This is a genomic window from Cellulomonas cellasea, assembly GCF_030372105.1.
Taxonomy (GTDB): Bacteria; Actinomycetota; Actinomycetes; order Actinomycetales; family Cellulomonadaceae; genus Cellulomonas_A; species Cellulomonas_A cellasea_A.
Map to the genome: position 1 here is coordinate 1 of NZ_JAUDBQ010000009.1, position 115343 is coordinate 115343.

Here is a 115343-nt window from a genome sequence, read left to right on the forward strand (position 1 = left end):
GTGGTTCACGGTCCTACGGTGCCGTGTCAGGCGCGCGCCGCAGAAGGCCGTCCTGGCTGGGGGGACCTAGCCTGAGGCTATGGCCCCGGATCTCATCGGCAGCGCGCGGACACCACTCGGACCGCTCGAGCTGCTCGTCGCGGTGGATGAGCATGGGTCGATCTCCGCGGCGGCCCGCGCCCTCGCGCTCGCGCAGCCGTCGGTCAGCGCGGGCCTGCGCCGGCTCGAACGGCAGACCGGGCTCGCCCTGGTGGTGCGGTCCCACGGCGGCACCACCCTCACCGACGCGGGCCGGGCACTCGTCGGGCGGGCCCGTGACGTGCTCGCCGCCTCCGACGCCTTCGACCACGAGGTCGCCGCCATGCGCGCTGAGCGCGGAGGCCGGCTGTCCGTCGCCGCGAGCCTCACCATCGCCGAGTACCTGGTCCCCCGCTGGCTCGCCGCCCGGCCCGCCGGCGCCGCGGTGCTCGACCTGCACGTCGCGAACTCGCGCGACGTCATGCAGGCAGTGCTGCACGGGCGCGCCGACCTCGGCTTCGTCGAGGGGCCCGACGTCGACAGCGGCCTGCACGCGCGCACCATCGGGCATGACGAGCTGCTGGCCGTCGTGGCGCCGGAGCACCCGTGGGCGGCGCTGAGCCGTCCCGTCACCGCGGCCGAGCTCGCCGCGGGCCCGCTCGCGCTCCGCGAGGCCGGATCGGGCACCCGCGCCACGCTGGAGCAGGCGCTCGAGGCCGCCGGGCACCCGCTGGCCAGCGCCCCCGCGCAACTCGGATCGACAGCAGCCGTCAAGAACGTGGTGCGGGGAGGGCGGACAGCCGCTGTGCTGTCCGCCCTGACCGTCCAAGACGAGCTCGAGCAAGGAACGCTGCGCCGCGTCCGCATCGACGGTGTCGACCTGCACCGGGAGCTGCGCATGGTGTGGTCACGAGGGCGCGAGCCCGCCGCCGTGGCCCGTGAGTTCGCCGCGACTGTGGTCACGGCGACCAAAGAGCAACGTCAGCGCAAGCCCGCGGCCTCAGCCCAGGCGACGGCCTCGGCCCGCGTCGAGACGCCGATCTTGCGGTAGACCGAGCGCACCTGCGACTTCACGGTGTTGCGCGTGACGAAAAGCCGCGTCGCGATCTCCTCCAGGGTGACGTCCTCCGTCAGCTCGCCGAGCACAACCCGCTCACGGCGCGTCAGCGGCTCCGCGAGCTGAGCTGCGGGACGGGCGATCTCGATCGTGCTCATCATGTCCTCCTGGAGTACTGCGGCGCCCCGGCCCGGCCGGTGCGGTGGTGCGGGCTGTCACTGATGAGATCGGCAACTTGCGCCCTGATGACGCAGAAATCACCCATCAATCACCCACGCCGCCGCCCGCAGCCCGCCACCTACCCTCCAAGTTGGACAAACGTGCAGGTCAGGCCGTTACGCGCGCTTACGACCGGTTTTTCGGTTCATCCGAAAGAGGTCATCCGGACGGCCTAACCCGCGGCACACCTCAGGGCGCGGTGAGCGACTGGTATTCGGCCGCGGTGAGCAGCGGGCCGGCCCCCGTGACCTCGACCTTGAGCAGCCAGCCCTCGCCATACGGGTCGGAGTTCACCACGGACGGGTCAGCCACAGCGGCGTCGTTCACCGCGATGACCGTCCCGGAGACCGGGGAGTACAACTCGGACACGGACTTGGTGGACTCGATCTCCCCCACCACGGTCCCCGCGCTCAGCACGTCGCCGACGGCCGGAAGCTCCAGGTAGACGACATCGCCGAGCGCGTCGGCGGCCGTCGCGGTGATGCCCACCGTGGACGGGTCGCCCTCCAGCACCCACTCGTGCTCGGCGGTGTACTTCAGGTTCTCGGGAATGCTCGACATGGGTGTCTCCTGGGTCGCTCGGGCCGGACGGCTCGGGTGGGCGGTCGGTGCTGCTCTGTGTGCTGGCGGTGAGGCTGGTCTACCGCGCGCGCCGGTAGAAGGGAAGCGCGACGACGCGCACGGGCTCACGGCGCCCGCGCACGTCCACGGCCAGCTCCGTGCCCTCGGCACTGAGCTCCGGGGTCACGTACGCCATCGCGATCGGGTGGCCGAGCGTCGGCGACGGGGCTCCCGACGTCACCTGGCCCACCACGGGGCTGTCCGGCGCAGTGCTCGCGAGAACGTCGTAGCCGTGGCGCGCGGCGCGCCGACCCTCGGAGGCGAGGCCCACCAGCACCCGCGCCGGCGGTGACGCCTTGCGGGCCGCGAGCGCCGCGCGGCCGACGAACGGCAGCGGCTCGCCATCGGGCAGCGTCTTGTCGAGCCGCACCACCCGGCCCAGCCCGGCCTCGTACGGGGTGGTGGTGCGGTCCAGCTCGTTGCCGTACAGCGGCATCCCGGCCTCGAGGCGCAGGCTGTCCCGCGCCGAGAGCCCGGCGGGGACCAGGCCGTGCGGTGCGCCGGCCTCGAGCAGCGCGCGCCACAGCGCCGGCGCGTCCTCCGACGGCACGAACAGCTCGAAGCCGTCCTCCCCCGTGTAGCCGGTGCGGGCCACCAGCGCGGGCAGCCCGGCGACGGTGGCCTCGACCGAGGCGTAGTACTTGAGCCCGGTCACCGCGTCCACGTCCTGCGGGGCGGTGAGCGAGCTGACGATCTTCTCCGCCGAGGGCCCCTGCACCGCGACCAGGGCTGTCGAGAGCGAGCGGTCGTCGAGGCCCGCGTCGAACGCACTGATCCGCTCGGTGAGGGCGTCCCGCACCACCTCGACGTTCGAGGCGTTCGCGACCACGAGGAACCGCTGGTCCGCGAGCCGGTAGACGACCAGGTCGTCGAGCACGCTGCCGTCCTCAGCCGTGAGCATCGTGTAGCGGGCGCGGCCCACCGCCAGCGCGGTCAGGTCGCCGACCAGCGCGTGGTCGAGGGCCGTCGCAGCCTGCGGGCCGGTGACCTCGAGCTCCCCCATGTGGGACAGGTCGAACAGCCCGGCGGCCGCACGCACCGCCTGGTGCTCGGCGAGGTCCGACGTGTACCGCAGCGGCATCTGCCAGCCGGCGAAGGAGGTGAGGGCGGCGCCGAGCGCGACGTGCTCGGCGTGCAGCGGGGACAGGAGGTCGTCGGCCATCAGAGGGCGCCTTCCGTGGAGGTGAACGACTCGTCGAAGGCCTCCGGCGGGGGGCAGGAGCAGACGAGGTGGCGGTCGCCATGAGCGTTGTCGATGCGCCGTACCGGCGGCCAGTACTTGTCGGACCGCAGGCTCGGCAGCGGGTACGCGGCCTGCTCGCGGCCGTAGGGCGCGTTCCAGGTGTCGGCGGTGACCGATGCCGCGGTGTGCGGGGCGTTGCGCAGCGGCGATTCGGCCAGTGGCCACGTGCCCGCGGCGACCTCGTCGATCTCGTGGCGGATGGCCACCATCGCGTCGACGAACCGGTTGAGCTCGCCGAGGTCCTCGCTCTCGGTGGGCTCCACCATGAGGGTGCCCGCCACCGGGAAGGACAGCGTCGGGGCGTGGAACCCGTAGTCCTGGAGCCGCTTCGCGACGTCCTCCGCTGTGACGCCCGTCTGCTTGGTGAGCTCGCGCAGGTCGAGGATGCACTCGTGCGCGACCAGGCCCGCCGGGCCCGTGTACAGCACCGGGAAGTGCTCGTTCAGGCGCGCGGCCAGGTAGTTCGCGCTCAGCACCGCCGTCTCGGTGGCCCGGCGCAGGCCCTCGCCGCCCATCAGCGCCACATACGCCCAGGAGATCGGCAGGATGCCCGCCGAGCCGAACGGCGCCGCCGACACCGGCGCGGTCACGTGCTCCCCAGCCGTCGGCCCGCTGGGGCCGCTGAGCCGCGGGTCGGTGGGGTCGCCCGGCAGGAACGGCAGCAGGTGCTCGCCCACGCCGATCGGGCCCACGCCGGGGCCGCCACCGCCGTGCGGGATGCAGAACGTCTTGTGCAGGTTGAGGTGCGAGACGTCGCCGCCGAACTCGCCGGGCCGCGCCAGGCCGACCAGCGCGTTGAGGTTCGCGCCGTCGATGTACACCTGCCCACCGGCCTCATGCACCAGGTCGCACACCGTGCGCACCTGCTCCTCGTAGACGCCATGCGTCGAGGGGTACGTGATCATGATCGCCGCGACCTGCGGGCCGTGGGTCTCGAGCTTGGCGCGCAGGTCGTCGAGATTCACCGACCCGTCCCCAGCCGTCGCCACAACCACCACGCGCATGCCCGCGAGCGCCGCTGACGCCGCGTTGGTGCCGTGCGCCGAGGCCGGGATCAGGCAGACGTCACGCACCGGGTCGCCCTCGGCGCGGCGGCTCGCGTGGAAGTCGCGAATGGCCAGCAGCCCCGCGAGCTCGCCCTGCGACCCGGCGTTCGGCTGCACCGAGACGCCCGCGTAGCCGGTCACCTCGGCGAGCCAGGCCTGCAATGTGTCGATCAGCTCGGTGTACCCGGCGGCCTGCTCGCGCGGCACGAACGGGTGCAGCCCGGCGAACTCAGGCCAGGAAATCGGCTCCATCTCCACTGTCGCGTTGAGCTTCATGGTGCAGGAGCCCAACGGGATCATCGTGCGGTCCAACGCGAGGTCCTTGTCGGAGAGGCGGCGCAGGTAGCGCAGCATCGCCGTCTCCGAACGATTCACGTGAAACACCGGGTGCGTCAGGTAGTCGCTGGTGCGGAGCAGGGCGGCGGGCAGGGTCGACGCGAGGGCCGACGCGCTGGCGTCCGGAGCCCGGCCGTCGCGGGTCGCGGCCGGGGAGCCCGATGCCGCGGCGAACGCCGACAGCACTCGCTCGAGGTCGTCCGGCGTCGTGGTCTCGTCACAGGCGGCCTGCACGTGGTCCGCGTCAGGCGCCCACAGGTTCACGCCCCGCTCGGCGGCTTCCGCGACCACCGCGTGAGCCGCGCCCGGCACGACCGCGCGCACAGTGTCGAAGAACGCGTCGTGCTCCACGCCGACGCCCATCGCGCGCAGCCCCTCGGCGAGCCGTACCGCGCGCGAGTGCACCCGCTCGGCGATCTCCCGCAGCCCATCGGGCCCGTGGTAGACGGCGTACATCGACGCGACGATCGCCAGCAGCGCCTGCGCCGTGCAGATGTTGCTCGTCGCCTTCTCGCGGCGGATGTGCTGCTCACGAGTCTGCAGCGCGAGCCGGTACGCCGGGGCGCCATCGGCGTCGACCGACACCCCCACCAGGCGGCCAGGCAGCATCCGCTCCAAGCCGGGGCGCACCGCCATGTACGCGGCATGCGGGCCGCCGTAGAACAGCGGAACCCCGAACCGCTGCGACGAGCCGACGGCCACATCCGCGCCGAGCTCCCCGGGCGGCGTCAGCAGCGTCAACGACAGCAGGTCCGCGGCGACCGTCACCAGGGCGCCCGCGTCCTTCGCCGCGGCGATCAGCGGCGCCAGGTCACGCACCACACCTGAGGCGCCCGGCGCCTGCAGCACCACGCCCACCAGGTCGGCGTCGCCCAGGTCGGGCAACCCCTCGCTCAGGTCCGCCACCACGATCGGCAGGCCCATCGCCTCCGCGCGACCCCGGGTCACCGCGATCGACTGCGGGAAGCACTCGGCGTCGAGCACCACCGCCCCGTGGTCCTTGCCGCGCACCGCCCGGCGCATCAACGCCACCGCCTCCGCCACCGCCGTCGCCTCGTCCAGCAGCGACGCGTTGGCGGTCGGCAGCCCGGTGAGGTCGGCGACCACCGTCTGGAAGTTCAACAGCGCCTCGAGCCGGCCCTGCGAGATCTCCGGCTGATACGGCGTGTAGGCGGTGTACCAGGCCGGCGATTCGAGCACGTTACGGCGGATCACCGCCGGGGTGACCGTGTCCGAGTAGCCCTGCCCGATCATCTGCGTCAGCACCGTGTTCTTCGCCGCGATGGCGCGCAGGTCCGCCAGGACCTCCTCCTCGCTGCGGGCGGCCGGGAGGGCCAGCGGGCAATCGGTGCGGATGGACTGCGGCACCGCCGCGTCGATCAGCGCGTCGAGCGAGTCGTAGCCGAGCGTGGCGAGCATCGTCGCAAGCGCCGACGCGCGGGGCCCGACGTGCCGGTCCGCGAAGTCGCGGGCGGCGTCCGTGCGGTGTGCGAGGTCGTCGCGGCTCAACGATGTCTGCGCGGCCTGCGCGGTCACGGCGTCATGGAGATCGGTCACGGTGGCTCCTCCGGGGGCGCCCGGCGATGCCGGGACGGACGGGTGGCCTCCCCGCTCTGTCATCCGACGCGCACCACCCGCGGGTGGGGTCGCCGACCTGAGAGTTTTGCCGGTCCGCCAGTGGATCGCGCCACCCGCAGATGGTCGGACCTCCGGGGCGCGCTGGCTTGCACCGTCGGTGAGCCGCCCTCGCGGGCGGCTGCTTTCCAGAGTTGCCTCGCCGCGGCGGTACAGGGGCCTGAGAGTTTCCCGGGGAGGGTTTGCTCCTTCGGCGCCTCGACGCTGACACGGGAGGACTCTCCCGCCACGGTTCGAGCAGCGTGTTCAGTTGTCGTGCTTCCCGTCAGCCTACGGGCATGTGGCCGCCGTCACGCACGCATCTCACCGCGCCGTGAGCCCCCCTGCGGGCGCCGCGCACTCCGAAGCCACGGACGTGATCAGCCGCCGCCCAGCGCGTGACGCGGCCGGTCAGTTGAGGTCGCGGGCCGCCCGCAAAGTCGTGACCAGCCGCGTGACGGCCGCGGCGGAGGCCGGCAGGATCCCGCCGTCCGGGCGGGCGGTCGGCACTAGGACGAGGTGCGCGTCGGAAGTCGTCGACAGGCTGACCGCGGGCCGCACTGCCCCGCCCGATTGGCCCGTCGTCGGGGTGATCGCAGCGACCTCCTCCCAGGACAGGGGCGCCAGCACCTCGGCGCCCCGCCACAACTCGATCCCGTCGTCCGACCAGGCAAGCGTCAGACGCGTCCCCCCGCTGGGGCGCAGGCGTTCGACGTGCCATCCCTGCCTGCGGAGTTGGGCGCCCAGTGCCGCGTCCGACCACACGGCGTGCGTCGACCATCCCGGTCGGGCTGACGCGGCGGCTGCCCGGCGAGCGCGGTCGCGCCGCATCGACAGGACGATCCCGCCGACGACTGCGGCGAGGATGAGAGCTGTCGCGAGGCCCACGAGAACGGGGTCGTTGTCAGAGGTCGCGAAGCGTCGCCAGTTGGCGATCGACAGGATGACGACGCCGACGGCTGACAGTGCAAAGGCGATGCGTTGACGGCTCATGCGGGCACCTCGTGGATTCTGTCGGCGCCGTGTGGCGTGACGTTGTCGGCAAGCGCCTGGATGCCTGCCGTCGGCCAGGACAGGTCGTCGGCGACGGGCGCCTGGACCCTGCGAATGCGACCCGACTCCACGACGACGCCGCGCCCCGGCGGGAACTCCGCCCTGGCCATACGGGGGAAGGGCGTGCGGAACAGGGGGTCGCCGTCGAGGTGGTCGGGTTGGAGCACGAGCCCTCGACGGCCGTTGCGGACCTCGGCGACGAGCGGCCAGGCCGAGCCCCACGTGGACGTCTCCGACTCCGCGACGATGAGGTGGTCGTTCCGTCGTCCCGTCTTCACCGCTTCCGCGAGCGCCTGCTCCGCCGGGCCGCCGAGGAAGTCGGTGATGGACTCGATGACCAGCACGATGCCCAGGTCGCCGGCCACCGGCTCAGCGAGCTCGGGCAGCAGTCGGCGCGCGAGCGCGGCGGCGTCCTCGGCCGAGACGGCGGTCTCCGTCCACACAGGCGCCGCGTGGACGGGTGAGCGCCGGTTGCCCACGTAGTAGAGGCGCCCGTCGGGGGCGAAGCGGCGCAGCGAGGTCGCGATCGACGTGAGCACCGTCGTGCGGCCACTGCCAGGCAACCCGGCCAGCAGGAACGTGCCGTGCGGCTCGAAGCCGACCGGCGCCAGGGTGTCGTCGGCGACGCCGAGCACGGGCAGGCCGTCGGCGGACGTGGGCAGGCTCGAGAGGGTGACGAACGACGACAGCCGGCGCACGGACGGCGCGTCCCCGACGCCGGCGGATCGGAGCCGCGCGGCGAGCCCCTCGATCCAGGCGCCCTGTTCGGCCGGGTCGGCGGCTCCCCCGCCGACAGCGAGCTGCAGCTCGTGCGTGGCGCCCGCGGGCACTGCCCTGCCGGGTGGCGAGGCTGCCGTCAGCACGTCGGCGGGGACGTCCAGCATCCCGTACGCGTTGTCGTCGGCCTGGCGCATGACGATGCGGCGCGGGACGCTCCCCGCGAGCGCCGTCGGGAGAGCGCCGGGACGCTCGGCGGTCATGACGACATGGATGCCGAGCGGTCGCCCCTCGCTGACGATGCGACGGAAGGCGGCGAACGTCGCGGCGCGCCCCGGATCGGACTCCCACCCGTCACGGAACGCACTGAGGCCGTCGAGCAGCAACAGGATCCTCGGCTCGTCCGGACGGCCGGTGAGGGCTCGGTACTGCGTGATGCTCCCGGCACGCACCTGCGAGTACCGCATGGACCGCTCGTCGACGGTGGCGAGCAGCGTGCGGATCAGCCGGGTCACCCGCTCGGCATCGGAGCCGTCCACGATGCCGCCCACGTGGGGCAGCGGCTCCAGCATCGCCAGGCCCCCGGCCCCCAGGTCGATGCCGTAGACCTGCACCGGGAATCCGGCCGCGCAGGCTCGTCCCGCGCCGATGGCGACGGTCCGCAGCGCCGTCGACGTGCCAGCACCTCCCGTGCCGAAGAGGGCGAGCGCGCCGTCGTCAGGCCGGTACGCGAAGGGCGCCTGGCGTTGCTCCTCGGGCAGGTCGACGACACCGAGCGGCAGGCCGGTGTCGTCGACGACAGCGAGGTCGGCGAGGTCGTACACGGCGGCGAGGTCGGGCAGCCACGGGCGTCTCGGGGGCCGCACCCCGGCTTCCTGGGCCGCACGGGCGACTGTCCTCACGACCCGGGAGATGTCGGTGGGGCCGTCCTGTGCCGACTCGTCCGTCGGCGGTGAGGGGACGACCCAACGCTCGCCAGGGCCGAACGCGAGCGTCTCGATCTCGACGTTCCCGTCGGAGGACTCGGCGCTCGAGCGGCCGCCTGCGTAGGCCGTCTGGAACATCGCGATCCGCCCCGGTCCTGTGCGCACGGCGCCACGGCCGGGGACGCCAGGGTCGAAGTGCGCTGACATCGGCGAACCCAGGATGTCGGTGGAGTCATGCTCGTCGGCGGTGCGCAACGCGATGCGCAGGTTCGTGTTGGCGCGCAGATTGTCCTTGATGACACCGGCGGGGCGTTGTGTCGCGAGGACCAGGTGCAGGCCGAGTGACCGGCCACGCTGGGCGACGTCCACGACACCGTCGACGAACTCGGGCACCTCGGAGACGAGCGCGGCGAACTCGTCCACCACGATGACGAGCGCCGGCGGCGTCTCGGGGTCCCCGCTGCGCTCGAGGGTGAGCAGGTCCTTCGCCTTCTTGCGGTGCAGCAGCCGCTCACGGTGCCGCAGCTCGGCGCGCAACGACGTGAGCGCACGGCGCACCAGGTGGGGGGACAGGTCGGTGACGAGCCCCACGCAGTGCGGCAGGTCCACACAGTCGGCGAACGCGGCGCCGCCCTTGTAGTCGACGAACAGGAACGTCACCCGGTCGGGGCTGTGGGCGGCGGCCATGCCCAGCACCCATGCCTGCAGGAACTCGCTCTTGCCCGAGCCCGTCGTGCCGCCCACCAGGGCGTGCGGACCCTCGCTGCGCAGGTCGAGCACGAACTCACCGCCAACACGCTGTCCGATGACGGCGCGCAGTGTCGCGTCGGTGCGCCGTGGGATCGGCGGCCCCTGACGGTCGATGAGCGAGCCCGTCTCACGCCACCGTTCGATGACGGCATCGGGGTCGTCAGCGAGCTCATGCCCGGCGAGCGACAGGTACCCGACGGCGCGCGGCAGGTCGGTCTCGTCTTCGACCGGCGCCCCGGCGTCCACGACACCGGCCAGGTGCAGGCCGAGTTGCCCAGTCGTCTCCTCGTCGACTGGCTCTCCCGTCACGTCGCTCCACGTGCGGTCGAGCACCGATCCCCCGCGCACTCCCCCGTCATGGCACACCAGGAATGCACGGCACGCGGCGGGGAGCCTGGGCAGACGGGTTGCGCACCAGATCACGTGCACCCCTCTGGCCGGGCCCTCCTCGGCGAGCCGCACCAACCGGCCGCGCTCGATGGGCGCGTCGTCCTCGACCACCAGCACCACTACGGGCAACGGCGTCGCGGAGCCCCGGTGGTCTGTGCGCGCCGCGACGAGCTCCTCGAGCTCCCCGACAACGGCCGTGCACGTGGCCGGGTTGTCGCCGAGGTGGTGGCCGAGTGGGCTGTGCGCGCTGGCGGTGTGCGGCAGCCAGGTGAGCCAACGCCACGCCAGGGCGGAGCGCGGTGACGCGACAGCGGCGACCACGACCTCCGCCGGGGAGTGCAGGCACACGATCTGCGCCATGAGGCTCCGGGCCACAGCCGCGGCGTGCAGCGGCGGCCCCGCGACCCCGATGCCCCCGACCTCCCGCAGGCTCGCCACGAGGGGGACGCCCTCGACGTCCCTCAGGCTGGCCACCGTCTCCTCGAGGTCGGACCACACCTGCCCGTCGGACTGCCCACGCGATGGCATGCGGATGGTGGTGCGGGACGTGTCCGTCCCAGTGCCGAGGCGCACCGAGAGGAAGTCGTCCTGATCGGGCCGGCGGCACCACAGCAGCGGGTTGAGCGTGAGCGCGGCGGCGATGGCCTCTGCCGGGGAGGGGTGCTCGACGAGGCGCGTCGTCACCTCCTCGACGTGATCGGCGCGGACCTGCTCGGCGAGGAGGGCGAGGTCGGTGCGGAACTGTTCGGACTGCCGCCGCACCCGGCCACGCTCCCCGGTGCGGCGGTCCAACCAGGACCCGAGCATCAGCAGCGGGCTCAACCCGACGAACGCCAACGTGAAGACGTTGCGCGTCATTGCGTACATGGCGACGCCGAGCATCGCCGGCGCGAGCATCGCCAGCCACGGGAACCGCTGGGGTTTCGCTGGCTCCGGGGGCGTCGGCGCCTCGACGGTCTTCTCGGCGTACCGCGGGACGACCAGCGGGGGCCGGTTGAAGGCGACGACCGCTCCGGCGTGCTCGTCGTCCGTCGCCGCGTTGCGCAGCCGCTCAACCTGGAACGAGGTGTCGCCGAGGCGGACGACGTCGGCGGGGCCGAGCGTCGAGCGACGGATGAGTCCCCCGTCCACCAGCACACCGTTGGAAGAGCCGTTGTCGACGATCTCGACGCCGTCGGCGACGATCAGGCGCGCGTGCCGCTGCGACACGGTGCGGTCGTTCAGTTGAACGGTTGCGGCGCTTCCACGCCCGATGGTGTGCACGCCCAGCGGGAGGAGCACCTCCAGGCCCCGATCAGGTCCGTTCAGGATGACGAGCCGCGCAGCCGCATCGGCGAGGTCGCCGCCCGGTTCGACGAAGTGCCTGGCCGCCCGCGCGACAGCAACAGTGGACCCGGCCCGCAAGTGGGCGTCAAGGAGCGGCACCGTGCGGGGAAGCGTCCGGAACTCCGTGCCGCCCACAGGGCACACCCGCAGCTCGACGTCCCCTGGTGAGCCGCCCAGTGTCGGGTCGGCGCGCACCAGGGTGTCGGCGACGTCCCCGACGCGTGTCGCAGCGTCGGCTTCGATGACGACGGCGTCGGTGAGGCCGTCCGGGCGGCGCAGCAGGAGTCGGGTGCGCATCTCAGTCGCCCGTTGTCCCTGTGACGACGTGGACCGACCCGGCGATCGCGTCGAAGAGGCCCAACAGCGCGTCGCGCGCGCCAACAAGCGGGCTCGCGAAGGCCAGATAGACCAACTCAGCGCTGCCCGTCGGCTCCACCCAGTAGTCGACGACGAACGACTCGATGACCTGGTCACTCGCCTGCCCCACCAGCGACCCGACCTCGGTGCGCACAACACCACTTCGCACCCGTCGCAGGATGACGCCGAACTCGCCCTCGGTGAGCCCCACGGACTGCCCCGCCTCGGCGTCCTGACGCGTCGCCTCGGCTATCAGCGTCTTGCCGAGTTCCTCGAAATCCTCACCGGGCAGGGTGTGCACCGTGACCGACGCGGGAACCGGCATTCCTCCGGCCTCCATCAGCGACACGGCCATGAACTGGCCCCGACTCTGGGCGGCCCGCGCAGTCTGCTCGAGCAACTGCTGGGTAAGTGCCCGTCGCAGCGAGGCCCACGAGTCGACCCTCCCCAATTGCCGCTCCACGAGCGCGCCCACCGAACGCCGACGCTCGTCATCATCCGCGAGCTCGACGACTACCCACATGTCAGGGAGCAGCATGACCACACCACCGACACCGGCGACGCGCGCGTCCACACCCCCCATCACGCCGTCGCGGATCACCTCTCTACCGGCTTCAGCCGAGTGGAAGTCTCCGGACTGTCGCCGCCGCAGAACACGACATAGAGATCGTCTTCAATGTCGATCCAACACGTGGCGCGGGTTCCGTCCGGCAGGGTCACAGCCTCTTGTTCAGGCCATCCGGCCTTCCCCAGAGGAATGGATGGAAAAGAAGCCTCGAACTCGATTCCATACGAGCGCTCGATACCCGCGACAGCGTCCTCTTGGGCCGCGTACTCCATGAGTCGGTGATCAAAAAGGGCCTCCCGCTGCGCCTCGCGCTGGATCCCGTCGATGAGGCCGGCAAGTAGTGCCGAGATGATCATCACGGAGCCCGTGATGAGTATCGCCGCAAGCGGACGCCGAGATCGAGATCGGTGATAGATCACGCGAATCACATGGATGCCAAATATGATGGACGACACGCCGCAGATAACTGCGATAAGGATCACAAGAGGCGAGGAGATATCCGAATCCACGGGCGGAGCGGGTAGTTCGGGCACAGGAACCAGAAGGACCCGGCTCACGATGCCCCCGATGTGACGAAGGGCGTAAAGGAGCACCATGCTGCACGCCTCATGCGGTATCCACTGACCCGCCGAGGCGTACCGCCAATGAGTCGGTAATGACATTGGTCTCCCACCCGAGTGCGTCGGTGAGATATGGGTGCTCGGAGTCGAACTGGCAGAGAACGATCTGGTCCGTACCGGGCGGGAGCACAAACCAGTTCATCTGCAGCATCACTTGCCGCGACGGGCGAGTCACAGTCTCCAAGATCTGCAGCACCGCTGGTCCAGCAGAGAGATTCCCGGGCACGGCCGCACAGTCCATCACCCTCACACCTCGAGTGCGCGTCGGTCTTCCGGCCCAGCGAATCAGTTCCTCCTGCGTGAGGCGATGAGGCCGATCCGGGTCGACCACACGAATGGCGAGGGTCGCGGCCACCTCACAGGCCTGCCGGTCAGGCAGCCAGACTCCGGCAGACCAGGTACCAGGTTGGTTCGCGTGATGGCCTTCAAGCGCACCGATCCCGGCAGCGACTGCCGTCGTGAACTCGTCCGGGATATCGCTGTTGGCGCCTAGACTGCCAGCTAGCTCAGCGCCCCCACCAATGTTCCACACGAGCCAGGTGTCACTCGCGCCCCATTCGAGGTCGATGATCGGTCGAGATCTCACAGTTTCAGCCTCTCAGCGCCCGTAGCCGCCGGTTCCACGATGTCGATCGTCGACCTGCCGAGGTTCGCTGTGGTGTCCACTCGATCAACCCCGTAAACCACGGCGCCCCCCACCATGAGCAACCGACCACTTTCGATCGTCACATTCAACCTATCGACCGCCTGCGGGCGCACCAATGACCGTCTCATTATGTCAAGGGCGGCGATATCCGCAGCCAGGTCACCGTGGCCGGCCATGGCAAGCCAGCGATGCGCTCCACTTGCCGATGCAACCTGCGCACGCGCTGCCCGAAATGCGCTTTGGTAGAGTTGCGGCGCGGCTCTACCCGCAGACATCAAATCGCGAAAGGTGAGTTTCACGGAACTGCGGGCCAGCACCGCTGGCCGCGCGGATACGGCCGTCGCGGCGATCGCCGGATTACCTGAGCGTTGGCTGATCTTGATGGCAGACCGAGCTGCCGCGCGAGCCGACCCAGAGAACGCCTTAGCGGTGGCGGCTAGTGCTCGTCCAGCCCCGAAGGTGGCGATACCAATCGCGCCAATCGCGACATTCTCCCACCCTTGCTCCCCTGTTGCCGCCAAAACTACGTCGGAGAACAATGCGGCCACACCGGCGATGATTGCTACAGCGGCGAGCGCCTGGCCGAGAAGCGGCACCCACCCCAAGAAGAGTGAAAGGAGACCCGCGACGGCGGCCACCGTGCCAGCGATGGACGAGATCGACTTGAGCGCCTCTACCCCCCAGTCCTCCCACCACCCGTCACTCAATGCGTCATGGGCCACGGCCCGTCCGATGCCCTCTGCCGCTCGCTGAGCTGCTACGTCGCGGTCACGGACGACGACGTCAAGGTCGTCGCGCAAGCGCTGGAGCGCGCTCTCGCCGTCATTTACCGCGGTCCGGGCCTGCGTCAGCCGCCTCCCGGCCAGGCGACGCTCCTCGGCGGTGGTGTCTTCGTCAAGGCTCCCCCAAACTCGAGCCGCTATGGTGCGCTCCGTCGTGGCTGAATCGATCGCGTTCTGTGCCGTGCGGGCCCGCTCCAAGAGACTGTCGGCTTCCGCCTGCGCACGCTTCAGGGCAGCGGCGTAGGTCGAGAGCGCAGTGGCCACGGCCTCGTAGCGACTTTGCGCCTTTCCTACTTCGTCAGCCACATCTCGCGCCCTGGTGCGGACGGCTGCGACAGCGTCCGAGAGCATGTCCGGCGAGTCGGCAATGTCGTCGAGCTTCTTTGCCGCTTCCGTGATGTTCGTCGCGACCGCCCGGTATTGCGCCGCATCGCGCTCGACTGCGTCCGGATCGCCCGGAACTGGGTCAGCCGTCGCCAAGGGAAACCAGGAGTAAGGGCGCGCGCTCATGCCTCACCGCGCAGTGCCCGGCCCAGTTCGACGTCGAGATCCTCGAAGCCGTCGGAGATGCCAATACAGGCGTCGGAGAGGGCAGCAATGTTCTCGACGATCTTGGCTCGCCGGTCGTCCCAGCCGTGTGCGAAGTCCACGATGCAGGCCGCGAGGGCGGCATGGCCGACATGCTCCGCTGCCTGCGAACTGTTGGCATTAGCGTTTTCGAACTCCGTCGCGACGGCGCGCAGGTTGGTGCCCGCGTCTCGCAGGATCACGGTGTCGATGCTGAGCTTGCCGCTCACTCGGCCCCCTCGGGTGTGCACGGTCGTGGTGGCGCGGACGTGACAGGGCCGCCGTCGCCGGCCGGCGACGGCGGCCGCTGTCGTCAGCGCAGTCCAGCGGCGAGCTGGGCGTCGGCGTCCTCGAGGGTTGAGGCGGCCACCGTGAGGTACTGGCCGAGGCTCGTCAGGGCCGCGACTGTGTCGGTGGCGCCCTGGGTGAACTGGCGGTAGGACTCGCCGAATGCCACGGACGCCTGGTCGGTGACGAACCCCGAGGAGATGAGGGACTCGATGAACGCCTTGAGCTCATTGAGCTTGGTCGTGATCTCGTCCTGGCCAGCGGTCAGGCGGGTAGCCGCGTCCCGCATCTCCTGGTAGCTGACGTTGAGGTTGGCCATCAGATCGCCCTTCGATGATCGTGGAGTGCGAGGTGTCTGCGCCCCCTGGTGAGCCGCCGCACGGGCCGTCACGCTAGCGCGGACATATGCCACGCCCGGGGCTTATCCACAGATCTCACCTGAACGGAGGCGCGCACACGCACTGCGACACCGGCGCTCACATCAGGCGCTCAGCACCACGGTCGCCGTGGCCAGCGCGCCCTGCTCCCGAGCCCGCAGCACGACGACGCCGATGTCGGCGAGCGATCCCTCGACGAGCACGGGCTGCCCGGCAGCCGAGTCGCCGGACCAACGCACCGCGACTGTCGGCGGCGGCGCGAACGGCACGCCCGGCGGCATCTGCACCACCCCGGCGGCGCGCACGCGGGGGTCGGAGGCGGGCCGGACGACCACCGACTGCACGGCGGACAGCCGCTCGACGGTCCGCACCAGGTGCTGTTGGCGGCGCAATGAGGCATGGAACGTGACGGCGATGCTGCCCGATCCGCCGTCCACGGCGCCGGTCGCCAGGGAGTCGAAGCTGACGCCTCGGGTGGAGAACACGCTGGTCAGCGCCGTGAGGGTGCCGGGTCGATCGGCGCCGCGCACCAGGGCGACCCAGCGCTGGTCGACGGTCATGGGGCGCCCCCGGCAAGTGCGGTGCCGGTGACCGCAGCATCGCGCCCATCGGCAGCCGCGCTGCGGGCGGGGTCCACGCCCGACGCCGCCCCGTCCGCCGATGCCACGCCGCCGACGCTGCCGTACCCGACGTGGGCGAGCGTCGCGTCGATGCGGTCACGGCAGGCCAGCAGCCGCCGTTCCTCATCGGGCGCGAGGTCGTCCAGCAGGACGCGGGTCCACCCCTCGGGGCCGAGCACCACGGGGACCCCGAGCACACCGTCGAGGGGCGCGCCGGAGACTGTCACCTCGCCGGACAGCGCGACCTGCCCGGCGACGACCGTGTCGCGGCCGTCGAGCAGGGTGTCGACGAGGCCGACCGTGGCGTTCGCGGTGCCATTCGCCGTCTTGGCGCCGCTGGTGTGCGTCATCCACGGCCTGGTGACCACACGCAGGTCCGGGGGCCAGGAGCCGATGAGGTCGAACGCCGCGCCCGTGTCGTCGGCCGCCACCTGGGTGAGCAGCTCCTGCGCGCGGACGATCTCGTCGGAGAAGGTGTCGAGCGTCCTGCCGCGCCGCAGCCCCGCGAGCGCGTTGCGGCGCTCATCGGCGTCGAGCCCGCTGATCCGCACGGTCGACCACAGCGGCGCCAGGTCCTCGCCGTGCTGCCCGGCCACGAATCCGCCGATGCGATGACGCCGCAGTCCCAGCGACACCGCGAGCTCCCGGCGGAACCGCAGCGTGTCGAGCCAGGCGCCCATGCCGATCACCCGATGCCGGCCGAGCGCCCGCGCCATGACCGCCACCCCCAGCTCCACCGGGTTGGACACCACGATCACGACCTCATGCCCTGACCCGTGCTCCGCGATCGCCCGGGCGTACGACTCGAAGACCGGCAAGTTGTCCGCCGCGAGCTGGATGCGCGGCGTCGCGACCCCCGGCCGGGCGGGGGTGGTACGACCAGCGGCGACGACGATGACATCCGCGACGACATCGTCGGGGCTCAGTGCGACGTCGAGCAGCGGTGCGTGCTCGTCGTAGGCGTCGATCAGATCCGCGCGCAGGCCGTGAGTCGCCCGCGCGGACGCCCCGTGAGCGCGCCCGACGAGCTGGAGGCGGGACGACGTGGGGAGCACGCGCCGCTCGATGAGCTGCGTGCACACGTGTCGCCCGACATCCCCGGCTGCCCCCAGCACCGCCACGTCCATCTTCGGAGACTAGGGGCCGCACGTGAACCTGGCGTTTCGGACGACGTCGATGCCCGATACGGTCCCCTCGTGACCACGCGCCTCGACACCCCTGCGTCCGTCCTCGCTGTGAGCCGCAGCCCTCTGCATGCGTTCAGCAAGGTGCCGCAGCCCGAGGTCCGGCTCGCCGCGGGGGTCGGCATCGAGGGCGACGCGCATGCGGGCAAGGACGTTCAGCACCTCTCACGACGGGCGGCTGTGCCGCCGCCGAACCTCCGCCAGGTCCACCTCATTCACGCCGAGCTGGCGACTGCGGGATTCTCCGTTCACCCTGGCGAGCTGGGCGAGAACATCACGACCCGCGGCGTGGACCTGTTGTCGCTGCCGCGCGGAACCCGCCTGCACCTCGGAGAGCAGGCTGTCGTCGAGCTGACGGGCCTGCGCAACCCGTGCAAGCAGATCGACGGCTTTCAGCGGGGCCTGATGCGCCTGCTCGTCGGGCGGGCCGCCGACGGCACGATCGTCCGCAAGGCCGGCGTGATGAGCATCGTGCTGGTCAGCGGCATCGTCCGCCCCGACGACACGATCGACGTGGAACTCCCCGACGGCGCCCACGAGGCCCTCGCCCCGGTGTGACCACGTCGCGCCGGATCTCCGCTGTCCACAGCGAGAGATCGGACAGTGACCGAGATGTGCTGTTCTCGCTAGGTTCATCCGCATGCTCCCGCCGATGCGCCCGCGCCACACCACCCGCGACCCGCATTGGCTCCTGCGACGGGGGCCATGGGCAATGGCGACAGCGTTGGTGCTGGCGGCACCACTCGGCCTGACTGCCTGCACTGGAAGCAGCGGGCGCGACCCGTCGCCCAGCCCCACAGCGACAGGCGTCGCCGCCACGCCAGACCCGACACCCACCGCCCCCAGCACTTCCCGGTCATCCAAGCCTGAGCGTCCTGCCGCGATGGATTCCTTCGATATCGAGGGTGCGATTGCTGCAGCGACCTACATCACTGCGCTCTACCCCTACGTCTATAACACGGGCGATCTCACCGAATGGAAGACGCTCAGCCATCCCGAGTGCATCTTCTGCACCAGCGTCGTCGAAGGCGTTGAGGAACTACACGGCCAGGGGTTTCACAACGAAGGAGGGCAGATTCTGGTGGAGGGAGCCACCGCAGTCGAACTCAACCCGGGTCGGAGTTTTAGTGCGGATCTAAGCCTGCGCCAAGGGCCAGCGACTGTCGTCGACTCTTCTGGGAATCAGGTCGGGGAGCCCAGCCAGGAGGTCAGCTCAGGGATGACTTTCATTCTCTTCATCGATCAGGGAAATTGGCAGATCCGCGAGGCGGAGACGAAGCCTCATGAGGAGTAGAAATACGTCCAGATCAATAGCGGCAATGACACTTGCATTCTCAATGCTGCATTCCGCTGCCCTTGCGCCGTGCGGTGATCCAGCGCCTTCGAAGCCCGTCCCAAGCATCTTCGGTGAGGCAACGGGATCCAGTGTCGACCTCGTTGGGCGCGAGGCTCACGCTGCGGAAGTGGCCCATGCAGCGGCGAAGGCGGCTGGTGATCCGGCGGCGGTGCTCACCGAGTACAAGCGCATGGAGCAGTGCGAGGGAGCGGGGTTGCCCTACCCAGCAGAGAACGGTCCCTGCCCGCCGGCGGACGGCGCGGTCCCCCTGCCCGACTGCGGCGAATACCCACCACTGCTGCACCTATGGCGCCACACCCGCACCACCCCCAACGACCCCTGGGGCCCCTGGACCAAGGTCGCCGACGCGTCCTGCCCCCAAGACGTTCTGCCCGCGTTCACCGCCGAGGACTTCCGCCGCCTGCCCCTGGCCCCCACCACCACCCAACTCCACCCCAACGACCCGAACCTCCTCACCGGCCTCGGCATCGTGGTCACCGCCACCCCCACCACCCAAGAGCTCCCCACCACACTCCTGGGCTTCCCCATCACCGTGCGCGCCACCCCCACCGAGTACACCTGGGACTACGGCGACGGCGCCACCATCACCACCGCCCACCCCGGCGAACCGTTCCCCACCACCGGACGCGTCCGCGCCGGAACCTTCCCCCCAGGCGTCATCGGCCACCCCTACCCCCGCCTAGGCGCCTACACCATCACCCTCACCACCACCTGGTCAGGCGAGTACCTCATCGCTGGGACCACCACCTGGCGCCCCATCAACGGAACCGCCACCACCACCACAACCCACCCACCCGTGACCATCCACGAATCCCGCTCCCACCTCGTCGCCGACACCTGCCACGACGACCCCACAGCACCCGGCTGCTAACCGAACGGCCCTTGTGGGAACGGAGGCCAGATGGCCGTACGTGGTGGCCGGGTTGTCGGAGGGGATCGGCTCGGAGGACGGCGTCCCGAGAGCGCGCAGTGCTAGAGCCGCGCCTGCCAGTCGATGATCCGGTTGACCGCCTCGTCGACGACCTCGAGGGAGGACGCGAAGGACAGTCGCACCCAGTCGTGGCCGTCGACTGCGTCGAAGTCGACGCCCGGGGTGAGGGCGACGTCGGCCTCGTCGAGGAGGCGGGCGCACCAGGTGGTGGAGTCGAGTCCGGAGTCGGAGATGTCGGCGTACAGGTAGAAGGCGCCGTCGGCGGGCGCGACGCGGGTCCAGCCGAGCTCGGGAAGGCGGGAGAGCAGCAGGGATCGGGCAGCGGCGTAGCGGTCGACGTTCGACTTGGCGGCGGCGTACCCCTCGGGGCTGAAGGCGGCGATGCCGGCGTGCTGGGCGAGCGCCGGTGGGCAGAGCGAGACGTTGGAGGCGAGCGCGTCGGCGGGGGCGAGCAGGTCGTCGGGCAGCACCAGCCATCCGAGGCGCCATCCGGTCATCGCCCAGTACTTGGAGAAGGAGTTCACCACTACGGCGCCCTGGTGCCGGTACTGGGCCGCGGTGGCGACCTGCGCGTCGGTGTAGGTGATGCCGTGGTAGATCTCGTCGCTGATCAGGCGCACCTCGTGGTCGGCGCACCAGCCGGCGAGGTCCGCGAGCGCGTCGGCCTCGATCATCGTGCCGGTGGGGTTGGCGGGGCTGGCGACGACGAGGCCGGCGATGGGCTCGTCGAGGGCCTCGAGTTGGGCGACTGTCGGCTGGTAGCGGGTCTCGGGCCCGCAGGGCAGCTCGACGACTTCGCAGCCCAGCGACGTGAGGATGTTCTTGTATGCGGGGTACCCGGGCCTGGCCAGGGCCACCCGGTCGCCGACGTCGAAGGCGGCGAGGAACGCGACCATGAAACCGCCGGACGACCCGGTGGTGACGGCCACCTGGTCGGCGTGGATGTCGAGCCCGTACCAGCGGCCGTAGTGCGCGGCGATCTCCGCGCGGAGGGCGGGTGCCCCGAGTGACTCGGTGTAGCCGAGGTCCCCGGCCTCGAGCATCTGGGCGGCGCGCTCTCGCACGACGTCCGATGCGCCGGTGGACGGCTCACCGGCGCACAGGTTCAGCACGGGCCGGCCCGCGGCTCGCCGCGCGTTGGCGGCGGCGATGATCTCCATCACGGCGAATGCGGGGACCTGGGAGCGGCGCGAGACCTTCATGACGCCATCCTGCCGCTGTGCGGGGCTCCACCCCAGCCCCATTCCGAGCCGGGAGAGGCCAGTCGGGAGGCGATGCGCCGCCCTGGCGTGGTCAGTCGGGGCGGCCGCTGACGGCGCGCTCGGCCACCTGGTCGCGCACGTGGGCGACGATGGTGTCGGCGGCGGCCTCGATCATCGCGAGGCACTCCTCGAATCCGCACATGTCCCCGTACCAGGGGTCGGCCACGTCGAGCTCACGGTCTGGCGCCTGCGGTGACACCGTCGGGTCGAACTCGCGGTAGCGGCGGATGCGGCGGGCGACGTCGCTGGCCCCGGCGAGGCGCCGCAGGGACCGTTCGTGCACCGACGTCATCGCGAGCACAAGGTCGCGTTCGCGCAGGTCGGCGGCGGTCACCTGGTGGGCGCGCCGGTTGGGGACCTCGTACCCGTGGGCGGCGAGCACTGTCGCGGCACGGCGGTCGATGGGGTTGCCGTGCTCCTCGTCGCTGATGCCTGTGGAGTCGATGACCACCATGTCCCCGAGCCCTGCGTCGTCGAACCGCTGACGCAGCACGACCTCCGCCATCGGGGACCGGCAGATGTTGCCGGTGCAGACCGTCATGATCCGGTACGGGGTGCTCACCGCTCCATCATCGCCGACGGATGGCAGCCGTGCCCGGGGTCGCCGCGTCATCGAGCCCCGCGGGCGGGGGGCCGGCTCGCCTCACCCCACCCCCGCGCGTACGTTCGGCAGATGGCGACTCTTCTCGGCATCACCGGCGCGACTGGGCTGCTCGGCGGCCGGGTCGCGGAACGTCTCGCAGCGGCAGGGGCGGAGCAGCGGCTCCTGGTGCGGAACGCCGCGCACGCGCCGGACCTGCCGGGCGCCCAGGTGGCGGCCATCGGGGGGTATGACGACGACGCGGGCATGCGCGCGGCGCTGACCGGCGTCGACACCCTGTTCTTGGTGTCCGGCCGGGAGGCGCCGAACCGCGTCGCCCAGCACATTGCGGCCGTCGACAGCGCCGTCGCGGCTGGGGTGAGCCGCATCGTGTACGTGTCGTTCGTTGGCGCCGCGCCCGATGCCACGTTCACGTTCGCGCGGGACCACTGGGCCACCGAGGAGCACATCCGCGCGACGGGACTGCGCTGCACCTTCCTGCGGGACAACTTCTACGACGTGATGCTGCCCCGTCTGGTGGGGGACGACGGCGTCATCCGCGGCCCGGGCGGCGAGGGGCGGGTCGGCTGCGTGGCGCATGACGACGTCGCCGACGCCGCGGCCGCTGTGCTGCTCGACGCGATCCCGGACATCGACGCCGATCAGGTTTACGACCTCACCGGTCCTGAGGCGATCTCGCTGGCCGAGGCCGCCGCCCAGATGTCCCGCGCCGCCGGACGGTCGATCGTCTACGTCCCCGAGACCGTCGAGGAGGCGTACGCCTCACGCGAGTCGTTCGGGGCGCCGCAGTTCGAGCTGGACGGCTGGGTGACGTCGTACACCGCAATTGCGAACGGGGACCTCGAGGTGGTGTCCTCCGCCGTCCGACGGCTCACCGGCCATCCCGCGCAGACGTTCGCCGAGTGGCTGGCCGCGAACCCGGGCGCCTGGGAGAGGCTCCGCGGCCTGCCGTGACCCCGGTGGCGGGCCTGGGGCGCCCAGGCAAGGATGGACGAACGGGGACGAAGCGGTTCCCGACGGCTCGGGGGGCACGAGTGATCCACGTACGCACTGTTTATGACGCACCGGACTGGCTGAACATGGTCGACGGCCTGCAACAGGGCATCGCCTACAGCAGCTTCGTCGCGGCGAAGGCCGCGGGGCGCGCCATCGCCATCGACCTGGGCGCCTCGCACGAGGTGCAGGACACCGACGGGTCGGTGCTGGAGCACCACGTCTACGCGCCCAGCACAGGGAGCCTCGGGCGGGCGCCGGGGTTCTACCTGCCCTGAGCCGAGTCCTGCCGGGCCGTCAGCACGACGGGCCCGTCCTTGGTGATGGCGATGGTGTGCTCGGCGTGGGCCGCGAGCGACCCGTCGGCGGTGCGGATCGTCCAGCCGTCGGAGTCGATGACGTACTCGTCGCCGCCGGCCATGAACCACGGCTCGATGGCGATGACCAGGCCCGGCTTGAGCCGCATGCCGGTGCCCGCGCGGCCCAGGTTCGCCACATGCGGGTCCTCGTGCATCGTGCGGCCCACGCCATGCCCGCCGAAGTCGGCGTTGATGCCGTATCCGGCGGCCCGGCCCACGGCGCCGATGGCCGCGGAGATGTCACCCATCCGGTTGCCGGGCCGCGCGGCGGCGATCCCGGCCGCCAGTGCGCGCTCGGTGGTCTCGATGAGCTGGGTCGCGGCCGGGCTGGGCGTGCCGACCTGGAACGTGATCGCGGAGTCCGCGACCCACCCCTCGACCTGCGCGGCGAAGTCGATGCTCAGCACGTCACCGTCGACGAGCACGTAGTCCGACGGCAGCCCGTGCAGCGCGGCGTCGTTGACCGACGTGCACAGCACACCCGGGTACGGGATGGCGCCGAACGACGGGTGGTAGCCGAGGTACACGGAGTGGGCGCCCGCCTCGTCGATGAGCCGGTGCGCGTGGGCGTCCAGGTCGCGCAGGCTCACCCCCACCTTCGCGACGTCGCGCAGCGAGGTGAGCACGCGGGCCACGAACTTGCCGGCGGGGCGCATCGCGGTGATCTCGGCGGGGGTCTTGAGCTGAGGCATGCGTCCATCTTCCCGCTCCGCGGCGTGTGCGGGGGACCTTCCCGCCTGTGAACCGCGCTAAGCGGGCCCGGGCAGGGAACAGCCCGTGGGCTGGGCCCCTGACAGGGGCCCTGCCGCGAAGGACGAGGTCGCGGCTCCCACGGGCTGCGGTGACTGCCGGAGATTCGCTCGCCGCCCAGCCGGGTGGACCGGCGGGCCAGCGGGCGGATCAGCAATCCGTCCGACTGATCGGGCGACTAGCGGACAGTCACCTCACGCGTCCGAAGAAAATTCACTTCAGGACCACCTCCTTTCCCGTGTGAGTCGACGCTACGACTGCCACCTGGGTGCGGTCCAGGGGTTTTCTCACACCGTTCCCGCGGCGCCCGTCACCGCCCTGGCCGCCGCCGCGCGAGGTGCTGCGCGTACGTGATCTGCCCGTCAGCGTGCTCCGGCGCCAGGTGTCCGCCCGCCCGGAACGCAGCGGCGGTCTGGCCCGGGAACGGCACCGCCCACACTGTGCCGCGCCGGCCCAGCGCGCCGTTCCGCTGCCGGGCGATGTCGGTGATGTCGAGCACCTCGGGGCCGCCCATGTCGGTGACTCGCCCCGACGGCCCGGCGCCCACGAGTCCCACGAGGCGTGCGGCGACTTCACGCACGTCCACGGGCTGGTCGCTGGTGCCAGACGGGACCACCGTGACGGGGCCGAAGGTCAGCGTCCCCAGCATCGTGTCGACCAGGTCGTGGAACTGCGTGGCCCGCAGGATGGTCCAGGGCACGCCGCCGTGCTCGATCAGGTCTTCGACCTGCAGCTTCGTCCTGTAGTACGGGAACGGCACCTGGTTGACGCCGACGATGGAGATGTACACCAGGTGCGGGACCTCGGCGGCGCGGGCCGCCATCAGCAGCCGGGCGGCGGCCTCGACGTCGCGGCCCTGACGCGGGTCGGTCGCGCAGTGCACCACCGCCGAGACGCCTGCGAACGCGTCGTCCAGGCCCTCGCCGGTGAGCAGGTCGCCGATGGCCCACTCGACCTCCACCGGGACGTGCGGCGACGCCGGGTGGCGGCTGAGCACCCGCACCGGCAGCCCGACGTCGAGCAGCGTGTGGACGACGGCGCGTCCGAGCGTTCCGGTGCCACCGGTGACCAGGACGGGGTGTGAGTCGGCCATGAGCCCATCCTGGACGGGCGGCGCCCACCCGACAATCGGGACGGCGCCGCCCGCCGTGGGCAGGGTCAGGGTCGCGCGACGAGGAACTGCGTGTACGCCGGGACGGTGAGGAACGTCGGGTACTCGTCCGCGAGCGCGACCTGCTCGAACAGGTCCGCCGCGTCGTCGTACCTGTCGCCCTCGAAGCGTGGCAGCGACCCGAGCACGTCGCGCAGCACCTCGGCGACGTGTCGGCGGGTGATGGCGGTGCCCTCGGCGGTGACGGTCCCCTGGTGCGCCCACTGCCAGATCTGCGAGCGAGAGATCTCCGCTGTGGCGGCGTCCTCCATGAGGTTGTCGATGGCGACGGCCCCCGATCCGCGCAGCCACGCCTCGAGGTACCGCAGCCCGACGGAGACGTTCCCGCGGAGCCCGGCGTCGGTCACGGCGCCCGGCTCGCCGCCCCCGGCCGACGCGACGTCGAGCAACTCGGCGGCGGTGACGCGCACGTCCTCGCGGAGCCGGTGCCGCTGGTCCGGGCGCGAGCCGAGTGCCTCGTCGAAGACCGCGCGGGCGACGGGCACCAGGTCGGGGTGGGCCACCCACGTGCCGTCGTACCCCTGGCCGGCCTCGCGCTCCTTGTCGGCGCGGACCTGCGCGAGCGCACGCGCGGTGACCTCCGGGTCGCGGCGGTTGGGGATGAACGCCGACATGCCGCCGATGGCGTGCGCCCCACGCCGGTGGCACGTCGCGACGAGCAGCTCGGTGTAGGCGCGCATGAACGGGACGGTCATCGTGACCTTCGCGCGATCGGGCAGCACGAACCGGGCGCCCCGGGCACGGAAGTTCTTGATGATGCTGAAGATGTAGTCCCAGCGGCCCGCGTTGAGGCCCGCGCAGTGCTCGCGCAGCTCGTAGAGGATCTCCTCCATCTCGAAGGCCGCCGTGATGGTCTCGATGAGCACCGTGGCGCGGATCGTGCCGCGGGGGATGCCGAGCCGGTCCTCGGTGAACAGGAAGACCTCGTTCCACAGCCGCGCCTCGAGGTGCCCCTCGAGCTTCGGCAGGTACAGGTACGGCCCGCGCCCGGAGTCGATGAGCGCCTGCGCGTTGTGGAACAGGTACAGGCCGGCATCGACCAGGCTCGCGGACGCCGATGAGCGCTGGCCCGCGCCGTCCGTGAGTTGGATGTGCCGCTCGGCCAGGTGCCAGCCGCGCGGGCGCATCACGATGGTCGGCGTGGTCTCCCCCACTGTGTACTCGCGGCCGTCCTCGGCGGTGAAGTCCGCGCGGCCGCGGATGGCATTCGCCAGGCTGTGCTGGCCGCCCACGATGTTCTCCCAGGTGGGCGACGTGGCGTCCTCCAGGTCGGCGAGCCACACCTTCGCGCCGGAGTTCAGCGCGTTGACTGTCATCTTGCGGTCGGTGGGGCCGGTGATCTCGACCCGGCGGTCCTCCAGGCCCGGGCCGGGGCCTGCGACACGCCACGTCGGGTCGTCGCGGATGTGCGCCGTCTCGGGCCGGAAGTCGGGGTCCAGTCCGTTGGCGAACCGCTCGCGCCGGCGCTGACGGGCCAGCAGCAGATCGTGGCGGGGCCCGGCGAACCGGGTGTGCAGCGCGGCGACGAAGTCGAGGGCCTCGGGCGTGAGGACCTGCTCGCCGCCCACCACTGCGGGTCCGGTGATCTCGAGCGTCGGGTTCGCGGCCGGGGCCAGGATGGTCATGACGTGCTCCTCTCGGGGGTCGTGCTCGGGCGTTGTCTCGTGGGATGTGTGCGTCAGTGCGTCGCGTGGAACTGCGCGGCCTCGGTGGACCCGGCCAGCGCGAGCGTCGCGCTGTTCGGGTTGAGCGCCGTGGCGACCTTGTCGAAGTAGCCGGTGCCGACCTCGCGCTGGTGGCGGGTCGCGGTGTACCCGGCGGCCTCGGAGGCGAACTCGGCCTCCTGCAGCTCGACGTAGGCGGTCATGCCGTGCTCGGCGTAGCCGCGGGCCAGCGTGAACATCGAGTGGTTGAGGGCGTGGAAGCCGGCCAGGGTGATGAACTGGAACGCGTAGCCCAGGCCCGCGAGCTCCTTCTGGAACCGCGCGATCTGCGCGTCGTCCAAGGCCGCGCGCCAGTTGAAGGACGGCGAGCAGTTGTAGGCCAGCAGCTTGCCGGGGTGCGTGGCGTGGATGCGCTCGGCGAACTCGGCGGCGAGGCCGAGGTCCGGGGTGGACGTCTCCACCCAGATGAGGTCCGCGTAGTCGGCATACGCCTCGGCGCGCGCGACGACGGCGTCCAGGCCGGGCCGCACCCGGTGGTAGCCCTCGACGGTGCGCTCGCCGGTGAGGAACTCGGCGTCGCGCGGGTCGGCGTCGGAGGTGAGCAGGTCCGCCGCGAGCGCGTCGGTGCGGGCGATGATGATCGTCGGGATGCCCGCGACGTCGGCGGCGAGGCGCGCGGCGGACAGGGTGCGCACGTGCTGGCTGGTCGGCACCAGCACCTTGCCGCCCAGGTGGCCGCACTTCTTCTCGGCGGCGAGCTGGTCCTCCCAATGCACCCCCGCGGCGCCCGAGGCGATCATCGAGGCCATCAGCTCGTAGGCGTTGAGCGGGCCGCCGAACCCGGCCTCGGCGTCCGCGACGATCGGCGCGAGCCACTCCCGGGTGCGCTGGCCGCCGTTCTCGGAGGACTCGACCTGGTCGGCGCGCAGCAGCGCGTTGTTGATGCGGCGCACCACGGCGGGCACGGAGTTCGCCGGGTAGAGGCTCTGGTCCGGGTACGTCTGGCCGGAGAGGTTGGCGTCGGCGGCCACCTGCCAGCCGGACAGGTAGATCGCCTCGAGGCCGGCCTTGACCTGCTGGACGGCCTGGTTGCCGGTGAGGGCGCCCAGCGCGGGGACCCACTCGCGGCTGTGCAGCAGCCCCCAGAGCCGCTCGGCCCCCCTGCGGGCGAGCGTGTGCTCCTCGCGGACGGAGCCGCGCAGCGTGATGACGTCCCGCGCCGTGTGGTCGCGGCGGATGCCGGCCCAGCGCGGGTCGGTGGCCCACTCCTGCTCCAGCTCGGCGGCCGTCTGGGTCTGGTCGCCCGGCGCGTGCGCGGCCGTGGCAGTGGTCCGTGTCGTCGTCGTCTCGGTGCTCACGATGCTCCTCCGGTGGATCTGTCGGGTGCCGATGACTCCACTTTCCGGGAAGGACAACCCCTCTTCACCGCCGGACGAAGCAGAAGAATCGGGATACTTCTGCTCGACAGAAGCAATGGCGTGCTGGGACCGTGGGGCGATGACGACGACGCCTCCGCAGGCCGCCGATGACGGGCTCGACACGCTCGTCCTGGGCCGTCGCATCCGCCATCTGCGCACCGCCCGAGGGCTCACCCTCGACGAGCTCGGCGCCGCCATCGGCCGTGCCGCGTCCCAGGTGTCCATGCTGGAGAACGGCCACCGCGAGCCGAAGCTGTCGCTACTCCAGCAGGTCGCCACCGCGCTGGGCGTCCCGCTCGCCGAGCTGCTGCGCGACGAGCCGCCCACCCGCCGCGCCGCCCTGGAGGTCGAGCTCGAGCGCGCCCAGCGCGGCCCGCTGTTCGCGTCGCTGCACGTGCCGACGGTCAAGGTCGGCCGGTCGCTGCCGAGCGACGCCCTGGAGGCCCTCGTCCGCCTGCAGGCCGAGGTGCAGCGGCTCCTCACCGAGAAGGCCGCCACCCCCGAGGAGGCCCGCCGCGCCAACGCCGAGCTGCGCGACACCATGCGCGCCCAGGACAACTACTTCCCCGACCTGGAGGACCACGCCAGGCGGCTGCTGGGCGCCATCGACCATCAGGGCGGCCCCCTGTCGCAGCGCGCCACCGCGGACATCGCCGCGCACCTCGGCTTCACGCTGCACTACGTCCACGACCTGCCGCACTCCACCCGGTCCGTGACCGACCTGGCGCACGGCCGCATCTACCTGCCGCACGGCCTCACCGCCACCAGCGACCCCCGGTCCACGCTGCTGCAGGCGCTGGCCAGCCACGTGCTCGGGCATTCCGAGCCGCGCGACTACGGCGACTTCCTGCGCCAGCGCGTCGAGGCGAACTACCTGGCCGCCGCGTTGATGCTCCCCGAGGACGGCGCCGTGGCACTGCTGCGCGAGGCCAAGGCCGAGCGGCGGGTCTCCATCGAGGACCTCCGTGACGCGTTCGCGGTGACCTACGAGACGGCCGCGCACCGGTTCACCAACCTCGCGACCCGCCACCTCGACGTGCCGGTGCACTTCATGAAGGTCCACGAGGGCGGCACGCTGCACAAGGCGTACGAGAACGACGGGGTGCGGTTCCCCTCCGACCCGCTCGGCGCCATCGAGGGGCAGCCCGTCTGCAAGCAATGGACCGCCTGGACGGTGTTCACGATCCCCGACCGGTTCAGCCCGTATTACCAGTACACGGACACGTCGTCGGGCACGTACTGGTGCACCTCACGCGTGCACGGCTCACCCGAGGGCGAGTACTCGGTGTCCGTCGGGGTGCCGTTCCAGCATGTGCGCTGGTTCCGGGGACGGGAGACCACCGAGCGCGCGGTGTCGCGCTGCCCCGATCCGGCCTGCTGCCGCCGTCCGCCCGAGGCCCTCACCCTGCGCTGGGCCGACAAGTCCTGGCCGAGCGCCCGCCCACACGCGAGCATGCTCGCCGCGCTGCCGTCCGGGGCGTTCCCCGGAGTCGACTCGACCGAGGTCTACCAGTTCCTCGACCGGCACGCGCCAGCCACACCCACCGCCGACGGCATCGCCTAGAAGCCCGCCCCGACGTAGGTGCCCAGGTTCCACGCGTTGCCCTCCGGGTCCAGGAACGTGAACCCCACGGCGCCGTACCCGGTGTCCGCCAGCGGCTGGCTGATCGTCCAACCGGCGCCCGCCACCCGCCCGGCGATGTCGGCGACCGTGGCCACCGGCGCCGCGAGATAGGCCGTGGAGGTGCCGGGCCCGCCCACGGCGCCCGACCACCGGCCATCCGCCTGGTCAGTGCCGAGCATGATGCCGCCGCCATACGGCCACAACAGCTCGGCGTGCTGCACCGGCCGGTCCTTGTCACCACGCTCCACCACGCTGACCACGAACCCCACCACGTCCACGAGGTAGGAGATCGCGGCCTCGGCGTCGCGATAGCTCAGGGTGGGCCACACGCCAGGGGCGGGGCGGAAGCCGTCGTCGTCGACAGGGCCCCCCGCCTCCTTCGCTTCTTCGCTCATGACACAGAGTGTGCCCGGTTTTGCGGCATTCGTCCTGTACGGGGTGGCCCTTGGTCCCACGTTCTCGCGGCAGGCCGAGGTGATGCTGGAATGCGCCCACCGTCGGGCGCAGGTCAAGCCTCGGAGGAGAGCATGCCCCCCATGTCGACATCACTGCCGATCGTCCCGCTGGGCCGGCCTGGTGACGCGCCAGCCCGCTCGGGCTGCGGAGGCGGGGGCGGAGGCGGCAGGGGCCGTGGCGGCAAGGGTTGCGGCTGCGGCCACCAGGGCCAGCCCGAGACCGCCACCCCTGAGCACGGCCAGCCCGATGCGGCCTCCGGCGAGATGGTGCTCGACGTGCGCAACGTCCCGCTCGGCATCCGCTCCTCCACGGCACTCGCGGTGTTCGGCTCCGTGCCCGCCGACGGCAGCCTCGTCATCGTGACGTCCGGCGAGCCCATCAACCTGCTGCACCAGCTCGACACCGAGGCCCGCGGCGCCCTCGACGTGGAGTACCTCGACACCACCCCCGGCGCCTGGCGGGTGCGCGTCACCCGGCGGTAGGCCACCCCGTGACACAGGGGGCGCCGGGCCTGGCCACGGTCGTCGTCGAGCGCGGCGCCGCCGACCTGACGGTGAGCGGCCGAGCCGACACCGTGACCGGGTCGGCCCGGGCGTCCCGCAGGCGGAGTCACCCGTCGGGGCGGCCATGCGTGGTCTCGCGGCGCCCTGACCAGCGCCGTGCGAGCCGGTCGAGCGGGCCGGAGAGGAAGAGCAGGAACAGCCAGAACAAGCCCACGGCGGGCACGACGACGACGAGCACGAGCGCGATGAGCAGCAGGACGAGCGCCAGGGCCGCTCCGCGGACGTCGAGCGCGCCGCGGACCTCGGCGCGCTGGAGCTGGGGGTCGCGCACGGCCAGCCACTCGATGAGCAGCAGGCTGCCGGTGGTGACGATCATGGTGGAGATGTACAGGGCGTTGACCGCGGGGTCGTTCGTGCCCTGGTCGGCCAGGAGCTGCGTGGTGAACGGGATGAGCACGATGCTCGCGAGCCACAGGAAGTTGGCCCACAGCATCGCCCGCGAGTAGTCGCTCAGGTGCTCGAAGACCCGATGGTGCCCCTCCCAGAAGTTCGCGATGACGACGTAGCTGATGGCGAACGCGAAGAATGTCTGGCCGTCGTCATTCAGGAGCGAGGAGACCGAGTACTCCGAGCCATCCGTGAGCAGGTCGACGAGCGGCAGCACGAGCAGCGTGATCGCGATCGCGACGGCTGCGTCGGAGAAGTTGACGAGCCGGTCCAGCCCACGGTCCGTGCGGATCACCGCCATCGACGCCCCCCTGCATCGGACCCAGCCTAGGAACGGCTCCGCCGTCCGGCGAGAGGTCCACCGAGCCCGGCCAGGGATGCTAGATAGACAGGCTGACTAGATAGCCCTACTGTCTAGCGCGTGTCCACGTCTCCCTGGCCCAGCGAATGGCTGCGCGGAGCCCTGGAGGTGTGCGTGCTCGCCGTGCTCGCGGAGGGGCCCACCTACGGCTACGCGATCACCGCGCGGCTCGAGGCGCTCGGGCTCGGCACAGTCAAGGGCGGGACGCTCTACCCGCTGCTCGCGCGCCTCGAACAGGCCGGGCACGTCAGTGTCGAATGGCGCGCCGGCGAAGGCGGCCCGGGCCGGAAGTACTTCCAGCTCACCGAGGCGGGGACGCTCGCCCGATCACGCCAGGCCGAGCAGTGGAGCGCGTTCACCGCCCTGACCACGCAGATCGCCACTGGCGGCGCGGTGCACAGGACCCCGGACCGAGAGGACACACCGTGACCCCGCAGCAGCTCGTTCCGCGTCGCTGGCGCGACGACTTCATCCTGACCCTGCGGCACCGGGACGCCACCGGGGCACAGATCGGCGACGCGCTCGCGCAGGTGGAGTCCTACTGCGCCGAGTCGAATGAGACCGCCTCCGAGGCGTTCGGCGACGCCCGCGAGTACGCGCAGTCCCTCCCGTTCCCGCCCTCCACCGAGCCCGCGACGAACACGTCCCGGGCACAACTGCTGCGACTCGGCGTCTCGCTGGCCGGGATGCTGGTGACGATCACCGCGGCATCCGACTGGGCGTCGGGCAAGAACCCCAGCCTCACGCTCGGGCTCGCGGTCAGCATCCCCCTCGTGCTGGGGCTCGCGGTGGCGATCTCCCGCATGGTCGACGCGACGCACCGCTCCACCTGGCGCTTGGCAGCCATGCTCATGGCGGCGTTCGCGGCGGTGGGCGCAGCCCAGATCACCCTCGACCAGACGCTGGTGACCGTGCCCGCGGTGACGCTGCTCCCCGCCGGCCTAGCGCTGCTCCTGGCGCCTCCCTGCTGGGAGGCCATCCGAGGCGTGCCCATCGAGCCCGACGTGATCGCCGGCCCCTTCGACGACCCTGAGGACGTGCGCCGCAAGAATGCCCGCGCCGCCGCGCTGGTCCCGTGGATCCTGCCGGTGATGACGATTCCCGCGGTCGCGATGGCCCTGGTCGTCGCCTCCCTCGGCCACTGAGCCTTGCAATGCATTGCATCCATCGGCAAGATATTGCCGATGGATGCGCGGTGGCGAACGGATGACTGATGGACTGGAACCATCCTGAGCGAGTGTTCGGGAGCGGACTCGAAGGCGCCCTGCTCCGCTCCCTCTGGCGGGCCGGAACGCCCCTGACGGGCGCCCAGGCGCACCGCGTCGCCCGCACGGGCACACCCACAGGCGTCCGCTACGCGCTCCTACGCCTCGTGGACCAGGGGATCGTGACGGCGACCCGCGTGGGCGGCTCGGTGCTCTACGACCTGAATCGCGCCCACCTCACCTTCCCGGCAATCGACGCGGCGTTCCAGCACCTCGACCCGTGGCACGAGCTCCGATCGCGCACAGCAGGCGTGATCGACCTTCACTATCCGGACCCGGACCTGGCAGCGACCGTGTCGGTTGCCGTCTTCGGATCCGTCGCGCGCGGTGACGCCGACCTCGAGTCCGACATGGACCTGCTCGTCGTGACCCCGCTTCTGGACGAGAACGCGCAGGCCTTCGCGGACGATCTCGCCCTCCAGGCGCGGAGATGGACCGGACAGGACGTGCAGATCTATCTGACGACAAGCGCACACCTGGCCGATGCGCGCGTCGCTGGCGATCCGATCATCGACACGCTCCGCGCGGATGCCCGACCACTCGCCGGCCAGGACGTCACCCCACTCCTCGCGGCCTCATGAATCCCCGCGGATCCCCCAGGACGCGCACGATGACGTCAGCGGACGTGCTGGTGCGCGCCACGACAGCGCGCAAGTACCTGGAAGTCGGCGACATCGTGATGGGCTCCGACCCAGCCGACCGTCAGGTTGCCGCCGGGCTCGCCGCACTCGCGTCGATCGCCGCGTCTGACGCCATCTGCGGCGCCCGACTCGGTTTCTGCGCCCACGGCCAAGACCATGGGCAAGCGGCCGACCTCATCGCCACCGTCCCCGGTGGGCCAGCCCTGGCGCAGTCGCTGCGACGCGTCCTGCGGGACAAGGGAAATGCCCACTACGGCACCTCATACCTGAGCATCGAGACAGTCACGGCGATGCTGCGCCACGCACGCGCCCTCGTCGACGCGCTCGACGTCCACCTCCGCTGAGAGCACCATCCCAGAGCATCACTTCACACGTCTTCGGGTCACGCGAAGGCGGCCACTCCGAGGATCGCCAGGGCGATGGACACCCAGGCGGCGGCAGGGATTCGCGCACTCGTCGTCCAGGAACGCACCAGTGCGACGGAGGAGACGACGAGCGCGACACAACCCACGACGAGCGCGGTCGGCGCAACGCCTGGGCGGTAGGAGGCCCAGGCGGCCAGCACGAGGAGCAGGCCGCCGAGGTCGCAGAGGAACGCGGCGGTGCGCCACCGCTTGCCTCGGGTTGAGGACCCCTTCACCGAGGCGATGTAGTGCAGGGTCTGCGGCGTCGGAAGAGGAATAGGACCGATCGGACCTGCCATGCTCACAGCCCCCCGAGTCGCATGTGTCCATCGCTGACACGATTGAGCCTAATAGCGCTCGGGGACTGCGCTCAGTGCGCTGGCAGGTACTCGAAGCGCTCCACGTGGGCGGTGGTCGACGTCGGGCGGCCGTTGCTGGTGGCGTAGACCCCGAGCCACAGCCCGAGGAACCCGCCGGTGGCGACGCTGTCGAGGGTGCGGCCGTCGGCCACCGCGACGGTGACGGGCTCCTCGCCGGGGGCGCCGACGAGGAGGCGGTAGTCCTGGCCGCGGGCGCTGACGGTCAGGGTGACGGGGCCCTGGTCGTCGAGCAGCCGTGCCTCGCCGAGCACCGTCTCGACGCCGCCCTGCCGGTGGACGGCGACGACTCGCCGAGCGGGGGCGTCGGCGGGGGCGTCGCGGGTGACGAACACCCGGACGTGGTCCTGCTCGGACTGCCGCACCGCCAGGCCAACGTCTTCCCCGACGGCCAGGTCAGCGTGGAACGTGACGCGCACGTCAACGTCCATGTGCTGCTGCCGCACGCCGAGGAACGCGGGGGCGCCCGTGTCGGCGAGGGTGTCGGGCCGCAGCGGGAGGTCCCACCCGTCGCCGCGCGGGGTCGCGAGCTCAGTGGGGAGGTGGCGCAGCGCCGTCCAGCGCGGGTCATGGGGGCAGATGACGCCGCTCTCGTGGCCCTGGGCGATGCCGGGCTGCGCGTCCCCACGGGTCGGCGCCTCGACCTGCGACGGGACGCGGCCCTGCCCGGGGGCGAACACCGGCCACCCGTCTTCCCAGGTCACGGGCACGAGGAACGTCTCGCGGCCGAGGTTGTAGTGGTAGCCGCCGTAGGGGCGCATGGCGAGCAGCACGGCCCACCAGGCGCCGTCGGCGTCCTGCACCAGGTCGGCGTGGCCGACGCCGACGACGTCGACCCCACGGCCCAGGTGCCGGTGCGTGAGGATCGGGTTGCCCTTGTTGCCGACGTAGGGGCCGGTGACGGACTCGGCGCGCGCCACGGAGATGGCGTGGTGGATCTCGGTGCCGCCCTCGGCGGCGAGCAGGTAGTAGGCGCCGTCGACCTTGTACAGGTGCGGTCCCTCCGCCCACACGGCGCCGCGCACGGCCCCCGTCCACAGGATGTGCTCGGGCCCGGTCAGGGCCTTGGTCTGCGGGTCGAGCTCGCGCAGCCACACCTCGGTCTGGTGGAACCACTCGGGGTCGCGGGCCAGGCGCGTGCCATGCACCCACACCCGGCCGTCGTCGTCGAAGAAGATCGACGGGTCGATGCCGTCCACGTCGAGCCACACCGGGTCGGACCACGGCCCGGCCGGGTCCGTCGCCGTCATCAGGAAGTTCCCGCCGCGCGACTCGTCCTGCTGGTCCACCAGCGTGCAGACCAGCCAGAACACCCCGTCGTGGTGCCGCAGCGTCGGGGCGTACAGCCCGCCCGACGACGCGATGCCGCTGTAGTCGAGCTGTCCGGCGCGGTCGACGACGTGGCCGATCTGCTCCCAGTGCGCCAGGTCCTTGCTGCGGAACACGGGCAGCCCGGGGAGGTACTCGAACGTCGAGGTCACCAGGTAGAAGTCGTCGCCGACCCGGCAGATCGACGGGTCCGGGTAGCAGCCGGGCAGCACCGGGTTCCGCACCACAGTCATGCCGTCACGACCTCCACATCGACGATGCGCGCGTCGGCGATCGTCACCGGGTGCGCCTCGCCGACGATGCGGACGGTCGCGCGCGGGGTCGCGGCGCCGGGGATCTCCGTCTTCTCGATCGGCTTCTCGCTGACGATGGCGCCGCCCGTGGACTCCTCGACGGCGACCTCCGCCGCGGAGGCCGACGCGTGCGAGCCGACCCACACCTCGACGTCGCCGGGCTCGACGATCTTGACCATGCGGCGATCGGTGAACGCGAATCGGGTGGTGGGCACGCTGAACGTCACGCGCGCGGACTCGCCGGCCGCGAGCTCGACACGCGTGTAGCCGAGGAGCTGGACGACCGGACGGGCGATCGAGCCCAGCACGTCATGCCCGTACAGCTGCACGACGTCCGATCCGGCCACCGAGCCCGTGTTGGACACCGTCACCGACGCCGCGAACGTGCCGTCGGACGCGACCTCGCCGTCGACGGCCAGGTCGGAGTACTGGAACGACGTGTACGACAGGCCGAAGCCGAAGGGCCGCAACGGCGTCGGGTCGGTGGCCGTCACGTCGGACGGGCCGCCCAGGATCGGGTGCAGGTAGGAGTACGGCTGCGCGCCCGTGGAGCGCGGCATCGACACGGGCAGGCGCCCGGACGGGTTGACGGCGCCGGTGACGACGTCGGCGATGGCCAGGCCACCGCCCTCGCCGGGGAAGAACGCCTGCAGCACGGCGGCCGGGCGGGGCTGGTCGCCGTCGAGCGCCCAGCCGATGGCGTACGGGCGGCCGGTGAGCAGCACCATCACCACGGGCTTGCCGGTGGCGACCAGCGCCTCGACGAGCTCGCGCTGCACACCCGGCAGCTCGAGGGACTCCGAGTCGTTGCCCTCGCCCACGGTGCCGCGCCCGAACAGCCCGGCCTGATCGCCCACGACGACGACCGTCACGTCGGACGCGTTCGCGGCGTCGACGGCCGCCTGGAAGCCGGAGGTGTCGGCGCCCTCGACGGTGCAGCCCTCGGCGAAGACGACCTCCGGCTGCGCGATCCCGGCTCCCGCGAAGGCACCGCCCTGGAACGCCTCGAGCACCGTCGGGATGGAGAACCCGATCTCGTGGTCAGGGTACTGCCCCAGCACGTGGTTCGCGAACGAGTAGCAGCCCTGCATGGCCTCGTGGCGGTGCGCGTTGGGGCCGACGACCGCGACACGCTGCGGCGCCGACTCCTGCCGGTTCAGCGGCAGCACGCCGTCGTTAGCGACCAGCACCACGGACTCCTCGGCGAGGCGGCGCGCGATGGCCTGGTGGCGCGGGGAGTCGAGGTCGATCTGCGTGGGGGGCTCGTCCTCGAACGCGTCGGCGTCGAGCAGGCCAAGCTCCTCCTTCTGCCGCAGCGCGCGCAGCACGGCCCGGTCCACGTAGGCCTCGTCGAACTCGCCGGCGCGGATGCGCTCCGCGAGCGGCTCGAGGTACGCGTCGCCGGTGGGCAGCTCGATGTCGATGCCGGCCTCGAGCGCCTGCGCGGCGGCCTCGCCACGATCGGCGGCGATGGCGTGCATGACCTGCAGGAACGCGACGGCGAAGTAGTCGGCGACCACGACCCCGTCGAAGCCGAGCCGGCCGCGCAGGATGTCGGTGAGGTACTCGGCGCTGGACGCGATGGGCACGCCGTCCACGTCGGTGTACGAGTTCATGACGGACTTCGCGCCGCCGTCGACGATCGCCATCTCGAAGGGAGGCATGAGGATGTCTGCGATCTCACGGGGACCGGCGGACACGGGCGCGTGGTTGCGGCCGGCCTTCGAGTCGGAGTAGCCGATGAAGTGCTTGAGGGTGGCGTGCACGCCGGACTCCTGGAGGCCGCGCACGTAGGCGGTGCCCACCGTGCCGACCAGGTACGGGTCCTCGCCGATGCACTCCTCCACCCGGCCCCAGCGGGGGTCGCGGACCACGTCGAGCACCGGGGCCAGGCCCTGGTGGACGCCGAGCTCGCGCATGGACTCGCCGATCACCGCGCCCATCTCGTAGACGAGCTCGGGGTCGAACGCCGCGCCCCACGCGAGGGGCGTCGGGAAGGTCGCCGCCTTCCACGCGGCGAGGCCCGTCAGGCACTCCTCGTGGACCAGCGCGGGGATGCCCAGGCGGGTCTCGCGCTTGAGCCGGCGCTGCTCGTTCCACAGCCAGGCCGCGCGCTCGACGGGCTCCACCGGGCGGGTGCCGTAGACCCGCGTGTAGTGGCCGAGCCCATGCTCGGTGATCTCGGCGACCGCGTCGGAGCCCTTCTGGCTGGCCCCCATCTCGCCCTGCATCGGGGCCACCACGTTGCCACCCTGGTCGAGCCAGTAGCCCACGATCTGGGCGAGCTTCTCCTCGAGGGTCATCTGGGCGTGCAGGGCGCGCACGCGCTCCGACACCTCGGGCATCGACGGGATGGATGCGGGGTTCGCGGTCACGGGGTCACTCCTAGTTACGCGGGTGTCATCGGGCAGCCCTGCCGCGAGGCTGCGGCAGGGCTGCCGAGGTGGTGCAGGGGGCGGGCTGCTGTCAGCCCTTGACGGCGCCTGTCAGGCCGCCGACGATCCGCCGCTCGAAGAGCGAGAAGAAGATCAGCGCGGGGATCATCGACAACGCCGTGAACGCGAGGACCCGGGCTGTGTCGACCGAGTATTGCGACGCGAACGACTGGACCCCGAGGGGCAGCGTGTACGACGACTCGTTGTTGAGCACGAACAGCGGCAGCATGTAGCTGTTCCAGGCGGAGATGAACGCCAGGATGCCCGTGGTCACGACGCCCGGCATCGACAGCGGGACGACCATCCGGAAGAAGAACCCGAGGCGGCTCGTGCCGTCGATGGACGCCGCCTCCTCGAGCTCCTTGGGGATCGCCTGCAGGAACGGCACCAGGATGATGATCGTGGTCGGCAGGGCGAAGGCGATCTGCGGCAGGATGATGCCCGCCAAGTTGTTCGTCAGGCCCAGGTTCTTGATGAGGATGTACAGCGGCGTGATGGCCACCGTCATCGGGAACATCAGACCCGCCGCGAACAGCGAGTACATCGCGCCACGGCCCACGAAGTTGTAGCGAGCGAGCACGTAGCTGGCCATCACGCCCAGCGTCACGACGCCCAGAGTCGTGCAGATCGCGGAGATCGCCGAGTTGCCGATCTGCTGCCAGAACACCGAGCTCCGCAGCACGTCGACGTAGTTGCCGATCTGCCACGGGCTGGGGAAGCCGGACGGGTCGGCGGTGATCTGCGCGTTCGTCCGGAAGCCGCCGATGATGATGTAGAGGACCGGGGCGATGCACAGGCCCACGAACGCGTACGCGATGACGTAGGTCATCGGGCCGGCGCGGCCGATCCTCGACTTCTTGACGTTGCCCGACTTCTTGCCCGACCGGCGGGCGGTCGCGGTGGCCGGAGCGGTGATCGTCGTCATCACTTCTTCCCTTCGGTGAGCGCGCCCTCGGTGTCCCGCCGGAGCACGTACCGCTGGTACACCAGCGCGATGATGAGCGAGATCAGGAACAGCACGACGGCGACCGCGTTGCCGTAGCCGTAGTTGCCGGCGTTACGGCCGTTGGCGACCATGTACGTCGCCATCGTCGAGGTGCCGGCCGTGGAGGCCACGTACTGGCCCCAGATGATGTAGACGAGGTCGAAGAGCTGCAATGAGCCGATGATCGACAGGAACGCCCAGATCCGCATGGTCGGGCCGAGCAGCGGCAGCGTGATGCTGCGCTGCATCTGCCAGTAGGAGGCGCCGTCGATCGACGCGGCCTCGTACAGCTCCTCGGGGATGGACTGCAGCCCCGCGAGGAAGAGGATCACGGCGAAGCCGACGTACTTCCAGCTGATGATGATCAGCAGCGACCAGATGGCCACATCCGGGTCGGAGAGCCAGTCGACCGCCCAGTCCGGCAGGCCGATCTTGGCCAGCAGGTCGTTCACCGCGCCGGTGGTCTGGAGCATGAGGCCCCAGCCGGTGCCGACGATGACCTCGGAGACCACGTACGGCACGAAGATCATCACGCGGATGAACGAGCGCCCGCGCATCTTCTGGTTGAGCAGCAGCGCCAGCACGATCGCCGCGGGGCCCTGGATCACCAGGGACATCACCACGATGAAGCCGTTGTGCATCAGCGCTTCGTGGAACGCGGTGTCCCGGAAGATGACCAGGTAGTTCTCGAATCCGACGAAGTCGGTCGGGACGCCGTAGCCCTTCCACTTGAAGAAGCCGTAGTACGCGGCCATCACCACGGGGAAGATCACGAACATCAGGAACATGACGATCGCGGGCCCGGAGAGGAGCGCGATCTCCATGCGCTTGCGCCAGTCTGCGCCTCCGCGTCGTCCGGTCCGGCGGGCCGGGGACGGCGCCGTGATGGCGCCGCCCCCTGCCGCCGAGCGACCCCGGGGCGGAGTCTGGGTGGCTAGCGAGGTCTCGCCCTGGGAGTCACTCATGGTTCCGCTACTCCTTGGCCGCGGCGTCGGTCAGTGACTTGACGATGCCGGCGGCGTCACCCTTGCCCGCGAGCATGTCGACGACACCGGAGTTGAGGGCGTTGCCGATGTTCTGGCCGAACGTGGTGTCCATCCAGATCTCGACGTACGGCGCCTCGTTGTAGGCCTCGAGGATCGACTGGAGGGCCGGGTCGGTCACGACGCCCTGGGCCTCCTTGCTAGCCGGCAGGGTGTGGAACGCCGTCGCGTAGCCCTCCTGGTACTCCTTCTGCATGAAGAAGTTGAGGAAGTCGGCGCACTCCTTGGGAGCGTCGGCCGAGCAGGAGAAGCCGTCGACGCCGCCCATCATCGCGCCGGGCTCACCCTTGCCGCCCTCGAGCTCGGGGAACGGGAACCAGCCGAGGTCGGCCAGCGGCTGCTCGTCCGGGGTGAGGGAGGCGATGACGCCGGTGTTCCAGGCGCCCATGAGCTCCATGCCCGCCTTGTGGTTGGCGATGAGGCCCGCGGACGAGCCGGCGCCCTGCTGAGCGGACGTCGTGAGGAAGCCGTTGTTGAACGGGTTCGTCCCGGCGAACTCCTCGAGGTCCTCGCCCGCCTTGCTCCAGCACTCGTCGTCGAAGTTCATCGTCGAGCCGGCCTCGGTGATGGTGTCCTGCGAGCACTCGCGCAGCGCGAAGAAGTAGTACCAGTGCGCTGCGGGCCACGCGTCCTTGGCGCCGAGGGCGATCGGGTCGACGCCCGAGGCCTTGAGCGCGGTCACCGCGTCGTTGAGCTCGTCCATGGTCGTGGGGGTCGACGTGATGCCGGCCGCCGCGAACAGGTCCTTGCTGTAGTAGATGCCGCCGGGGAGGACCGCCGTCGGCATGCCGTAGATCTTGCCGTCGACGGTGAACGCGCTGAACGCGCCCTCGCCGCCGAGGGCCGACATCGTGGCGTCGTCGATGGCGTCGGTGAGGTCCATGACCTGGCCGGCCTCGACCACGTCGGCGAGCTTGCCGCCGCCGCGGGCCATGAAGATGTCCGGGGCGTCGCCAGAGTTGAGGGCGGTCTGGAGCTTGCCGTCCATGTCCTCGTTCTGGATGGCCTGGATCTCGATGGTGACGCCGGGGTTGGCCGCCTCGAAGTCGGCGACGGTGTCCTCCCAGAAGGCCTTGCCCTCGCCGGTGGTGGAGTTGTGCCAGAAGGTCATGGCCGTGGAGCCGTCACTGGACCCGCTAGCGTCGCCGCCGGCACAGCCGGCGGCCAGGAGCGCGATCGTGGCGCTCAGCGCGACAGTGCCCGCCGCGCCGCGAAACTTCCTCGTCATCGTGGATTCCTTGTCATCTTTGACTACTCGGCAGTTCGCCTGCCGCGCTCAGTTGTACGCGTGCACCCTGGGAGTGTCAAACGATATCGATACCGTTATCGAAATCGTGACCTGCGGGCACGTGTCAGCACCGTCGGTCGTTTTTGCCCATGACAAAGGGGTTGTTGCGGTACGAACCGGGCTCGCCAGACGGCGCCCAAGTAGGAGGAATCCCACAAACAGGAGGTAACGGGTCAACCACATCTCCCTGGGAGTGGGCGACCCGGCGCCTGGAGGCCGCGGCGGCCGGAATGAGAGCGGGGCGCGGGCCCGGCCACCGGCCAGTCCCGCGCCCCGCTCACTTGCTCCCACCTGATGTCAGGGTCTCCACCGCTGCACCTGCCACCAGGGTCCTGCGCTCTGTCGCGGCTAGGCCGCCATCGCCCTGACGGGCCGCCCGGCGAGCCAGCCCGCCAACCGGTCCGGGCGGTCGGTGATGATCGCGTCAACCCCCGCGGCCGTCGCCGCAGCCCATTGCTCGGGCTCGTTGAGCGTCCACACCATGACCACCACGCCCGCCTCGCGGAGCTCGTCCACCAGGCCCGGATGGTCGCGCAGCAACTGCCCGTGCGGGTTGCACGCCACCACGTCGAGCCCGCGGCACAGGCCGATCAGGTCGTCATGGAGCTCCGCGATCAGCAGCCCCCGCCGCAGCGACGGGGCCGCCTCCCGCAGGGCCGCGACCGTGCCCGGCCAGAAGCTCTGCGCGATGGTGCGCGAGCCCAGGCCGGCGGCGGCCACCGCCTGCGTCACCGGGCGGACCTGCTCGGCGGTCCACTCCCCCTTGACCTCCAGCAGCAGGTCGAGGCCCGGGCGCTCGAGCATCAGGCCCAGCACCTCGTCGAACGTCGGCACCCGGTGCCCCGCGAACACCGGCGAGAACCATGACCCGGCGTCCAGCCCGCGCACCTCGTCAGCGGTCATCGAGCGCACCTCGCCCGCGCCGTCGGTGGTCGCGTCGACGGTGTCGTCGTGGATCACCACGACCTGGCCGTCGGCGGTGAGCTGCACGTCGATCTCGATCGCGTGGGCGCCCGCACGCCACGCCGCCTCGAAGGCCGCGAGCGTGTTCTGCGGCGCCACCGAGGAGTTGCCCCGATGCCCGATCACGACGGTCACAGGTACGGCTCCACGTTCTCGCGGTACGCCGTCTCGAGCTGCGGGGTGATGCCCTCGAACGCCGTCTGCGGGTCCACGCCCTTGAGCACGATCTGCTCGATCGCCTCGGTGAGGATCTGGTCCGCGCCCGGCACGAACACCCGGATCCAGTCCTGCGAGCGGGCGCGGTCGGCGAGCTGGTCCACCGCCGTGCGGAACTGCGGGGTCGCCGCGTAGACCGCCTTCATGTCCGCGGACTCCACCGCCGACGTCCGCACCGGCATGTACCCGGTGTTCTGCGAGAAGTACGCCGTGGAGTCCGTGGACGTCAGGAACTTCAGGAACGTCGCCGCCGCGAGCTGGTTCTCCACCGGGCGCGACGACGGGATCGCCAGGCCGGTGCCGCCGGTGGGCGTGCCACCGCCGTCCGGGCCCTCGGGCAGGTACGCCGTGCCGACCTCGAAGGACGCCGCGTCGAGGATGCCCTTGAGGCTGCCCGTCGAGCCGATCGTCGCGGCCACCACCCCCGCCGAGAAGTCCGCGTTCGCATCCGTCGAGACGGTCGCGACCTTGCTCCCGTGGAACAGGTCCCGCAGGAACTCGCCGGCCTCGAGCGCCTCTGGGGAGGTCAGCGTCGTGTCCCATCCGTCGGAGTACTCGCCGCCGTGGCCCCAGATCATGTTCTCGAACCACCACGCCGCCCAGGACGTGCCGGTCGCCAGGCCCAGCGGCGCGCTGTCCGCGGGCACCTGCGCGTCGAGCTGGGCGCCCCACTGCGCGAACTCGGCCCACGTCTCCGGGCCGCGGTCCGGCAGCCCGGCGGCCGCCCACATGTCCTTGTTGTAGTAGAAGAGCGGCGTCGAGCGGGCATACGGGGCCGCCCAGTGGGCGCCGTCGTACTCGTAGTCGCCGTACAGCGCCGGGTTGAAGTCCGCCGCGTCGGCGTCGATCGCCTCGAAGACCTCGTCGAGGGCCAGGATCTGGTCGTTCAGGTGGTACCGGAACCACCACACGTCCGACGCGATGACGAGGTCCGGCAGCTCGGACGTCTGCGAGGCCGCCTGGAAGCGCTGCGCCACCTCGTCGTAGTTGGCGCCCGCCGTCACGAGCTTGACGGTGATGTCGGGGTTCTCCGCCTCGAACCGGCGGATGAGCTCCTCCTCGACCTTCTGGGAGGAGCCGGGGTGGTTGCTCCACCACGTGATCTCGCTGGCGGGGGTCACGTCGGACCAGTCGACCGAGTCGGCCGACGTCGTCCCGGCCGCCTCAGCCTGGATGCCCACGGTCGGCGTGGAGCAGGCCGCAGTCAGCGTCAGGGCGCCGGCAGCCGCCAGCGCGCCGAGGATGAGGGCAGGCCGACGACGCCGGCGCGCGAGGGGTTCGAACACGGGATTCTCCTAGGGGTGGGAGGTCGCACGGTGCTGCGGTCGCAGCCCGGACGTGTGAGGGGGCGCGTCACATCAGCCGGTGACGGCGCCGGCGGTGAGGCCGGCCACGAGGCGGCGCTGCAACACCAGGAACAGCAGCAGGACGGGCAGCGTCACCACGACGGTGGCCGCCAGCAGCACGCCCCAGTTGCTCATCCCGTCGATGTTCTGCAGCAGGGTCAGGCCCACGGGCAGCGTCATCTTCTGCGCGTCGTCGACCACCAGGAACGGCCACAGGTAGTCGTTCCACTCGGTGACCACGGACACCAGCCCGACAGCCGCCAGCGTGGGCGTGGACATCGGCAGCACCACCTGCCAGAGCCGCCGCAGATGCCCCGCGCCATCGAGCTCGGCCGCCTCCAGCACCGACGCGGGCAGCGACAGGAAGTGCTGGCGGAACAGGAACGTCCCGAACGCGCTGGCCAGGCCCGGCACGAGGATGCCCTGGTACGTGTTCAGCCAGCCCAGGCTCGCGACGAACGTGTAGTTGGGGATGATCGTGATCTGCGGCGGGATCATCAGCGTCGCCAGCACCAGCAGGAACACCGCCCGCTTGAACGGCACGTCGAGGAAGACGAGCGCGTACGCGCAGCACAGCCCGAGCAGCACCTTGAGCCCGGCGCCGGCGATCGTCAGGCCCACGCTGTTGAGCAGCAGCCGGCCCAGCGGGATCGTCTCGGCGGCCTGGGCGTAGTTCGACAGGTCGAACGATCCGGGCAGCCACTGCAACGGCAGCCGGTACAGCTCGTCGGGCATCTTCAGGCTGGCCAGGCCCATCCACAGCAGCGGGGCGCCGATCACGACGGTCGCGGCGATCATCGCCAGGTAGCCGCCCGCGTCGAGCAGGCGCGGGCCGGAGGAGCGGCGGCCAGGCGGGGTGGGCTTGATGGCCGATGGCGTGCGGCGGGGTGGAACCCGGGTGGCGTCCGGGTCGATCACCGGGGCGGCATCGGGGCGCGTGTCGCGCACCACGACGTCGGCGACCGGGCGAGGGGCGATCGTGGTCATGCGTAGTGCACCTTCCGCTCGACGTAACGCATCTGGACCGCTGTGACGGCGAGCAGGACGAGGAAGAGGATCGTGGCCCCCGCCGACGCGTAGCCGGCCCGGCCGTTGACGAAGCCCTCCTGGTAGATCTGGTACATCAGCGTCGTGGTGCTGCCCAGCGGGCCGCCCTGCGTCATCGCCTTGATCACGTCGAAGGACTGCAACGAGCTGAGCATCATCGTCACGACCAGGAAGAACGTGGTCGGGGTGAGCAGCGGCAACACCACCGAGCGCAGCGTCCGCGTCCGCGAGGCGCCGTCGAGCGACGCCGCGTCGCGCAGGTCCTGCGGGATGGCCTGCAGGCCGGCCAAGTAGATGAGCGCGACGTACCCGACGTGCTTCCACAGGTAGACCACGGTGATCATCACCAGCGGCCACGGCTCCGCCGTGTACCACTGCGGCGAGGACAGCCCCACCATGCGCAGCAGCGCGCCGATCAGCCCGTAGCGCGGATCGAACATGAACAGCCACAGCACGCCGACGGCGAACCCCGAGAGCACGTACGGCGCGAAGGCCACGGTGCGCGCGAAGCCCCGGCCGGCCATCTTCCGGTTCAGCAGCAGCGCCAAGCCCAGGCCGAGCACCAGCGAGCCGCCCACCGTCGCGACCGTGAACACCGCGGTGGTGGTGAGCACCTGCGCTGTGCCCGGGTCGGTGAACCACTCGCGGTAGTTGCCCAGCCCCACGAACCGGGCCACCGGCGACCCGAGATTCCACTGCATCGTCGACAGGTAGAAGCTCTCCACCAGCGGCCGGTACACGAACAGCAGCAACAGGGCGATGTTGGGCCCGGCCAGCAGCGCGAATGCCACCAGGTCACGGCGCCGTCGGCGGCTCGAGCGACGCTTCGGCCCGGGGGTGATCCCCGTGGGCGGCGGGTGCAGGACTGTCGTCGACATGGCACTTCTCTTCGTGGGACTGGGGCTCCGGAGAGCTCGGCCACGACGAAGTTAAGGAGCCCGCTGGGGCGCCTGGCGCCAAAGCACGGAGAGTTGCCGGGCCGTTGGCGGAAGGTTCATATGCCGTCTCCCCAGTTCGCCGTCAGGCCCGGTTCTCGACACCCGCCGACAGTCGCGTTCGGTGGCCCTCCAGCACTGGTCGGTACGATCGGGGCCGGTCAGTGCCGGGGGACGAGCCCCCAGCCATCGGACGACGGAGCGCGCAGCACGATGCAGCGGGGAAGTGTGGCGGCCGTTCTGGCCTGCTCAGCGGCGGCCCAGCCGCCCGCCCAGCACGCCTGACACCCCCTCATCGGGGGCGGTCGGCGCTGCTCGGCGAAGCGTGCCCTCCCGCCGCGGACAACCGCCGGCGGGACCCGCCACCCGCACTGTCACCCGAGAGCTGAGAACCATGAACCCCCTGACCGAGCAGCAGATCCGCGCGTCCTTCGTGAACTGCTCCCGTGGCGAGGCCACCCGCCTCAACCTCCCGCCCGACCTGGCCGACCTCGACTGGGACCGGCTCGACTACCTCGGCTGGATCGACCGCAAGGCCCCGCAGCGCGCGTGCGTCGTCATCCCCGTCGACGACACGGTGGTGGGGCTGCTGCTCCGCTCCCCCGAGGGCGGCGCCAAGCGCCGCCGCGCCCTGTGCGCCTGGTGCGAGGACGTCTACTCCAAGGACGAGGTGTCCCTGTACGTCGCCCGCCGCTCCGGCGCCGCGGGCCGCAACCTCAACTCGATCGGCACGCTGATCTGCACACGGTTCGGATGCTCGCGCAACGTGCGGCGGCGGCCCACGATCATCGAGGCTGGCCAGGACCCCGAGGGCCTGGTGCAGCGCCGCATCGAGGGGCTGCGCGAGCGGTCCCAGCGCTTCGCCCGCGAGGTGCTGCAGGACCGTTGAGCACCGGCTGCCCGATCAGCGCGGCCCCGAGGCGTCTCACGTCACCTCCCGGAGTCGGGGGTCACCGACCCATCGAACGTCCTGGATCCGCCGACTCCGGCTCGCCCGGCGACGACGCGCATCGTCACCCGACGGTGGTGGGCGGCGCCGTCACGCGTCCGATAGGCGCCCCGGACTCGTAACCGACGCTCCGCGCCCACCGTTGCCCGACGCGGCGCGTGGGGACCTCGACCAACCTATGCACGACCCACGCGCATGCCACCGCGATACCAGTGGCGGTGAGCACTGCGAGAGGCGCCCAGACGCCGTGCGCGGCCATGACCGACAGAAGCGCATAGCCGAGGACGGGGTGCACCACATAGAGCGGGTAGCTGATGTTGGCGAAGAAGTCCGCCGCCGAGTTTCGCTTCCAGCCTTCTCCGAATGACCAGATGACGACGAACAGGACGATCGTGCCAACAAACGTGAGCCGGTACTCGAGCGTGGTGGGCGCCACCGGGCTAGTCGATGAGAGGAAGAAGTAGAGCGCCATGAGGAAGGGGATCAGCGCCGCCATCGCGGCGCGCTCAAGATTGCCGCGACGGTACGCCGAGAGCACGACTCCGACGAGCATCACCGGGATGTACGGGCAAGCGAGCAGCACGATGTAGCGGATCCCTCCGAACGGCGTGCCGAGCGGAAGAGGGTCGAGCAGCCACTGGGTGGCTGCGCACACCACGGCCGTGCCCGCGATCGCCCACCAGCGAGTCGTGAGCTTCCGGTAGGCGACGACGCACACCGCGTAGAAGACGAGCTCGATGATGAGGGTCCAGACGATTCCATCGCCCGGCGCCAGGCTGCCGAGAACGAGCGACAGGCCGGGCACTGCGCCGGTGAGGATGGACCCGAGACTGAGCTCCTGGTTCGGGTCCGAGACGAATGCGATCGTGGCGCAGGTGACGAGGTAGCCAGCCGCATACGTCGGCAGGACGCGCATGGCCCGGCCAAGAAGGAATCCGCGGCGGCTGTAACGATCGAGCGAGATGGCGATCACATATCCGCTCAGGAGGAAGAACAACCCGACCCCCAGCGCGGCGAAGTTCACCGGCAGCCACTCGAGGAACCGCGCCCACCGCGGGGCATTCTCAGCGCCCGCGTAGAGCGGAGGGCGGCGTGCGAGGCCTGCGGAGACGTCTTGGTGAATCCAGAACGCGACGGCGTAGTGATACCCGAGCACCGTGACCGCCGCCACGCCGCGCAGCGCATTGGCCCATTCGACTCTCTTAACGTCGAGAGGATAGCGGCGGCGAAACCACGCGTCGTCCAACGCTTCTTTCGCGGGCGCACGACGATCACATCGACACCCAAGTGGTCGGACGCGGGCCCGCTCTCGACGCGGCAGCTGTCATCTCCGTCGGGCTCCTCCGAGCCCGAGTCGGCGTGCGCGTTCCCTTCGCTCGCTCGTCCACGCGGATCCGACGAGCACCGGCAGGCCGATCAGCGTGCCGAGCATGAATTGATGCACGCCCGGCCTGCCGGCGAGGAGCACGGCCAGCAGGAGGCCCGGCAAAGCTGCCGCGACGAGCGTGGTGCCGGCGGCTTTGCGGCCTCTGGCGAGGAACACCCCGCCCGTGATCGCGACAGCGGCGCAGCCGAGTGCTAGGGAGATCACCACGCTGCCGATGATGGCAGCGGCGACTTCCTCTGGGGCGCTCCTCGGAGTATTCCTTGACAAGAATATTCTCGCCGAGGAATCATCGTCGAATGGATACTCGCTTCGCCGCGCTGGCCGACCCCGCCCGCTGGCGACTCGTCACGCTCCTCGCCGAGCGGCCCCGGCCGGTCGGTGTGCTGGCCCGGCTCGCCGGCGCACGGCAGCCCCAGACCACCAAGCACCTGCAGACCCTCGAGCGAGCCGGGGTGGTCGTGTCCCAGCGTTCCGGCCAGCGCCGGATCTACGCGCTGAGCCCGGAGGCGCTGCGGGAGGCATCGGCAGCACTGAGCGCCTTGGCGGACGAAGCCGACCGGGCTGGCTCGCGCGAGGCCTTCGAGCGCTACGGGATGGACCTCTCGCGGGAGCGGCTCGCCGCCCACGAGCCAGGCTGGGCTGACGGCCGCTCCTTCGAGTTCACTCGATCGCTCGCCGGGCGACCCGAGGTGGTCTGGCGGCACCTCACCGAGGCCCTCCTGCTCGCACAGTGGTGGACGCCGGAGGACCTACGCGTGTCCGAGCTCGTCTTCGAAGCGCGCCCCGGCGGCCGGATCCTCCACGAGTACCGCGACGTCGAGGACGTGGACGGCTCGGACCCCGTCGCCGGGCGCGCACGGGGAGAGGTGGTCGAGGTGCGCCCTGGCGAGCGCCTGGCCTATCGGCTCTCCCCCGTCCTTCCCGACGACCAGGTCGCCTTCACCGCGCACGTCCGTCTCGACCTGCGCGCCACCGAGACCGGCGCCGACCTCGACGTCCATTTCCGGGTCGCCGACAGCACTGTCGAGTCGGCCGATTTCATCGCGGGCATCGAGCTCGGCTTCGGGCAGAGCCTCGACAAGCTCGTGACGATCCTCTCCGCATCCCCCGACAGCGCCGACGCCCACCCGAGGAGCACCACATGACCGACCGCATCGTGACCGCGAACCTCGCCCTCACCCTCGACGGGCGCTACCACGGGCCCGGCGGCCGCGGAGACTTCGGCGCCTTCGCGCCCTACGTCGCCACGGACACCGCGCGCGACCACATGACCCGCATCTGGGAGAACGCGACAACGGCGGTCCTCGGCCGCGTCAACGCCGAGGGCTTCATGGGCTACTGGCCGTCCGTCGCCGACGACGAGGGCGCCGATCCTCGGGACCGCGGATACGCCAGGTGGCTGGTCACCACCGAGAAGGTCGTCTTCTCGACCACGTTGGCCGAAGCGCCGTGGGAACGCACACGCGTGGTGAACGCCCCCGCCGCTGACACCGTCGCGGCGCTCAAGCGCGCCGGTGACGGCGAGATCCTCGTCAACAGCAGCGCGAGCGTCATCACATCGCTCCTGTCCGTCGACCTGGTCGACCGCCTCTACCTCATGATCGTGCCGGAGATCGCAGGCGGCGGACCGCGCCTGCTCGACGACGGCCTGCCCGGCACCCGATGGACGTTGACCCGGCAGGAGGCCGGGGAGTCCGGCGAGCTCGCGATGATCTACGACCGAGCCCGCTGAGGCAGCCGCGCCTGGTTGAGTGCCGCGCCCATCTCCGCGCCCTGCTAGCGAGAGTCGGCCATCATCTTCTGGGTGCCGATGGTCCCGAGGAGCGCGAGCTTGCTCTCGGACTCGCTGCCCGGCTCAGCGGTGCACATCATGATCCGCAGGTCGTGGCGTTGCGTGATGAGGATGTCGCAGTCCAGGTCGAGGGTCCCGACCTCGGAGTGGACCACCCTTTTGATGGTCGGTCCGTGCTCGTCGATCTCGTGACGCGCCCACAGTTCGCGGAACTGCGCGCTGGCCTGGTTCAGCCGTGCGACGAGCTGTCGCAGCTGGGGGTCGTCGGGGTAGCGCCCGGCGCTGCGTCGCAGGTCGGCGACGAGGGACGCGTCGAGGGACTCGGCACTTCCAGGGCCGTGCAGATGGCAGTCCGAAGCACCGGTGAAATGCAGCCACACCAGGTTGCGATCGGATTCCCGCGATGACGCGGGGTCACCCATTAATGCCGCCCACATGGGGTTCCAGAGTAGAATGTTCCACATGGCGTCAAAAACCGCCTGAGGCCTTTCCCCGGTGCGTTCCACCAATCGGCGAATATTCGTCGGCACCATGCGGCTAATGCGCCCACCGCCGGTCGCGTGCCCGGCAAGCCGGAACAGATGCTCCTGCTCGGTGTCGCTGAGCTGCAACGCCTGGGCGAGCGCGACGCACACCTGCACCGACGGCGCTGCCGAGCGCCCCTGCTCCAGCCGCACGATGTAGTCGACAGACACGGAGGCCAGCACCGCGAGCTCTTCACGCCGCAGGCCTGCGGTGCGCCTGGCGGCGCTCGAAGGCAGCCCGGCCATGTGCGGAGCCAGGCGCTCGCGCCACACCCTCAGGATCGTTGCCAGCTCACCTGGCTCACTCGTGGCATTCACGACGCTCATCGTCGCAGTGAATCCTGGGAGACGGCCGGAATCCCCGAAGAATAGCCTGGTACTCCTCTTCCTAGGATGCGTTTCCCCTGCCCCGGGCCGCTAGGAACGAGCCTCTCTGGATCGATCCGGCGATGCGCCATACGTTCATTCCATGGCCATCAGCCATGACCCGTGATCAGAAGGAACAGATTCATGATTGTTGTCACCGGAGCCACCGGTCAGCTCGGCCGCCAGGTCGTCCACCACCTGCTCGCCCAGGGCGTCCCCGCCACCCAGATCATCGCCGTCGACCGCGATTCCGCCGACGCCACCGAGCTGTCCACCCTCGGTGTCGAGGTCCGCTTCGCCGACTACGACCTCCCCGAGACCCTGGCGCCCGCCTTCGCCGGCGCCGACAAGGTGCTGCTGGTGTCCTCCCCCGCAGGCGCCGACGCCATGCGCGTCAAGCAGCACCAAGCCGTCATCGACGCCGCCCTCGAGGTCGGTGTGCAGATCCTCGCCTACACCTCGGTCACGCACGCACCGACCAACACGATGGGACTGGCGCCGGTGCACCGCGCCACCGAGCAGGCCATCGCCGCCTCCGGCCTGCCCGCTGTCATCCTGCGCAACGGCTGGTACGCGGAGAACCACACGGCAGCACTGCGCGGCGCCGTCACGCACGGCGCCCTCACCGGCAGCGCGGGCAACGGCCGGATGGCCGCGGTCAGCCGCGCAGACCTCGCCGAGGCCGCCGCCGTCGTGCTGACCCGCGAGGACCAGGCCGGAAAGACCTACGACCTGACCGGCGACACCACATGGACCTTGTCCGATCTCGCAGCCGAGGCCGCCGCGCAGTCGGGCACGACGCTCACCTACACGGACGTTCCCGCCGAGCAGTACCGACAGGCGCTGCAGCAGGCAGGGCTGCCCGAGCAAATCGTCGAGCTCATCGTCGATGCTGATGTCGCGATCGCCGGTGGCACGCTGGACCACGTCACGAGCGACCTGAGCACGCTCCTGGGTCGACCCACCACGCCGATGTCCGCCATCGTCACTCAGGCTCTGCGCGCCTGAGGCCGCACCACGCGCCCCTACCTCCCGGGCGCGGCCACCTGCGCCGCTGCCTCTGAGAGCAGCCGGTGGGCGCCGGAGCCCTCGGGCACGACCAGCTCGATGCGGGTGGCGCCGGCGCTCAGCGTGACCACCATGACGCCCAGGTAGTCGGGGTGCGGCGCGACGTCGATCGTGTCCGGGGCGTTGAGCGGGATGACCAGGCGCGATGCGGAGTGCATGGGCTTCTTGCCGCGCACCAGCCACTCGTGGCGCCCGAACACCTCCAGGGCGAAAGAGTCACCGGCGACGACGGCGCCGTGGAGTGTCACGGGCGAGAACGCGTGCCCGATGGCCTTGACCGGGTCGGCGCCGCGCAGCGCGACCTGGCGCCGGCCGTGCCCCGACCACAGGGTCAGGCCCGGCAGGCGTCGCGACACGTCCTGGAAGTCCCCGAGCAGGGAGGCGTCCACTCGGCCGAGGTCCGGTGTGGCGCAGGCGTGCTGGGCGCCCGAGTCGATCAGGGCGAACGCCAGGGGACGCGGGTAGCCCTCCGACGCACGGGCCCGGAGCTCGTCGACGAGCGCCCTCATCGCGCTCCGGCCTGAGCCGTTGTACCGGACGGTGAGGTCGGAGCCGGTGCGGGTGTGCAGCGTCAACGTGCCGTCGAGCAGGTTCATGACGTCACGGACCGCCACCACGTCCTCGAACGGCACGTCGCGCACGTCGAAGGCGCCCGGCCCCGGCGCGCGCCGTGGCTGGTGGTCGTGCTCGGTGCGCCGCGACAGGACGGTGAGCCCGTCGTCGTCGAGCACGAGGAGGTGGTCGTACAGGTCCATGTCCGCCGTGGCGTCGCGGCGGGCGATGTTCCGGGGGACCTTGAGCACCAGGCGCCCGGCGTCGAGGTCGACCGGGTGGCCGCGGAACAGGCGGGGGATGTCCTCCGGGAGGCGCACCTCGTCGATCCACGGACCGAAGCGGTCGTACTCGCTGGTTCCGGCCGCTGTGGTGTCCATGTGTCCCGTCTGCCTCTCCGCGGGGTTGTCGCACTTCTGCGTGCTCAGACGGTGACAGCGCCCGTGGGGGGAATCTACTGGACACCCGTGCGTGGCCTCGACCTCGACACCGTTCGCCAAGATGGACGCGCGAATGCGGTCAACGAGACCCGATGCGGCTCTCAGGGCGAAGGCCCACTGCGACGGGGGCGTTGAAGATCCGGCGGGGGACCGACTCGAACACGTCGGAGATCTGCTCCTCGGAGTACCCGGCGGCTCTCATCCGTTCGACGGCGTCCGCCACCGTCGAGACGCACGCCGCGACACGGCCGTCTCGCCGATACCACAGTCCGTTGTCGGAGTGCCTGAACACGGACTGGCCCGCCATCACAGGCGCCTGGATGTCGTCGGTCATCGCCGCCAGATGGCCGGGCCCGAGGAAGTCCAGCGTGCGCTTCGCGACCGCCTGATCGACGTGCTCCCCGTCGAAGTTCATCATGAGGATGAGCTTGCCGCTCACAGCGAGCTCCACGAGACACGCTGGGACCTCCCCGAGAATCCGGGGAAGCGACTCGTGCGTCCACTCCTCCGCGAGCAGGCCTGCGATCTCGACGTCGCGTCGCGACCGCTCGTCATTCGTCCTCCAGGCGTGGACGAAGTTCCTCGGCATGTCGTTGTACAGATGGTCGGTGACGACCCAGGACGCGTCACACCCGTCAAAGCTCCACACGTACTCGACCAGCTCCCGGACCAGGCGGGCGGAACGGCTCGGGTCGTCGTGCCGAAAATGACCCAGAGCGATCCGCACCCCGTTCTGGTAGAAGAGGTCCACGAGATCTTGGAAAGTCCCGCCCGGTGCGATCTCCTCGTCCAACGCGGCATGATCGGGCCCAATGACGATGTACTCCAGGCCGAGCTTCCCGAGGCTCGCGATCCTCTCCCATTCGGCCCACGTGGGGATCCAGCACCCCTCGTCCGGGACGCCGCCATGGGTTCCGAGCAAGGGCCCCTCGACTCCGAAGCCGATGATGCGGTCCTTCACGGCCTGGTCCGCGGCGGAATAGGCCCGCAGGGCGCTCTCGAGCTCGTCGAAGTAGTTCCGCCTCAGGAAGATCGTCGGACACACGTACAGCCGTTGTGCAGCGGCATGCTCGGCGATCAGCCCGAGGTCGCCCGCCCGCATGCTGCTGAAGTCGATGTCCGCGATCCCATGAGTGTGAACCGCGAAACGATCCTCGGTGTTCGTCATCTGTCCGCGCTCGCCTTTCCTAGAGTTTCTGCCTCGTGGACCGTGTTTCTGACTGCTCGACCGGAACTGAGCCCTCGGATGACCGGGGTTCGCGACGGGATGTCGGGGACGACGAAAGTTGTGCCGAGCACGAGTCGGTCCCACCTCGGGATCGCTTTCACCGGCAGCTCGCCGAGTAGGTCGCAGATCGTGCGCCATGTCTCGGGCTCCGCCGGGTCGTCGAAACTCCTGATGAGTTCCGTCAGCCGCTGGGCACGGGGGTCCTGCCGCGCACCCGCCCCGCCGAGGGCCTCATCCAGCTCTCGAGCGATCCGCGAGACGTCGAGGTCGATCCATCCGTGCTGCGCGTCCAACGCCTCGATGGCGCTGAGCAACTCGTCCCCGACGTCGGGCCGCGACTCGATGGCGTTGTAGAGCCGCGTCCGTTCGTCGTGATCGAAGAGGACTCCGATCTCGCGGATGACATCCGCCGGTTCGTCAGCGGTGTGCACGAAGTTGAGGAGGCCGTTCGGCGCCGACACGTCGTGACGCAGTTGCCCCGCGGTCCTCCGGCGGGGGTCTGCGGGCCCTTTCGCCCGGCTCAGCGCCGAACTCGCCGGCCGTGCGTCGTCGCACCACAGCAGCACGAAGAGAGACGGGCCAGCTGTGAGCAGGTCGTCGACGATGGCCTTCCGGTCTTCGCTGGCAACGTTCCACTGGTACTGCCAGAGGCCGCGGATCGTGTGCCGGTCGAACTCGAAAGGCCGGTAGGCGATCGCCCGGTACCCCCGCGCGAGCAGCCACTCCAAGCATCTGCGGCCCGCGCGGCCAGCGAACGCGTCGGGCTTGAGCACCAGGGTGGCCAGGAGCTCCGCGGCCGCGGCGGGGTCCTCGACGTGGGTGCGGAAGTCCGCCCACGACTCGGCGAAGTAGGTGTCGACCGAGTACAGCTCCCGCTTGTCGTGGGACTCCGACATCCATTCAGGGACCGTCTCGCCAGGGTGGTGCCGCGTCATCTAGACCACGCTCCCGCGCACGTCGGCGATCGCCATCTCGAGGATGGATCCGATGCGGGCGACGTCCTCCTGCTCGATGATCAGCGGCGGGTGGATGTTCAGGACATCCGGCGCGATTCCGGTGCTGGCCAGGACGAGCCCTTCGTCGGGGTCGATCGTCAGCGCGCTCGCCCGGACCTGTCCTGCCCAGTCCCCGTTCAGGCGGACGCCGGCTGCGGCGCCGAACACCTCAAAGCCAGCCACAACGTCCCCGTTCCGCCGGAGAAGCTCCTTGAGGACGTCGGTGAGGCCCAACTCGATCGTTGCCACAACGCTCTCCGGGTCGCGCCACGCCTCCCACCTGTCCAGGACGGCGTCGATGACGCCCAGGGTCGAGGGGATCCCCACGTACGTGGACGAGTGGCTTCCCGGCTTGTAGGCCTCAGGCCCGGCCAGATCGTCCCTGCTCCAGACCACTGAGGCGGCAGCGCTGCCGTTCGTGAGCCCTTTGCTCGTCACGACGATGTCGGGGGCGACCCCGGACCGCATGAATCCCCATCGAGGCCCGGTCCGGTGCATGCCGGTGAAGATCTCGTCGGCGATCACGAGCGCGCCCTCGCGCCGAGCCGCGTCGACGTACGCGCGCAGTTCGCGGTGCGACGGCTCGATCATGCCGGCCACGTTCAGGACGGGCTCGAAGATCATGGCCACCGCACGCCGTCCCGACGCACGTCCCCCCACGCCCGTGATCTCCCCGAAGATGTCGGCGGAGCCCTCACGGTAGGAGCCGCTGCCCGGGATCGGCAGTCTCACGACTTCGAGGCCCCAGGCTGCCAGGAGCTCGCGATAGCGAGGGCTCGAGCTCAGCATGCTGGTGACGCCGGACCGCCCATGGAACGCGCCCTGGAAGACGAGGATCGTTCCCGGCCCCTTGTTGGCAGCGACGATCCTCAGCGCCGTCTCCATCGCCTGCGCCCCGCCCAGGTCCAGGTCGACCCGACCCGCAACGCCTGTGACCTCAGAGAAGAGCCTCTCCAGCCGTTCAAGGACGTCGAGCCGCTGGGTCGACTCGCAGAACGAGGGAAGAGCGGGCATCCCAGCGATCCGCCGCGCGGCGTCGGCCATCAGCTCGGAGTCGTACCCGAAGGCCAGCGTGCCATTGGCCGCCTCTGCGTCAAGGTACGGGCGGCCCCTGGTGTCGTAGATCCGCAGCCCCTGGCTCCGCTCGAATACCGGTACGACGTCAGACCGGTAGATGAGATTGCCTGTCGACACGTGTCTCGGGATCACGGGCGGTCCTCTCTTCTGTCCTCGTGGGCCGCCAGAGACTGGCCGCCAAACTGCAGCTCCTGCCCGTCGAGCATCACGGCGTGCGACCCGTCCCGGTGTGTCCTCGTCGAGACCGAGATCCGCCCCTCCGCCAGCCGTTCCACCGCCCACCGCAAAGCGGGGCGGTCGCTCATGGCCTTCTGTCGCAGCTCCTGGCTCTTCGCGGTCTCATCCGCGCACACGGGGGTCTGCGGCCCCATGCAGATGATCGGACCGGTGTCGATGCCCTCCGTCACGAAGAAGCAGGACGTCCTGGTCGCTCGCCTGCCGTCAGCCAGCGCCTGGGCAACGGGATTCGTTCCGACGTACATGCGGCGGTTGTCGGGGGTCAGGACTGTCAGGTCCGCCGGATGCACGTTCACCATTCGGTGGCGGTATCGAGCCAGGAGGTTTCCCTGGATGAGGCGGTGGTAGGCAAGGACGACGAGGTCGATCCGCCCGTTGACGCGTTCCCACGCCTCGATGCGCTCGTCGAGCCGGTCGTGCCACTCACGGGCGCGTGCCTCGTAGTCGGCGATCCTCCCGGCCGCCGCGGCCTCGCTGCGTCTGCCGCACTTCTCGTCGTAGTCGCCGACCCAGGTCTCGACTCCGGCAGATCTCGCCACCTCGACCGCCGGAGCGTGCGGCCCGTGCGCGACCACGAGGGGCACGTCGACCATGTCGGGGGCCCGTCGCGCCATGTCCAGCAGCGTCCTGAGGTTGCTGCCGGTGGCGGAGACGAGCACCGCGACCCGCAAGGGGGCGCCACGGAGGGCGGCGCCAGGCGCCCTTCGTGGCGCGTGGTCCACGCCGCTCACTCGACCGTGACCGACTTGGCGAGGTTGCGCGGCTGGTCCACGTCCAGGCCCTTGGCCGCGGCGAGCGCCATCGCGAACATCTGCAACGGCACGACAGCCAGCAGGGGCTGGAGCAGTTTGGGCGCCTGCGGGATCCAGAAGACCTCGTCCGCGTACGCGTGGACCTCGTCGTCGCCGTCCTCGGCGATCACGAGTGTGCGGGCCCCGCGGGCGCGGATCTCTTGGATGGTCGAGATCATCTTGGAGTGGAGCGAGTCACGCCCGCGCGGCGACGGGACCACCACGAACACCGGCTGTCCCTCGTCGATGAGGGCGATGGGACCGTGCTTGAGCTCCCCGGCGGCGAAGCCCTCGGCGTGGATGTAGGCGAGCTCCTTGAGTTTGAGCGCGCCCTCGAGGGCGACGGGGAAGCCGACGTGTCGGCCGAGGAACAGCACCGACGACGCGTCGCGCATCGACTCGGCAGTGGCGCGCACGTGCTCCCCGCGCTCGATGACCGTGTGGATTTTCTGAGGCATGTCACGCAGCTCGGCTAGGACTGCGGCTATCTCGTCCGGGCGCATGCATCCCCGCAGCTGTGCCAGGTAGAGGCCGAGCAGGTAGGCGGCGGTGACCTGGGCGAGGAACGCCTTGGTCGACGCGACGGCGATCTCGGGGCCCGCGTGCGTGTAGAGGACCGCGTCGGACTCGCGCGGGATCGTCGAACCATGGGTGTTCACGATGGAGATGACGAGGGCGCCCTGCTCGCGCGCGTGCCGCATGGCCATGAGCGTGTCCATGGTCTCGCCAGACTGCGTCACCGCCACGACCAGCGTCTTCTCGTCCACGATCGGGTCGCGGTAGCGGAACTCGTGCGCGAGCTCGACCTCGACCTCGATGCGGCACCAGCGCTCGATGGCGTATTTCGCCACGTGGCCGGAGTAGGCGGCGGTGCCGCAGGCCACGACGATGATCTTGTTCACCGCTCGCAGGAGCGTCTCGTCGACCCGCACGTCGTCGAGCACGAGGGCGCCCGACGCGTTCGTGCGACCCAGGAGCGTGTCCGCGACTGCCTGCGGCTGATCGTGGATCTCCTTGTCCATGAAAGACCGGAAGCCACCCTTCTCGGCGGCGGCGACGTCCCAGGTCACGGTGAAGCGCCTGGCCTCGCCCGGGTTGCCGTCGAAGTCCGTCACTGCCACTGATGTCGGCGTGATCGTGACGATCTGGTCCTGGCCCAGCTCGAGGGCCTCACGCGTGCGCGAGACGAACGCGGCGACGTCGGAGGCGAGGAAGTTCTCGCCCTCGCCCAGCCCGACCACGAGCGGCGAGTCGTGCCGGGCGCCGACGACGGTGTCGGGCAGGTCGGCGTGCACGGCGAGGAGCGTGAACGTGCCGTGAAGCCGGCCCGCGACGGCCCCCATGGCAGCCGTGAGGTCGCCGGTCTCCCGATAGGCCTTGGCGATGAGCTGCGCCGCGACCTCCGTGTCAGTCTCGGAACGGAAGACCACGCCGTCGGCGAGGAGTTCGTCCCTCAGCACCGCGAAATTCTCGACGATGCCGTTGTGGATGACGGCGAGCCGGTCCCCGTCGGCCAGGTGCGGGTGGGCGTTGGCGTCCGTCGGGCCGCCGTGCGTCGCCCAGCGGGTGTGGCCGATGGCTGCGGTCGCGTCGGGGAGCGGATGAAGCCCGATCTCCTCGACCAGGTTCGCCAGCTTGCCCGCCTTCTTGGCGGACGCCACCCGATCGAGGGATGGGCCGACGAGGGCGACGCCAGCCGAGTCGTACCCTCGGTACTCGAGCCGACTGAGCCCTTCCATCGTGACATCCAGGGGCGTGGATGACGCCGTGACGCCGGCCGTGGCGCCCGGTCCCAGGCCTGTGTACCCGACGATCCCACACATACGAGCGGTCCTTCCTGCCTTCTGCTGATTAGCTGCGCTTCCCGGGACGAGCGGCCGAGGCATCCCTCACAGCCGAGGTCGCGCTGACGACATTCACCCTCCGAGCGCCGAGCAACTCCGCACGCGAGCCGAGGCCCATCGCCACCACCCGCGCCACCTCGACTCTCAGCCGGTGAAGACGGGCCCCTCTCCAACGAGAAGCACGCGCATGCCCTCTCTCTGCTCGTGCGGCGCCGAGCGCTGCTCATTCGCTCCCGGGACCGGCAGGTCGGACCCACGCTCGTCGGCGTCGGAGCCAGTGCCCGACGACTCTGTGCCGCGGGGCCGGAAATTGATACCACCTTGGGACCAAACGCGCCAAATGCGGCAAACCTGCCCTGACGTCACTGAGGCCAACGGCGCCATCCCCTCCCCCGGCGATCAGACAAGGGACGTTTGACCCGATAAATCCTCGCATGTACCGTCTCGCAGGCTTGGCGGGGGGCCTTGGCTTCGGTGCGACCCGCCCCTCGGATTCCGCCCGCTGACGAACCGACTGATGGAGACGCCGTTGTCCTCGCTCGATGCCATTCGTGACGCGCTCGTGTGGGCGGCCGGCGGGCCGGGTAACCCCGATCTCGGCGCGCTCGACCACGCGACTCTCATCGAGGCCCTTGCTCAGCACCGTCTCGAAGGGCGGGCCCTGTCGCGCGCCAGGAACGAGGGCCGCCCTCTTCCCCAGCTGCTCGAGGAGCATCTCGTGGGCTCGCACGCGCGCATCGTGCAGCGCGTCCACGACCAGATCGAGTTGTTCCGCAAGGTGCGGGACTCCATCAGTCACGTGAAGCGCGGCCCCGGCCTGGTCGCGGTCAAGGGTTTCAGCCTGTATGCGCTGACAAAGCACCCCGCGCACGCGTCGCACAGCGCGGACGTGGACGTGCTCGGCGAGGACCCGCACGAGGTCGCACGCGCGGTCGAGGCGACCGGCGGGGCCGGGTTCCACTTCCACGGTGAGGAACACCCCTACGTGTTCGCTCACATGGACGATGTCGAGGTCCACACGCGCTATGTCGTCACGGGGATGCCGCCCGGCCTCTCGGTCGACGTGCAGCGGGTGTCGGGCCCGGTCGAGCTCCGGACGTCGTTCTCGATCACGTCGGTCCTGTACCCCGACCTGGTCGACCTCCTCGTGCCCGGAACAGGCGTTGCGGAGGGGATCGAGGTGCTGTCCCCCGAGATGGCCGTCCTCATTCGTTGCGCCCACGTGTACGTCGGCTTCGCGATGAACACCCAGCCGCTGCCGTGGGCGACGGTACGCCTGGAGGAGCTCGCGCAGATGCGTGACTACCTCTCACTGGACAGCTTCGACGCGGCGCGCTTCCGTGCCTTGCACCAGCGGTACGACGCGGGTCTCGTCACCGACTTCGCGCGCCGGCTCCACCTCGACCTCTTCGGGGAGGACCCTTTCCACGACGTGCTCGAAGACGGGCCCGCTGTCCGGAGCAGTTTCCCGCGCAACCTGTGGTGGGACGGCATCGACGCCGGGTTCCCCGTCGAGATCCCATGGGACGCGCGCAGTCTCGTCGGGTGCGCCGACGACCATGGCGACCTCGCCGAGCTGCTCGGGCCGTCGGAGGTGACGCTTCCCGTCGATGGCGCCGTCTCCGTCTCGTTCCTGGAGAGCGGCGCCCCCGACACCGCCGAGCGCTACGTGCTCCACCGCTACCACGGCGGCCTCGCGTTCGTCCGCGTCGCCCTCGTTGACGCGGCGGACGGGCTGCGGATCACTGTCGCGTTCCCCCCGCTCGCCGACAGCCAGATGGCGGCGATCGGCTGGGCGACGGGCTCGTTCCGGTACGAGCTCTTCTACCGTCCGTCCGCGGGGACGCACGAGTTCGCCGATTACTCGAGTTTCCCCGTGGAGACGCCGCCGAGCGTGGAGGGCTGCACAACGGGAGCCGACGGCGTGACGCTCACGATGAGCCTCCCGTGGCGGGCGTTGGGGCTCGACGGGCCGCTCGCTCCGACCGACACGCTGCCGCTGACGTTCCGTGCGAGGGTGCAAGAGCGTCCGTGGGGCGCCGTCATCGGTGGTGTCGTCGCACCCTTGCGAGTCCGTCGGTGAGCCGCATCCAGGACGCGGCGTGCTGGCCGATGGCCAGCCGCGCCGAGGCGATCGTCAGCAGCATCGTCCTGACGGCGGACCACCTCCTGCAAGAGGCCGCGATCGACTACTGGGACATGTCCTCAGCGGGACACGTGGCCGTGGCCGAGCAGGTCCGCGCGTGCGGCTCGGACGAGGTCGTCGCGGCGCTCGACGCTGTGCTCCGGGCGCCGAGTGACGCTGCGGGCGTGAGCCGCCTCGATGAACGCGTCGCGGAGGCCGTCCGAGAGGACCTCCCCGGGTGGGGGGAGATCGGGGAGCGCGCGTTGCTGGCCGACGGCCTTGGGCGGCTCGCGGCGCACGTCGGACGCCGTCACGACGACCTCGTGCCCGCCGTGACGGCCGAGGAACTGCTCCCGTGGGTGAAGCCGGCTCCCGCGCCCGGCGCCGAGCACGCCCCCGTGTGCGTGGTCATCCCGTTCCGTGACCGGAGCGCGAGCAGATCCCGGCTCCGCAATCTCCTGGCCTGTATCGGCGCACTGGCCGACCAAAGCCTCCACCGCACGTCCTACCGCGTCATCGTCGTCGAGGCCGACGACCAGCCGCGGTGGGAGCAGACGATCCGGCCGTTGGTCGACGACTACGTGCACCTGCCCTCCGGGGGGCACTTCAACAAGTCCTGGGCGGTCAACGTCGGGATCGTCCAGCTCGCCGGGGAGGCCGAGCTGATCTGCGTGCTGGATGCCGACGTGTTCGTCGACGGTGAGTTCGTCGAACGCAACGTGCGGCGGTTCCGTACGAGAGGCGCGCAGGCGCACCTCCCGTTCCGCGACGCGCTGTGCCTCGACGAGGCGTCGTCCCACAGCGCCGCGCGGGACCGGCTCCTGGCGGGAAAGGAGTCGACCGACCTCGACGTGCTTCGCGGTGCGGTCCTCCGGCGGCCTCCCGGCCACTGCGTGTGGGTCCGGCGTGGGCTGTTCCTCCGGGTCGGCGGATTCGACGAGCGCTTCGAGGGCTGGGGCGGTGAGGACCTCGACTTCGTCTTTCGCCTGGACGTCGTCGGAGCGGTGGACCGGTACGACGACACTCTGATCCACCTCTTCCACGAGCGCCCGCAGACCCAGGAGGACGGCCAGCGCTTCTACGCCGGTCGTCGGCTCCTGTCATGGCGCCCGTCCACGCCGATCGGCCAGCTCGCCCGTCCCGCGACATCGTCTGACGACGATCTGGCCGGCCTGATCGAGCGAGTCGAGCACCTCCCGGCGACGACGGCATGAGGGCGTTGTCCTGCCTCGACGCAGGCACGTCATTCGAGCGCATCGACGAGGTCGCGCGGGCGGCCGGCATGGACGCGGTGGTCATCGGCGACGCTGTCGCCACGAACCCCGAGCTCTGCGCACAACTCGAAGAGAGTCGTCTCCGCGTCGTGCTCAACCTGCCGCTGCTCTTCGACCCCGAGCTGCTCGCGCGACGTCCCGAGACCCTTGCGGTGACGAGCACCGGAGGGCGAGCGTCGGTGGGCTGGCTCCAGATGGCCTGTCCGCGCTCGGAGGACTTCTGGACCGACCGGAGCGACGTCCTGCGCACGGCGCTCGCCGCGGTTCGTCCCGACATGGTGTCACTCGACTTCGCCAGGACCTTCGTCTTCTGGGAGCGTGTCGGGCCGGACACCCGACCGGAGCAGATCGAGCACGGCTGCTGGTGCCCGAGGTGCCTCGACGGGCTGGAGCCCCCCGCCGACCGCGAGGAACTGGGCCGGCGGGCGGCACAGGCCGTCACGGCGCGGATCGGGCAGGCTGTCGACCTCGTCCGCGAGTCCCACCCCGATGTGCCGATCGGGGTCAAGGTGGTCCCGTGGCGCATGGCCGACTACGACGGCGCCCGGGAGTGGGCGTGCGGGCAGGACCTGAGCGCCATCGCCCCCTTGGTCGACTTCCTCATGCCGATGTCGTACTCGGCGCTGATCGGCAGGCCGCCTGCGTACCTGCGGGAGATGCACCGTGAGCTCCGGGAGACGGCCGGACGCCCTCTCATGCCGTGGCTCCAGGCGGCCGCACTCGACGGTTCCGACCCCCTCCCCGTAGACGAGATCGCCGCGATGCTCGACGCGATCGAGCACGACGCGGAGCTCGGCTACTGCGTTTTCCACCTCGACGGCATCGCCGATCGACCGGACGTCCTCAAGCTCCTCGCCACGAGGGCGCCGACATCCAACGACGTGAAGGAGATCGTGTGACCGACATGGAGCTCGACGTGTTCGGACCTGAGCCATGGCTGCGCATCGGCGACCGGGAGTTCCACTCCCGGCTCCTCCTCGGGGTCGAGCAGTACACCGAGCCGCCGCTCGTGCGCGACGTCCTCAACGGCAGCGGCGCCGACGTCTTCATCACGACCTACGACCTGGAGCGGACCCGGAGCAGCCTCCTGCTGTCCGACCTCGACCGCGAGGTCGACCTCACCAGGTTCACGTGGATCGGCACCACGTCCTTCTCGCACTCGGCAGCGGACGCGGTGGAGACGGCGCGGCAGCTGCGCTCGGCTCTCGGCCTGGACATCATCAAGCTCGACGTGCGCGACGGCGACAACCGGCCCGACGCCGAGGCCACGATCGCTGCTGCGAAGGAGTTGCTGAACGACGGCTTCAGCCTGCTGCCGTTCATCCTTCCCTCGGTCGAGACGGCACGCGTCCTCGAGGGCATTGGCTGCTCGGCTCTGCGCCTGATGGCGGCTCCGGTCGCCAGCTACCTCGGCATCGTCGATCCCGAGAGCCTCCGGGCGTGCATGGACGCAGTCAGCATCCCGACAGTCGTCGAAGGCGGCCTCGGGAGCCCTGCCGACGTCACCCGTGCGTTCGAGCTGGGCGCCGACGCCGTGCTCGTCAACACGTTGGTCGCGCGCGCAGCCGACCCGGTGAAGATGGCGCGCGCCGTGCGCCACGCCGCTCTGGCCGGAGGGCTCGTGCGAACGCGATGACGACGAGGGCGGCGGCGTACGCGGCAGTGCTGCTCGACGTGGACGGCGTGCTGGTCGACAGCGAGCACGCTGTCGTCGCGCTCTGGGACGAGGTGTGCGCACGCCTCGGTCGCGCGAGCCCGACTGAGCGGGACCGCCGCCACATCGTGGGCTGCAGCGTCGAGCACACGGCTCACCACCTGTTCCCGGACGCCGGTCCCGAGGCGCTCCGGCAGGTCCGCGCGCACGTCACGGAGCTCGAGCCGGACCTGCCCGTCACGGAGGTCCCGGGCGCCGCTGCTCTCCTGCGTGGGCTGCACGCACAGGGAGCGCGCGTCGCCCTGGTCACGGGGGCATCGAGCGAGCGGCTCGACCGGGTCCTGCAGGCGCTCGGCGCCGAGCCGTACGTCACGGCCACGGTGACGTGGGGACAGTCCGAGGGGAAGCCGCACCCCGGCCCCTACCTCCTCGCTGCGAGCCTGCTCGGGGTCCGGGCGGACGACTGCGTCGTCGTGGAGGACGCAGTCGCCGGTGTCCGGAGCGCCGTCACGGCAGGGGCCACGTGCATTGGGCTCGCTGCGCCGAACTCACCCGCGGGCCGGGCTCTCCTCGACGCGGGCGCGTCCAGGGTGCTCGAGACCCTGCGCGACGTGGCGGTCGCGCTGGTTCCAGAGCGGCTCCGCGCATGACATCGGCCGGGACCTGCCGCGACGCCGGCCGCCCGAGCCACAACACTCACACACCGAAGGGAACGTCATGACAGTGACCATGCTCCTGCCCGCTGTGCTGGCAGGACGCGCAGGGGGCCTGCGCTCAGTCCGTACGGCCGGCAGCACGCTGGGCGAGGTGCTCGACAACGTCGCGGTCGAGCACTCCGACCTTGTGCAGGTCATCCGCGGGCGCGATGGGCTCTCACGCTTCGTCAACCTGTATGTGAACGAGGTCGACGCGCGCGGGACCGGAGGCCTGGAGACACCGGTGGCCCCGGGGGCCGAGATCTCCGTCATCCCCGCCGTGGCGGGAGGGTGACCGGCGTGTCCGCGCCGGACGCCCGGCCCCTCGATCCGCTGGTGGCGCCCTCGGAGGAGCTGACTACCGAGGAGCTGGCGCGCTACAGCAGACACCTGCTCCTTCCCGAGGTCGGCGTCGAGGGCCAGCGACGGATGAAGTCCGCGCGGGTGCTGGTCGTGGGGGCCGGCGGGCTGGGGGCGCCGGTGCTCACGTACCTCGCCGCCGCGGGCGTGGGCACGATCGCGGTCGTCGACGACGACGTCGTCGACGTGTCGAACCTGCAGCGCCAGGTGCTCTTCGGTCGCGCGGACGTCGGTCGGCGGAAGGTGGACGTGACCGCCGCCCGGCTCAACGAGATCAACCCACACGTGCGCGTCATCACTCACGCGACGCGCATCGACGCCTCGAACGCCCTGGACCTGTTCCGCGGGTACGACCTCATCCTCGACGGCACCGACAACTTCGCGACCCGGTACCTCGTCAACGACGCCTGCGTCATCTTGGGGCTGCCGTACGTGTGGGGCTCGGTCTTCCGGTTCGAGGGTCAGGTGAGCGTTTTCTGGGAAGAGCACGGACCGCAGTACCGCGACCTGTACAGCGAGCCGCCGCCGGCCGGGCTCGTGCCCTCGTGCGCGGAGGGAGGCGTCCTCGGCTCCCTGTGCTCGATGGTCGGCGCGACCATGGCGACCGAGGCGCTCAAGCTCATCGTGGGAACTGGAGAGCCGCTGGTCGGTCGCCTGCTCGTGCTCGATGCGCTGTCGATGAGGTGGAGGAGCTTCCCCGTCCTGCGCCAACCGAACACTCTGCGGGTCCGCGACCTCGACGAGTGGCCCTACGAGGAGCGGTGCGCACTGCCGGCTCCTGCGGCGGTCGAGCACTCCCCCGGCTCGCACATCACGGTCGGGGACTTGCGTGCTCTGCTCGCTCAGCCGGATGAGGCTGCTGGCGTCACGCTCGTCGATGTGCGGGAGCCCTGGGAGCATCAGATGGGAGCGATCCCGGGCAGCGTCCTGATGCCCAGCGGGAAGCTGTCGGACGCGACTGCGCGAGCCGAGCTGCTGCGCCACGACTCCGTCATCCTGTACTGCAAGTCGGGGATGCGGTCCCAGACCTGCCTCACCGCCCTCCAGGCGGACGGTCACCCGGGCGCCCGGACGCTGGTCGGTGGCTACGACGCCTTTGCGGAGGACGCCTCCCGCTGACACGCCTCCAGCACTTCATGGCGCCCACGCGTCTTGACCTTGACACCGTGACAAGGTCTTGGGTGGGCTGTGGAGGTGGTGACGATGGTGGAGATGGACCCACGGCTGATCGAGGCCCTGGCGGCCCGCGACTCGTCCACCCGGCTGCGCGCGGCACTCGCGGCAGGGACGCGACCTGACCCGCGACTCGTTGGCGTGCTCGTGGAGCGCTGCGCCATCGAGCCGGACTTCTTCGTGCGGGACATGCTCACGTGGGCGCTCACCCGGGCGCCCGGCGAGCACGCCGTGCCACTGCTGCGCGCCGAGCTCCGGTCCGACCGGCCGCAGGCGAGGAGCCAGGCCCTGCACACGCTCTCCAAGATCGGCGACACCACCGCGTGGCCATTCGTGACCCGGGGCCTGCTGAGCGACCCCGATCATGAGGTCGCGCGCGCCGCCTGGCGGGCGGCCGTCGTCCTCGTGCCCGCAGGCCAGGAGGAGGCGCTCGCCGCCGACCTCGTGGCCCAACTCGGCCGAGGCGACCGGGAGGTGCAGCTCAGCCTCAGCCGCGCGCTCGTCGCCCTCGGTGACGTCACCCGACCCGCCGTCGAAGCCGCCCGCACACACGCCGACCCAAGGGTGCGCGCCCACGGGCGGGCCACCGAGCTGCTCCTCGACGACCCCGACGCGGGCTTCGACCTGGCGGTCAACGAGGCGAATCGGGCCTACGCGCTCGGCCCCGACCGGACGCGCTGACGCATGCTCATCGGTGAGGCGGCCCGCCGCTCCGGGGTGAGCGCCCGCATGCTCCGGCACTACGACACCCTCGGGCTGGTCCGGCCGACGGGGCGGACCGTCGGCGGCTACCGCGAGTACTCACCGCAGGACATCCGCCGGATCTTCCACGTCGAGAGCCTGCGGTCGCTCGGCCTGTCATTGCGGGACATCGGGCGGGCCCTCGACGACCCCGGCTTCACCCCCGCCGCGCTCGTCGCCGACCTGATCCGACGCTCGGAGGAGCGCCTGCGGCGCGAGCAGGAGCTCCTCGAGCGGCTCCGCACGGTCGACTCCTCCGGGCCCGACGCATGGGAGGACGTCCGCCGGATCGTCGAACTGCTGCACGGCCTCGCCTCGCCCAACCCCGCCCGCCGACAGCAGACGGCACTGGCCGCCGCCGAGGACACCCCCGCGACAGCCCGGATGCTCGCCGAGGCGCTCCTCGCCGAGCCCAATACGAACGTCGCCGGGGCGCTGCGCTGGGCCCTCGCGCGCACCGGCGGCGACGGGGTGGCGGCGGTGGCCGCCGGGCTGGACTCCGACGACGCCGAAGTGCGCCGCCGTGCGGTCTTCACCCTCGCCGGAACGACAGGGGACGACGCGGCGGCATGCCTCCTGCGGGCGCTCGACGACCCTGACGGTGCAGTCCGCGAGCACGCCGCCCTCGCGTTGGGCGGCCGCGGCGAGCCGGCAGCCGTGCCGGTGCTCATCGCGATGGTGGTGACGGGGACGAAGGACGTCGAGGCAGGCGAGGCGCTGGGCGCCGTGGCCCGGAAGACGGACGACACGGCGATCGTCGGCGCACTCGTTGACACCCTCGCCGCCCACACCGCCGACCCCGCGGTGCGGCTGCGCGTGGCGCAGGCCCTCGCCGAGGTGCCCGGCGCCGGCGCCGCTGGGGTGCTCGCCGACCTCATGCGCGACCCCGATCGGGCGGTGGCCCTCACAGCCTCCGCGATCTCGCGAATGCGCGACCGCACCGCGCGCACCTCGACCAAGAATGCGGATGACCGGCCGGCGCCCGGCAACTAGAGTCCCGCTCATGCGCTCCTGACCTGCGAAAACCCAGTGTGCCGCACCACCGCTGCGGCGCCTCCGCACGTCCTCTCGCACCAGGAGCACCCCATGCCCTCAGCCCTGCCCCGACCCGAGCCGTTCAGCACCTTCACCACCCCCGAGTTCTGGGACGACGCGCACATCTCCGCCCAGATGCTGGCCCTGCATCTCGACCCCGAGGCGGCGCCGGCCTCCCGCCCCCACGCCTTCATCGACCGCTCAGTGGAGTGGCTGGTCGAGGCATTGGGACTCCAGCCTGGAGGCCGTGTGCTCGACCTCGGGTGCGGACCCGGCCTGTACGCCTGCCGCCTCGCCCGCCAGGGCATCGAGGTCACCGGGCTCGACGTGTCGCGTCGGTCGATCGCCCACGCCCGCTCGATTGCAGACGCCGAAGGGCTGCCCGCCGAGTTCCACCGGGCCGACTACCTGCGGGACGACCTGGGCCACGGGTTCGACGCCGCGATCCTCATCTACGAGGACTTCTGCACCCTCAGCCCGGATCAGCGCGCGGGCCTGCTGCGCCGAACCCGGGAGGCGCTACGTCCTGGGGGCGCCCTCGTGATGGACGTGACCGCTGCCCCGCGCTTCGACCTCGAGAGCGCGGGAGTCGTGCGCGAACCCGACCTTATGGGAGGTTTCTGGGCTCCGTCGGCTTACATGGGAACTCATGAGACCTGGACGTACCCCGAGTTCCGGCTGGTGCTCGACCGCTACACGATCGACACCGGGTCCGAGGTCCGGCAGTTCTGGAACTGGCTGCACTGCCTGACGCCAGCCCAGGTCACCGTCGAGCTCGACGCCGCGGGCCTGACGGCGCCAGAGCTGTTCGGCGACGTGACCGGCGCCCCGTTCGACCCGACCGCGCCGACGTTCGCCGTCCTCACTCGGGCTGCGCCACCCCAGCCCTGACCGCCGTCGGGCCGTCAGCCGAGCGCTCGCTCGACCTGCTGCACCAGGTACAACGACCGCAGCAGCGACTCCGCCGGGGTGATGCTCGGGTCGGGCTCGGCGAACACGGACAGGCCGACCGCTCGGGCGGCGGCGTGGCCCTGCGCGAGCCGACTGTGGACCTCCCCCGGCACGGTCCCGCCGCACCCGCGTTGCGCGGCCTGCTCGACGATGGATCGCAAGGCCGCCACCGGGGCGGGGACCAGCCCGGCATCGTCGACCCTCGCGTCCGGTGGGGTCGGTCGGTCCGCGGCGCCGGCGGCCAGCAGTCCGGCCACGAGCGCAGACTCCGCGGTGGACCCGGGGTCGGGGTCGAAGTGCAGCGCGTCGATCTCGTCGGCGCGCTCGGGCAGCACGAGGCTGAGCGGCTCACCCACCAGCTGACCCCGCACTCGTTGGACACGTGCCACCACACCCGCGCCCTGCGGGAGTGCCCCACCGAGCGCCTCGATGCGGCTGATCGCATGCGCGTGCAGCCGGGACCACGGCACCTCGAGCGTCAGGACGTCGCCCTCCCCGTCCAGCAGCGGCCAGCGCAGCGTCTGGGCCACGCCATCCCACTGCACCGGCAGCGAGCCAGCCGCTCGCAGGGCGGTCCACATCGAAGACTGGTCGGCCGGGTCGCGCAGACCGGTGGCCCGGCGGACGGCCAGCTCACCCCAGGACTCCCGCACCGGCAGCGCATCCAGCAGGGCCGCTCCGCGCAGCTCGGTGACTGCGGCTGTCGTGGCCTCCACCCCGGACAACCGCCCGTCCGGGCTGACCTGCGCATGCGTCAGGACGATCCGCCGGCCGGTCGCCGCCGCGGGTGTGGAGAGGCCGGTCCACGGGCCAGGCTGCGTCCACCGCGCACGCGGGGCGAACCCGGGCAGCGTGTCGGGGCGCGCGTCGGTCCAGGTGAGCATCCGGGACCCCGCCGCATCCCAGAAGAGGCACGTCAGCCCCTGGTAGCCCGAGCCTGTGCGCCACGGGCGGCCGCCAAGCCCCACCAGGTCGAGTCGGCGCACCTGGTCGTATGACGCGCGGGCCCTGCCGAGCAGGGTGGGCGGCTCCTCACCGGCGGCGTTGTCGAGGGCGGCCACGAGAGCGTGTGCGACGGCCACCTCGTCGAGCAGGGCCAGGTCGTCCGCCCGCGCCGATCGGGCCAGCAGGAGTTCGACCTCGTCGGCGATCCGGCGCATCAGCAGGGCGAGCCGGTGGTACTCGACGCCCTGCGCCCACACGGCAGATGTCACCAACCGCTCATGGATCGCGGGCGACAAGTGGGAGATGCCGACGCGGACTGTGTCGTGGAGAACAGCCGTGACCGTGCCTCGCAGGCGCTGCCGGGACTCCACGCGCGACCGCGACTCCTCACTCGGCCGCGACTTCAGCGGTGGGGGTGGCGCCAGGACCAGGCCGTGCGCCCGCTGCCACGCGAGGACCACGGCCACCCGGAAGCGCTCGACGTGGGGCACCGCCTCGTCGAGCAGCAGGGCGTCGAGGCCCCCGCCCAGGTAGCGGGCCGTCAGGCCGCGGCGCGGGAACGTGACGCTCAGGTAGCCGTCACGCGTCAGGACGGGAGGCTCGTCCGCGTCGTCCAGCGCCTGGCACGCCCACCGGTATCCGGGCAGCCCGGCGTACGCCGTCAGGGTCTCGACGTCGAACCCCATGAGCTCCGCGTGCAGGGCGTCCGCGGCGCCGCTGGCTGACTCGCCCGCGTCTGGCGCGGCCGGCGCCACGGCTCCGGCGGCGAGCCACAGGCCGGCGGTGAGGATGTGCTGGCAGATCACAGCGCTCGGGCAGGAGCACGTGGCCTGGCTAGGACCGGCCACCCCGATGCGCACCGTCACCTCCCCGACGCCGACCTCGACGTCGGCGCCGTGGTCCGCGACGACCCGCACAGACGACGACTCGAGGTCCTTGCGGGCGCGCCGCAGCAGTCCACGGTTCGCCAGGGCCACCCACGCGTCCTCGTCGTACCGGGCCAGCACCGCTGCGACGTCGGCACTCCCGCTCATCGTGCGGTCACCTCCGCGAGCCACTCGGCGAGCCGTCCCGGGGTCAGCGCGGAGACCGGCATCCCGACATCGGCGAGGTCCTGGGCCATCCGCTTGTCATAGACCGGGTGCGCGGTCCCGTCGAGGGAGGCCAGGCCGATCGTCGTCACCCGCGCCTCGACGAGACGCCGGACGGCCGCGACAAGGTGGGACGGCGGCCCGCCCTCGCAGAAGTCGCTGACCAGCACCACGACAGCCCGAGCCGGGTTCTCGATGATCTGCTCGGCGTACGTGACCGCCTGGGCGATGTCGGTGCCACCCCCGAGCTGAACCGTCATGAGGAGCTCGACGGGATCGCCCGCGAGGTCGGTCAGGTCGACGACGCTGGTGTCGAAGACGACCAGGCGCAATCGGTAGGCCGGCAGGCCGGCGAGGATGCCCGCCATCACGGCGCTGTGGATGACGGACCCGACCATCGACCCGCTCTGGTCGACGAGCAGGACGACCTCCCAGGGGATGCGTCGGGTGTCCCGCTGGAAGAACAGCGGCCGCTCGACGATGAGCCGCTGGCTGTCCGCGTCCCAGTGCCGCAGGTTGGCCCGGATGGTGCCGCGGGGGTCGAAGTTCGCGGTGACGGCGAGCGGCGAGTGGCGGTGCTGGCTGAGCCGGCCCGTCAACGCCTGGCGGACCTCGTTCTCGAGCCGGCGTCGCAGATCGTCCACGACGGCGCGGACGATCCTGCGCACCTCGCCCAGCACGGTGGGATCGAGGTGTCCTTTGAGGGACAGGAGGGTCTTGAGCAGCGCCTCGCTGGGCTCGATCCGGGCGAGCACCTCGGGGTCGCTCACGAGCTCTGTCAAGCCGTAGCGGTCCAGGGCGTGGCGCTCGATCGTCTCGACGGTCTCGCGCGGGAACAGCTCGCGCACCTCGCCAAGCCAGTCCACGATCGACGGTGCGGACGGGTCCAGGGAGCCGGGCGACAGGTCCCGATCGGAGCCGTCCGTCCCGTCATCGGCGCGTCCCCCGCGGCCGGCGTACTCCCGCCCGTAGAGGTAGTCCAGGGCGGCCTCGTAGCGCAGCCCGTCGGGGTGCTGCGCGGCGGGGAGGCGCCCGTCGGCGTACCGGCCCAGGACGAGGCGCCACCGGTCCGTCGGCCTCAAGGGTGCGACCGCCTCAGGGGCGGCGACCCGGTTGCCACCCAGGCGCCGAGGCCGTCGCGCTCGAGCACCTCGACGAGGCTCTGGGACAACTCCGCGAGCGCCTGGACCGTGTGCTCGTCGACATCGCGCCGCACCGGCACATCCGGCCGCTCACCCCCGCGCAGTGCCGCGACGGCCCCGGCGACGCGGTCCGTCTCGCGAGGCGTGAGTCCAGCGAAGGCGAGCCGGAGGTCGGGCAGCGTGGACAGGAACGTGGGCTGGTCCCAGTCGACGAGTCGCGAGTCCAACGCGGAGACCACGCCGGAGTCCTGCCACACCGTCTCCCGTGCCGTCGCGAACAGGCCGCGCACGTACCCGACTGACTCGTGCGCGTCGATCGAGCCGGCCAGGTGCCCCGCGACGTCCCGCGCCAGGTCGTCGGCGCCGAGCCGTCCGGCGGTGGACGCCAGCCCCGCCGACGCCCCCCGCACCAGCGCCCTCGTGTGCTCATGTCGCAGCCGTTCGACGAGCTCCCAGAACGGCGCGGCGTCCAGGTCCTGCCCCCCGGGCGAGGCGAGCAGCTCGCGCAGGCGCGCCAGCGCTGTCGCGACGTCTTCCGGGGGCTCCTCGTCGCCGCGCAGTTGCGCCCCCAGGTACAGGCAGCGCGCGTAGGAGTGCGCGACCAGCTCGGTGAGGCCTGCGAGGCGCCCGGACTCGACTGCCTCGCGGCCGTCCGCCAGGAGCGCCAGCGCCCCCACCGCGTGCACCGCGTCCACGAAGGACGTCTCGGCCCCCAGCGCGTGCCGCACCAGCTCGACCACCGGCGCGGTCCTGTCATGCAGCCCCACGACTGCCCCCTGGGCGAGCAGGGAGACCGCGTCGACGCTCCTCGGCGTCCGGCCGTCCTCCGTGGCAGCGGCGACGAGGGACCCGAACCGCCCCTCCACGGCCTCGTCCAGCGTGGAGCCCAGCATCGACACCTCCGCGAGGAAGCCCTCGGTGGACGGTCCCCAGAGATAGGTCCACCGTTCCTGCAAACGGGTCAGGCCCCTCCCGCGCACGAAGTCCGGCCCCGCGACATGGGTGGCGAACGGCACGCCGAGCAGCGCCAAACCGTGCAGGGCGCGGCTCGTGCGGCGGTGCGGTGCGCTGCGGTACAGGTCCAGGGCCAGGGTGCGCGGCTCGATGGCGTCGGTGTCGAGGCGCAGTTCCCGCAGCCGGGCCAGGGTGTCCCGGACCAGCGGCGGTGTCCCGGCCCCGGGTGGCACGCGCCCCACCCGGTCGCCGGTGAGCATGCGACGGGTCGCGGTCGCCACGACGAGGCCCTCGACGTCGGCGTCGCCCTGCACCAGGCAACTGGTGATGGCGTCGACCAGGTCGCTGCGCAACGGCGCCGGACGGCCTCGCAACTCGGCGAGCGTGAGCGCCTGCTGGTACGCCGCCGCCAGCGTCGGGGTCGCCACAGGCGACCCGTGGCGGCCCCTGAGCTCGGCCGCGAGGTCCAGCAGCGCCGTCAACGTCGCGTTCACCCGAGCCGTGTCGGCGGCCGCGCCGCGGAGGTGCTCGTCCCAGACGCGTTGGTGCCATCCCGGCGATGTCATGCCGCTGTCGTAGCCGTTGAGCCGGTCGAGCCGGTCGAAGCCGTAGCGGACCAGCGCATGGCCGTCCTCGACGGCCCCGACGTCCACGTTGGGCCTGGCGGATGCGGATGCGAGCAGGTCGGGCATGGCGACGGCGTGGAAGCCGCCGACGACGACCATCACCGGGCCGTCGCCGGGTTGCCGTGCGCGGAGCGCCTCCCGCACATGCCACACCATCTCCGCCTCGCGCGGACCCGTCCCGTCACGGTCCAGCTCGGCGTCGGTGCTGTCCCGCCGTGCGAGCAGGCAGTACGCCGTCATCCGGTCCAGGTGGGCGTCCAGGCCGTCGTCGGCGCCAGCCTCGAACAGCAACTCCCACAGGTCTTCCTGGTCGCGGCAGCCGAGGCGCTCGGCGAGCGCGGCCAGCGACCGGCTGTGCGCGTACACGTCCTCGCGCAGCAGCGACCCGGCGCCAGGCAGCACAGCGCTCGACGCGGCCGCCGCCTGCTCCCCGACCTCGAGGTCGCAGAAGGCGACAGGCACGCCGGCCGCATGGGCCAGCCGCGTGGCGACCAGCTCAGGTGAGTAGTCGCAGAACGGGTAGTACCCACCGTGCCCCTCCCCGGGCGCGGTGGACCGGCCAGCCGGTCGGGACCACGCGTACACGGCAAGCGGGAACCGCGCCTCGGGATGGCAGAGCAGGTCGACCAGGCCCGTGAACGACCGCGGCCCCTCGATCAGCACACGTGACGGGGCATGCCGCTCGAACGCCGCGGTGACGGCGCGCGCGCACGCGGGGCTGTGGTGCCGCACGGGGATCACGACCACGTCGTCGCTGACGAGCCGGGCGGACAGCGCCCGCACGTCGTCGCCGGTCGGCAGCGGGAAGGTCAACGGTCGAGCTCTCCGCGGGTCTCCAGGACGGACTTCCAGCGTCGGTCCCGCTTCGCGCGGGGCCGCACGACGACGTCGAAGTAGTGCTGCAGCTTCTTCCCGTCCTCCGGGTTGTCCTTGAGCACGGTGCCGATGAGCTGCCGGGCGAGGTGTCCGCCGCCCACCTCGCCGTCGCCGAAGTAGTGGGCGTCCAGCGCCGCCGCGTATCCCACAGCGACAGCCTCGGCTGAGCTCATCACCGCGGTCGGCCTCTCGACGGCGATCCCGTCCGCCGTCACCCCGTCACGCAGATCGTGGAACGCCGTGACCAGCAGGTCCACGACATCCGGGGCGAGGCGGGTGTCGATGCCGCCCTGTGCGAGCAGCTCGGACGTCTGCTCCAGGATCAGGCGGCGCTCCAGGTCGCGGTCCCGGATCGGGCGCACCGTCTCGAAGTTGAACCGGCGCTTGAGGGCGCTGGACATCTCGTGGACGCCGCGGTCGCGCAAGTTCGCTGTGGCGAGGACGTTGAAGCCCCGGGCCGCGAACACGACGCTCTCCGGCCCGGCGAGCTCGGGGACATGGAGGACCTTGTCGGACATCACGCCGATCAGGACGTCCTGGATCTCCGGCTGGACGCGGGTGACCTCTTCGAACCGGCACACGGCGCCGTCGGTCATCGCCCGGTGCAGGGGCCCCCGCACGAGCGCGCGGGGGGTCGGGCCCTGCGCCAGCAGCAGCGCGTAGTTCCACGAGTACGTGATCTGGTCGTCGGTGGTGCCGGAGCTGCCCTGCACCGTGCAGGTCGAGTCGCCGGAGACCGCCGCGGCGAGCAGCTCGGACAGCATCGACTTCGCCGTGCCGGGCTCACCGACCAGCAGCAGGCCGCGGCTGCTCATGAGCGTCACGACGCACCGGTCCACCAGGGCGTCGTCGCCGTAGAACTTCCGGGTCACGCCGAGCCGTGGGTCGCCGACGATGAAGGCCCGCACCGCGCGGGGCGTCAGGCGCCAACCGGCCGGCCGGCTCCCGGCGTCGGCAGCGGCCAGGGCGGCCAGCTCGGCGGCGAACTCGACCTCGGCCGGGGCGCGCAGCACCCTGGTGGTCACCGGGTCAGCAGTCACTGTCAGTACTCCGCCTTCTTCTGCCAGTCCGGGTCGAAGCCGCCGCCCTGTGCCGCCATCTGGCGCAGGTCATGCCAGCACTCGGACACGAGGACCGCTGGGACGTCGCCGAGGGTGAGCTGCTCGCGCTCGGGCGTGCCGGGCCGCACGCGGTGGAAAGACAGCGTGCGCAGGGCCACCAGGCGGTCCTCTTCGGGGAGCGTGTTCCCGGTGAACTCGACCTCCGCGACGATGCCGAGCGTCGGGAACCGCTTCGCGTAGGAGGTGAACCAGCCGCCGTCGCCGGGCGTACCGCGGGTGTAGCCCAGCCGGGTGGCGCGGCTCCGCAGCGCGAACGCCTGGAGCGTGTGCCCCTCGAAATCGTCCAGCGCGTGCCGCGAGCGGTCCTGCGCGGTGACGGCGTGCACGCCACGCCCGAGCTGCTGGAACAACGGGGAGATCTCGTAGTCGGCCAGGTGGGCGGTCCACGCCTCGACCTGGCCGGCGGTCAGGACGCTGTCATGCGCGAGCCGCACCCGTGCTGTCGCCCCCAGGGTCACCGGCTCGTCGTCGACGTCGGTGAGGCTCCCGTCGTCGAGCGGCCGGAACACGACCGGCTCGGCACCCGCGCCGTCGGTCGCGACCCACACCAGGCGCCGGACGGCCGGTCCCACGACGGGGTGCGCGGCGAGGTAGCGCTGCCAGTCCTCGGCCGACCACGACCGCTCGGTGCACAGCGCCTCGTACAGCCGCCGCGACTGCAGGTCTGCGACTGTCTTGACGTCCTTCTTCGCCATGGTGAGCGCCTTCTTGGCGGCCTTGGCCTGCTCGGGGTCGTCGGACTGCCGCGGCGCCGGAAGGGCCTTGATCGGCTTGCCGTCGGGGTCGCGCAGGACCACGGACAGGTCGGGGAGCAACCGGGCGGTGAAGACCCGTGGCCCATAGGACAGCTCGAGCAGCCCGTCGTCGTCGAACCCGCCCGTCGGGATGGTGCGGTCGGCCAGCTCGTCGACCGTCCACCCCTTGCGCTCGGCCAATGCCTGCGCCTGCGCCATGGCCTCCTCCTGGAAGCTCTTGGTGCGGAACCGGGAGCCGATGGCGAGCACGAGCTGCGTCGCGGACGGGTGGTCCACCCAGGCCAGCATGGCGATGAGGGCCTTGCCCTGGGCTGCGCGCTGGCCGAACCACTCGCGCAGGTACCGCTCCGTGGGGGCGACAACGTCACGACCACCGCATGCCGCGATGACGGCGAGCACCCCCTTGCTGGAGATCGCCGATCCCGCCGGCTGTCGCAGATACACGGGCAGCAGTGCTGCAGTCAGCTGCTCGACACTCATCCCGTGGAAGGGGCTGTCCGCGTCGCTCGCCACCCACTGATGGCTGCTCACGGCGTCATTCCGGGCGCGTTCCTCCGCGACGTCCGCGGGGATCGGGCGCAGGTCAGCCTGCAGCCACGCGGTCAGCAGGTGGTGCGCGAGCCGCTGCCTGTCAGCGGGCGCGAACAGTGCCGCGTACTGCCGCAGCACAGCGTCCGGCTCGGGCGAGCGGGCCTTGACGGCAGTCGCGCACAGCCACTGCACGACCTCGCGTGGCACCTTCTCCCCCGTGGCGGCCCAGGCGATGTCCGGGAGCGCGTCCCAGTCGCACCAGTCCAGCGCCGAGGGCAGCCCCTTGCTGACTGCCTTCGCCGCGTTCTGGCTCGTCGCCTGCGGGTCGAGGTAGGTCTCGGCGCTTTCACCCAGCGCGAGCAGGGCGTCGAGCAGGGCGCCGCGCACGACGTCGTTGCGTTCCTTGGCCCAGGCGGCCTGCAGCGCGGGAAGCGTCGCGGGATCCGCGAGCCGGGTCAGCCACTGCGTCGCGACGAGGCGACTGTCGCTCTTCCCGTCCTGAAGCCCGGCCGCCGCGCGGGACGCGATCTGGGGGACGCCGGCAAGCGCCTCCTGAGCGGGCCCACGCAGCGCCTTGCGGGACTCGAGCGCTAGCGGGACCAGGGCGTCGACAAGCCGCGCGGGCCGCGCCGGCAGCGTGGCGGTCGCTGCGAACAGCGCGAGCTCGTCGACCTCCCACCCGGTGCGGGACGGCTCGGCGAGAATCCATTCCAGGTGCTCGGCGACGAACGGCCAGACGTCCGCGTCATCCCAGCCGCGTCCCAGCCGCGATCCGTAGGAGCGGGAGTAGGAGGCCCAGACCCGCGCGCGGCCGTCCAGTCCCATCTCGTCAAACATGACCTGGAGAGTGCGCAGGTCAGGCTTTCCGGTGCGGCGGTACAGGTCGTCCAGGACGGCCGCGCCCCCGCTGTGCGTGTCGCGCGTCTCGAGGATGCCGAGCGCGGCGATGAGCTTCACAGCGCTGACCGTGTCGAGGAGCCCGTCGCCGGCCAGCCGGAAGAGCAGCCGCGCTGGCGACCACGGCGGCGCCTCGAGCCACGGCTGTGTCGAGGGCGTCGCGTCGGAGACGAGCACCGCCACCACGTCCCGGAACGTGCGCTCCGTCGGCAGGGGCAATGCGCGCCCGGCCCCCTGCCCCGGCGAACGCGCCGTGACTCTCTGGTTGTAGCCCTCGATGGCGTTCGACAATTCCGCGACGAGGCGTTGCGCGCACGCCTCCGCCGCCTGCCGGGGGACGGCCCAGCGGATCGGTGGCACAGGCTCGGGCCGGTCGTCATCCTCCGGCGAGTCGACGAGCGCCGCCGCGTCCCACTTCGTGGCCAGGGCCTTGACGCTCGCGGCGCGATCGGCCAGCGCGGTCTTCCGGGCCCACTCGAACTCCTCGGGCCGGGCCGCGAGCAACTCGAGGGCGCGCCCGCGTACTTGAGGGCTGCCCTGGACCGCGGTGACTCGCAGCGCCGCCGATGCTGGACCAGCCACGCGCCCCAGGAGGGCCTCGGCGTGCTCGCGCACCTGCCGGCTCGTCCCGGTGGCCGCCTCGACGAGCGGATCGACGACCGCCTCGAGCTCGTCGTCGGTGAGCGCGGCGCCGACGACGCCCAGCGCCGCGACCCGGGCGTCGACCGACTCCGCCGTCAGCATGGCCGCGACCCGGTCGGGGTGCGCGAGCAGCGCGTCGCCGAACCCGGGCAGCCGGCCCAGCTGCGCGCAGGTGTATCGCGGGCAGTAGTGCGACCGTGTCTCGATCGTCAGCATCGCGGTGACGAGCTCAGCAGGGTCCACCTCGTCCAGCGCGGCGATCCGCGCGATGTCGACGAAGCCGCCGGGCAGCGGCCCAGGCGCGGGGGTGGCAGCGACCATCTGGGCGATCATCAGGTCATGCCAGGACTTGCCGTCGAAGGGCGCCGCCGTCCTCCCCCAGACGCGCCGGCCCTGGACGGCGTCGAGGACGTGCCCCCACCTGCGCAGGACGGAGGCATCGACAGTTCCGAGCCCGGCATACAGGGACCGCAAGGCCGGCAAGTCGGCCTTGCCTGTGTCGCCATTCCCCCTCGGGAGCCATGAGATGTGGCTCGGGCTCATGAGGTTCGACAACACCCCCAAGACCGCGGGGTCGCGTCCGGTCAGCACATAGTCGGCGACCCGGCGGGCTTCCGGAAGTGAGGAGACGACCTTTTCCAGGTCCCGGACCCACGCCCGTGAGGGACGCCCCACGGTGTCCACACCACGTCGTCTGAGCCCGAAAAGCGCCATCGCCATCTCCCTTGGGTCGATCCCGCCGCGAGCGTAGCGGCGCCCACCGACGCGAAGGATCGACCAGCCTCGGGCAAATGGGTGGCACATCGCGCGACCGATCCTGTGCCGCCCTGGGAGATCCGTGCCCAGGTCAGAGCGCCAAGAGGCTCGTGATCAGCCGCCACGACTCCCGAGGTGACCGCGATGGCGCCGCGTCAGACCCCCGTGCGGCGCGGTGCGCGGGCGCCCTGCGGGGCCTGCAGGAACGCGAGCACGGCGAGCACGCGCCGGTTGTCATCGTCGGAGAGCTCCAACCCGAGTTTCGTGAAGATGCCGCTGCTGAACTTGCTGACCGACTTCTCGGCGACGAACAGCTTCTCGGCGATCGCCGCGTTGCTCCGCCCCTGCGCCATGAGCTCGAGCACCTCGAGCTCACGCGGCGAGAGCCGGGAGACGACGCCACCCGGGGCCTGGACGGCGAGCATCTGCTCCACCACCTGCGGATCCATGACCGTCCCTCCCCCGGCGACGGTGCGCGCGGCGCCGACGAACGTCTCGATGTCGGCGACCCGGTCCTTGAGCAGGTAGCCGACCCCGCCCCGCCCGTCGGCGAGGAGCTCGCGCGCGTACAGCGCCTCCACGTATTGGGAGAGCACCAGGACCGGCATCCCCGGCCGGCGGCCCCGAGCCTCGATCGCGGCGCGCAGGCCCTCGTCGGTGAACGACGGAGGCAGCCGCACGTCGACAACCGCGAGATCGGGCTCCTGCTCGGCGAGCGCGCGCCGCAGCGACGGCCCGTCGCCCACGGCCACGACATCGCAGCCGGACGCCGTCAGGAGCCGCGTCAGACCGTCGCGCAGCAGCGCCAGGTCCTCCGCTAGGACGACTCGCACGGCGCCTCCATGAGGATCTCGGTGGGGCCACCCACAGGGCTGTGGATGCTCAGTGCGCCATCGAAGGCCTGCAGGCGGTGCCGCAGGCCCACCAACCCCGTCCCGGCGCGGGGGTCGACTCCTCCGATGCCGTCGTCGACGACCCGGATGCGCAGCACCTGTGCGTCGATCCGGAGGCTGACCTGCACGAGCGTCGCGTCGGCGTGCTTCACGGCGTTCGTCAGCGTCTCGGAGACCGCGAAGTACGCCGCTGACTCGAGCGCCGCGGAGAGCCTCCGCGGCGGGAGGTCCACCTCAACGTCGACGGGGACGGGCATGGACAGCGCGAGCGCGCGCACGGCGTCGCCGAGGCCACGCTCCGAGAGCACGGGCGGGTAGATGCCGCGCACGAGATCGCGGAGCCCGGTGAGGATGTCCCCGCTCATGTCGCGCGCCTCGAACACCAGGCGCCGCGCCTCGTCCGGGGCGGTGTCGAACATCGCATCCGCCATCCCGAGGTGCAGGGACAGGGCGATCAGTCGTGCCTGGGCGCCGTCGTGGAGGTCACGCTCGATGCGGCGCAACTCCGCCGCCTGGCTGTCGACCGTGAGTGCGCGCCAGCGGGTCAACTCGCTCACACGCTCCTCGAGCCCCGCTCCTGGCGGACGCAGCAGGCGCACCGAGCACCGGCTGTGCAGGGTCAGCGCATACGGGCCCGGCAGCCACCACAGCACGAGGTGCGTCACGCACTCGAGCACAGACAGCGCGGTGACCAGCACCCCGACAGTCGCCTGGTACGTCAGCCAGAGCAGCTCGCGTCGTGCCCCCGGATCGGCGACCCGCGCGGCGAGACGAGTGTGGACAGAGCCGGCCGATGGCGTCGACGACGGCGGGGGCAGGTGGACGCGCAGGTGCTCCCGAGCCCGCGCCCGCTCAGAGTCGGCCCGCACGCGCACCACGTCGGCGACGGCGAGCAAGAGCGGGACGCCGACCCACACGGGGGTCAGCGCAGCGGCGCCCAGCACCGCCGCGAGCAACACGAGAGCCTCGAGCGCGCGCATGAAGAGGCGTGAGCTGTCGCGCACGAGGGTCAGCAGCAGGTCGACCCTGTGCCCTCGCGCGTCCATCCCGCCCCCGTCGCATCGCCGGCGCGGACCATCCGAAACCGGGGGCCCAGGCCCACTGTGTCAGGAGTCGCCCGCTCAGACACTGGACGGAAAGGTGTCACACAGCGAGAGGGCGGACATGGCCGGGTCGAAGGGCGAGCGGGTGGAAGCACTGTGGCGGGGCGTCGGAATGCGCATCGGGCCGACGCTCGCGCTCGTCACCCTCGCGGTCGTCGGGCTGACGCCGGGCGCCCAAGCCGACGCGCAGGAGCCGGATCGCGGACAGCCCTTGACGTCCGGCTCGGCAGGACAGCGCGCCGCCGATGCCGTGCGGGCCCAGCTCGAGGCGGCGCACGTCCCCGCCGCCGCATTCGCCGTCCTCGACGACGGGGCGGTGCTGACCGGCTCTGTCGGAGCCAGCACCAGCCCGCAGACCCCGTTCGTGCTCGGCTCGACGAGCAAGTCGTTCACCGCGCTCGCCGTGACCCAACTCGTCGACGGCGGCCTCGTCGAGCTCGACGCGCCCGTGACCCAGTACCTGCCGGGGTTCGAGGTCGCGACGCCGGGCGCGGTGATGACGGTGCGCCACCTGCTCGCGCAGACAAGCGGGCTGCCGACCTCGGCCGGGCTGGCCATCGCCGTCAGCCCCGGCACGCCGCTCGTCGAGCGGGTCCAGGCCGCCGCCGATGTGCAACTCGACACCGCGCCGGGCGGGCGGTTCGCGTACTCGAACCTCAACTACGCGATCCTCGGCCGGATCGTCGAGGAGGTGTCGGGCATGTCCTTCGCGTCGTACGTCGAGGAGCGGATCTTCGCCCCGCTCGGCATGGACCACAGCCACACCTCGATGGCCGCAGCACGGGCGGACGGCTTGCCTGACGCGTCGACCGTCTGGTTCGGGCACGACGTCGGGCAGGAACCGGTCGAGGCCCCCGGCGCGCTGGCGGACGGCTTCCTCATCTCCACCGCCGAGGACATGGCGCATTACCTGCAGTTCCAGCTCGGAGACGGGACGTGGGACGGCGCCCGCATCGTGTCCGCCGAGGGCCTGCGGCTCATGCACAGCGTCCAGGCGACGACCCCGCCCGACGTCGCGGCGGCCTCCACGGACGCGTACGGGTTCGGCTGGGGGCTGGGCCTTCTCAACGGCCACGCCCTCGTCGCGCATGACGGCGACGTGACCGGGTTCCACTCCTCGATCGCGCTCCTGCCGGATCTCGATCGCGGGCTCGTCGTGCTGACCGCGCGGAACGGAATCCTCGTCAACGCCGGGGCTGCGTCCCGCGCCGGGACACAGGTGCTCGCTGGCCAGCCCGCGCCGGCCGTCGAGGACACGTTCGACCGGACGTACGCGGTCGTCACGGGCGTCGCCGCGCTGGTCGTGCTCACGCTTGTCGTCGGGTTCGCGCGACGCCGGAGTTCGGTGCGCCGTCGCGTGCAGCGCAGCGGCCGGCCCGGCGTCGTGCGCGCCGTCACAGCCGACGTGATGGGGGCGGCCGCCGTGCTCGGCGCGGTGTTCGTCGGGCTCGGGATGCTGGTGCTGGGCGGCCCTCTGCCGCTCGCGCTGGCGTGGACCAACGCCCCGGATGTGACAGCGCTCGTGCTGCTCGTGGCCGCCACGCTCCTCGTGCGGGCACTGCTCACGCTCGGCTGGGGTCTCGCAGCGCTGAGCAGATCGTCAGCGGACTCGCCTCCGCAGCCCACGGCGCCGAGGTGAAGCGACGGGCGAACAGCCCCCGGCCGCCGAGTTCTCCCGCGACGGCAGGTCAAGTGTCACTCGGATTCGAAGAGCGAACGGTCCGTGCGGCGCCCCGCAGCGAATGCCTCGACCATCTGCCCCAGCGAAAGCGCTGAGACACCGAAGAGCACTGAGCCATCGCGCCCGACGATGAGTTGTCGACCACCCCGAATTGGCACCCCGTAGAAGAAAGCGTCAACCTCCGGAAGGTCCATCGAGTTCTCCAGAGCGTCACCGAACGACACGCGGAGCATTTCGCGCGCGAGGGCCGCGCCAGAGGCGGAGACCCCGAGGTACCCAGCGACGAGCTCGAGGAGTCCCGTTGCCGCGACGTTCGCGACGACGTCGCCTGCGAATGCGATCGCACCAAGATGCTCTCGTTAGGTGCGCAGGACGACTTCGCGGACCGACGCCGACTCGTCCGCTCGTGCGACGAACGAACTTGCGCGCACGCCCTCGCGCCTCGACCGGACGGTGCAGGTGCACGCGCTCACCCGACGCTCGGACGATTGCTTCAAATCGAGCGGTCCCGGAGGAGTTTCGGACTGAGGAAGCGGCTCGCTTCGAGAACCTCGATTCCCAATAGCCGACCCTCTGCGTCGAAGTCAAGATTGATCATGCCATCGATCTCACGAGGGTCGACGGGAACCGTTCGGGCAACACCGCCAGCGGTGATCTCGTCGACAAGATAGATGTAGGCGGCATCGACGGACGCATCGAACGTGACCCTCATGGTGAGGCTCGCCTTCAGGTTGCTGATGTACTTCGGACTCGCTCCACGGATAACGGTAGTCACCTCGCCGTTCGCTGGCCCAAGGAAAATGCGCGAAGCTGGGTCGTAGCATCCCGTCTTCCAGACCCCTATGTGGAAGTACGGGAGAGATTCCCGAGCCAGCGTGCTCTCAGTTGCGCCGCCTGGTGCGTCAACAACCCCGAGTCGATGCGCCTGGGCTACGACCGCCCGACCACCACCTGCAAGGCGGCGTACACCGAACCGACCACCGGGAAGACCGTCGTCCCGTGCGGGTGCAGCAAGACCGTCACCGTGTCCTTCGACGACTACGCCCGCGAACGTCAGGACGAGCTATTCGGCACGACGGACTGGGCCGCGTCCTACGGGCGACGTACCGCGATCGAAGCGCTCAACTCCGAGCTCCGGACCCACCGCGGCATGAATATCCGCCGCGACTGGCACACGATGCGTGGAGCCCGACGCCGCATCAGCCAACCGCGACACCACCGCGGACTCTCCGCCCGACCAGCCCGGCTAGACCTCACAGGCGGCGGGGGCACCACCCGCACGAACTGAACAGCACCACCAGCACAGCCCGCTGACCACCACGGTCAGCGGGCTCACCGGCATGCGCCCGCAAGCGCCATCGGACCCACGCGTCAGCACCTGAGCACGCCAGCGTGCTAGTAAAACCGCAGGTCAGGCCCACAAACAAGAAACCCCTGGCCGGAGTCACTCCGACCAGGGGTTACCTGAACTGCTCTGCCTGTCCTAGACGAACAAGCCCACGTGGCTTGTTCCGCTAACTCTCTGACCAGTTGGTACGTCATATCTGGTCAGGTGCCTTGTACAGGCTGGAGGTGGTGTTGTGTACAGGCTGGGTGGTCAGCCCGAGAAACCAGCGACGAGTTCGAGAAGACCTGACGCGGCGACGTTCGCGGCGACGTCACCTGCGAGAGCGATCGCACCGACTCGGACTCTCTCCACGAAGGTCCTGGTGCGCGCTCCGACTACACCGCCGTCCGCCTGGACCGCGGCACCGAACTCGGTGGCGTGCTCGGCGCTCAAACCGAGTTCGCGGGCCGCGCGAACCAGGTCCGCGAGGTCACCCTTCTTCACGGTCGAACGCTGCCGCGCGCCTTCGCCGGTGGCGATGTTGGCACCATCGCCGTTGACAGTGATGTTGAACGTCTGCACGACCGAGCCGAGCTGATGATCCGCAACGGTCGGACCCCCTGGTTCGCCAGCGTCTGGGGCGACGTCTTCGAGAGCCAGGGCTAGGTCCAGCACTCGAGTTCGGATCTTGTCGAGGATTCCGGCGAGCATCGTCCGTGGAACCACGAGCCACGCCTCAGAGAGCACGAGCAGCTCGATTCGAGCGCCGCCCTCTCCGTTACGCGTACGCCGGTCGTACTCGTTCACCTGGTACGGGTCCCACTTGATCATCGGGTCGCGGTCGCCAGTGCTCAACCGCTCGAGCTCGGCCACAGGCTCGCGGAACTCGGTCGAGAATATCGTCAGGAAGTCCTCGGCAATGCCCGCGGGTGACACCTGGCCCGGGACGCTCAAGCCACCCGGGCCAGACCACGTGCCACGAGCCGGCAGGTGCCGCCGAGCGCGGTACTCCGGAAGGTCCTGATCCTGCCCGTAGCCGTTGAGCTCGTTGGTGGCCCACCGGGCGAGCGTGTCGTCACCGATTCTCGCGGCGAGGATCTTGACCTGACGGATGACGTCGGAGAGCGACCGCGAGCCATCGGCCGCCTGGTCGATCAGAGTTGCAAGACGTGACATCGGCATCTCCCGGGTTGGTGGCATGCCGATCGTAGATGCTCTCGTCCGCAACGCTCGTGGTCCACAGGACTGGTCCGCAGCCCCTCCTGTTGAGACGGGATCGAAGCTGGGACTGACGTTGGCTGCCGCGCTGAGTCCGCGACGGATACCGTGCCTGCGTGGACCCTCTCGCCCCATTCGGACGTCAGGAACCGTGCTGGTGCGGTTCGGGCAGGACTTACCGGCTGTGCCACAAGCGCTGGACCACCCCGCAGTCTCAGCCAGGCGACCCGACACCGCCCGACCCCGAAGACGCGATCTACCTGAGCCCACGAGTCAGCCTCGCTATAGGCGCCCTGTCGAACGCCATGCCGGCGGGCACCCCGATCACGATGCCCGCTGCGCCGTCAGAGCCCCGGCCTTCCCCAGTGAGCTACGTCGAGCACGCCATCGCCACGTTCCCGATGGAAGAGCCCGCGCTGTCGGTCCGAGACCTCGGACGGTTGCGCATCGAGTTGCTGCACCGCCTCTCTCGGCTGCCCGACAACACCGACGAAGTCCGACCGGAACTGCGCGAGGGCGTCGCGCAAGCGGCGCTGCTCGCCTGGCAGACCGTGGGGACTCTGGCCTTGACTGCTTCGACTCTGCTGTGGAACGAGGAACTCGACCCGACGACGTTCATCGGTCGGACCATCCTGCTCGCAGACCACGTCCTCACTCCCGACAGGCTCATCGCGGCCGCCTCCCGCCGCACGACCAACGCCGCACTAAGACACCTCGCCCGCGACGAGCTGCTCCGCGAGGGTCTGATCCGAACTGGCCGTGTCATCTCGGTGCCGTCCGGCCCTGCACTGGCCACCGGAGGCGAAGCCGCCTACGAAGCCGCCCGCCTCGACCTCGCAAACGCCGAACTGACGGAATTCATCCGCGACCAGCTCGTGATCGAAGGGCCCACCGCGCGTGAAGCGCTGTTCGTGAACGCCAAAGACGACTTCGAGCACCATCCACATATGTGGCTCTACGCGCACCTGGTACCCGGTAGCGTCGACGACGAAGGCCACTTCCAAACACGAATGCTCGGGCATTTCGACCCTCAGCACGACTACCGGCCATGGATCACACAGACCGTCAACGACGCCGTTCGCGCCTACGTGCAGCGCACCGCCGAACGTCTCGTCGTTGCCGACCTCGTTGGAGCCGAATACGTCGCGGCTTCGCCGTTCGAAGCCCGGTTACTGCGCCGACGTAACCCAACCTTCGCACCAGGTCCCGCCTCCGCCGGCGTCTGGGCAGACGTTCCCATCTTGCGCAGCCTGGAGTCGAAGGACCTAGCGAAGATCCTCGACGAGGATGAGGCCGTGCACGACCTGCGAGGGCGAGTGCAGCTGGCAGTCAGAAGCGCGCCGGATCTGGCTGGGCAGACCAAAGCGATCCAAGAACTGACCGACGAGCTTGACCACTCGTCCGCGATCCTGGATCGCAAGTTGCGCACCGAGCGCGCCTACTCCGCGCTCACTCCAGCCGCCCTCGGAATGGCAGGTCTCATCGTCGGTGCCGCTGGCGGCGTGCCTGGACTCGCGGGCGCTGCCATCGGCGCGGTCGCCGGGATCGTTCCGTGGATCGGCGCCCGCCGGAACGCGCGCCGTGACGCGTCGTACGTGTTCGTCACTGCGCGGCGCCGAGCGCGCTGACCGACGGTCGTCATCACGCGCCGGCGCGCGCAGATAAGCGTCCGACACCGCCCTGTTTGCGAGCCTCCCTGCGTACCTCTGAACAGACTCGACCCGACGGCTCCAGCCTGTGGGCACGCGACTCGGTCATCTGGGTCTGCTGCACGAGTAGGTGACACCTTGACCTGTGGTGCCGACAGCCGCCGCTGAGAGGATGTCGAACGTGCCCAGACCCCGTCCGAAGGAGTTCCGCGAGGACGTCGTGGCCGTGGCTCGCGCGCGCCCCCCATTGGATTCCAGTGTGATGCGGATGGTTCGAGGGCGTGCGTTCAGACAAACACTGCTGCCGCTCGCGCAGGCTCGGGCACAGTTGGTGAACCGTGGATGCCCAGGGAGGACGGAACTACATGAGCGAGCAGTTCTACTCGGATGCCAAGCTGTACGACCGGCTGTTCCCCGGAAGCGAGCAGCCCCTCTCCTTCTACCGTGCCGAGGCTGACCGGCAGGGCGGCAGTGTCCTGGAACTCGGGTCGGGGACCGGGCGCAAGTTGATCCCGATCGCGTCTGACGGCCATCCGAGCACGGGCCTGGAGCTCTCGCCGGAGATGCTTGCCGAGGCTCGGCGCAAGGCGGACGAGCGCGGAGTGGTGGTGGAGTGGCTGCTGGGCGACATGCGCGAGTTCGACCTGCGTCGGACGTTCGACCTCGTGTTCATCGCCGCCAACTCACTGCTCCATCTTCATGAGGCTGACGACCTTGTGGAGTGTTTCCGATCGGTGCGACGACACCTGGCACCGGGTGGGCGGCTCGTCTTCGACGTGTTCAACCCGAGCGTGCGCATGCTCGCCGAGGCCGACGGCGTGCGACGCGGGCGCGACACGTTGTCGTTCGTGGATCCGGATCGCGGCGTCGTTCAGGTCGATGTCGAGGAGACATACGACGCGGCTGCGCAGGTCACGCGCGGGACGTGGTTCTTCTCGACCGACGCCGAGCCCGACTTCGTCGTCGCGCCTCTTGAGATGAGGAGCATCTTCCCCCAGGAGCTGCCGCTGCTGCTCTCGCTCGGTGGTCTGCGAGTCGTTGAACGCTTCGGCGACTGGTCTCGTGCCCCTTTCACCTCTGATGCGGCGCTCCAGCTCTACGTCTGCGCACCGGACTGACCGAGAGCGGTCGGATCGTGTGTCCGCTAGCGAGAGCCTCCAAGGAAGCCTGGGCGGTTCAACACCCGGTGTGGTGCCCACGCGCTCGGCCCGGGCAATCGGGACACACCCAGCAGCGTCAGGATGGCGGACGAGCCGTGACCGCGACGGGGACGCGCAGCGACGGTGTCGCACGGGTGGCGCCGGGTGCGTAGTTGTCCCTGCCTGTTCGCTGTCGTCGGGCGGCCGAGCCGCCGTTGGCTTCGGCATGTTCACGCAGGATGCGGTGGTAGGTCTGAACGTCGTCCGCGTTGTTCAGGTGCAGCCGCGCGAGGCCGAGCAGGAGGTTGGTGCGGCGCGCGTTGCGTAGCGCGAACGACCGAGCCTCGAATATCTTGCGCAACCGCGCAGCGGCCGCCTCTGCACCGGCCGTCGATCGGTGCGGCGGCAGCTCGTGGCGACGCGCCACCTGGACAGCAATGGCCGGACCGTGCTCGGCGACCCACGCAGCCGCTGCACCGAGCTCACCTGCGACGGCGACGAACTCCTCCCAGCCCTCAGTCCGCCGGAACGCCGTGTCCAGGCGACGCATCCAGCGTCCCCGACCCGCATCTGCCTTGTCCTTCGCGAGCGCGCTCTGCGCCCTCAAGCGCAGGTGGTGCTCGCACGAGAAGGCGAACGGCGCGTCCGGTGAGCCGTCCGGCCACATCTGACGAACAGCAGCCGCGATGGCTTCGTCCTTGTCGCTGACGACGGTCTTGGGCGCGGCTGGAAGGTGCAGTCCCTCGAGCAGGTCGCGGTAGTCGTCAGCCCTCGCCGTCGGCGACGCGGCGGCCGCGCCGTAGTACACACCTCCAGCGCACTCGGGACCACGGCCGGAGCCCATTCGCCTGCAAGTGGGCGGGGCTGCTCTACCGAGCGAGGGCAGCCCGCGGTGCCAACACCGCTGCCAGGCTGAACGCCAACCTTCGAAGATCAGCCGGCCTCGGTGCTCACCGTCGTGGTGAGACGGCGACGAGAGCTCGCCCGCCGTTCGCGCATCGCGTGTGGATGGGTGCCGGTACTGTCGACAAGACGTGACACGAGTGCCCGGTGTGCGGACGCACCGCACGCGCGCTCCGCACCCCAACCGGTGCCTACACGAAATCACACGGCAGGAGGAAATGAGCAGCAACGAGAGCATCGGCGAGCGCCTGGCGACGTTGGTCGCGCAGGTGTCGGTCGACCCGGCCAGCTTCGTCAGAGAGCTCGGCCTCCCCGCGAGCATCACGTTCGAGGACGTTTGTGACGGCACCTTCACCCTGGACGCATCCGACATCGTCGCGGCGTCAGACATCCTGGATGTCCCGATCCCCGTGCTGACCGGGGATGTTCCCGTCGCGGGTCACCTCGGCGTTTCGTTGCGGCTTGGTCTAGTCGGCGATCGGGAGCAGACACCCGAAGCAGCCTTGTCGTTCGCAGACCGCGTGCTGTCGCACATGGATGTCCTCGACGCCGTTCTCGGCCCGGCGGCCCGCGAGGCGCACCCGCCGATGAGCACGCACTCGTACGGCAAGCGTGCCGGGCGGGACAGCGCGGACCGCATCCGCCGTTCCCGCAAGCTGGGTCGCGACCCGGTGTCCGACCTCGTCGGGCTCGTGGAGTCGTACGGTTTCCCAGTCATCTTCCAGGAGCTGCCCGAGGGCCTACACGGCATGAACGTCCGCGACCAGCGAAGCGGATCGGTCCGCCGGGTGATCGTGATCTCGACGCGAGGAACCTGGCCGATGCAGCGGTACACCCTCGCGCACGAGCTCTGCCACGCCTTGTTCGACGACGCCGGACAGGTGATCTTCGACCACCTCGAGGAACCCGATGCCATGGAGGAGGCCCGCGCGGAATCCTTCGCTCGCGAGCTCCTACTTCCTTCAGCGGCGCTCAGGAACGAGGTGACTACCCGCGGTCTTGGTCCGCGCTCCATGAGCGAACGGTGGCTGCGAGCCGTCCCCGACTTGATGCTGCGTTGGGGTATCAGCAGGCGCGCACTCGTCAGATCGCTGATTGAAGAGCGGCACGCGGCCGAGGCTGCCCTGGCTGACGTCATGAACCTGTCGGTGCGGGAGAGCATCGAGCGTGCCGGCCTGACCGAGCAGTGGTCGATGATGTGCGGTTCTGAGCACCTCCCGTCAGGTTCTCCGATGCTGACCGAGCGCGCCGTGCAGGCGTTCGGTCATGGGCACGTCTCGGTTCGGTTCGTCGCGGAAGTCCTCGACCGAGACGTCGAATCCACCGCGTCGGATCTCGCGTCCGCCGGCTGGCTGGAGCCGGTCCGGTCTTGAGTCAGTCGCCCGTGACGGCGCAGTCCTGACACTCGCCCTCGGTACGACGGCAAGTGAAGTCGTCCCGACCGCGCTGTCTGGCGTTCGTGGGAATCCCGGAGATGGCATGTCCAGCCTGAAACCGCGCCCAACAGCTGTCGCAGTCGAGCGACGCATCGGAGCACGCGAGTTCGGCGAGCATGTCTCCTCCGTGACGTGACGGAAGGTGTCGCCTGCCCGCGACGACACTGGCCGCGGCGTCGTTCGTAAGCAGGACGTTGCGCCGGTCCGGGCGGTCATTGGCCGCCCGCGAAGCCAAGACGATCAGTTCGGCTTCGCCGCCGTGACTCTTCTTGGCGTTGGTGTTCGACATCGCTGCCAGCTGCTGCTTGATGGGCTCGATGAGCGGAAGCTCGTGGTCAGTGAGTCGCTGGACCTGCAGCGCTGTGGGTCCGAGCAGCAGAGCGTTGATCGCGGCTGTCGCGGCTTGGTACCGCGCGTGCTCGTCCTCGGGTGCATCCACCGCGGGCGCGTCCCGCGCGAACCCGCGGACCTCACGGTCGACCTTCGGTCCGAGGTAGGCGCGGTTAGCGTAGTGGGTACGAAGCCGGTCGAGTGTGTCCCCGTAGGTACCGGCGAACAGGAACACACCGGTGTCGATCCACACGCTTGAGTCTTGCCACCCACGCCGCGGGATGCTGCTCGCTACCTCGTACCGCACGCTCACCGGCGCGGCCGACGCCGGTCGTACGGGAATCTGCGGGAGGCGACGGCGCGGAATGTCCGCCGGCGATACGGGCTTCGGGGTCGACACGGTCACCTTTCCTAGCTGTCGGCGGATCAGAACGTTGCGGCGCTAGCCGCCCCTGATCCCGGGAGGGTGCCTAGGCCATTCGCCCAGACGTCTCGGTCTAGGCACCACCGGCGCACTGGACACCACGTACAGGCTGGCGACGGCGTGGTCAGCCAGTCGGTGTCGTTGTGCCACGGCTCGGCGACCGTTTCGAGCTGGGACTCCGCGAGCATCATCGTCTCGTCGTCGTCCGTGCTCCAGGACCAAACCCGCGCGTCATCGACCGTGAGGACCTCGAGCTCGACGACTCCGCGGTCGAAGCCATGATGCTCGGCGAGCCCGCTCGCGAGTGCTCGAAGCGCGAAGGGCACCTGAAGGTGCGCGTCGAACGCCTCGTTTGCGGAGCCCGGAGGCATCTCGGTGGTCTTGACCTCACGAAGGATCAGCGACGAGCCGTCGGAGTACACCAGGTCAGGCGCGAGCGCGACGACCACCTCGGCGTCGTGGTCGTACCCCCGCAACGACTCCTCGATCGCAAGAACGCGCGGTGACGGAACCGCCGCCAGGGGGCAGCAGCCGACGTGCCGCATCAGGAACGGTCGCGCGACGGCGTAGTCCTCACGGTTCAGCGTCTCGGTGCCGATCATCGCCCGACCCAACGTCGACGGGAGGTCCGCCGCGGTGCACGGCACCCCGCGGGCATGAGCAGCGCGCAACCAGGTGTGCACCGCACGCCCGCGGTCCGCTGCGGGGGAGCCTGTGTCCTCGCGAGGCACACCCGCCGCGGTCATCATCCACTGGGCGGGGCACGCCTGGTAGGTGCGCAGGTCCGTCGGCGACACCGCTCTGCTCTCGACCCCGCGACTGTCTTGACCGAGGAACCCGTCGAGATCGAGCAGGCCGGGGCAGACTCCGGCAGCCTTGCAGTCACCGCAAGAGCGAGACGCCTGGACGTGGTCTGCGTCGCACAGCGCACGCGCCCGTGGCTGCCCGTAGCAGGCGTACGCAGCCTTGGCAGCGGCGACGTCACCGTCGAATGTGACCGCGGTCGAGCCGTCGAGCAGGCCGATCTCGACGACCTGGATGCGCGCGGGCGCTGCGCGTCCACGGATCGTCGCCGCGATCCCCGCAGCCGTCGCGGACCAGGGATCCACCCCGTCGAATGCTGCCGGGTGCGCTGACTTCACCCGAAGGCGATGTACCTGGCGCAGGCCGTTGTCCCCGTCATACACATCAGCCCACACTGACAGCGAGCGCCCTTGCTGCCCGACCTCCGGGTCCGACTTGATCAGGTGAAGCGGACCGCTAGTCGCCTCGATCGAGTCGCGCGCGTCGACCACGTTCCACACGGCGTGCTCAACCCACGGCCGCAGCTGGCGCACCACCGGGCGCGAGTCGAACGCACGGGCGATGGCGGCACCGATCTCGCTCGGGCTGTGAACGATGGGCGAGCCGAGCGAGCGGACGATGTCACGCACGTGCTTGAGAGCGAACCGGTCTGGGACGGTCCGGGCCGCCCACAGGCGGCGCCAGCCGCTGACGTAGGCATGTCTGCGTACCTTGAGCGACAGGAACTGCCCGCAGGGGCTGGTGCTCTCCACGTCGGACGCGGACACCCACACCGAGTCACGGTCTCCCTCGACCGTGACCGACGGGTTCCAGTTCATGCCGCGCCCCCCAACACTCACCGGCTGCCGCCGCACGTCCACCGTTCGCAGTTGACCAGCCCGGGTCGCCGCACTTGAGCGCCGAAGTCCTAGGTGGTGTTCACCGCCGCCGGTCCGCGGGGAACAAGACGCCGAGATCAGCAGACTAGGCGAGTTGCCCTCGGTCCACTGGCGATTCGCGCGACGAGCACGTGGCGAATCGCTGTGGGTTCGCGGGATGTCCTCGAACGAACGAAACGCGGGTCCGCGGTGGCTCTCCCTACTTCGAACGCCCTCGCCCGGATTGGGCGTTCTGCGTTACTGGGCCTGCCGACTTCGCCGCTTCTCTCGCTGACCGAGCCTCGACCCCCAGGACACCCATTCGCGCGCACGCGATCTCCGCGATCAGCATGCCGATGGTCACGCGGGTAGCTCGGCGTCGTCGCAACGTGGTCGACTCGTCATGCGCCGAGACCGAGAACCCGCCGTTCATATGAGTTGAGCTGGCCTGAGCACAGAGCCCACCCGGACACCTCTTGAACCGTGCGCGCGACATCCCGCACCGCCCGCGTCACGATCTCGCTGTCCGCCTGATCCGGTGCCACGTCGACCCACCAGAAGATCATGTCCCGGAAAAAGGCGAGGGACAGGTAGCCGCCGACGTCGACCAGCACTTCGTCGTAGGCGGCCGGGTTGCCTTGCCCGTCCTCGCCCTCGCTAGTCGCCTCGCGCACGGCGTGTCCCGCCGCTCGCAGCCGGTTGGCGATCGCGTGAGACCACTCGTGCCCCTGGGCGGTGGTAGTCGCATCGACGTGCGCCCCCGCGGAGATGGGCTCACCGCCAGCGGTGAAGTCGACCTGCATCCGCAGGCCCGCCCATGCGGGGTGTTCCGCCTTTGCCGTCAACCAGCCCGGAGTCATTTCGGCTGCACGGGGATAGCGTTCCGCATCCGCGGCCCACGACAGTGGCGCGAACGGGTAGGCCGGCTCATTGTCATAGTCAAAATTGGTCTCGATACGACCGTCCGCATAAACCGTGACGGCGGCCGTGTACCAGGTTCCCACCCCGGGGTGGTACATACGTTCGCGAAGCCCTCCGAGAACTATTCTCACGTCCCGCGGGATCTTGGCGTCGACCGTCACCTCGCCTGCCTGGGTCAGCGCGACGATGTCATACGTAGCAGTAGGTCCTACTCGCTGATAGGTGAGGGTCACACTCGCCCACCCGCCGGGGGCGATAGAAGCGAGTCCAGCGCCAAGGGCTTGGAGGTCGTCAGGTGCGGGCACGGTTGTCATTGCTCGAACAGTACCTTTCCGGCCTTCTGCCCGTCGACGAGGACGTCGATATCCATTGAGTCGGGACGCAAAGAGTCGGTTGGATACTCAAGGTCGATCCTCAGATCGATGTGCGCCCCTGGGTTCGCTGCCGCGATCGAGCGAATTTGGGCCTCCATTCCGCCATAATCGCCGCCACCACCGTTGATGAGCTTATGCAACGGCACCAGGTTGATGCCCTCACCTGCCCCGCCTCCACTCGCGGCGATCAGGTGTCCTCCGACATCATCTGGCAACCGGTCCGTTCCGCCAGCGATGCGTTGTTGATAGTTGTTGCGGCTCGCCTTCGCGTCAACAGAGTTGGTCGGCTCCCACCGCCCTTCGACGTGGTCGACCCGGCCGAGGTGGTCGGTGACGTACACGTTGCGCCCGTCGACGACGTACACGCTGTTGGGTGCGGGGCGGTGTAGTTCCTTGTTCCACCCAAGTCGCTGTCCGGACACCTCGACGCGCAGGGCCTTGTCGGGGAAGCGCTTGGCGATCTCGTCGACCTGGAGGAGGCGTCGCGCAGAGGCGTCCGGCGTGACCGGCCAGAAGCGGATCTGACCTGCGTCGCTGGGAAGTCCGCTGGCGAGCATCCGCCCGTTCCAGAACCCAGACACTGATTGGCTCAGGGAGCGGGAGGCGGACACCAGCGCGGAGTTCTGCACCAGCGAGCGGGTGCCCGACCGCACCGCGCCCGTCACGGCCGCCCGGGTGCTGATGGTGGCCCCGGCGCGTGCGCCACGGACGGCGGCCGCGCCGGCGCCGGCGGTGAAGATCGCGATGATCGCGTCGGGTGCGAGGGTGCCGAGCGCGCGTGCTGGGCTGGTGTGCCAGGTGTCCCAGTCGATCAGGTCCTTGGCGAACTGCTTCGGGTCGTGCAGGGAGGTCCACAGGCCCTCGATGAGGGACCTCTTCGCCTCGACGGCGCCGTAGGGGTCCCAGAGGAACCGGAAGCTGTTCTGCTCCCACACGAGGATGCCGAGGTCGCGGACGGCTCCCCATGCGCCCTGCCCGAACTCTGAAAGGTGGTATCCGACCTGGTTCCAGAATGTGGGGTCGATGGGCGCGTCCCTCGTGGCGGCCTCGACGACGGCCGCGGCGGCTCGGGCGGCGGCATTGACGTCGACGCGTAGACGCTCGAGCTCGGCTTGGGCGCGGATCTGCTCGGGCGCGAGAGTCGGCAGCAGCCCGGTGGCCGGGACGCAGGGCGCGGTGCGCCATTGCCGGGCGAGTTGGCGGGCCCGGGTCTGGGAGTACTCGAGGATGTCGGCGTGCCCGCGCAGCGCGTAGGCGGCCTCGCCCAGTGCGGTTCCTGCGACAGCGAGGCGTGTGCTCAGGTCTCCCTGGGCGGCGGCGAAAGCGGTCTGCGCCTGACCGGTCCAGTCGCCCAAATTGGTGCCTGCGACGGCGCTCGAGGCCCAGGTGAGGTCCTGGGCCAGCGTGTCGATTCGGCGCGCGTCGGCGCGGAGCGCCTGCGGGTCGCCGGGGATGAGGAGTGTGGGATCAGACGTGGAAGCGAGTGAGGGGCCGAGCATCGAGGCAGAGGTCACCGCGCCAAGTTCCTTGCGGCTCTGGCGGCCTGGGCGTCAACGTCCTCGAATGCCGCGGCGGCCTGCGTGAGAGCTGTGCCTGCCGCCCTGACGTCCGTGGCGAGCGCTTCGAGCCCGATGGCCCAGCGGGTCGCGAGTTGGCCGGTCGCGTTCGCCAGCGCGGCGTGCCCGTAGTCGTCATGGCCGGAGGCGACCGACGCGGCGGAGATCCCGTCGAATGCGGATGCCTGCGAGGCCAGGCGTGACCCGGAGTCAGCCAGTGCTCCTGTGTCGACCCGCAGCCAGCCAGTCATCGTCGCGACGCCCCCAGTCGTTGTGAGGTGCAGTCGTACCGCATGGACATACCGGGCGGCAACTGTCGGACCGCGTTGTGCGTCCGATCGAGGGACACGGCGCCTGCATCGGTGATGGCCGTGGCACGATCGCCGCTGGAATGGCATTTGTCATGGTCAGGGCCGACGGGGGGTTGTGGTGCGCACACGCCTGACAGTCCGCCATGGCCAAGGCCACACCGATGTGGTCGTCGGCACCGACGCTGCGGCGACGGTGGGCGACGTCGCCGGGGCGCTCGTCCGCGCGGGGACAATCGCGGGGCAGGTCGGCACCCCGACCTTGCAGGCTGTGGCTCCCGATGGCATTCCCGGGCCCGTGCTGCGGCCGGCGACGCTGCTCACGGACGCGGGTCTGCGTTCGGGGGCGACCGTCGCCGTCGCCGATGCCGGCGCACGGTTCGTCGCTCCGCACGCGGGAGGCGCCGTCCTGCGTGTGCATGTCGTGACGGGGCCTACCGCCGGAGCCGTGTTCGACCTGCCCGCCGGAGTCTCGGACGTGGGGCGAGGACCTGAGTGCGAGGTTCGCCTCAACGACCGGCAGGTCTCGAAGAAGCACGCCCGCCTCGTCGTGACCGACCAGGTGCTCATCGCGGACTCCGGGTCACTTAACGGCGTCGTCGTGGACGGGGGGCGTGTCGACCGGGCGGAAGTCCGCCCGGGTCAGGAGGTGAAGGTCGGCGACTCCACACTCCGCATCGAGTGGCTGGTGGACGCCACGACGATCGTCGCCGGGGGCGCTGCCATCGCGTTCAACCGCTCTCCGCGGGTCGTGCCTCGGTATGCGGAGCGATCTGTGCAGGCCCCCGAGCCGCCTGCGCCTGCGTCCCCCGGCAGATTCCCCTGGGTGGCGATGGCCGCTCCGATCGCGATGGGCGCGGCCCTGTATGCGGTCACCCGTTCAGTGCTCTCACTTGTGTTCATCGCGTTGTCCCCGCTCCTCGCGGCCGGGACGTGGGTGGACAAGAAGATCCGGGACCGCCAGCAGCTCAAGGACGGCACCGCCCAGTTCCGCACTGCGTTGGACGCTCTTCGAGAAGAGATGACCGCCGCCCACGAGGAGGAGCAACGGGTCCGCCGCGAAGAGGAGCCCGACACCGACGCCGCAGTGCAGGCTGCGTTCGCCGCGGATCCTGTGCTGTGGTCGAGGCGCCGCGAGGCGGACACGTTCGCCACTCTCCACCTCGGACACGGCACCGACGCCTCGCGCACGACAGTCGCGATGCCGTCGCGTGGTCGCGCGCTGCCTGACCTGTGGGCAGAACTCGAGCGCACAGTCGACGCGTTGCGCGACGTCGCGTCGGTGCCACTGCTGGTGAACCTGCGCGCCGCTGGCGCGTTCGGACTCGCCGGCCTGCAACGCGACGACACCGCCCGCGCCCTGGTGGCGCAGCTCGTCGCCTTGCACTCCCCGGCGGACCTCACGGTCGCCGCGTTCGCGTCCAAGCGCACGGCCGGCACCTGGGAATGGCTGAAGTGGCTTCCGCATGTCGCCGGACCGCACACCCCGCTGGGCGCCCCGCACCTGGCGGCGTCGCCTGCCCCGGCGCGGGCGCTCCTGTCCGCGCTCGAGGAGCTCGCAGCCGCACGTAGCCCGCGCAGCGGCGCTCAGACGTCGCGGTACCCGATGGTGGTCGTGCTCGTGGAGGACGACTGCCCGGCCGATCGTGGGCGGCTGGTGCGACTTGCGGAGGTGGGCCCGGCCGCCGGGGTGCACTTGGTGTGGGTGGCCGATCGGGTGCGCGACCTGCCCGCCGCCTGCACGGTGTTCCTGGATCTGGCCGACCCAGCCGCGCCGCGCCTGGGGTCGACCACTGACCGGGCTTGGCGCCCGGCAAACCCGCCAGGTATCGACGCGGGCACCGCGGTGGCGTTCGCCCGGCACTTGTCCGCGTTCAACGACGCCGGAGCGCCCACCCTTGACGAGTCGGACGTCCCCCGGCACGTCACCTACCTGCAGGTCGCCGGAACAGATCTCGCAACCGACTCGTCCGCTGTGATCGACAGGTGGACGCAGACCGCCTCGATACTGGACCGCGACGCGCCGCCTGCCCGCCGGACAGCCGACGCGTCCTTGCGGGCTGTCGTCGGCGTCGGCGCAGATGGCGACTTCGCGTTGGACCTGCGCGAGCAGGGCCCCCACGCGCTGGTCGGCGGGACTACCGGGTCGGGCAAGAGCGAGTTCCTCCAGTCCTGGGTGCTCGGCATGGCGTCCGCGCACTCCCCGGACCGCGTCACGTTCCTGTTCGTGGACTACAAGGGCGGGGCCGCGTTCGCAGACTGCGTGCACCTGCCGCACTGTGTCGGGCTGGTCACCGACTTGACTCCCCACCTGGTCCGCCGCGCGCTGACCTCCCTGCGCGCCGAACTGCGCCGCCGTGAGCGCCTCCTGGCGGCCAAGGGCGCCAAGGACCTGCTCTCGCTCGAACGCACCGGCGACCCGGACACACCGCCGGCCCTGGTCATCGTGGTGGACGAGTTCGCCGCCCTGGTGTCCGAGGTGCCGGAGTTCGTCGACGGCATGATCGACATCGCCCAACGCGGGCGCTCCCTCGGGCTCCATCTGATCCTGGCGACGCAGCGGCCCGCCGGCGTCATCAAGGACAACCTGAGGGCCAACACCAACCTGCGGGTGGCGCTCAGGGTCGCCGACGCCCACGACTCCACCGATGTGCTCGGAACCGACCTCGCGGCGAAGTTCGACCCTGCGCTCCCCGGTCGCGGTGCTGTGCGCACCGGCCCCGAGCGGGTCGCGATCTTCCAGACCGCCTACGCGGGCGGCCACACCCCAGCCATGCCACCGCCCCCACCCGTCGACCTGTCGACCCTGGAGTTCGGGCCCGGAGTGCCGATCGATGTGCCCTCCGACAACCGGACCAGCGGACGCGGCGACGGCTCGAGCGACATCTCCCGGGTGGTGGCCACGATCCGCGCGGCAGTCGCGACCGCGGGCATTCCCGCCCCGACCCGCCCGTGGCTGCCCGAGCTGCGCGACCTCTACGACATCGCCCACCTCCAGCCGAGCGGGAGTGACAGCGTCGTGTACGGCGTGGTGGACGTTCCCAGCGAGCAGAAGCAGAGCGCCGCGGCGTGGAACCCGGACCAGCACGGGTCGATCGTCGTGCACGGCACCACCGGCTCAGGGAAGTCCGCGACGCTGCGGACCATCGCCGCCGCGACGCCCGGCCCAGTGCACGTGTACGGCATCGACGCCTCGTCCGGCGGTCTGGACATGCTCGAACCGCTGCCACAGGTGGGCGCGATCATCGACTCGGACGACACCGAGCGCGTCAGCCGACTCACCAGCCGTCTTGGCGCGCTTCTCGACGAGCGCGCCACCGCCTTCAGCACCGTGCACGCCGCATCGCTGACCGACTTCCGCGCCAAGACCGGGCGGAGCGAGCCGCGCGTCCTCGTGCTGATCGACGGGCTCGGAGCCCTGCGCGACGCCTACGAGACCGACCTCGCCCACCAATCGGTGTGGGCCGCACTGGCACGTGTGGTCACCGAGGGACGGCCCCTCGGCGTGCACTTGGTCGCCTCCGCCGAGCGCGCCGCCGCGGTCCCCACCACCTGGGGCGCCTCCATCGGATACCGGGTGGTGCTCAGGCAAGCCGACGAGAACGCCTACGTCGCGTACGACATCCCCCGCGATGTCCTGGCCTCCACGTCACCGCCCGGTCGTGGTGTGCTCGCCGGGACTGACACCGAACTGCAGGTAGCCGTGCCCGGCGGTTCGGCGGACCCCGCCGATCAAGCAGCAGCCCTCCACCGCCAGGCCACCGCCGAGCCCGACGCAAAGGCCCCGACCATCCACCGGCTACCTGCCCTTATTGCAGGTGAGGCCATCCCCTCCGACGTCGACGCCTTCCCCGTGCTCGGAGTCGCCGGGGACACCCTCGAACCTCTCGGCTTCGACCCTTCGGGCGCGATCGTCGTCGCAGGCTCGCCCGGCTCCGGACGCTCCACCACACTCGTGTGGCTCGCCCACGCCATCCGCCGCGCCCGACCGCACGCCCACCTGGTCTACATCGGCAATCGGCGCTCCCCAGCCGCGTCCGCCCCGGACTGGGCCGAGCGGGCGCTCACGCCAGAAGACGCGGCAGACCTCGCACGCGAACTCACCGTCGCGGTCGCTGACGAACCAGGCCAAACACCGGTCGCACTGGTCGTCGAGGCGCTTGCCGACTTCATCGGCACACCTGCAGAGGCCCCACTACTGGCTCTGATGAAGGCCGCCCGGCGAGGCGGCCACCTTGTCGTCGCCGAAGGCGACACCCCCGCCTGGGCATCCGGCTGGCCACTGATCGCCGAAGTCCGCAACGCCCGCCGCGGGCTCGTCCTCGCACCCGAGCCGACCGACGGCGAAGCGCTGTTCCGTGTGCAGTTCCCGCGCACGGCACGCGCCGCCTACCCGCCCGGGCGAGGCGTTTGGGTGGAAGGCGGAAGGGCGCGCGTCGTTCAGATCCCGATGCCACCACCTAGCCCTGCGCCGCCCCACCCCAAGACGCTCGCCCTAAATATGGGCATCTGACCAGTATCGTGAATCCGTTCCCAACACCTCACTGAAAGGCCCACACGATGAGCAACCTCAACGTCAGCTACCAGGACATCCGCACCGCCGCCACGCGTCTGACCACTGGCCAGGACGAGATCACCACCAAGCTCAACGAACTCAAGGCGTACATCGCCTCTCTGATCTCCTCTGGCTTCGTCACCGACCAGGCATCGGTCGCCTTCGGCGAGTCCTACGAGCGCTTCACCGCCGGAGCGACCGAGGTCATCACGAGCCTGACCGGCCTCTCCCAGCACCTCAACACCACGGCGACCACCCTCGAGGAGACCGACGCGTCACTCGCGGCCAGCCTGCGGCGCTGACCCGAGGAGAGGGCACGCTCAAGCTGTGAGGTCTGACCGGGAGTAAGTGACGCGAGCAGTTCGAACACGGTCGAGGGGCTGCTCGAACGCAAGCATGAGAGTGCAGTACGGGCGCCCACCGCACGCCACCAACTTCGACGGGCTTCGTGAGCACCCCGGCTGCTTATAGGCACACCCCGATGCCTGGTGACAGTCAGTCGTCGTCGCGACAGTCTTCTTCCAGGCCGACCGGTACCCGCCCGTCCCACCGGGCGTCCCCGTAGATGCGCCACGCCTCGTCTGGGTCCGGCTCGCGGCCGGGGGGCACGCGCTCGGCCGGCACCAGCTCGATGGCGGCGGCCTGCCGCTGCACCCACCGGCGCAGGTCGCGGCCCGTGTGGCCGGGATCTGTCACGTACCGGTGCCGGTGGCCCACCGTGACGACCCATCGCTCCCCGCTGGTGCTCGCGACGTCGACGGTGGGTGCGGGACTGCCGACGCGGACGTCTTCCGAGGCTGGCTATTCCGCCGCTCCTGGTGGGCTCGCCGACGGCGAGGGTTGAAGCGAGGCGGGGACGTCCGCGTCGCTGATGTCCGAGGGTGGAAGCGCCGGGGCATGCGGTCGCCGTCGTGACCGCTGCACCTGGGTCTCGATGCGGTCTTCGACTGCGCGGTCATGGACAGCCGCTCGTCGCATTGGCAGGCACTCACGAACACCCTCCCTTCTCGCGAGCCTCGTTTCGTTTGGTACTGACGGTCCTGTCCTGCCGGCTCCGGCGGAGGCCGGAGTTGACCTCATGCGGATCGCACGCACCGCCCGGCAGGCCCCAGCTCGCGGAGCGCGATGCTCCTACGTCATCAGCGGTGGTGTCATCACCCATCAGCACCGCAAACTGGGCCCCTATCGGGGATTCGTCGTTATCCCCCATTGTCTAGACGTTGCGTTGTTTGAGAGCCTCAGGCCCTTGCGTGCACCATTCTCCAGCCCTTGACGCCTATTTAAATCTGCCTATTATCGGCGGTGTAGGTCGCTCGCGCCGGCGCCATCGACGCGGTCGATCGGCCCGATGCTCGGCTAGTGATGCCCCACTCCACAACGCGAGGGAAGGCAGCCATGCGAGATCACGACTACCTGTGCAACTCGACCCCGCCGCGAACGAGGAACGCGCAGGCTCGGTGGTGGTCTAGGGCGTCTGTCATGTCGGTCGCCCAGCTGATCGGTGGCGTTGCCTCCCGCGTCGCCGGGGAGTCGCCCAACGTCACGCTCGCGTGCTTCGCCGTCACTGGCGTCGCCAGTTCTGACGGAATCCGAGCCCTCGAGGAACCCCCCGTCCGCGCGCGGAGCAGGGCATGACCGGCGCGCACGTCAACGAGCTCGTCGTCGCCGAGGCCGCTGGCGTGTGGGCTGTCCGCTCAGCGAGCCAGACGGTCTACCTCATCGACGCGGACTCCTCGCTGCTGCTGCGGCAGACCGGTCCGAGGTCCTCTCGTGGCCCCGGTGACGGCCGGTGGGTCCCGCTGATCCAGGTCGAGGCGCTCTTCCGCGGTGACCTGGGAACCATCCGGGTCGGAGATCGGCACAAGTACTTGTTCGACTGGGAACCCGGCGGCAACGATTTCGGCTTCTGGATCCAGAGGCTCGTGACGTCCATCGACTACGTCGAGGCCGAGGAACTCGCCGGGCTGCCGGCCTTCCCGCAGGATGACCCGCTGTGACCGGCGCGCGCCGAGAAGCGGGGCGCTGGGTGGTGCGCCCCCGCGTCGAGTTCGTCGGTGACGCGACGATCCGGCTGGAGCAGGTCGATCATGGTCCGGAGCCGTTCTCCATGGACCTCGTGGACGACCTGTTCGCGGTCGGCCTCCTCGCTCCATCTGAGGAACCGGAACCGCAGCACGTTGGCGCCTCCTCGTCCTTCACGCAGGTCGTGCTGTCCGGCGATGCCCGCTTCCTCGTCGGCGAGGTCGACCTCGGCCGCGAACTTGGAATGGAGATCCTGAGCCGAGGGCTCCATCACACGGTCCAAGCGGCGCGGGGGGAGAGTCGCGCGGTGCGCGACACCGGTCGATCGGGTCCGGAATCGGACCCACCGCCGGAGGACACCGAGCTCGCCGACGAGGCCGAGATCGTCATGCCGGACAACAACGCTTGCGATGGGCGCGGCGATGACGACGCCGGCGCCGACTGACCCGTTCTCGGTCCCTGGGATCTGGCCGGTCACGACGGCCTCAGGTGCGAGACACCTCATCGACACGACCCACCCGGACCGCACAGCGCTGATCACACGGGTGGCTGTCTCACCGGTGCCGCCGACGGCTGGGTTCACTCCCGGGGCGCTCCGGCGGGACGGTGCCCCGGTCCGGCTCCTGGCCGTCCAACACCTGGCGGCCGGAGGGGCCCATGACGGCATCATGGTCGGCGCAGACATGCTCATGACGCTCGAGCCGCTGGCGGAGGACGCGCTCGCCACCGTCCGCCGCACGACGCCCGTCGTCAGCATCATCGCGGCTTGCGCGGAGGACCTCGATGAGTAGCCATGACGGCGCGAAGGACCAGGGTTCGGCGGAGTCCTACAAAGAATGCAAACGAGTTCAAAGCCACGCGATCTAGCGCGCACGACCTGGCCCGCAACCTGGGGCAACGCATGAGTGGTGCCACACGTGTCGCTACGCACCGCCTCCTCCACCTCGACGGACGTCCGTTCAAGCGCAGGCACGTCAAGGCGCCGCCGCGTCGGGCTGTGTCGGCATCGCGCGAGGTTCGGGCCGAGTGGTGGGCCACCGCGCCCGCGATCAAGGGAGGGGTGGCCACCACTCGTCATGGGTGCCCATGAGCCGGTCACGCTCCCCGAAGAAACCGCGCGCCGCCTCGAGGGTGTCGAGCACCAAGTAGCCCGCCAGGTGCGCGTCGTAGTATCCAGCAAGCCGTGGCCCGTTCTGGGCGTCACGGGAAGTCAGGTCGTAGCCAAGTTCCGAGCGATCGCGCCAGTAAAGGTTGTGGTCGTCGGGAAACAGGTTGTAACTGGGGAACGTCCGAGGCCCTGGGTACGCGGAACGGGCGCGCGGTTCCACGTCGCGCATGAAGTCATGCTCACCAGCACCGCGCACCAGAACTATCGCCTCGACAATTCGGCCAGTCAAGTCGCGCGAAACGATTTGTCGGTAGCGGCCTCTATCGTCAACGAGTTCAACGACGCGGTTACGGAGCCGGTAAACGCATCCCATAGCCTCGTTCAACGCTCTTCGTTGCTCGGCTGCGTCCGTCCGCCGAGCCATGCGCAGTCGTCTGATCGCGGCGTCGAGGTCGCCGAACACATCGGCGTAGGTGACTGTCACCGAATCATCGTGCCAGCACGCCGCCGTGTGCAGCCCGCCGTTCAGCATCCTGTGGACAGATAGAAGCGACATTCGTTGCCCACCTCGGTCCACCCAACGACCTCTCGGATACGACAAGGTTCCTACTGGCCGAAAACAGGCTATCCCTGGCCCTTAACCCGCTTGCAGCGGACAACGGTCACTCCCAGCGCATGAAGGGCCTGGTCGGTGCCAGCATCCCGGTCCCTCGTACGCGCCAGCTTCCACTGCCACCAGTCCCGGTTTGCTCGGGTACGGCACCGTGGACTGGGCACGAGTGCCAGTAGCACCCGTCCACGAGCACGCACACACGCCAGCATGTGAACGCGATGTCGACCCTGCGCCTCGGCAGCCCTTCGATCCGCGCGTTGACCCGGGACCGCCGACGCTACGTTGCACCTGCTCGTCGGAGCAGCGACTCCGGCGCCGTTCCCGTGCGAGCAGGCACGAGTACCGCGCCGAGACGCCCGGTCCGGGCGTGACTGCGGCGGCTCGGCTCCCGTCCCCGCGCTCAGGCTCGCGGTTCGCAACTCGGCTGTGTCTCGCTAGACGGCACCGGCGGGCATGAGGGTCGCAACCGCCGACTGCCGACGTGCAAGGGCCCGGCGCAAGGGCTCGCGCGGGGACTCCGGGGCGTTCGCGACCGCGTCATAGATCGCGCGTCCCCGATCGGTCGCGTGTAGAAGGTGCTTGTCGCGCTCGACGTGCGCCTTGAGCACGTTCCAGACGACTCCGACGTTTACACCGTTGCCGAGTTGTTTGTATGTCAGGGCGTCACGCTGAGGGCCGAAATCGAACTCGTCGGGAAGGCCCTGGAGTCGAGCTGCCTCCCGCGGTGACAGCCGCCTGTCGCGCGGCCCAAGGATCGGTGTCTGCGTGATTGCGACGAGCGCAGGGAGGTGGGTCATCCGCTTCGCGCGGATGCCGGAGGGCCTCAGCGACAGGACGCAGTTCCACAACGAGGTCTCGTCCTGGGCCTGCCATTCCAACTTCTGCCGGCTCTCAGGGAATGTCCTTGTCGTGTTGAGCCACGAGCGCAGCCACTTCGCGTCGACCCGGCGAATCCGGTCGTATAGCTCCCAGTTCTTGGTGAGAAAGTTCGCCTTCCACGCCGGGACGCGGACTCCCCCGGGGTGCATCAGTTCTTCCCGCTCCTCCTTGGAGGCCACCCAAACGTTCGACCAGACAGGGAAGCCAGGTAGGCGTCGCGCTGGCTCACCTGCGGCGTCAGCATCCGAAGCCCGCAGCGCGTGCATGAACTGCACCCACTTGTCCCAGTGATCGACCCACGCGACATCGTCGGCGCTGAGGTCCGTACCAGGGACGTGATGGCTCTCCTCGAGCGGCAGGTCTTCGACGAGGTCCCACTCCCGAGTCATGCGGACATGCGCGGGCAGGGCGAGCGGGCGCACCAGGGGGTCGCCGACATGCCCGTCCGGCACGTGCGTAGCGGTGATGAAGACGCGCTCCCGCACCTGCGGCGAGCCACCGAAGGCGGGGTCAATCTGGTGGGGGGAGAAGACTGCGGACGTCTCGGAGACCTGGTAACCCTCCGCACGGAGCCGTTCGATGATCACCTCCCACTCGTGGACGTGCCGTGGACCAGCGAGGTTGCGCACGTTCTCGAGGACCACAAGGGCCGGGTGGTGCGCCCTGACCACCTCCATGATGTTGAAGAAGAGCGTCCCTCGGATCTCGTCCATTCCCTTCTGCGCCCCACTCTTGGAGAACGGCTGGCAAGGGAAACCCGCGGCGAGGACGTCGTGCTCGCCGACCTTCATGACGCCGTCAGATGCGTCCTCGGTGACGTCGCCGTACGGGTCGCGACCCCAGTTGCGTGCGTAGACCCTCGAGGCGTGCTTGTCGATCTCAACCGAGTACACGTGCTCGCCACCGAGGGCCTCGAGCACGGCGGCGAACCCGCCTATGCCTGCGAACAGGTCCGCGTATCGGAAGCCCGCCGTGCCGCTCATTCAGTCTCCCCAGTCATGACGCAGTCGAACACATGTTGCAGCTTGCCGCAGTTGAGCGTAGCTTGCAAGTCTGCCGCGCCGCGCGGGCAGTGCATGCGCTCCGTAAGCACATCTGCTACAGGTCGTACCCCCGGTCCCAGATGTGATGCGCCACCTGCCAGTTTCCGGCGTCCGCGACTCGGGCCTTGAACTTGTCATTCCGCGCGACAGTGCCCTCCCACCGAGGTTGGGCGTCCTGCCGCAGCCAGCCGGACAGGATGGCAGCGTCGAGGTCGACGAGGTCCTCGATCCAGACAGCGCGCAACTCCAGCGGTGTGAAGGACGCCTTCCTCGGTCTGCTACGGCCGGTGCTCGGGACGTACTCACGCACCTTCCTGCCCGCACGGTTCCCAAGGTCCTTGTGCCAGTCCTTGAACTCACCCGTGGTGTCGAAGCCTGACAGGCCCTCGGCGACCAGGAACCCCAGTCCCTGGAGCTCGACGCACTCGCGCATGGCCCGGGCGTCATTGAGCCAGCAGACCGCGTCGCCCGAGTCACGGTACGGCTCACCGTCGGGAAGCATGACTCGCATCGCAGTGTGGGCCTTCGCGTCCCACACCCGGGTCGCCGACGCGTAGTCGAACACCGTGCTTCCGAAGCGGACCTGCGGGCCACCCACCGGCGGCGTCGGGTACGCCTCGTTGAGCACCTCACGGACCTTCTCCTCGAAATAGAACCCAGCCCACTCCATCTGGCGCCACTGGGTTGAGCCGCTTTCGCGCATCTCCAAGACCGCTTCGCGACCGTCCCAGTGGCTCGGAAGCCCCCGGCCCAGGACGGCGACGAGGGCAGCACCTTCCTCGTGTGCTGTCGCCCAGCCCGCTGACGCGACGCGTGCTCGCCGCTCGGCACCCGCGAGGATGAGGTTGAGCCCGTCCAGCGTGATGCTCGCCCCTGTGGATCCTGCGCTGGCCAGCCAAGGGACCCCGAAGGCGTCACACAGGGCGGCGGCCAGTTCGTGCTTCGTCAGCCGCATGTCGAGGAGTTGGGGGGCTAACCGCCTCGCGAGGTCCTTCAGGGTCCATGTGTGCTCCTTGCCGCCAGGGCCGAGCATGTCCCACGGCACTCCTGCCAGGTCGCACATGCGGTTCACGGCCTCCTGCTTGCTACGTGCGGGCCGGAAGCCCGGAAACGCCAAAAGGACCTCGGTGGCGGAGGCGTCATCGACCCGCCTCTCCCGCGAGAGGCGTTCCAGGCTCTGTGTCGCACCTCTGAGCAGGTTGTTCATCCCGGTGAGAGTGACCTGCAGGTCGACGTAGTCCCGCCCAGCTCGCCACGAGAGGCCGAACTCCTCTGCGATCCTCTCGCCGAGGACGGCGTTCACCTCGACAAGGTCGACGTCCAGCCCAAGACCCGTCGCGAGCGCCACCAGTGCACGCTTCGGACCACGTGTCCCCGCGTCCGCCGATCGGCTCAGTGCGAACATACGTGCGGATGCCTCTGGCAGCGTCTCGGCAGGGTTGAATGTCCGGTCCTCGTCCACACCGGCACCCTCTCAGGACGAGGGCCGAGTAGCAGTTAGCCGCGGCGGGCGAGGGACAGCTTCACCCGACCAGCCTCGAAGTTGATGTCGCGCGTGCACTTCCGCGCTACGGCCAGCGCGGCGGTGCCTTCTTCGTCACTCAACGGTTCCGCCGCCCTCTGAGACGCTGTCGATCGACACGATCGGGGTGGTCCGACGGAGGGTCAGCACCACGCGAGGGTCGAGCGGATCGATAACCAGGTGCATGTCTTTACCCACCTTCACTCCGTCGTGAACATAGCCGTCGTCCTGGCACCCGAGCGCGTCGTGACGCGCCAGCAGCTGGCGGTGCTCGCCGGGTCAACGTGCGTCGTCGTCACCGTCCGGCCTCAGTCGTCGTCGCCGTCGGCCTCAACGGTCTCGGTCGGATCGGGGACTTCCCGGATGCGGGCATCTCGAGGCGCAAGCAGGCGCAGGGCGTCATGGGCGTATCCCGCCGCGTCGAAAGTCCCGGTGTGCCAGTGCGCCCAGTAGATGGCGGTGAGCGAAGCGAGGCACTCCTGCCGCAGCGACCACCAGTCCCACGCGACGATCACCGCGACCCGCTCACCGTCTTCGGTCAGCACGATCCGGTCCCACAACGCGACCCGGGGTCGCAGCTCGTCCCACCGCCCGACGGCCTCCTCCATGGTCATGATCAGCTGCCGAGCGTCGTCATCGCGGAAGTCATCCAACGTGATCTCGTTTTCGTCGGCCGGGGCGAGCGGGTGCCGGTCACGGTGCTCACGCATCAAGGCATCGACCGCGGCCTCGAATCCTCGCGTCAGGACTTCCATGCCGACCTCGGGCCCGAGGTCGACCTCCCCGACGAGGAACCGTGCGTCGCCGGTCAGCGTCACCCCCGCGGGTACGCCCGGGTCGCGCTCCGAGGTCCGGGGCGGCTGCATCAGCCCGGCCTTGAACATCCGGTCGATCTGGGCCTGCGAGAACGGGATCCCAGGCTGGCCATGCTCTTCGAACTCGATCACGGCGGACTCGGCCATCTCCACGCGGGTCGGCAGCGACCTCAGCCACGGGCGCTCGGCGGTAGTCACAGCCGGCCGTCCTGCGGGAAGCGCGGCAACGCCGCGAGGTCTTCAGCCTCGACGTGGTCGATCGACGTCACCCGCCGCTGAATCCAGTACCCGAAGTCGGCACCGTTGGGGTCCCAGTCGAACAAGTACTCGTGCCGGTCCCCGACCCGGATCACGCCCAGGTCAGAGTGGAAGATCGACTTCACAGACACCAGCGGGACCCACCTGCCATCGCCAGGCCCAGGCGATGACGCCGGCCCCGCCAGGCGCAGCAGCAGCATCGAGTCCGCGTTGACGAAGTAGACGGTCTCGCTGGACGACCGGATCACCCACACCCCGGACACATCGGCCAAGACGAGTTCTTCGCGGTGTGCGGCGTTCACATGAGGCTCCGAGGCTTGATCCAACGGGCGGGCTCTTCCCACGGCTCGGGAATGGGGTCGTCGCGCACGGCGATGCTTGCCTCAAGGTCCGGGGTCCTGCCGGGCTGGTACTCCAGAGCAATCCGGGCGGCGGACTCGGACCCGTACCGCCACCCACGGCGACACTCGCCGCGGGTGCGGATCTGGCCGGTGCCGGCGATCACGACGATGGCGAACGCCCAGATCGTCACCGCGACCGGCTGCGCGGCGAGCAGCGACGCGATCCCGCCGAAGAGCCCGAGGATCGCGATCAGGTAACCGGGTGCCCACCACGCGACCTGGGCCACGACGTCCCGGTAGCGGGTGGGTATGGGGGTGCTCGCACGCATGGTGACGTCCTCGTCTCGAGGTGGAGCGCGGCGTGTCCTGTGCGGCCCGGTGGGTCGGGACTGTCGCCAACGAGGCGACCGACTCGACTCAGAGTACGCATGCTTGATGCTTCGTCAAGCGCACGGAACGTCAAGACCCTCGTAGATCCGCCCGGAATCTGCCGTACGTCTATACGGTGCGGGATGTGAGTGGGGCGACTCAGAGTCCGTCGACCCAGAGACCACTTGTGTCTACCGTCGAGCAGGTGCCCGTGCCCCCCCGTGAGCAAGCCCAGCGCCAGTCATTTGGTGCCAGCTTGCGCCTGATCAGGGCAAACGCCGGCCTCACGCAGGAAGAACTCGCGCATGCCGCCGGCCTGGACCGGACCTACATCGGCAGTGTCGAAAACGGTCGCCGGAACATCTCACTCAAGGCCATGTGGCAACTCGCGGATGCCCTCGCCGTCTCTCCGCGGGCGTTCTTCCCGGTCCGAGAGGACGACCTCGACGCACAGCGGAGCTTCATGGCGTCAGGATCGTGACCCAGCTCCAGGATCCTGACGGGTCTGCGCCGGCCGTCCGGCGGGACGACGAGCGCCCTTCTCGCGCACGGCCACGGTTGTACGCCGCTCGCCCTTGAGGCTCCGCACGACGTCCTCAAGGTTGGTACTCGACCTGGCGACCCGCGTCCGGGCCTCGACTACCTGCCGCTTGGCCCCTTGGGTCAACCCCGGGATGTCATGCGAAAGCATCCTGGTCGCAATGTCCAGATCCCGGTTGAGGTGCTCCAATACGTTGATGACGTCGGGAGACACATAGACCCTGTCCACGCGCACCCGCTCGGGGACGTACGTGCTCTCGCCCGACGCGCGGCCGGCCTTCTTCGCCTTCCAGTTCGCCTGATACCAGCGACGGTAGGCGGATCGGTGGGCGTCGCACCGCTCACCCTTGGCGGCGATGCGCTGGCCGAACCCCCAGCAGTCGACGCACATGTTCGCAGGAACGGCTGTCGACAAGAGTCACCCTTCGGGTGGAGAGTAGTCCTCGCCCCGGAGGGCGGTGGTGGCCGGTATTGACCGTCCTAGTGGCCCCAGAATACTCCGTGATGACCCACTGTGTAGACGTGGTGCAAGAGGACGGTCGACCGTTGTCGACAGGGAATCGGCCGATCCCGGCGATTCCGTCGGTCTGATCCGAACGATTGGTAGGTGTGCGGAACACGCCGCGCCCCGGGCCCTGTCCCGGTCAACCAGATCGCTGTACCGAGGTCCAGGCAAGCAAAAAGCGCCACCCGCAGGTGACGCTCTCGCTGGCCGAGGAGTTCCCGCTCCCGGGCCGAGGTCCCGCTTCAAGGAGTCCTCGTTGTCGACTCTAGACCGGCGCGCCCACGGCACGCCAGAGTTCCCTGCGCCCGCTGGCGCGGTCTTGATCGCTGCAGTGGCGGTGAGCGCCCGTGGCTAGGCGCTCGACGCCGAAGAAGTCCGCGCGAACCCCGGTCACGCACGAGTTGATTGAGCACCGCATAGTCACTTACCGCCCGAAGGGTGTCGTCACGCCGGAGCAGTGGGTCACGATCGAGCAGGACGTGCGCGCCACGACTCGGCGATATGCGCCGGAGTCGCTTTCGGCGGTGTATCTGACGATGCGCGCAGTCACGATGTACTACCTGTGGGCGATCGGGCAGCACTTGCCGCTCGACGTCGAGCGTCTGTTCGCTGAGGAGAACGTCGAGCGGTTCTCCGAGACGGGGATGAACCACCTCGGGGAGCACTCGCAGGCGTCGTATCGGTCGGCGCTGCGCCGCATCGGCCGCACGGTGACCACGAAGGCGCCGTGGGCTCCGGAGCCGAAGCGCAAGAAGCGCTCGACGCTCGCAGACCCGTACGGGCGCCCGGACCTGGCGTGGCTGTGGGAGATCTGTCTGACGCAGCGCTCGGAAGTCCGTCGCCGTGCCGGCGTGGCAACAATGGCGTTGTGCCATGGCGCGGGCCTCGCTGGAGCGGAGTTCTCCGTCCTGCCGGGCTCCAGCATCGAGTTGATCGACGGGGTCGCCGTCGTCCACATCCCCGGAGCCCATGCCCGGGAAGTACCGGTGCTGCCGCAGTACGCCGACGAGCTCGTGCGCCTGTCGCTGGACTACTGGGACCGTCCGATGTTCTCCGACCGGACTCCGTCGAGGAACTGGACGTCGAACGTCCTCAGTCAGCTGGAACTGCCGACCAGTGCACCCCGGTTGGTGCCGTCGCGTCTCCGGACCACGTGGATGGTCGAGCTGTCCACGGCGGGGCTGCGAGTCTCCGAGCTGCAGCACCTGGCCGGGGTGAAGACGTTGACGGGCTGGGAGGACTTCTCAAAATTCGTTCCCCTCCGCGACCCTGCGGTGCTGCGCCGGCTGATCGGTGGTGGCGTATGACCGCCCCGCTGCTGCTGGCTCCGCTGCCCAAGCACGTCGTTGAGGCGTGCGACCTGTCGCTGGCCCAGGCGACGAAGGTCGCGGAGGCGATCGTCGACACCACGGGTCTCGCGCACGCGTTCGAGTTCTCACTCACGGCCCGGACGGGCGCGCCACGGCAGGTGTCGTGGCGGACGCTGCTGGTCGTGTTCCTGACCGCTGGCATCCGAGGCGGTGACATGCACCTGACGTTGGTGCAGAAGGTCGCCGCGGAGATGCTCCGTGACGGGCTGCTGCCCGCGAAGGTGTCGTACTGCCAGCTGTGGGACAACCTCGACCACTTCACCACGGCCATGGATGCCGGCACGGTCGTCTCCGCGCACAACCACGAGTTCGACGTGAACCGAGTGACAGGCGAGCTCGCCGATTGCCCGGCCGGGTGCACGGGCGGTCGGACGATCACCCGCGAGCTGTTCGCCGCGCTGCTGCTGCAGGCGTCGGCGTTCCCCGCCGGGATACACCCGTCCACGACGGTGTTCGCTTTGGACTCCACGGACAAGGAGACGTGGGCGGCCCGCCGGTCCTGGGACAACCTCCCTGACATCGACCGATCGTCCGGTGCTGTCCACCCGAAGGACGAGGGCGAGAAAGTCGAGTCGCATGACTCGTTCACCACCCCGGGCTGGCCGCTCCTCGGGTACGACGGCCGCGCCCAACACACGGTCGACACGGACGCACGCGAGGGCTACCGGTCGGGCAAGAACCTGCGCCGCAAGGAGGTGTTCATCGGGTTCGACGAGCACATCGTCACGCAGGTCCCGGAGTTCGGTGCGGGCGAGCTCCCGCACACCGCACTGAGCTTGGTGACGGCGCCGGCCGGGTCGGACAAGGCCGCGGCCGGCATCCTCGCCCTGGACGCGCTACGAAACGTCGGGTACGAGGTGTGTGAGCTGCTCTCCGACCGCGGGTACACGTACCTGGCCGCCGAGAAGTGGGCGAACGCCCTGCGTGCGCGTGGCGTGAAGCAGACTTTCGACCTCCACAAGAACCAGCGCGCCGTCCGACCAGGCCCGGTCATGGGATCCATCTGGGTCGACGGTGGCCTGTTCTCCGACGCGCTTCCGCAGCATCTGCGCAACCTGCCCGGGTTCCGTCTGGGCATCTCGCTCGAGGACAAGATCGCCCTGCAGGCGAAGTACAACGAGCGCATCCCGTACTCCTTCGTCCCGTTCGGTGAAGTCGGCACCGCTCGTGGCACGCAGCGGTGGCGCGGCCCGGCGCTGCGCCGCCTGGTCCGGTGCGTCAACAACCCCGAGTCGATGCGCCTGGGCTACGACCGCCCGACCACCAGCTGCAAGGCGGCGTACACCGAACCGACCACCGGGAAGACCGTCGTCCCGTGCGGGTGCAGCAAGACCGTCACCGTGTCCTTCGACGACTACGCCCGCGAACGTCAGGACGAACTGTTCGGCACGACGGACTGGGCCGCGTCCTACGGGCGACGTACCGCGATCGAAGCGCTCAACTCCGAGCTCCGGACCCACCGCGGCATGAACTTCCGCCGCGACTGGTGCCGCGTCCGCGGCGCCGCACGCACGCATGCCCTTGTGACGTTCGGGCTAGTCGGCGTGAACGTCCGCATGCTCCGCGACTGGTACACGATGCGCGGCCAGGCCGACCCGTGGATGGTCGCCATTGGCGACACGACCGACCCGGACTTCTCCGCCATCCACGCTCGCCGCACCCCCCCACCCCGCAAGCGAGCGCTGCACGTGCGCGTCACCATCGGCGACATCCCTCGGCGCACCGAACCCCGACGCCGCTACCCGCTCGTCGCCAAGCACCACCGCGACGCGGCCAACATCCCCGTCCCGGCGGAGCCCGACGCCGCCGCAGCCAACCGCGACACCACCGCGGACACTCCGCCCGACCAGCCCGGCTAGACCTCACCGGCGGCGGGGGCAACCACCCGCACGAACTGAACAGCACCACCAGCACAGCCCGCTGATCACCACGGTCAGCGGGCTCATCGGCATGCGCCCGCAAGCGCCATCGGACCCACGCGTCAGCATCTGAGCACGCCAGCGTGCTAGTAAAACCGCAGGTCAGGCCGACAAACAAGAAACCCCCGGCCGGAGTCACTCCGACCAGGGGTTACCTGAACTGCTCTGCCTGTCCTAGACGAACAAGCCCACGTGCGCGAGGGGGGATTTGAACCCCCACGCCCTTTCGGACACTGGCACCTGAAGCCAGCGCGTCTGCCGTTCCGCCACTCGCGCGTGCTGCAGAACATTATCACGATGCGGAGGGCCCTCTGATCACCCCCCGGGAGGCCCCGGACCACCAGCCCGTCTCGCTCCGTGGCGACGGGTTTCGGAGCCCCGGCCCTGGTCGGAGCGGTGGCGCGCCCGGGGTGCAGGCGGCTCTCAGGTTGGGCGGTGATCCTTGTCGCATGAGACTGACGTGCAGGTCATCACGTCGGCGATCGGGACATAGGGGGACACCTGCGCACAGCCCGCACGCCGCGGCGACCGGCGCTAGCGCACGACGCGGGCGCCAAGTGCCAGGCGAACGAGGGTTCTGGGCGGTGTCCGTGGATACGATCAAGCCCGACGACCAGCGTAGGAGCACCTGAAGGGAGGTGGAGGCGTGGGCATCCTCGACAAGTTCGAGCACTCTGTGGAGCGCGTGGTGAACAACGCCTTCGCCAAGGCGTTCCGTTCTGAGGTGAAGCCCGTCGAGCTCGCGAGCGCGTTGCGCCGTGAGGTGGACGATCGTGCTGCGGTGGTGGATCGCGACCGGACGGTCATCCCGAACGAGTTCACCATCGAGCTGTCCCCTGCTGACTATGAGCAGGTGGAGGCATGGGGCTCGGAGGCGCTGGCTGATGAGCTGGCGGCGAATGTCACGGAGCACGCGGCGAGCCAGCGGTACGCGTTCGTGGGCCCGGTGACTGTGACGTTCTTGGAGCATGAGGACCTGGAGACGGGCCGGTTCCGGGTGCGCAGCGCCACCATCCGCGGCGCGGTGGCCCCGGCGACCACGTCGGCGCCGAGCCCGCGGCATCCGCTGGTGGACATCGACGGCCAGCGGTATCTGCTGACGGGCCCGGTGACGGTGATCGGCCGGGGTTCCGAGGCGGACATCATCGTGGACGACCCGGGCGTCTCCCGTCGGCACC

General features: G+C 70.3%; 104 protein-coding genes, 1 tRNA gene, 1 pseudogene and 1 riboswitch (1 of these 107 running past the window's edge). Of the genes and pseudogenes, 41 read left to right on the forward strand and 65 right to left on the reverse strand.

From position 1 onward, the window contains the following. Positions 1 to 79: 79 nt before the first annotated feature. Positions 80 to 1069 carry a LysR family transcriptional regulator gene (locus QUV83_RS09770; protein ID WP_289564264.1) on the forward strand — a complete coding sequence of 330 codons (990 nt, stop codon included), beginning with the start codon at positions 80 to 82 and terminating at the stop codon, positions 1067 to 1069. Here QUV83_RS09770 and QUV83_RS09775 read toward each other — a convergent pair. From QUV83_RS09775 to QUV83_RS09840, 14 genes are all read right to left on the reverse strand, one after another. Continuing rightward, positions 1000 to 1233 carry a helix-turn-helix domain-containing protein gene (locus tag QUV83_RS09775; protein WP_289564266.1) on the reverse strand — a complete coding sequence of 78 codons (234 nt, stop codon included), beginning with the start codon at positions 1231 to 1233 and terminating at the stop codon, positions 1000 to 1002. The two genes, QUV83_RS09770 and QUV83_RS09775, sit on opposite strands and share 70 nt — an antisense overlap. A gap of 250 nt (positions 1234 to 1483) precedes the next feature. Continuing rightward, positions 1484 to 1855: a glycine cleavage system protein GcvH gene (gcvH, locus tag QUV83_RS09780; protein ID WP_289564267.1), complete on the reverse strand. Its 372-nt coding sequence runs from the start codon at positions 1853 to 1855 to the stop codon at positions 1484 to 1486. 79 nt (positions 1856 to 1934) lie between these two features. After that, positions 1935 to 3077, reverse strand: a complete 1143-nt coding sequence (gcvT, locus tag QUV83_RS09785; protein WP_289564269.1) for a glycine cleavage system aminomethyltransferase GcvT — start codon at positions 3075 to 3077, stop codon at positions 1935 to 1937. Next, a complete protein-coding gene (gene gcvP, locus QUV83_RS09790; RefSeq protein WP_289564271.1) occupies positions 3077 to 6160 on the reverse strand; it encodes an aminomethyl-transferring glycine dehydrogenase in 3084 nt (1027 codons plus the stop codon). The genes gcvT and gcvP overlap by 1 nt, the downstream gene beginning before the upstream one ends. Before the next feature lie 153 nt (positions 6161 to 6313). Further along, positions 6314 to 6411: riboswitch (glycine riboswitch) on the reverse strand. A 154-nt stretch (positions 6412 to 6565) separates the two neighbouring features. Continuing rightward, positions 6566 to 7147: a hypothetical protein gene (locus QUV83_RS09795; RefSeq protein ID WP_289564272.1), complete on the reverse strand. Its 582-nt coding sequence runs from the start codon at positions 7145 to 7147 to the stop codon at positions 6566 to 6568. Continuing rightward, a complete protein-coding gene (locus QUV83_RS09800; protein ID WP_289564274.1) occupies positions 7144 to 11613 on the reverse strand; it encodes an FtsK/SpoIIIE domain-containing protein in 4470 nt (1489 codons plus the stop codon). The genes QUV83_RS09795 and QUV83_RS09800 overlap by 4 nt, the downstream gene beginning before the upstream one ends. A gap of 1 nt (position 11614) precedes the next feature. Then, positions 11615 to 12274, reverse strand: coding sequence for a hypothetical protein (locus QUV83_RS09805; RefSeq protein ID WP_289564276.1), 660 nt, complete (start codon positions 12272 to 12274; stop codon positions 11615 to 11617). Next, complete coding sequence (locus QUV83_RS09810) at positions 12271 to 12837, reverse strand: hypothetical protein (protein WP_289564278.1); 567 nt, start codon at positions 12835 to 12837, stop codon at positions 12271 to 12273. The genes QUV83_RS09805 and QUV83_RS09810 overlap by 4 nt, the downstream gene beginning before the upstream one ends. 10 nt (positions 12838 to 12847) lie before the next feature. Continuing rightward, positions 12848 to 13447: a hypothetical protein gene (locus tag QUV83_RS09815; protein ID WP_289564280.1), complete on the reverse strand. Its 600-nt coding sequence runs from the start codon at positions 13445 to 13447 to the stop codon at positions 12848 to 12850. Then, positions 13444 to 14799 (reverse strand): hypothetical protein, encoded by a 1356-nt coding sequence (locus QUV83_RS09820; RefSeq protein ID WP_289564281.1) that lies wholly within the window; start codon positions 14797 to 14799, stop codon positions 13444 to 13446. Before QUV83_RS09820 ends, QUV83_RS09815 begins: the two co-directional genes overlap by 4 nt. Beyond that, complete coding sequence (locus tag QUV83_RS09825; protein WP_289564282.1) at positions 14796 to 15086, reverse strand: hypothetical protein; 291 nt, start codon at positions 15084 to 15086, stop codon at positions 14796 to 14798. Before QUV83_RS09825 ends, QUV83_RS09820 begins: the two co-directional genes overlap by 4 nt. Before the next feature lie 83 nt (positions 15087 to 15169). Then, complete coding sequence (locus tag QUV83_RS09830; RefSeq protein WP_289564283.1) at positions 15170 to 15463, reverse strand: WXG100 family type VII secretion target; 294 nt, start codon at positions 15461 to 15463, stop codon at positions 15170 to 15172. Between the two features lie 162 nt (positions 15464 to 15625). Continuing rightward, complete coding sequence (locus tag QUV83_RS09835) at positions 15626 to 16081, reverse strand: hypothetical protein (RefSeq protein ID WP_289564284.1); 456 nt, start codon at positions 16079 to 16081, stop codon at positions 15626 to 15628. Further along, complete coding sequence (locus QUV83_RS09840) at positions 16078 to 17268, reverse strand: lactate/malate family dehydrogenase (protein ID WP_289564285.1); 1191 nt, start codon at positions 17266 to 17268, stop codon at positions 16078 to 16080. Before QUV83_RS09840 ends, QUV83_RS09835 begins: the two co-directional genes overlap by 4 nt. A gap of 69 nt (positions 17269 to 17337) precedes the next feature. Between QUV83_RS09840 and QUV83_RS09845 the strand changes: the two genes are divergently transcribed. The 3 genes from QUV83_RS09845 to QUV83_RS09855 all read left to right on the forward strand — a co-directional run bounded on the left by QUV83_RS09845 (position 17338) and on the right by QUV83_RS09855 (position 19553). Continuing rightward, the gene (locus tag QUV83_RS09845; protein ID WP_289564286.1) at positions 17338 to 17883 is read left to right on the forward strand and encodes an MOSC domain-containing protein; all 546 of its coding nucleotides are present in this window, start codon (positions 17338 to 17340) and stop codon (positions 17881 to 17883) included. A gap of 154 nt (positions 17884 to 18037) precedes the next feature. Next, positions 18038 to 18619 (forward strand): DUF6318 family protein, encoded by a 582-nt coding sequence (locus QUV83_RS09850; RefSeq protein WP_289564473.1) that lies wholly within the window; start codon positions 18038 to 18040, stop codon positions 18617 to 18619. A 169-nt stretch (positions 18620 to 18788) separates the two neighbouring features. After that, entirely contained in the window at positions 18789 to 19553 is a 765-nt protein-coding gene (locus QUV83_RS09855) for a hypothetical protein (protein WP_289564288.1), read from the forward strand. 101 nt (positions 19554 to 19654) lie between these two features. Here the strand turns inward: QUV83_RS09855 and QUV83_RS09860 are convergent, their stop codons facing one another. After that, complete coding sequence (locus QUV83_RS09860; protein ID WP_289564289.1) at positions 19655 to 20815, reverse strand: aminotransferase class I/II-fold pyridoxal phosphate-dependent enzyme; 1161 nt, start codon at positions 20813 to 20815, stop codon at positions 19655 to 19657. A 91-nt stretch (positions 20816 to 20906) separates the two neighbouring features. Continuing rightward, the gene (locus tag QUV83_RS09865) at positions 20907 to 21437 is read right to left on the reverse strand and encodes a low molecular weight protein-tyrosine-phosphatase (RefSeq protein WP_289564290.1); all 531 of its coding nucleotides are present in this window, start codon (positions 21435 to 21437) and stop codon (positions 20907 to 20909) included. A gap of 111 nt (positions 21438 to 21548) precedes the next feature. Here QUV83_RS09865 and QUV83_RS09870 point away from each other — a divergent pair, with 111 nt between their 5' ends. Then, positions 21549 to 22430 carry an SDR family oxidoreductase gene (locus tag QUV83_RS09870; protein WP_289564292.1) on the forward strand — a complete coding sequence of 294 codons (882 nt, stop codon included), beginning with the start codon at positions 21549 to 21551 and terminating at the stop codon, positions 22428 to 22430. A gap of 125 nt (positions 22431 to 22555) precedes the next feature. After that, complete coding sequence (locus QUV83_RS09875; protein ID WP_289564293.1) at positions 22556 to 22747, forward strand: hypothetical protein; 192 nt, start codon at positions 22556 to 22558, stop codon at positions 22745 to 22747. On the opposite strand, the gene map is transcribed toward QUV83_RS09875, so the two are convergent. The 4 genes from map to aceA form a co-directional block, all read right to left on the reverse strand. Further along, on the reverse strand, positions 22735 to 23520 hold the full coding sequence (map, locus tag QUV83_RS09880; RefSeq protein ID WP_289564294.1) for a type I methionyl aminopeptidase: 786 nt from the start codon (positions 23518 to 23520) through the stop codon (positions 22735 to 22737). The two genes, QUV83_RS09875 and map, sit on opposite strands and share 13 nt — an antisense overlap. Before the next feature lie 368 nt (positions 23521 to 23888). Further along, positions 23889 to 24671, reverse strand: coding sequence for an SDR family oxidoreductase (locus QUV83_RS09885; RefSeq protein ID WP_289564295.1), 783 nt, complete (start codon positions 24669 to 24671; stop codon positions 23889 to 23891). 65 nt (positions 24672 to 24736) lie between these two features. After that, complete coding sequence (gene aceB / locus QUV83_RS09890) at positions 24737 to 26374, reverse strand: malate synthase A (protein WP_289564296.1); 1638 nt, start codon at positions 26372 to 26374, stop codon at positions 24737 to 24739. Positions 26375 to 26427: 53 nt separating this feature from the next. Beyond that, positions 26428 to 27771 (reverse strand): isocitrate lyase, encoded by a 1344-nt coding sequence (gene aceA, locus QUV83_RS09895; RefSeq protein ID WP_289564297.1) that lies wholly within the window; start codon positions 27769 to 27771, stop codon positions 26428 to 26430. Between the two features lie 139 nt (positions 27772 to 27910). Between aceA and QUV83_RS09900 the strand changes: the two genes are divergently transcribed. Then, positions 27911 to 29395, forward strand: coding sequence for an XRE family transcriptional regulator (locus QUV83_RS09900; protein WP_289564299.1), 1485 nt, complete (start codon positions 27911 to 27913; stop codon positions 29393 to 29395). Here QUV83_RS09900 and QUV83_RS09905 read toward each other — a convergent pair. Beyond that, positions 29392 to 29850: a VOC family protein gene (locus QUV83_RS09905; protein ID WP_289564301.1), complete on the reverse strand. Its 459-nt coding sequence runs from the start codon at positions 29848 to 29850 to the stop codon at positions 29392 to 29394. The genes QUV83_RS09900 and QUV83_RS09905 overlap by 4 nt on opposite strands. Before the next feature lie 141 nt (positions 29851 to 29991). On the opposite strand from QUV83_RS09905, the gene QUV83_RS09910 reads away from it, so the two are divergent. Continuing rightward, positions 29992 to 30393 (forward strand): DUF2249 domain-containing protein, encoded by a 402-nt coding sequence (locus QUV83_RS09910; protein WP_289564302.1) that lies wholly within the window; start codon positions 29992 to 29994, stop codon positions 30391 to 30393. 127 nt (positions 30394 to 30520) lie between these two features. On the opposite strand, the gene QUV83_RS09915 is transcribed toward QUV83_RS09910, so the two are convergent. Next, positions 30521 to 31162, reverse strand: coding sequence for a TMEM175 family protein (locus QUV83_RS09915; protein ID WP_289564303.1), 642 nt, complete (start codon positions 31160 to 31162; stop codon positions 30521 to 30523). A gap of 120 nt (positions 31163 to 31282) precedes the next feature. Here QUV83_RS09915 and QUV83_RS09920 point away from each other — a divergent pair, with 120 nt between their 5' ends. The 4 genes from QUV83_RS09920 (at position 31283) to QUV83_RS09935 (ending at position 33472) form a co-directional block, all read left to right on the forward strand. Next, positions 31283 to 31651, forward strand: a complete 369-nt coding sequence (locus QUV83_RS09920; protein WP_289564305.1) for a PadR family transcriptional regulator — start codon at positions 31283 to 31285, stop codon at positions 31649 to 31651. Next, the gene (locus QUV83_RS09925) at positions 31648 to 32367 is read left to right on the forward strand and encodes a hypothetical protein (RefSeq protein ID WP_289564306.1); all 720 of its coding nucleotides are present in this window, start codon (positions 31648 to 31650) and stop codon (positions 32365 to 32367) included. Before QUV83_RS09920 ends, QUV83_RS09925 begins: the two co-directional genes overlap by 4 nt. Positions 32368 to 32609: 242 nt before the next feature. Next, positions 32610 to 33068 carry a nucleotidyltransferase domain-containing protein gene (locus QUV83_RS09930; protein WP_289564308.1) on the forward strand — a complete coding sequence of 153 codons (459 nt, stop codon included), beginning with the start codon at positions 32610 to 32612 and terminating at the stop codon, positions 33066 to 33068. Between the two features lie 29 nt (positions 33069 to 33097). Continuing rightward, the gene (locus QUV83_RS09935; RefSeq protein ID WP_289564309.1) at positions 33098 to 33472 is read left to right on the forward strand and encodes a hypothetical protein; all 375 of its coding nucleotides are present in this window, start codon (positions 33098 to 33100) and stop codon (positions 33470 to 33472) included. A 38-nt stretch (positions 33473 to 33510) separates the two neighbouring features. Here QUV83_RS09935 and QUV83_RS09940 read toward each other — a convergent pair whose 3' ends face one another. The 10 genes from QUV83_RS09940 to QUV83_RS09985 all read right to left on the reverse strand — a co-directional run bounded on the left by QUV83_RS09940 (position 33511) and on the right by QUV83_RS09985 (position 45732). Then, positions 33511 to 33768, reverse strand: coding sequence for a hypothetical protein (locus tag QUV83_RS09940; RefSeq protein ID WP_289564310.1), 258 nt, complete (start codon positions 33766 to 33768; stop codon positions 33511 to 33513). 134 nt (positions 33769 to 33902) lie between these two features. Then, positions 33903 to 35471 carry a glycoside hydrolase family 43 protein gene (locus QUV83_RS09945; RefSeq protein WP_289564312.1) on the reverse strand — a complete coding sequence of 523 codons (1569 nt, stop codon included), beginning with the start codon at positions 35469 to 35471 and terminating at the stop codon, positions 33903 to 33905. Further along, complete coding sequence (locus QUV83_RS09950) at positions 35468 to 37876, reverse strand: glycoside hydrolase family 3 N-terminal domain-containing protein (RefSeq protein ID WP_289564474.1); 2409 nt, start codon at positions 37874 to 37876, stop codon at positions 35468 to 35470. The genes QUV83_RS09945 and QUV83_RS09950 overlap by 4 nt, the downstream gene beginning before the upstream one ends. Positions 37877 to 37997: 121 nt before the next feature. Beyond that, on the reverse strand, positions 37998 to 38891 hold the full coding sequence (locus QUV83_RS09955; RefSeq protein WP_066583148.1) for a carbohydrate ABC transporter permease: 894 nt from the start codon (positions 38889 to 38891) through the stop codon (positions 37998 to 38000). Continuing rightward, positions 38891 to 39916, reverse strand: coding sequence for a carbohydrate ABC transporter permease (locus QUV83_RS09960; protein WP_289564313.1), 1026 nt, complete (start codon positions 39914 to 39916; stop codon positions 38891 to 38893). Before QUV83_RS09960 ends, QUV83_RS09955 begins: the two co-directional genes overlap by 1 nt. Positions 39917 to 39923: 7 nt before the next feature. Next, positions 39924 to 41222 carry an extracellular solute-binding protein gene (locus QUV83_RS09965; protein ID WP_289564315.1) on the reverse strand — a complete coding sequence of 433 codons (1299 nt, stop codon included), beginning with the start codon at positions 41220 to 41222 and terminating at the stop codon, positions 39924 to 39926. A gap of 408 nt (positions 41223 to 41630) precedes the next feature. Continuing rightward, positions 41631 to 42380, reverse strand: a complete 750-nt coding sequence (locus QUV83_RS09970; RefSeq protein WP_289564317.1) for a glycerophosphodiester phosphodiesterase — start codon at positions 42378 to 42380, stop codon at positions 41631 to 41633. Continuing rightward, positions 42377 to 43747, reverse strand: a complete 1371-nt coding sequence (locus QUV83_RS09975) for an ABC transporter substrate-binding protein (RefSeq protein WP_289564319.1) — start codon at positions 43745 to 43747, stop codon at positions 42377 to 42379. Before QUV83_RS09975 ends, QUV83_RS09970 begins: the two co-directional genes overlap by 4 nt. Positions 43748 to 43819: 72 nt before the next feature. Continuing rightward, positions 43820 to 44794, reverse strand: coding sequence for a carbohydrate ABC transporter permease (locus tag QUV83_RS09980; RefSeq protein WP_082812648.1), 975 nt, complete (start codon positions 44792 to 44794; stop codon positions 43820 to 43822). Further along, positions 44791 to 45732, reverse strand: a complete 942-nt coding sequence (locus QUV83_RS09985; protein WP_289564321.1) for a carbohydrate ABC transporter permease — start codon at positions 45730 to 45732, stop codon at positions 44791 to 44793. The genes QUV83_RS09980 and QUV83_RS09985 overlap by 4 nt, the downstream gene beginning before the upstream one ends. Positions 45733 to 46183: 451 nt before the next feature. Between QUV83_RS09985 and QUV83_RS09990 the strand changes: the two genes are divergently transcribed. Continuing rightward, positions 46184 to 46678, forward strand: a complete 495-nt coding sequence (locus QUV83_RS09990; protein ID WP_289564323.1) for an FBP domain-containing protein — start codon at positions 46184 to 46186, stop codon at positions 46676 to 46678. A 124-nt stretch (positions 46679 to 46802) separates the two neighbouring features. Here the strand turns inward: QUV83_RS09990 and QUV83_RS09995 are convergent, their stop codons facing one another. Beyond that, positions 46803 to 47984, reverse strand: coding sequence for an acyltransferase family protein (locus QUV83_RS09995; RefSeq protein ID WP_289564325.1), 1182 nt, complete (start codon positions 47982 to 47984; stop codon positions 46803 to 46805). 78 nt (positions 47985 to 48062) lie between these two features. After that, positions 48063 to 48332, reverse strand: coding sequence for a hypothetical protein (locus tag QUV83_RS10000; protein WP_289564327.1), 270 nt, complete (start codon positions 48330 to 48332; stop codon positions 48063 to 48065). Positions 48333 to 48421: 89 nt separating this feature from the next. On the opposite strand from QUV83_RS10000, the gene QUV83_RS10005 reads away from it, so the two are divergent. Then, positions 48422 to 49270, forward strand: coding sequence for a metalloregulator ArsR/SmtB family transcription factor (locus tag QUV83_RS10005; protein ID WP_289564329.1), 849 nt, complete (start codon positions 48422 to 48424; stop codon positions 49268 to 49270). Continuing rightward, entirely contained in the window at positions 49267 to 49857 is a 591-nt protein-coding gene (locus QUV83_RS10010; protein WP_289564331.1) for a dihydrofolate reductase family protein, read from the forward strand. Before QUV83_RS10005 ends, QUV83_RS10010 begins: the two co-directional genes overlap by 4 nt. 44 nt (positions 49858 to 49901) lie before the next feature. Here the strand turns inward: QUV83_RS10010 and QUV83_RS10015 are convergent, their stop codons facing one another. Further along, positions 49902 to 50768: a helix-turn-helix transcriptional regulator gene (locus QUV83_RS10015; protein WP_289564332.1), complete on the reverse strand. Its 867-nt coding sequence runs from the start codon at positions 50766 to 50768 to the stop codon at positions 49902 to 49904. A gap of 183 nt (positions 50769 to 50951) precedes the next feature. Between QUV83_RS10015 and QUV83_RS10020 the strand changes: the two genes are divergently transcribed. Further along, on the forward strand, positions 50952 to 51815 hold the full coding sequence (locus tag QUV83_RS10020; RefSeq protein WP_289564333.1) for an SDR family oxidoreductase: 864 nt from the start codon (positions 50952 to 50954) through the stop codon (positions 51813 to 51815). Positions 51816 to 51832: 17 nt separating this feature from the next. On the opposite strand, the gene QUV83_RS10025 is transcribed toward QUV83_RS10020, so the two are convergent. The 6 genes from QUV83_RS10025 to glmS form a co-directional block, all read right to left on the reverse strand. Beyond that, positions 51833 to 52807 carry a hypothetical protein gene (locus QUV83_RS10025; RefSeq protein WP_289564334.1) on the reverse strand — a complete coding sequence of 325 codons (975 nt, stop codon included), beginning with the start codon at positions 52805 to 52807 and terminating at the stop codon, positions 51833 to 51835. A 139-nt stretch (positions 52808 to 52946) separates the two neighbouring features. Further along, entirely contained in the window at positions 52947 to 54035 is a 1089-nt protein-coding gene (locus tag QUV83_RS10030; protein ID WP_289564335.1) for a hypothetical protein, read from the reverse strand. Further along, complete coding sequence (locus tag QUV83_RS10035; RefSeq protein ID WP_289564336.1) at positions 54032 to 54991, reverse strand: nucleoside-diphosphate kinase; 960 nt, start codon at positions 54989 to 54991, stop codon at positions 54032 to 54034. Before QUV83_RS10035 ends, QUV83_RS10030 begins: the two co-directional genes overlap by 4 nt. Before the next feature lie 39 nt (positions 54992 to 55030). Further along, complete coding sequence (locus QUV83_RS10040) at positions 55031 to 56299, reverse strand: aminotransferase class III-fold pyridoxal phosphate-dependent enzyme (protein WP_289564338.1); 1269 nt, start codon at positions 56297 to 56299, stop codon at positions 55031 to 55033. Next, on the reverse strand, positions 56296 to 57135 hold the full coding sequence (gene purN, locus QUV83_RS10045) for a phosphoribosylglycinamide formyltransferase (protein ID WP_354003935.1): 840 nt from the start codon (positions 57133 to 57135) through the stop codon (positions 56296 to 56298). Before purN ends, QUV83_RS10040 begins: the two co-directional genes overlap by 4 nt. Then, the gene (glmS, locus tag QUV83_RS10050) at positions 57132 to 59018 is read right to left on the reverse strand and encodes a glutamine--fructose-6-phosphate transaminase (isomerizing) (RefSeq protein ID WP_289564340.1); all 1887 of its coding nucleotides are present in this window, start codon (positions 59016 to 59018) and stop codon (positions 57132 to 57134) included. The genes purN and glmS overlap by 4 nt, the downstream gene beginning before the upstream one ends. Before the next feature lie 538 nt (positions 59019 to 59556). Between glmS and QUV83_RS10055 the strand changes: the two genes are divergently transcribed. The 10 genes from QUV83_RS10055 to QUV83_RS10100 all read left to right on the forward strand — a co-directional run bounded on the left by QUV83_RS10055 (position 59557) and on the right by QUV83_RS10100 (position 68987). Continuing rightward, complete coding sequence (locus QUV83_RS10055) at positions 59557 to 61122, forward strand: nucleotidyltransferase family protein (protein WP_289564342.1); 1566 nt, start codon at positions 59557 to 59559, stop codon at positions 61120 to 61122. Further along, complete coding sequence (locus QUV83_RS10060) at positions 61119 to 62378, forward strand: glycosyltransferase (RefSeq protein WP_289564344.1); 1260 nt, start codon at positions 61119 to 61121, stop codon at positions 62376 to 62378. Before QUV83_RS10055 ends, QUV83_RS10060 begins: the two co-directional genes overlap by 4 nt. Beyond that, positions 62375 to 63337 (forward strand): hypothetical protein, encoded by a 963-nt coding sequence (locus tag QUV83_RS10065; RefSeq protein WP_289564346.1) that lies wholly within the window; start codon positions 62375 to 62377, stop codon positions 63335 to 63337. Before QUV83_RS10060 ends, QUV83_RS10065 begins: the two co-directional genes overlap by 4 nt. 5 nt (positions 63338 to 63342) lie before the next feature. Next, on the forward strand, positions 63343 to 64074 hold the full coding sequence (locus QUV83_RS10070; RefSeq protein WP_289564476.1) for a hypothetical protein: 732 nt from the start codon (positions 63343 to 63345) through the stop codon (positions 64072 to 64074). Beyond that, positions 64071 to 64742, forward strand: a complete 672-nt coding sequence (locus QUV83_RS10075) for an HAD family hydrolase (RefSeq protein ID WP_289564348.1) — start codon at positions 64071 to 64073, stop codon at positions 64740 to 64742. Before QUV83_RS10070 ends, QUV83_RS10075 begins: the two co-directional genes overlap by 4 nt. Positions 64743 to 64809: 67 nt before the next feature. After that, the gene (locus QUV83_RS10080) at positions 64810 to 65082 is read left to right on the forward strand and encodes a MoaD/ThiS family protein (RefSeq protein ID WP_289564350.1); all 273 of its coding nucleotides are present in this window, start codon (positions 64810 to 64812) and stop codon (positions 65080 to 65082) included. A gap of 5 nt (positions 65083 to 65087) precedes the next feature. Beyond that, a complete protein-coding gene (gene moeB / locus QUV83_RS10085; RefSeq protein WP_289564351.1) occupies positions 65088 to 66266 on the forward strand; it encodes a molybdopterin-synthase adenylyltransferase MoeB in 1179 nt (392 codons plus the stop codon). Between the two features lie 84 nt (positions 66267 to 66350). Then, positions 66351 to 67001 (forward strand): HEAT repeat domain-containing protein, encoded by a 651-nt coding sequence (locus tag QUV83_RS10090; protein ID WP_289564352.1) that lies wholly within the window; start codon positions 66351 to 66353, stop codon positions 66999 to 67001. A 3-nt stretch (positions 67002 to 67004) separates the two neighbouring features. Continuing rightward, positions 67005 to 68054, forward strand: coding sequence for a HEAT repeat domain-containing protein (locus QUV83_RS10095; RefSeq protein ID WP_289564354.1), 1050 nt, complete (start codon positions 67005 to 67007; stop codon positions 68052 to 68054). Between the two features lie 93 nt (positions 68055 to 68147). Beyond that, a complete protein-coding gene (locus tag QUV83_RS10100) occupies positions 68148 to 68987 on the forward strand; it encodes an SAM-dependent methyltransferase (RefSeq protein ID WP_289564356.1) in 840 nt (279 codons plus the stop codon). A gap of 14 nt (positions 68988 to 69001) precedes the next feature. On the opposite strand, the gene QUV83_RS10105 is transcribed toward QUV83_RS10100, so the two are convergent. The 7 genes from QUV83_RS10105 to QUV83_RS10135 all read right to left on the reverse strand — a co-directional run bounded on the left by QUV83_RS10105 (position 69002) and on the right by QUV83_RS10135 (position 81322). Next, positions 69002 to 71026: an SWIM zinc finger family protein gene (locus QUV83_RS10105; RefSeq protein ID WP_289564358.1), complete on the reverse strand. Its 2025-nt coding sequence runs from the start codon at positions 71024 to 71026 to the stop codon at positions 69002 to 69004. Next, positions 71023 to 72165, reverse strand: coding sequence for a VWA domain-containing protein (locus tag QUV83_RS10110; RefSeq protein WP_289564359.1), 1143 nt, complete (start codon positions 72163 to 72165; stop codon positions 71023 to 71025). The genes QUV83_RS10105 and QUV83_RS10110 overlap by 4 nt, the downstream gene beginning before the upstream one ends. After that, positions 72162 to 74618 carry a DUF5682 family protein gene (locus tag QUV83_RS10115; protein ID WP_289564361.1) on the reverse strand — a complete coding sequence of 819 codons (2457 nt, stop codon included), beginning with the start codon at positions 74616 to 74618 and terminating at the stop codon, positions 72162 to 72164. Before QUV83_RS10115 ends, QUV83_RS10110 begins: the two co-directional genes overlap by 4 nt. Then, on the reverse strand, positions 74615 to 75721 hold the full coding sequence (locus QUV83_RS10120; protein ID WP_289564362.1) for an ATP-binding protein: 1107 nt from the start codon (positions 75719 to 75721) through the stop codon (positions 74615 to 74617). Before QUV83_RS10120 ends, QUV83_RS10115 begins: the two co-directional genes overlap by 4 nt. A gap of 2 nt (positions 75722 to 75723) precedes the next feature. Beyond that, positions 75724 to 79101 (reverse strand): DUF4132 domain-containing protein, encoded by a 3378-nt coding sequence (locus tag QUV83_RS10125; RefSeq protein WP_289564364.1) that lies wholly within the window; start codon positions 79099 to 79101, stop codon positions 75724 to 75726. Between the two features lie 437 nt (positions 79102 to 79538). Further along, positions 79539 to 80216, reverse strand: coding sequence for a LuxR C-terminal-related transcriptional regulator (locus QUV83_RS10130; RefSeq protein ID WP_289564366.1), 678 nt, complete (start codon positions 80214 to 80216; stop codon positions 79539 to 79541). Continuing rightward, the gene (locus QUV83_RS10135; protein WP_289564368.1) at positions 80201 to 81322 is read right to left on the reverse strand and encodes a sensor histidine kinase; all 1122 of its coding nucleotides are present in this window, start codon (positions 81320 to 81322) and stop codon (positions 80201 to 80203) included. The genes QUV83_RS10130 and QUV83_RS10135 overlap by 16 nt, the downstream gene beginning before the upstream one ends. Before the next feature lie 118 nt (positions 81323 to 81440). Here QUV83_RS10135 and QUV83_RS10140 point away from each other — a divergent pair, with 118 nt between their 5' ends. Then, positions 81441 to 83018: a serine hydrolase domain-containing protein gene (locus QUV83_RS10140; protein ID WP_289564370.1), complete on the forward strand. Its 1578-nt coding sequence runs from the start codon at positions 81441 to 81443 to the stop codon at positions 83016 to 83018. Between the two features lie 535 nt (positions 83019 to 83553). On the opposite strand, the gene QUV83_RS10145 is transcribed toward QUV83_RS10140, so the two are convergent. After that, positions 83554 to 83772, reverse strand: coding sequence for a DUF2283 domain-containing protein (locus QUV83_RS10145; protein ID WP_289564372.1), 219 nt, complete (start codon positions 83770 to 83772; stop codon positions 83554 to 83556). 207 nt (positions 83773 to 83979) lie between these two features. On the opposite strand from QUV83_RS10145, the gene QUV83_RS10150 reads away from it, so the two are divergent. Then, positions 83980 to 84348, forward strand: coding sequence for a hypothetical protein (locus QUV83_RS10150; RefSeq protein ID WP_289564374.1), 369 nt, complete (start codon positions 83980 to 83982; stop codon positions 84346 to 84348). A gap of 309 nt (positions 84349 to 84657) precedes the next feature. Here the strand turns inward: QUV83_RS10150 and QUV83_RS10155 are convergent, their stop codons facing one another. Beyond that, complete coding sequence (locus QUV83_RS10155) at positions 84658 to 85563, reverse strand: hypothetical protein (RefSeq protein ID WP_289564375.1); 906 nt, start codon at positions 85561 to 85563, stop codon at positions 84658 to 84660. 158 nt (positions 85564 to 85721) lie between these two features. On the opposite strand from QUV83_RS10155, the pseudogene QUV83_RS17670 reads away from it, so the two are divergent. The 3 genes and pseudogenes from QUV83_RS17670 to QUV83_RS10165 all read left to right on the forward strand — a co-directional run. After that, positions 85722 to 85799, forward strand: a pseudogene (locus QUV83_RS17670) (SEC-C metal-binding domain-containing protein); the annotation flags it as partial. A gap of 171 nt (positions 85800 to 85970) precedes the next feature. Beyond that, positions 85971 to 87233 carry a hypothetical protein gene (locus QUV83_RS10160; protein WP_289564377.1) on the forward strand — a complete coding sequence of 421 codons (1263 nt, stop codon included), beginning with the start codon at positions 85971 to 85973 and terminating at the stop codon, positions 87231 to 87233. 386 nt (positions 87234 to 87619) lie between these two features. Next, positions 87620 to 88372 carry a class I SAM-dependent methyltransferase gene (locus tag QUV83_RS10165; protein WP_289564379.1) on the forward strand — a complete coding sequence of 251 codons (753 nt, stop codon included), beginning with the start codon at positions 87620 to 87622 and terminating at the stop codon, positions 88370 to 88372. Between the two features lie 118 nt (positions 88373 to 88490). Here QUV83_RS10165 and QUV83_RS10170 read toward each other — a convergent pair whose 3' ends face one another. Then, complete coding sequence (locus QUV83_RS10170; protein WP_289564381.1) at positions 88491 to 89201, reverse strand: hypothetical protein; 711 nt, start codon at positions 89199 to 89201, stop codon at positions 88491 to 88493. Between the two features lie 313 nt (positions 89202 to 89514). On the opposite strand from QUV83_RS10170, the gene QUV83_RS10175 reads away from it, so the two are divergent. After that, positions 89515 to 90669, forward strand: coding sequence for an ImmA/IrrE family metallo-endopeptidase (locus QUV83_RS10175; protein WP_289564383.1), 1155 nt, complete (start codon positions 89515 to 89517; stop codon positions 90667 to 90669). Position 90670: 1 nt separating this feature from the next. Here QUV83_RS10175 and QUV83_RS10180 read toward each other — a convergent pair whose 3' ends face one another. From QUV83_RS10180 to QUV83_RS10200, 5 genes are all read right to left on the reverse strand, one after another. Further along, the gene (locus QUV83_RS10180; RefSeq protein WP_289564385.1) at positions 90671 to 91315 is read right to left on the reverse strand and encodes a hypothetical protein; all 645 of its coding nucleotides are present in this window, start codon (positions 91313 to 91315) and stop codon (positions 90671 to 90673) included. A gap of 173 nt (positions 91316 to 91488) precedes the next feature. After that, positions 91489 to 93150, reverse strand: a complete 1662-nt coding sequence (locus QUV83_RS10185) for a PD-(D/E)XK nuclease family protein (protein ID WP_289564387.1) — start codon at positions 93148 to 93150, stop codon at positions 91489 to 91491. Positions 93151 to 93548: 398 nt separating this feature from the next. Beyond that, entirely contained in the window at positions 93549 to 94301 is a 753-nt protein-coding gene (locus QUV83_RS10190) for a hypothetical protein (protein ID WP_289564389.1), read from the reverse strand. 77 nt (positions 94302 to 94378) lie between these two features. Next, complete coding sequence (locus tag QUV83_RS10195) at positions 94379 to 95941, reverse strand: DNA/RNA non-specific endonuclease (RefSeq protein WP_354003936.1); 1563 nt, start codon at positions 95939 to 95941, stop codon at positions 94379 to 94381. Positions 95942 to 95952: 11 nt separating this feature from the next. After that, positions 95953 to 96249 carry a hypothetical protein gene (locus tag QUV83_RS10200; protein ID WP_289564392.1) on the reverse strand — a complete coding sequence of 99 codons (297 nt, stop codon included), beginning with the start codon at positions 96247 to 96249 and terminating at the stop codon, positions 95953 to 95955. Positions 96250 to 96427: 178 nt separating this feature from the next. Between QUV83_RS10200 and QUV83_RS10205 the strand changes: the two genes are divergently transcribed. Both QUV83_RS10205 and QUV83_RS10210 read left to right on the forward strand, forming a co-directional pair. Then, entirely contained in the window at positions 96428 to 100819 is a 4392-nt protein-coding gene (locus QUV83_RS10205; protein WP_289564393.1) for an FtsK/SpoIIIE domain-containing protein, read from the forward strand. A 47-nt stretch (positions 100820 to 100866) separates the two neighbouring features. Next, positions 100867 to 101163 carry a WXG100 family type VII secretion target gene (locus QUV83_RS10210; RefSeq protein WP_289564395.1) on the forward strand — a complete coding sequence of 99 codons (297 nt, stop codon included), beginning with the start codon at positions 100867 to 100869 and terminating at the stop codon, positions 101161 to 101163. Positions 101164 to 101356: 193 nt separating this feature from the next. Here QUV83_RS10210 and QUV83_RS10215 read toward each other — a convergent pair whose 3' ends face one another. Then, complete coding sequence (locus tag QUV83_RS10215) at positions 101357 to 101557, reverse strand: hypothetical protein (protein WP_289564397.1); 201 nt, start codon at positions 101555 to 101557, stop codon at positions 101357 to 101359. 935 nt (positions 101558 to 102492) lie between these two features. On the opposite strand from QUV83_RS10215, the gene QUV83_RS10220 reads away from it, so the two are divergent. The 3 genes from QUV83_RS10220 to QUV83_RS10230 all read left to right on the forward strand — a co-directional run bounded on the left by QUV83_RS10220 (position 102493) and on the right by QUV83_RS10230 (position 103674). Further along, positions 102493 to 102858, forward strand: coding sequence for a hypothetical protein (locus QUV83_RS10220; protein ID WP_289564398.1), 366 nt, complete (start codon positions 102493 to 102495; stop codon positions 102856 to 102858). Continuing rightward, positions 102855 to 103328: a hypothetical protein gene (locus QUV83_RS10225; protein ID WP_289564399.1), complete on the forward strand. Its 474-nt coding sequence runs from the start codon at positions 102855 to 102857 to the stop codon at positions 103326 to 103328. The genes QUV83_RS10220 and QUV83_RS10225 overlap by 4 nt, the downstream gene beginning before the upstream one ends. Before the next feature lie 223 nt (positions 103329 to 103551). After that, a complete protein-coding gene (locus QUV83_RS10230) occupies positions 103552 to 103674 on the forward strand; it encodes a hypothetical protein (RefSeq protein ID WP_289564401.1) in 123 nt (40 codons plus the stop codon). A gap of 258 nt (positions 103675 to 103932) precedes the next feature. Here QUV83_RS10230 and QUV83_RS10235 read toward each other — a convergent pair whose 3' ends face one another. From QUV83_RS10235 to QUV83_RS10260, 6 genes are all read right to left on the reverse strand, one after another. After that, positions 103933 to 104475 carry a hypothetical protein gene (locus tag QUV83_RS10235; RefSeq protein WP_289564402.1) on the reverse strand — a complete coding sequence of 181 codons (543 nt, stop codon included), beginning with the start codon at positions 104473 to 104475 and terminating at the stop codon, positions 103933 to 103935. A gap of 563 nt (positions 104476 to 105038) precedes the next feature. Beyond that, positions 105039 to 106466 carry a DNA (cytosine-5-)-methyltransferase gene (gene dcm / locus QUV83_RS10240; RefSeq protein WP_289564404.1) on the reverse strand — a complete coding sequence of 476 codons (1428 nt, stop codon included), beginning with the start codon at positions 106464 to 106466 and terminating at the stop codon, positions 105039 to 105041. A 115-nt stretch (positions 106467 to 106581) separates the two neighbouring features. Next, the gene (locus QUV83_RS10245) at positions 106582 to 107988 is read right to left on the reverse strand and encodes a hypothetical protein (RefSeq protein ID WP_289564406.1); all 1407 of its coding nucleotides are present in this window, start codon (positions 107986 to 107988) and stop codon (positions 106582 to 106584) included. Between the two features lie 368 nt (positions 107989 to 108356). Then, entirely contained in the window at positions 108357 to 109061 is a 705-nt protein-coding gene (locus QUV83_RS10250; RefSeq protein ID WP_289564408.1) for a hypothetical protein, read from the reverse strand. Beyond that, on the reverse strand, positions 109058 to 109423 hold the full coding sequence (locus QUV83_RS10255) for a hypothetical protein (protein WP_289564409.1): 366 nt from the start codon (positions 109421 to 109423) through the stop codon (positions 109058 to 109060). The genes QUV83_RS10250 and QUV83_RS10255 overlap by 4 nt, the downstream gene beginning before the upstream one ends. Further along, positions 109420 to 109791 carry a hypothetical protein gene (locus tag QUV83_RS10260; RefSeq protein WP_289564411.1) on the reverse strand — a complete coding sequence of 124 codons (372 nt, stop codon included), beginning with the start codon at positions 109789 to 109791 and terminating at the stop codon, positions 109420 to 109422. Before QUV83_RS10260 ends, QUV83_RS10255 begins: the two co-directional genes overlap by 4 nt. A 245-nt stretch (positions 109792 to 110036) precedes the next feature. On the opposite strand from QUV83_RS10260, the gene QUV83_RS10265 reads away from it, so the two are divergent. Then, positions 110037 to 110312, forward strand: coding sequence for a helix-turn-helix domain-containing protein (locus QUV83_RS10265; protein WP_289564413.1), 276 nt, complete (start codon positions 110037 to 110039; stop codon positions 110310 to 110312). Here the strand turns inward: QUV83_RS10265 and QUV83_RS10270 are convergent. Then, a complete protein-coding gene (locus tag QUV83_RS10270; protein WP_289564414.1) occupies positions 110301 to 110786 on the reverse strand; it encodes a hypothetical protein in 486 nt (161 codons plus the stop codon). The genes QUV83_RS10265 and QUV83_RS10270 overlap by 12 nt on opposite strands. A 626-nt stretch (positions 110787 to 111412) precedes the next feature. On the opposite strand from QUV83_RS10270, the gene QUV83_RS10275 reads away from it, so the two are divergent. Both QUV83_RS10275 and QUV83_RS10280 read left to right on the forward strand, forming a co-directional pair. Beyond that, complete coding sequence (locus QUV83_RS10275) at positions 111413 to 112183, forward strand: hypothetical protein (RefSeq protein ID WP_289564417.1); 771 nt, start codon at positions 111413 to 111415, stop codon at positions 112181 to 112183. Continuing rightward, positions 112180 to 114105, forward strand: a complete 1926-nt coding sequence (locus QUV83_RS10280; RefSeq protein ID WP_289564418.1) for a hypothetical protein — start codon at positions 112180 to 112182, stop codon at positions 114103 to 114105. The genes QUV83_RS10275 and QUV83_RS10280 overlap by 4 nt, the downstream gene beginning before the upstream one ends. Positions 114106 to 114358: 253 nt before the next feature. Here QUV83_RS10280 and QUV83_RS10285 read toward each other — a convergent pair. Then, positions 114359 to 114441, reverse strand: a tRNA-Leu gene (locus tag QUV83_RS10285). A 370-nt stretch (positions 114442 to 114811) separates the two neighbouring features. On the opposite strand from QUV83_RS10285, the gene QUV83_RS10290 reads away from it, so the two are divergent. Next, positions 114812 to 115343 carry the 5' portion of an FhaA domain-containing protein gene (locus tag QUV83_RS10290; RefSeq protein WP_289564419.1) on the forward strand. The gene runs 179 nt beyond the window's last position, so 532 of the gene's 711 nt are visible here — the first part of the coding sequence; the start codon lies at positions 114812 to 114814; the stop codon falls past the right edge of the window.

Coding starts and splice junctions, on each gene's coding strand:
- QUV83_RS09835 (WP_289564284.1), bottom strand. CDS start 16,081: ATGACCGTCGACCAGCGCTGGGTCGCCCTGGTGCGCGGCGCCGATCGA.
- QUV83_RS10260 (WP_289564411.1), bottom strand. CDS start 109,791: ATGCGTGCGAGCACCCCCATACCCACCCGCTACCGGGACGTCGTGGCC.
- QUV83_RS09850 (WP_289564473.1), top strand. CDS start 18,038: ATGGCGACAGCGTTGGTGCTGGCGGCACCACTCGGCCTGACTGCCTGC.
- QUV83_RS10095 (WP_289564354.1), top strand. CDS start 67,005: ATGCTCATCGGTGAGGCGGCCCGCCGCTCCGGGGTGAGCGCCCGCATG.
- QUV83_RS10275 (WP_289564417.1), top strand. CDS start 111,413: ATGCGCGCAGTCACGATGTACTACCTGTGGGCGATCGGGCAGCACTTG.
- QUV83_RS09910 (WP_289564302.1), top strand. CDS start 29,992: ATGTCGACATCACTGCCGATCGTCCCGCTGGGCCGGCCTGGTGACGCG.
- QUV83_RS09915 (WP_289564303.1), bottom strand. CDS start 31,162: ATGGCGGTGATCCGCACGGACCGTGGGCTGGACCGGCTCGTCAACTTC.
- QUV83_RS10145 (WP_289564372.1), bottom strand. CDS start 83,772: ATGAGGGTCACGTTCGATGCGTCCGTCGATGCCGCCTACATCTATCTT.
- QUV83_RS09775 (WP_289564266.1), bottom strand. CDS start 1,233: ATGAGCACGATCGAGATCGCCCGTCCCGCAGCTCAGCTCGCGGAGCCG.
- QUV83_RS10075 (WP_289564348.1), top strand. CDS start 64,071: ATGACGACGAGGGCGGCGGCGTACGCGGCAGTGCTGCTCGACGTGGAC.
- QUV83_RS09800 (WP_289564274.1), bottom strand. CDS start 11,613: ATGCGCACCCGACTCCTGCTGCGCCGCCCGGACGGCCTCACCGACGCC.
- QUV83_RS09905 (WP_289564301.1), bottom strand. CDS start 29,850: ATGAGCGAAGAAGCGAAGGAGGCGGGGGGCCCTGTCGACGACGACGGC.
- QUV83_RS10155 (WP_289564375.1), bottom strand. CDS start 85,563: ATGTCACGTCTTGCAACTCTGATCGACCAGGCGGCCGATGGCTCGCGG.
- QUV83_RS10105 (WP_289564358.1), bottom strand. CDS start 71,026: ATGAGCGGGAGTGCCGACGTCGCAGCGGTGCTGGCCCGGTACGACGAG.
- QUV83_RS09810 (WP_289564278.1), bottom strand. CDS start 12,837: ATGGTGCTCCTTTACGCCCTTCGTCACATCGGGGGCATCGTGAGCCGG.
- map (WP_289564294.1), bottom strand. CDS start 23,520: ATGCCTCAGCTCAAGACCCCCGCCGAGATCACCGCGATGCGCCCCGCC.
- QUV83_RS09875 (WP_289564293.1), top strand. CDS start 22,556: ATGGTCGACGGCCTGCAACAGGGCATCGCCTACAGCAGCTTCGTCGCG.
- dcm (WP_289564404.1), bottom strand. CDS start 106,466: ATGAGCGGCACGGCGGGCTTCCGATACGCGGACCTGTTCGCAGGCATA.
- QUV83_RS10020 (WP_289564333.1), top strand. CDS start 50,952: ATGATTGTTGTCACCGGAGCCACCGGTCAGCTCGGCCGCCAGGTCGTC.
- QUV83_RS09885 (WP_289564295.1), bottom strand. CDS start 24,671: ATGGCCGACTCACACCCCGTCCTGGTCACCGGTGGCACCGGAACGCTC.
- gcvH (WP_289564267.1), bottom strand. CDS start 1,855: ATGTCGAGCATTCCCGAGAACCTGAAGTACACCGCCGAGCACGAGTGG.
- QUV83_RS10150 (WP_289564374.1), top strand. CDS start 83,980: ATGCGCCTGGGCTACGACCGCCCGACCACCACCTGCAAGGCGGCGTAC.
- QUV83_RS10230 (WP_289564401.1), top strand. CDS start 103,552: ATGGTCGGCGCAGACATGCTCATGACGCTCGAGCCGCTGGCGGAGGAC.
- QUV83_RS10080 (WP_289564350.1), top strand. CDS start 64,810: ATGACAGTGACCATGCTCCTGCCCGCTGTGCTGGCAGGACGCGCAGGG.
- QUV83_RS09980 (WP_082812648.1), bottom strand. CDS start 44,794: ATGACCACGATCGCCCCTCGCCCGGTCGCCGACGTCGTGGTGCGCGAC.
- QUV83_RS10280 (WP_289564418.1), top strand. CDS start 112,180: ATGACCGCCCCGCTGCTGCTGGCTCCGCTGCCCAAGCACGTCGTTGAG.
- QUV83_RS09770 (WP_289564264.1), top strand. CDS start 80: ATGGCCCCGGATCTCATCGGCAGCGCGCGGACACCACTCGGACCGCTC.
- QUV83_RS09900 (WP_289564299.1), top strand. CDS start 27,911: ATGACGACGACGCCTCCGCAGGCCGCCGATGACGGGCTCGACACGCTC.
- gcvP (WP_289564271.1), bottom strand. CDS start 6,160: ATGACAGAGCGGGGAGGCCACCCGTCCGTCCCGGCATCGCCGGGCGCC.
- QUV83_RS10175 (WP_289564383.1), top strand. CDS start 89,515: ATGAGCAGCAACGAGAGCATCGGCGAGCGCCTGGCGACGTTGGTCGCG.
- gcvT (WP_289564269.1), bottom strand. CDS start 3,077: ATGGCCGACGACCTCCTGTCCCCGCTGCACGCCGAGCACGTCGCGCTC.
- QUV83_RS10140 (WP_289564370.1), top strand. CDS start 81,441: ATGGCCGGGTCGAAGGGCGAGCGGGTGGAAGCACTGTGGCGGGGCGTC.
- glmS (WP_289564340.1), bottom strand. CDS start 59,018: ATGTGTGGGATCGTCGGGTACACAGGCCTGGGACCGGGCGCCACGGCC.
- QUV83_RS09945 (WP_289564312.1), bottom strand. CDS start 35,471: ATGACTGTGGTGCGGAACCCGGTGCTGCCCGGCTGCTACCCGGACCCG.
- QUV83_RS10010 (WP_289564331.1), top strand. CDS start 49,267: ATGACCGACCGCATCGTGACCGCGAACCTCGCCCTCACCCTCGACGGG.
- QUV83_RS09960 (WP_289564313.1), bottom strand. CDS start 39,916: ATGAGTGACTCCCAGGGCGAGACCTCGCTAGCCACCCAGACTCCGCCC.
- QUV83_RS09830 (WP_289564283.1), bottom strand. CDS start 15,463: ATGGCCAACCTCAACGTCAGCTACCAGGAGATGCGGGACGCGGCTACC.
- QUV83_RS10070 (WP_289564476.1), top strand. CDS start 63,343: ATGGAGCTCGACGTGTTCGGACCTGAGCCATGGCTGCGCATCGGCGAC.
- QUV83_RS10030 (WP_289564335.1), bottom strand. CDS start 54,035: ATGACGAACACCGAGGATCGTTTCGCGGTTCACACTCATGGGATCGCG.
- QUV83_RS10100 (WP_289564356.1), top strand. CDS start 68,148: ATGCCCTCAGCCCTGCCCCGACCCGAGCCGTTCAGCACCTTCACCACC.
- QUV83_RS10135 (WP_289564368.1), bottom strand. CDS start 81,322: ATGGACGCGCGAGGGCACAGGGTCGACCTGCTGCTGACCCTCGTGCGC.
- QUV83_RS10195 (WP_354003936.1), bottom strand. CDS start 95,941: ATGCTCGGCCCCTCACTCGCTTCCACGTCTGATCCCACACTCCTCATC.
- QUV83_RS09950 (WP_289564474.1), bottom strand. CDS start 37,876: ATGCCCGAGGTGTCGGAGCGCGTGCGCGCCCTGCACGCCCAGATGACC.
- QUV83_RS09840 (WP_289564285.1), bottom strand. CDS start 17,268: ATGGACGTGGCGGTGCTGGGGGCAGCCGGGGATGTCGGGCGACACGTG.
- QUV83_RS10005 (WP_289564329.1), top strand. CDS start 48,422: ATGGATACTCGCTTCGCCGCGCTGGCCGACCCCGCCCGCTGGCGACTC.
- QUV83_RS09935 (WP_289564309.1), top strand. CDS start 33,098: ATGACGTCAGCGGACGTGCTGGTGCGCGCCACGACAGCGCGCAAGTAC.
- QUV83_RS09990 (WP_289564323.1), top strand. CDS start 46,184: ATGAACCCCCTGACCGAGCAGCAGATCCGCGCGTCCTTCGTGAACTGC.
- QUV83_RS09860 (WP_289564289.1), bottom strand. CDS start 20,815: ATGAAGGTCTCGCGCCGCTCCCAGGTCCCCGCATTCGCCGTGATGGAG.
- QUV83_RS10025 (WP_289564334.1), bottom strand. CDS start 52,807: ATGGACACCACAGCGGCCGGAACCAGCGAGTACGACCGCTTCGGTCCG.
- QUV83_RS09795 (WP_289564272.1), bottom strand. CDS start 7,147: ATGAGCCGTCAACGCATCGCCTTTGCACTGTCAGCCGTCGGCGTCGTC.
- QUV83_RS10165 (WP_289564379.1), top strand. CDS start 87,620: ATGAGCGAGCAGTTCTACTCGGATGCCAAGCTGTACGACCGGCTGTTC.
- QUV83_RS10015 (WP_289564332.1), bottom strand. CDS start 50,768: ATGAGCGTCGTGAATGCCACGAGTGAGCCAGGTGAGCTGGCAACGATC.
- QUV83_RS10065 (WP_289564346.1), top strand. CDS start 62,375: ATGAGGGCGTTGTCCTGCCTCGACGCAGGCACGTCATTCGAGCGCATC.
- QUV83_RS10210 (WP_289564395.1), top strand. CDS start 100,867: ATGAGCAACCTCAACGTCAGCTACCAGGACATCCGCACCGCCGCCACG.
- QUV83_RS10090 (WP_289564352.1), top strand. CDS start 66,351: ATGGTGGAGATGGACCCACGGCTGATCGAGGCCCTGGCGGCCCGCGAC.
- QUV83_RS10200 (WP_289564392.1), bottom strand. CDS start 96,249: ATGACTGGCTGGCTGCGGGTCGACACAGGAGCACTGGCTGACTCCGGG.
- QUV83_RS09965 (WP_289564315.1), bottom strand. CDS start 41,222: ATGACGAGGAAGTTTCGCGGCGCGGCGGGCACTGTCGCGCTGAGCGCC.
- QUV83_RS09985 (WP_289564321.1), bottom strand. CDS start 45,732: ATGTCGACGACAGTCCTGCACCCGCCGCCCACGGGGATCACCCCCGGG.
- QUV83_RS09820 (WP_289564281.1), bottom strand. CDS start 14,799: ATGAGCGCGCGCCCTTACTCCTGGTTTCCCTTGGCGACGGCTGACCCA.
- aceB (WP_289564296.1), bottom strand. CDS start 26,374: ATGACCATCCTGGCCCCGGCCGCGAACCCGACGCTCGAGATCACCGGA.
- QUV83_RS10035 (WP_289564336.1), bottom strand. CDS start 54,991: ATGTCGGAGTCCCACGACAAGCGGGAGCTGTACTCGGTCGACACCTAC.
- QUV83_RS09955 (WP_066583148.1), bottom strand. CDS start 38,891: ATGACGACGATCACCGCTCCGGCCACCGCGACCGCCCGCCGGTCGGGC.
- QUV83_RS10220 (WP_289564398.1), top strand. CDS start 102,493: ATGACCGGCGCGCACGTCAACGAGCTCGTCGTCGCCGAGGCCGCTGGC.
- QUV83_RS10055 (WP_289564342.1), top strand. CDS start 59,557: ATGGAGACGCCGTTGTCCTCGCTCGATGCCATTCGTGACGCGCTCGTG.
- QUV83_RS09870 (WP_289564292.1), top strand. CDS start 21,549: ATGGCGACTCTTCTCGGCATCACCGGCGCGACTGGGCTGCTCGGCGGC.